General features: G+C 55.1%; 107 protein-coding genes and 1 tRNA gene (1 of these 108 only partly in view). 26 read left to right on the top strand and 82 right to left on the bottom strand.

Translation table 11 applies throughout. The features are described from left to right. The 3 genes in view from nrdA to yfaE are tightly spaced (at most 51 nt apart) and all read left to right on the top strand, a layout consistent with a single transcriptional unit that may run on beyond the window. Positions 1-1,723, top strand: the 3' portion of a protein-coding gene (gene nrdA / locus AB6731_RS00540; protein ID WP_020883162.1) for a class 1a ribonucleoside-diphosphate reductase subunit alpha. The gene continues 563 nt to the left of window position 1, outside the view; the window shows 1,723 of its 2,286 coding nt (coding positions 564-2,286); its start codon lies off the left edge, out of view; it ends in the stop codon at positions 1,721-1,723. Between the two features lie 51 nt (positions 1,724-1,774). After that, positions 1,775-2,905 carry a class Ia ribonucleoside-diphosphate reductase subunit beta gene (gene nrdB / locus AB6731_RS00535; protein WP_014170966.1) on the top strand — a complete coding sequence of 377 codons (1,131 nt, stop codon included), beginning with the start codon at positions 1,775-1,777 and terminating at the stop codon, positions 2,903-2,905. Continuing rightward, positions 2,905-3,159 carry a class I ribonucleotide reductase maintenance protein YfaE gene (gene yfaE, locus AB6731_RS00530; RefSeq protein WP_014170967.1) on the top strand — a complete coding sequence of 85 codons (255 nt, stop codon included), beginning with the start codon at positions 2,905-2,907 and terminating at the stop codon, positions 3,157-3,159. Before nrdB ends, yfaE begins: the two co-directional genes overlap by 1 nt. A 48-nt stretch (positions 3,160-3,207) precedes the next feature. Here the strand turns inward: yfaE and glpQ are convergent, their stop codons facing one another. Continuing rightward, the gene (gene glpQ, locus AB6731_RS00525) at positions 3,208-4,260 is read right to left on the bottom strand and encodes a glycerophosphodiester phosphodiesterase (protein ID WP_371005745.1); all 1,053 of its coding nucleotides are present in this window, start codon (positions 4,258-4,260) and stop codon (positions 3,208-3,210) included. A gap of 11 nt (positions 4,261-4,271) precedes the next feature. Continuing rightward, complete coding sequence (gene glpT, locus AB6731_RS00520) at positions 4,272-5,624, bottom strand: glycerol-3-phosphate transporter (protein WP_020883160.1); 1,353 nt, start codon at positions 5,622-5,624, stop codon at positions 4,272-4,274. 255 nt (positions 5,625-5,879) lie between these two features. On the opposite strand from glpT, the gene glpA reads away from it, so the two are divergent. The 3 genes from glpA to glpC are packed head-to-tail and all read left to right on the top strand — an operon-like array spanning position 5,880 to position 9,902. Continuing rightward, positions 5,880-7,508, top strand: a complete 1,629-nt coding sequence (gene glpA, locus AB6731_RS00515; protein ID WP_371005744.1) for an anaerobic glycerol-3-phosphate dehydrogenase subunit A — start codon at positions 5,880-5,882, stop codon at positions 7,506-7,508. After that, entirely contained in the window at positions 7,498-8,715 is a 1,218-nt protein-coding gene (glpB, locus tag AB6731_RS00510) for a glycerol-3-phosphate dehydrogenase subunit GlpB (RefSeq protein ID WP_371005743.1), read from the top strand. Before glpA ends, glpB begins: the two co-directional genes overlap by 11 nt. Further along, entirely contained in the window at positions 8,712-9,902 is a 1,191-nt protein-coding gene (gene glpC, locus AB6731_RS00505; RefSeq protein WP_371005742.1) for an anaerobic glycerol-3-phosphate dehydrogenase subunit GlpC, read from the top strand. The genes glpB and glpC overlap by 4 nt, the downstream gene beginning before the upstream one ends. Before the next feature lie 33 nt (positions 9,903-9,935). Here glpC and AB6731_RS00500 read toward each other — a convergent pair whose 3' ends face one another. The 4 genes from AB6731_RS00500 to tctD form a co-directional block, all read right to left on the bottom strand. Then, the gene (locus AB6731_RS00500) at positions 9,936-11,135 is read right to left on the bottom strand and encodes a nicotinamide mononucleotide deamidase-related protein YfaY (protein ID WP_371005741.1); all 1,200 of its coding nucleotides are present in this window, start codon (positions 11,133-11,135) and stop codon (positions 9,936-9,938) included. 94 nt (positions 11,136-11,229) lie between these two features. Then, positions 11,230-11,769: a YfaZ family outer membrane protein gene (locus AB6731_RS00495; protein ID WP_020883156.1), complete on the bottom strand. Its 540-nt coding sequence runs from the start codon at positions 11,767-11,769 to the stop codon at positions 11,230-11,232. A gap of 129 nt (positions 11,770-11,898) precedes the next feature. Continuing rightward, the gene (locus AB6731_RS00490; RefSeq protein WP_371005740.1) at positions 11,899-13,308 is read right to left on the bottom strand and encodes a sensor histidine kinase; all 1,410 of its coding nucleotides are present in this window, start codon (positions 13,306-13,308) and stop codon (positions 11,899-11,901) included. After that, positions 13,295-13,969, bottom strand: a complete 675-nt coding sequence (tctD, locus tag AB6731_RS00485) for a transcriptional regulator TctD (RefSeq protein ID WP_014170976.1) — start codon at positions 13,967-13,969, stop codon at positions 13,295-13,297. Before tctD ends, AB6731_RS00490 begins: the two co-directional genes overlap by 14 nt. A 150-nt stretch (positions 13,970-14,119) precedes the next feature. On the opposite strand from tctD, the gene AB6731_RS00480 reads away from it, so the two are divergent. From AB6731_RS00480 to AB6731_RS00470, 3 genes are read left to right on the top strand one after another with little or no spacing between them, the layout of a single operon-like run. Then, entirely contained in the window at positions 14,120-15,100 is a 981-nt protein-coding gene (locus AB6731_RS00480; protein WP_014170977.1) for a tripartite tricarboxylate transporter substrate binding protein, read from the top strand. 11 nt (positions 15,101-15,111) lie between these two features. After that, positions 15,112-15,543 carry a tripartite tricarboxylate transporter TctB family protein gene (locus AB6731_RS00475; RefSeq protein WP_020883153.1) on the top strand — a complete coding sequence of 144 codons (432 nt, stop codon included), beginning with the start codon at positions 15,112-15,114 and terminating at the stop codon, positions 15,541-15,543. An 11-nt stretch (positions 15,544-15,554) separates the two neighbouring features. Then, positions 15,555-17,069 (top strand): tripartite tricarboxylate transporter permease, encoded by a 1,515-nt coding sequence (locus tag AB6731_RS00470; protein ID WP_014170979.1) that lies wholly within the window; start codon positions 15,555-15,557, stop codon positions 17,067-17,069. On the opposite strand, the gene menE is transcribed toward AB6731_RS00470, so the two are convergent. The 8 genes from menE to AB6731_RS00430 all read right to left on the bottom strand — a co-directional run bounded on the left by menE (position 17,070) and on the right by AB6731_RS00430 (position 24,990). Continuing rightward, positions 17,070-18,431, bottom strand: coding sequence for an o-succinylbenzoate--CoA ligase (gene menE / locus AB6731_RS00465; RefSeq protein ID WP_371005739.1), 1,362 nt, complete (start codon positions 18,429-18,431; stop codon positions 17,070-17,072). Next, positions 18,428-19,393: an o-succinylbenzoate synthase gene (gene menC / locus AB6731_RS00460; RefSeq protein ID WP_050737132.1), complete on the bottom strand. Its 966-nt coding sequence runs from the start codon at positions 19,391-19,393 to the stop codon at positions 18,428-18,430. Before menC ends, menE begins: the two co-directional genes overlap by 4 nt. Further along, positions 19,393-20,250 carry a 1,4-dihydroxy-2-naphthoyl-CoA synthase gene (gene menB / locus AB6731_RS00455; RefSeq protein ID WP_014170982.1) on the bottom strand — a complete coding sequence of 286 codons (858 nt, stop codon included), beginning with the start codon at positions 20,248-20,250 and terminating at the stop codon, positions 19,393-19,395. Before menB ends, menC begins: the two co-directional genes overlap by 1 nt. Further along, complete coding sequence (gene menH, locus AB6731_RS00450) at positions 20,247-21,023, bottom strand: 2-succinyl-6-hydroxy-2,4-cyclohexadiene-1-carboxylate synthase (RefSeq protein WP_068794835.1); 777 nt, start codon at positions 21,021-21,023, stop codon at positions 20,247-20,249. The genes menB and menH overlap by 4 nt, the downstream gene beginning before the upstream one ends. After that, a complete protein-coding gene (menD, locus tag AB6731_RS00445) occupies positions 21,020-22,690 on the bottom strand; it encodes a 2-succinyl-5-enolpyruvyl-6-hydroxy-3-cyclohexene-1-carboxylic-acid synthase (protein ID WP_371005738.1) in 1,671 nt (556 codons plus the stop codon). The genes menH and menD overlap by 4 nt, the downstream gene beginning before the upstream one ends. An 88-nt stretch (positions 22,691-22,778) precedes the next feature. Continuing rightward, positions 22,779-24,074, bottom strand: coding sequence for an isochorismate synthase MenF (menF, locus tag AB6731_RS00440; protein WP_371005737.1), 1,296 nt, complete (start codon positions 24,072-24,074; stop codon positions 22,779-22,781). A 95-nt stretch (positions 24,075-24,169) separates the two neighbouring features. Continuing rightward, entirely contained in the window at positions 24,170-24,475 is a 306-nt protein-coding gene (gene elaB / locus AB6731_RS00435) for a stress response protein ElaB (protein ID WP_020883147.1), read from the bottom strand. A 53-nt stretch (positions 24,476-24,528) separates the two neighbouring features. Beyond that, positions 24,529-24,990: a GNAT family N-acetyltransferase gene (locus AB6731_RS00430; protein WP_014170987.1), complete on the bottom strand. Its 462-nt coding sequence runs from the start codon at positions 24,988-24,990 to the stop codon at positions 24,529-24,531. A 70-nt stretch (positions 24,991-25,060) separates the two neighbouring features. On the opposite strand from AB6731_RS00430, the gene rbn reads away from it, so the two are divergent. After that, positions 25,061-25,978 carry a ribonuclease BN gene (rbn, locus tag AB6731_RS00425; protein ID WP_371005736.1) on the top strand — a complete coding sequence of 306 codons (918 nt, stop codon included), beginning with the start codon at positions 25,061-25,063 and terminating at the stop codon, positions 25,976-25,978. A gap of 64 nt (positions 25,979-26,042) precedes the next feature. Next, positions 26,043-27,047: a chemotaxis protein gene (locus AB6731_RS00420; RefSeq protein WP_014170989.1), complete on the top strand. Its 1,005-nt coding sequence runs from the start codon at positions 26,043-26,045 to the stop codon at positions 27,045-27,047. Between the two features lie 102 nt (positions 27,048-27,149). Here the strand turns inward: AB6731_RS00420 and nuoN are convergent, their stop codons facing one another. The 14 genes from nuoN to lrhA all read right to left on the bottom strand — a co-directional run bounded on the left by nuoN (position 27,150) and on the right by lrhA (position 43,660). Beyond that, on the bottom strand, positions 27,150-28,607 hold the full coding sequence (gene nuoN / locus AB6731_RS00415) for an NADH-quinone oxidoreductase subunit NuoN (protein WP_014170990.1): 1,458 nt from the start codon (positions 28,605-28,607) through the stop codon (positions 27,150-27,152). A gap of 6 nt (positions 28,608-28,613) precedes the next feature. After that, positions 28,614-30,143 (bottom strand): NADH-quinone oxidoreductase subunit M, encoded by a 1,530-nt coding sequence (nuoM, locus tag AB6731_RS00410; RefSeq protein WP_014170991.1) that lies wholly within the window; start codon positions 30,141-30,143, stop codon positions 28,614-28,616. Positions 30,144-30,219: 76 nt separating this feature from the next. Further along, positions 30,220-32,061: an NADH-quinone oxidoreductase subunit L gene (nuoL, locus tag AB6731_RS00405; RefSeq protein ID WP_014170992.1), complete on the bottom strand. Its 1,842-nt coding sequence runs from the start codon at positions 32,059-32,061 to the stop codon at positions 30,220-30,222. Next, on the bottom strand, positions 32,058-32,360 hold the full coding sequence (nuoK, locus tag AB6731_RS00400; RefSeq protein ID WP_003861496.1) for an NADH-quinone oxidoreductase subunit NuoK: 303 nt from the start codon (positions 32,358-32,360) through the stop codon (positions 32,058-32,060). Before nuoK ends, nuoL begins: the two co-directional genes overlap by 4 nt. Next, on the bottom strand, positions 32,357-32,911 hold the full coding sequence (gene nuoJ, locus AB6731_RS00395; protein ID WP_014170993.1) for an NADH-quinone oxidoreductase subunit J: 555 nt from the start codon (positions 32,909-32,911) through the stop codon (positions 32,357-32,359). The genes nuoK and nuoJ overlap by 4 nt, the downstream gene beginning before the upstream one ends. 10 nt (positions 32,912-32,921) lie before the next feature. Then, positions 32,922-33,464: an NADH-quinone oxidoreductase subunit NuoI gene (gene nuoI / locus AB6731_RS00390; RefSeq protein ID WP_003861491.1), complete on the bottom strand. Its 543-nt coding sequence runs from the start codon at positions 33,462-33,464 to the stop codon at positions 32,922-32,924. Positions 33,465-33,477: 13 nt separating this feature from the next. Beyond that, positions 33,478-34,455: an NADH-quinone oxidoreductase subunit NuoH gene (nuoH, locus tag AB6731_RS00385; protein WP_014170994.1), complete on the bottom strand. Its 978-nt coding sequence runs from the start codon at positions 34,453-34,455 to the stop codon at positions 33,478-33,480. Further along, a complete protein-coding gene (gene nuoG, locus AB6731_RS00380; RefSeq protein WP_371005735.1) occupies positions 34,452-37,178 on the bottom strand; it encodes an NADH-quinone oxidoreductase subunit NuoG in 2,727 nt (908 codons plus the stop codon). Before nuoG ends, nuoH begins: the two co-directional genes overlap by 4 nt. Before the next feature lie 53 nt (positions 37,179-37,231). Next, positions 37,232-38,569 carry an NADH-quinone oxidoreductase subunit NuoF gene (gene nuoF, locus AB6731_RS00375; protein ID WP_014170996.1) on the bottom strand — a complete coding sequence of 446 codons (1,338 nt, stop codon included), beginning with the start codon at positions 38,567-38,569 and terminating at the stop codon, positions 37,232-37,234. Continuing rightward, positions 38,566-39,066 carry an NADH-quinone oxidoreductase subunit NuoE gene (gene nuoE, locus AB6731_RS00370; protein WP_014170998.1) on the bottom strand — a complete coding sequence of 167 codons (501 nt, stop codon included), beginning with the start codon at positions 39,064-39,066 and terminating at the stop codon, positions 38,566-38,568. The genes nuoF and nuoE overlap by 4 nt, the downstream gene beginning before the upstream one ends. A 2-nt stretch (positions 39,067-39,068) precedes the next feature. After that, positions 39,069-40,871, bottom strand: a complete 1,803-nt coding sequence (nuoC, locus tag AB6731_RS00365; RefSeq protein ID WP_014170999.1) for an NADH-quinone oxidoreductase subunit C/D — start codon at positions 40,869-40,871, stop codon at positions 39,069-39,071. 89 nt (positions 40,872-40,960) lie between these two features. Beyond that, a complete protein-coding gene (gene nuoB / locus AB6731_RS00360) occupies positions 40,961-41,635 on the bottom strand; it encodes an NADH-quinone oxidoreductase subunit NuoB (protein ID WP_003861482.1) in 675 nt (224 codons plus the stop codon). A gap of 15 nt (positions 41,636-41,650) precedes the next feature. Then, on the bottom strand, positions 41,651-42,091 hold the full coding sequence (gene nuoA / locus AB6731_RS00355; protein WP_014171000.1) for an NADH-quinone oxidoreductase subunit NuoA: 441 nt from the start codon (positions 42,089-42,091) through the stop codon (positions 41,651-41,653). A 630-nt stretch (positions 42,092-42,721) separates the two neighbouring features. Then, the gene (gene lrhA / locus AB6731_RS00350; RefSeq protein ID WP_025203584.1) at positions 42,722-43,660 is read right to left on the bottom strand and encodes a transcriptional regulator LrhA; all 939 of its coding nucleotides are present in this window, start codon (positions 43,658-43,660) and stop codon (positions 42,722-42,724) included. A gap of 941 nt (positions 43,661-44,601) precedes the next feature. Here lrhA and alaA point away from each other — a divergent pair. Both alaA and yfbR read left to right on the top strand, forming a co-directional pair. Beyond that, positions 44,602-45,816, top strand: coding sequence for an alanine transaminase AlaA (alaA, locus tag AB6731_RS00345; RefSeq protein ID WP_014171002.1), 1,215 nt, complete (start codon positions 44,602-44,604; stop codon positions 45,814-45,816). 93 nt (positions 45,817-45,909) lie between these two features. Continuing rightward, complete coding sequence (yfbR, locus tag AB6731_RS00340; protein ID WP_371005734.1) at positions 45,910-46,509, top strand: 5'-deoxynucleotidase; 600 nt, start codon at positions 45,910-45,912, stop codon at positions 46,507-46,509. Positions 46,510-46,549: 40 nt separating this feature from the next. Here yfbR and AB6731_RS00335 read toward each other — a convergent pair whose 3' ends face one another. The 4 genes from AB6731_RS00335 to yfbV form a co-directional block, all read right to left on the bottom strand. Then, entirely contained in the window at positions 46,550-48,382 is a 1,833-nt protein-coding gene (locus AB6731_RS00335) for an SLC13 family permease (RefSeq protein ID WP_063214715.1), read from the bottom strand. A 75-nt stretch (positions 48,383-48,457) separates the two neighbouring features. Next, entirely contained in the window at positions 48,458-49,117 is a 660-nt protein-coding gene (locus AB6731_RS00330) for a sugar phosphatase (protein WP_047356572.1), read from the bottom strand. Positions 49,118-49,128: 11 nt separating this feature from the next. Next, a complete protein-coding gene (locus AB6731_RS00325; protein WP_020883140.1) occupies positions 49,129-49,623 on the bottom strand; it encodes a YfbU family protein in 495 nt (164 codons plus the stop codon). Positions 49,624-49,715: 92 nt separating this feature from the next. Next, on the bottom strand, positions 49,716-50,171 hold the full coding sequence (gene yfbV, locus AB6731_RS00320; protein WP_008502875.1) for a terminus macrodomain insulation protein YfbV: 456 nt from the start codon (positions 50,169-50,171) through the stop codon (positions 49,716-49,718). A gap of 337 nt (positions 50,172-50,508) precedes the next feature. Between yfbV and ackA the strand changes: the two genes are divergently transcribed. Further along, a complete protein-coding gene (ackA, locus tag AB6731_RS00315; RefSeq protein WP_014171008.1) occupies positions 50,509-51,711 on the top strand; it encodes an acetate kinase in 1,203 nt (400 codons plus the stop codon). A gap of 76 nt (positions 51,712-51,787) precedes the next feature. Then, positions 51,788-53,929: a phosphate acetyltransferase gene (gene pta / locus AB6731_RS00310; RefSeq protein ID WP_014171009.1), complete on the top strand. Its 2,142-nt coding sequence runs from the start codon at positions 51,788-51,790 to the stop codon at positions 53,927-53,929. A 44-nt stretch (positions 53,930-53,973) separates the two neighbouring features. Here the strand turns inward: pta and AB6731_RS00305 are convergent, their stop codons facing one another. From AB6731_RS00305 to AB6731_RS00285, 5 genes are all read right to left on the bottom strand, one after another. After that, the gene (locus AB6731_RS00305) at positions 53,974-54,927 is read right to left on the bottom strand and encodes a transketolase family protein (protein ID WP_025203581.1); all 954 of its coding nucleotides are present in this window, start codon (positions 54,925-54,927) and stop codon (positions 53,974-53,976) included. Then, on the bottom strand, positions 54,920-55,750 hold the full coding sequence (locus AB6731_RS00300; protein ID WP_014171011.1) for a transketolase: 831 nt from the start codon (positions 55,748-55,750) through the stop codon (positions 54,920-54,922). The genes AB6731_RS00305 and AB6731_RS00300 overlap by 8 nt, the downstream gene beginning before the upstream one ends. Further along, positions 55,747-57,138 (bottom strand): PTS ascorbate transporter subunit IIC, encoded by a 1,392-nt coding sequence (locus AB6731_RS00295; protein ID WP_020883137.1) that lies wholly within the window; start codon positions 57,136-57,138, stop codon positions 55,747-55,749. The genes AB6731_RS00300 and AB6731_RS00295 overlap by 4 nt, the downstream gene beginning before the upstream one ends. A 21-nt stretch (positions 57,139-57,159) precedes the next feature. Further along, positions 57,160-57,432 carry a PTS sugar transporter subunit IIB gene (locus AB6731_RS00290; protein WP_014171013.1) on the bottom strand — a complete coding sequence of 91 codons (273 nt, stop codon included), beginning with the start codon at positions 57,430-57,432 and terminating at the stop codon, positions 57,160-57,162. Between the two features lie 79 nt (positions 57,433-57,511). Beyond that, positions 57,512-57,955, bottom strand: a complete 444-nt coding sequence (locus AB6731_RS00285) for a PTS sugar transporter subunit IIA (RefSeq protein ID WP_371005732.1) — start codon at positions 57,953-57,955, stop codon at positions 57,512-57,514. Between the two features lie 238 nt (positions 57,956-58,193). Here AB6731_RS00285 and AB6731_RS00280 point away from each other — a divergent pair, with 238 nt between their 5' ends. After that, the gene (locus tag AB6731_RS00280; RefSeq protein ID WP_014171015.1) at positions 58,194-59,213 is read left to right on the top strand and encodes a LacI family DNA-binding transcriptional regulator; all 1,020 of its coding nucleotides are present in this window, start codon (positions 58,194-58,196) and stop codon (positions 59,211-59,213) included. Between the two features lie 3 nt (positions 59,214-59,216). Here AB6731_RS00280 and yfcD read toward each other — a convergent pair whose 3' ends face one another. From yfcD to yfcF, 3 genes are read right to left on the bottom strand one after another with little or no spacing between them, the layout of a single operon-like run. Then, positions 59,217-59,771, bottom strand: coding sequence for an NUDIX hydrolase YfcD (gene yfcD / locus AB6731_RS00275; RefSeq protein WP_371005731.1), 555 nt, complete (start codon positions 59,769-59,771; stop codon positions 59,217-59,219). A 55-nt stretch (positions 59,772-59,826) separates the two neighbouring features. Next, the gene (gene yfcE, locus AB6731_RS00270) at positions 59,827-60,378 is read right to left on the bottom strand and encodes a phosphodiesterase (protein WP_063214712.1); all 552 of its coding nucleotides are present in this window, start codon (positions 60,376-60,378) and stop codon (positions 59,827-59,829) included. 54 nt (positions 60,379-60,432) lie between these two features. Continuing rightward, entirely contained in the window at positions 60,433-61,077 is a 645-nt protein-coding gene (gene yfcF, locus AB6731_RS00265) for a glutathione transferase (RefSeq protein ID WP_049022765.1), read from the bottom strand. A 140-nt stretch (positions 61,078-61,217) separates the two neighbouring features. On the opposite strand from yfcF, the gene yfcG reads away from it, so the two are divergent. From yfcG to AB6731_RS00245, 4 genes are all read left to right on the top strand, one after another. Continuing rightward, complete coding sequence (yfcG, locus tag AB6731_RS00260; protein ID WP_020883132.1) at positions 61,218-61,847, top strand: GSH-dependent disulfide bond oxidoreductase; 630 nt, start codon at positions 61,218-61,220, stop codon at positions 61,845-61,847. A gap of 74 nt (positions 61,848-61,921) precedes the next feature. Continuing rightward, on the top strand, positions 61,922-62,290 hold the full coding sequence (gene folX, locus AB6731_RS00255) for a dihydroneopterin triphosphate 2'-epimerase (protein ID WP_020883131.1): 369 nt from the start codon (positions 61,922-61,924) through the stop codon (positions 62,288-62,290). Between the two features lie 13 nt (positions 62,291-62,303). After that, positions 62,304-63,197, top strand: coding sequence for a TIGR01777 family oxidoreductase (locus AB6731_RS00250; RefSeq protein WP_371005730.1), 894 nt, complete (start codon positions 62,304-62,306; stop codon positions 63,195-63,197). Positions 63,198-63,238: 41 nt separating this feature from the next. Then, entirely contained in the window at positions 63,239-63,748 is a 510-nt protein-coding gene (locus AB6731_RS00245) for a GNAT family N-acetyltransferase (protein WP_032678617.1), read from the top strand. A 47-nt stretch (positions 63,749-63,795) separates the two neighbouring features. Here the strand turns inward: AB6731_RS00245 and hisP are convergent, their stop codons facing one another. The 15 genes from hisP to pdxB form a co-directional block, all read right to left on the bottom strand. Further along, positions 63,796-64,569, bottom strand: a complete 774-nt coding sequence (hisP, locus tag AB6731_RS00240) for a histidine ABC transporter ATP-binding protein HisP (RefSeq protein ID WP_020883129.1) — start codon at positions 64,567-64,569, stop codon at positions 63,796-63,798. Positions 64,570-64,577: 8 nt separating this feature from the next. Continuing rightward, positions 64,578-65,294: an ABC transporter permease gene (locus AB6731_RS00235; protein ID WP_008502590.1), complete on the bottom strand. Its 717-nt coding sequence runs from the start codon at positions 65,292-65,294 to the stop codon at positions 64,578-64,580. Further along, entirely contained in the window at positions 65,291-65,977 is a 687-nt protein-coding gene (locus AB6731_RS00230; RefSeq protein WP_020883127.1) for a histidine ABC transporter permease HisQ, read from the bottom strand. Before AB6731_RS00230 ends, AB6731_RS00235 begins: the two co-directional genes overlap by 4 nt. Before the next feature lie 88 nt (positions 65,978-66,065). Further along, positions 66,066-66,848, bottom strand: a complete 783-nt coding sequence (gene hisJ, locus AB6731_RS00225) for a histidine ABC transporter substrate-binding protein HisJ (RefSeq protein ID WP_020883126.1) — start codon at positions 66,846-66,848, stop codon at positions 66,066-66,068. A 226-nt stretch (positions 66,849-67,074) separates the two neighbouring features. Further along, on the bottom strand, positions 67,075-67,857 hold the full coding sequence (argT, locus tag AB6731_RS00220; RefSeq protein ID WP_014171026.1) for a lysine/arginine/ornithine ABC transporter substrate-binding protein ArgT: 783 nt from the start codon (positions 67,855-67,857) through the stop codon (positions 67,075-67,077). A 290-nt stretch (positions 67,858-68,147) separates the two neighbouring features. Next, a complete protein-coding gene (locus tag AB6731_RS00215; protein ID WP_025203573.1) occupies positions 68,148-68,717 on the bottom strand; it encodes a UbiX family flavin prenyltransferase in 570 nt (189 codons plus the stop codon). Between the two features lie 89 nt (positions 68,718-68,806). After that, the gene (purF, locus tag AB6731_RS00210; RefSeq protein ID WP_014171028.1) at positions 68,807-70,324 is read right to left on the bottom strand and encodes an amidophosphoribosyltransferase; all 1,518 of its coding nucleotides are present in this window, start codon (positions 70,322-70,324) and stop codon (positions 68,807-68,809) included. Between the two features lie 36 nt (positions 70,325-70,360). Further along, on the bottom strand, positions 70,361-70,849 hold the full coding sequence (cvpA, locus tag AB6731_RS00205) for a colicin V production protein (RefSeq protein ID WP_000262116.1): 489 nt from the start codon (positions 70,847-70,849) through the stop codon (positions 70,361-70,363). Between the two features lie 211 nt (positions 70,850-71,060). Then, a complete protein-coding gene (gene dedD / locus AB6731_RS00200) occupies positions 71,061-71,762 on the bottom strand; it encodes a cell division protein DedD (RefSeq protein WP_014171030.1) in 702 nt (233 codons plus the stop codon). Continuing rightward, positions 71,752-73,020: a bifunctional tetrahydrofolate synthase/dihydrofolate synthase gene (gene folC, locus AB6731_RS00195; protein ID WP_050737141.1), complete on the bottom strand. Its 1,269-nt coding sequence runs from the start codon at positions 73,018-73,020 to the stop codon at positions 71,752-71,754. The genes dedD and folC overlap by 11 nt, the downstream gene beginning before the upstream one ends. Positions 73,021-73,087: 67 nt before the next feature. Then, entirely contained in the window at positions 73,088-73,993 is a 906-nt protein-coding gene (gene accD / locus AB6731_RS00190; RefSeq protein ID WP_020883123.1) for an acetyl-CoA carboxylase, carboxyltransferase subunit beta, read from the bottom strand. Positions 73,994-74,147: 154 nt separating this feature from the next. Continuing rightward, complete coding sequence (locus tag AB6731_RS00185; protein ID WP_020883122.1) at positions 74,148-74,807, bottom strand: DedA family protein; 660 nt, start codon at positions 74,805-74,807, stop codon at positions 74,148-74,150. A gap of 28 nt (positions 74,808-74,835) precedes the next feature. Beyond that, complete coding sequence (gene truA / locus AB6731_RS00180; protein WP_032678619.1) at positions 74,836-75,648, bottom strand: tRNA pseudouridine(38-40) synthase TruA; 813 nt, start codon at positions 75,646-75,648, stop codon at positions 74,836-74,838. Next, positions 75,648-76,661 carry an aspartate-semialdehyde dehydrogenase gene (locus AB6731_RS00175; RefSeq protein ID WP_014171035.1) on the bottom strand — a complete coding sequence of 338 codons (1,014 nt, stop codon included), beginning with the start codon at positions 76,659-76,661 and terminating at the stop codon, positions 75,648-75,650. The genes truA and AB6731_RS00175 overlap by 1 nt, the downstream gene beginning before the upstream one ends. A 67-nt stretch (positions 76,662-76,728) precedes the next feature. Next, the gene (pdxB, locus tag AB6731_RS00170) at positions 76,729-77,865 is read right to left on the bottom strand and encodes a 4-phosphoerythronate dehydrogenase PdxB (RefSeq protein WP_025203570.1); all 1,137 of its coding nucleotides are present in this window, start codon (positions 77,863-77,865) and stop codon (positions 76,729-76,731) included. Between the two features lie 114 nt (positions 77,866-77,979). On the opposite strand from pdxB, the gene flk reads away from it, so the two are divergent. Beyond that, a complete protein-coding gene (gene flk / locus AB6731_RS00165; protein WP_371005729.1) occupies positions 77,980-78,984 on the top strand; it encodes a flagella biosynthesis regulator Flk in 1,005 nt (334 codons plus the stop codon). A 76-nt stretch (positions 78,985-79,060) separates the two neighbouring features. Here the strand turns inward: flk and AB6731_RS00160 are convergent, their stop codons facing one another. Both AB6731_RS00160 and fabB read right to left on the bottom strand, forming a co-directional pair. Then, positions 79,061-80,239, bottom strand: coding sequence for an MFS transporter (locus tag AB6731_RS00160; RefSeq protein ID WP_371005728.1), 1,179 nt, complete (start codon positions 80,237-80,239; stop codon positions 79,061-79,063). Between the two features lie 206 nt (positions 80,240-80,445). Beyond that, the gene (gene fabB / locus AB6731_RS00155; RefSeq protein ID WP_014171039.1) at positions 80,446-81,663 is read right to left on the bottom strand and encodes a beta-ketoacyl-ACP synthase I; all 1,218 of its coding nucleotides are present in this window, start codon (positions 81,661-81,663) and stop codon (positions 80,446-80,448) included. A gap of 158 nt (positions 81,664-81,821) precedes the next feature. Between fabB and mnmC the strand changes: the two genes are divergently transcribed. Then, positions 81,822-83,819, top strand: a complete 1,998-nt coding sequence (mnmC, locus tag AB6731_RS00150) for a bifunctional tRNA (5-methylaminomethyl-2-thiouridine)(34)-methyltransferase MnmD/FAD-dependent 5-carboxymethylaminomethyl-2-thiouridine(34) oxidoreductase MnmC (protein ID WP_371005727.1) — start codon at positions 81,822-81,824, stop codon at positions 83,817-83,819. Positions 83,820-83,868: 49 nt separating this feature from the next. Here mnmC and AB6731_RS00145 read toward each other — a convergent pair whose 3' ends face one another. From AB6731_RS00145 to prmB, 6 genes are read right to left on the bottom strand one after another with little or no spacing between them, the layout of a single operon-like run. Then, positions 83,869-84,147, bottom strand: coding sequence for a YfcL family protein (locus tag AB6731_RS00145; protein WP_020883115.1), 279 nt, complete (start codon positions 84,145-84,147; stop codon positions 83,869-83,871). 13 nt (positions 84,148-84,160) lie between these two features. Next, a complete protein-coding gene (locus tag AB6731_RS00140) occupies positions 84,161-84,706 on the bottom strand; it encodes an elongation factor P hydroxylase (protein WP_371005726.1) in 546 nt (181 codons plus the stop codon). Next, positions 84,706-85,515: a sulfite exporter TauE/SafE family protein gene (locus AB6731_RS00135; protein ID WP_014171043.1), complete on the bottom strand. Its 810-nt coding sequence runs from the start codon at positions 85,513-85,515 to the stop codon at positions 84,706-84,708. Before AB6731_RS00135 ends, AB6731_RS00140 begins: the two co-directional genes overlap by 1 nt. Then, complete coding sequence (mepA, locus tag AB6731_RS00130; protein WP_014171044.1) at positions 85,515-86,339, bottom strand: penicillin-insensitive murein endopeptidase; 825 nt, start codon at positions 86,337-86,339, stop codon at positions 85,515-85,517. The genes AB6731_RS00135 and mepA overlap by 1 nt, the downstream gene beginning before the upstream one ends. Positions 86,340-86,341: 2 nt before the next feature. Continuing rightward, positions 86,342-87,427, bottom strand: coding sequence for a chorismate synthase (gene aroC / locus AB6731_RS00125; RefSeq protein WP_025203566.1), 1,086 nt, complete (start codon positions 87,425-87,427; stop codon positions 86,342-86,344). A 60-nt stretch (positions 87,428-87,487) separates the two neighbouring features. Continuing rightward, positions 87,488-88,420, bottom strand: coding sequence for a 50S ribosomal protein L3 N(5)-glutamine methyltransferase (prmB, locus tag AB6731_RS00120; RefSeq protein WP_014171046.1), 933 nt, complete (start codon positions 88,418-88,420; stop codon positions 87,488-87,490). Positions 88,421-88,565: 145 nt separating this feature from the next. Between prmB and smrB the strand changes: the two genes are divergently transcribed. Continuing rightward, the gene (gene smrB / locus AB6731_RS00115; protein ID WP_371005725.1) at positions 88,566-89,117 is read left to right on the top strand and encodes an endonuclease SmrB; all 552 of its coding nucleotides are present in this window, start codon (positions 88,566-88,568) and stop codon (positions 89,115-89,117) included. A gap of 48 nt (positions 89,118-89,165) precedes the next feature. Here the strand turns inward: smrB and sixA are convergent, their stop codons facing one another. The 4 genes from sixA to AB6731_RS00095 form a co-directional block, all read right to left on the bottom strand. Next, the gene (sixA, locus tag AB6731_RS00110; RefSeq protein ID WP_014171048.1) at positions 89,166-89,651 is read right to left on the bottom strand and encodes a phosphohistidine phosphatase SixA; all 486 of its coding nucleotides are present in this window, start codon (positions 89,649-89,651) and stop codon (positions 89,166-89,168) included. A gap of 209 nt (positions 89,652-89,860) precedes the next feature. Next, entirely contained in the window at positions 89,861-92,008 is a 2,148-nt protein-coding gene (fadJ, locus tag AB6731_RS00105; RefSeq protein ID WP_371005724.1) for a fatty acid oxidation complex subunit alpha FadJ, read from the bottom strand. After that, the gene (fadI, locus tag AB6731_RS00100; RefSeq protein ID WP_032678623.1) at positions 92,008-93,318 is read right to left on the bottom strand and encodes an acetyl-CoA C-acyltransferase FadI; all 1,311 of its coding nucleotides are present in this window, start codon (positions 93,316-93,318) and stop codon (positions 92,008-92,010) included. Before fadI ends, fadJ begins: the two co-directional genes overlap by 1 nt. A gap of 239 nt (positions 93,319-93,557) precedes the next feature. After that, a complete protein-coding gene (locus AB6731_RS00095) occupies positions 93,558-93,842 on the bottom strand; it encodes a YfcZ/YiiS family protein (RefSeq protein WP_014171053.1) in 285 nt (94 codons plus the stop codon). A 372-nt stretch (positions 93,843-94,214) separates the two neighbouring features. Between AB6731_RS00095 and fadL the strand changes: the two genes are divergently transcribed. Then, entirely contained in the window at positions 94,215-95,543 is a 1,329-nt protein-coding gene (gene fadL, locus AB6731_RS00090; RefSeq protein ID WP_020883109.1) for a long-chain fatty acid transporter FadL, read from the top strand. A 63-nt stretch (positions 95,544-95,606) separates the two neighbouring features. Here the strand turns inward: fadL and mlaA are convergent, their stop codons facing one another. After that, entirely contained in the window at positions 95,607-96,359 is a 753-nt protein-coding gene (mlaA, locus tag AB6731_RS00085; RefSeq protein ID WP_020883108.1) for a phospholipid-binding lipoprotein MlaA, read from the bottom strand. A 315-nt stretch (positions 96,360-96,674) separates the two neighbouring features. Here mlaA and AB6731_RS00080 point away from each other — a divergent pair, with 315 nt between their 5' ends. Together AB6731_RS00080 and AB6731_RS00075 are read left to right on the top strand one after the other, a co-directional pair. Beyond that, entirely contained in the window at positions 96,675-97,604 is a 930-nt protein-coding gene (locus AB6731_RS00080; protein ID WP_020883107.1) for a formate/nitrite transporter family protein, read from the top strand. A 75-nt stretch (positions 97,605-97,679) separates the two neighbouring features. Beyond that, positions 97,680-97,754: transfer RNA gene (locus tag AB6731_RS00075), tRNA-Arg, on the top strand. A 311-nt stretch (positions 97,755-98,065) separates the two neighbouring features. Here the strand turns inward: AB6731_RS00075 and AB6731_RS00070 are convergent. From AB6731_RS00070 to AB6731_RS00005, 14 genes are all read right to left on the bottom strand, one after another. Next, the gene (locus AB6731_RS00070; RefSeq protein ID WP_371005723.1) at positions 98,066-99,457 is read right to left on the bottom strand and encodes a VasL domain-containing protein; all 1,392 of its coding nucleotides are present in this window, start codon (positions 99,455-99,457) and stop codon (positions 98,066-98,068) included. A gap of 104 nt (positions 99,458-99,561) precedes the next feature. After that, the gene (gene tssE / locus AB6731_RS00065; protein WP_044857137.1) at positions 99,562-100,014 is read right to left on the bottom strand and encodes a type VI secretion system baseplate subunit TssE; all 453 of its coding nucleotides are present in this window, start codon (positions 100,012-100,014) and stop codon (positions 99,562-99,564) included. Continuing rightward, the gene (gene tssJ, locus AB6731_RS00060) at positions 100,007-100,543 is read right to left on the bottom strand and encodes a type VI secretion system lipoprotein TssJ (protein ID WP_074148086.1); all 537 of its coding nucleotides are present in this window, start codon (positions 100,541-100,543) and stop codon (positions 100,007-100,009) included. The genes tssE and tssJ overlap by 8 nt, the downstream gene beginning before the upstream one ends. Beyond that, positions 100,524-101,627, bottom strand: coding sequence for a type VI secretion system baseplate subunit TssG (gene tssG, locus AB6731_RS00055; protein ID WP_371005722.1), 1,104 nt, complete (start codon positions 101,625-101,627; stop codon positions 100,524-100,526). Before tssG ends, tssJ begins: the two co-directional genes overlap by 20 nt. Further along, complete coding sequence (gene tssF / locus AB6731_RS00050; RefSeq protein ID WP_371005721.1) at positions 101,582-103,345, bottom strand: type VI secretion system baseplate subunit TssF; 1,764 nt, start codon at positions 103,343-103,345, stop codon at positions 101,582-101,584. The genes tssG and tssF overlap by 46 nt, the downstream gene beginning before the upstream one ends. Positions 103,346-103,364: 19 nt before the next feature. Then, positions 103,365-104,960, bottom strand: coding sequence for a type VI secretion system protein TssA (tssA, locus tag AB6731_RS00045; protein WP_371005720.1), 1,596 nt, complete (start codon positions 104,958-104,960; stop codon positions 103,365-103,367). Then, the gene (locus AB6731_RS00040; RefSeq protein ID WP_371005719.1) at positions 104,960-108,379 is read right to left on the bottom strand and encodes an ImcF-related family protein; all 3,420 of its coding nucleotides are present in this window, start codon (positions 108,377-108,379) and stop codon (positions 104,960-104,962) included. The genes tssA and AB6731_RS00040 overlap by 1 nt, the downstream gene beginning before the upstream one ends. Then, complete coding sequence (locus AB6731_RS00035; protein ID WP_371005718.1) at positions 108,366-109,520, bottom strand: hypothetical protein; 1,155 nt, start codon at positions 109,518-109,520, stop codon at positions 108,366-108,368. The genes AB6731_RS00040 and AB6731_RS00035 overlap by 14 nt, the downstream gene beginning before the upstream one ends. A gap of 3 nt (positions 109,521-109,523) precedes the next feature. Beyond that, on the bottom strand, positions 109,524-109,790 hold the full coding sequence (locus AB6731_RS00030; protein WP_072040321.1) for a PAAR domain-containing protein: 267 nt from the start codon (positions 109,788-109,790) through the stop codon (positions 109,524-109,526). Positions 109,791-110,033: 243 nt separating this feature from the next. Beyond that, on the bottom strand, positions 110,034-110,573 hold the full coding sequence (locus AB6731_RS00025; RefSeq protein WP_140418758.1) for a hypothetical protein: 540 nt from the start codon (positions 110,571-110,573) through the stop codon (positions 110,034-110,036). Next, positions 110,548-111,168, bottom strand: a complete 621-nt coding sequence (locus tag AB6731_RS00020) for a hypothetical protein (RefSeq protein WP_371005717.1) — start codon at positions 111,166-111,168, stop codon at positions 110,548-110,550. Before AB6731_RS00020 ends, AB6731_RS00025 begins: the two co-directional genes overlap by 26 nt. Positions 111,169-111,186: 18 nt before the next feature. Continuing rightward, entirely contained in the window at positions 111,187-112,092 is a 906-nt protein-coding gene (locus AB6731_RS00015; RefSeq protein ID WP_371005716.1) for a formylglycine-generating enzyme family protein, read from the bottom strand. Positions 112,093-112,103: 11 nt separating this feature from the next. Then, the gene (locus AB6731_RS00010; protein ID WP_371005715.1) at positions 112,104-114,359 is read right to left on the bottom strand and encodes a hypothetical protein; all 2,256 of its coding nucleotides are present in this window, start codon (positions 114,357-114,359) and stop codon (positions 112,104-112,106) included. Between the two features lie 16 nt (positions 114,360-114,375). Continuing rightward, positions 114,376-115,029 (bottom strand): DUF2345 domain-containing protein (locus AB6731_RS00005; protein WP_371005713.1); only part of this gene is annotated, 654 nt, incomplete at its 5' end.

Below are 115,029 nucleotides of genomic sequence, written 5' to 3'. Positions count from 1 at the left end.
CCGTCTGGAATACGTGAAGCGTTTCTACGATGCGGTTTCCACGTTCAAGATTTCTCTGCCTACGCCAATCATGTCTGGCGTGCGTACCCCAACCCGTCAGTTCAGCTCATGCGTCCTGATCGAGTGTGGTGACAGCCTGGATTCCATCAACGCGACCTCCAGCGCCATCGTGAAATATGTCTCCCAGCGTGCCGGTATCGGCATCAACGCCGGTCGCATCCGTGCACTGGGTAGCCCGATTCGCGGCGGTGAAGCGTTCCACACCGGCTGTATCCCGTTCTACAAACACTTCCAGACCGCGGTAAAATCCTGCTCTCAGGGCGGCGTACGCGGTGGTGCAGCCACCCTGTTCTACCCAATGTGGCACCTGGAAGTGGAAAGCCTGCTGGTACTGAAAAACAACCGTGGCGTTGAAGGTAACCGCGTTCGTCACATGGACTACGGCGTACAGATCAACAAGCTGATGTACACCCGTCTGCTGAAAGGTGAAGACATCACCTTGTTCAGCCCGTCCGACGTCCCGGGCCTGTATGACGCGTTCTTCGCCGATCAGGATGAGTTTGAGCGTCTGTACACCAAATACGAAAAAGACGACAGCATCCGTAAGCAGCGCGTTAAGGCGGTTGACCTGTTCTCCCTGATGATGCAGGAACGTGCCTCTACCGGCCGTATCTACATTCAGAACGTTGACCACTGCAACACCCATAGCCCGTTTGACCCGGTGGTTGCGCCAGTGCGCCAGTCTAACCTGTGCCTGGAAATCGCCCTGCCGACCAAACCGCTGGAAGATGTTAACGACGAAAACGGCGAAATCGCGCTCTGCACCCTCTCTGCTTTCAACCTGGGCGCTATCAAGAGCCTGGAAGAGCTGGAAGAGCTGGCGGTGCTGGCCGTGCGTGCGCTGGATGCCCTGCTGGATTACCAGGACTACCCAATCCCGGCGGCAAAACGTGGAGCAATGGGCCGTCGTACCCTCGGTATCGGCGTTATCAACTTTGCCTACTGGCTGGCGAAACACGGTAAGCGTTACTCCGACGGCAGCGCGAACAACCTGACCCACGAAACGTTCGAAGCGATTCAGTACTACCTGCTGAAAGCCTCCAACGAGCTGGCGAAAGAGCAAGGCGCGTGCCCGTGGTTCAACGAAACCACCTATGCGAAAGGCATTCTGCCGATCGATACCTACAAGAAAGACCTGGATGCGATTTCTAACGAACCGCTGCATCTGGACTGGGAAGCGCTGCGTGAATCCATCAAGACTCACGGCCTGCGTAACTCCACGCTGTCTGCCCTGATGCCGTCTGAGACCTCTTCGCAGATCTCTAACGCCACCAACGGTATTGAACCACCGCGCGGCCACGTCAGCATCAAAGCGTCGAAAGACGGTATCCTGCGTCAGGTTGTGCCTGACTACGAGCTGCTGAAAGACAACTACGAGCTGCTGTGGGAAATGCCAAACAACGACGGTTACCTGCAGCTGGTGGGGATCATGCAGAAGTTTATCGACCAGTCGATTTCTGCTAACACCAACTACGACCCGACGCGCTTCCCGTCTGGCAAGGTACCGATGCAGCAACTGTTGAAAGACCTGCTCACCGCCTACAAATTTGGTGTGAAAACCCTGTACTATCACAACACCCGTGATGGTGCGGAAGACGCTCAGGATGACATGGCACCGTCAATTCAGGACGATGGCTGCGAAAGCGGCGCATGTAAGATCTAATGAAGGGCGGGGATATCCCCGCCTTTATTTCGTAAGACAGGACTCCAATTCATGGCATACACCACCTTTTCACAGACGAAAAACGACCAGCTCAAAGAGCCGATGTTCTTCGGGCAACCGGTCAACGTGGCACGCTACGATCAGCAAAAATATGACATCTTCGAAAAGCTGATTGAAAAGCAACTCTCCTTCTTCTGGCGCCCGGAAGAAGTTGACGTCTCTCGCGATCGTATCGATTTCCAGGCGTTGCCGGAGCACGAAAAGCATATCTTCATCAGCAACCTGAAGTACCAGACGCTGCTGGACTCCATTCAGGGCCGTAGCCCGAACGTGGCGCTGCTGCCGCTGATCTCCATTCCGGAGCTGGAAACCTGGGTGGAAACCTGGGCGTTTTCTGAGACCATCCACTCCCGCTCTTACACCCACATTATCCGCAACATCGTTAACGATCCGGCGGTGGTGTTTGACGATATCGTCACTAACGAGCAGATCCAGAAACGTGCTGAAGGTATTGCGCACTACTACGACGAACTGATCGAGATGACCAGCTACTGGCATCTGCTGGGCGAAGGCACCCACACCGTGAACGGCAAAACCGTCACCGTGAGCCTGCGTGCGCTGAAGAAACAGCTTTACCTGTGCCTGATGAGCGTTAACGCACTGGAAGCCATCCGCTTCTACGTGAGCTTCGCCTGCTCCTTCGCGTTTGCAGAACGCAAGCTGATGGAAGGTAATGCCAAAATCATCCGTCTGATCGCCCGTGACGAGGCCCTGCACCTGACCGGCACCCAGCATATGCTGAACCTGCTGCGCAGCGGTACAGACGATCCGGAGATGGCTGAGATTGCCGAAGAGTGCAAACAGGAGTGCTATGACCTGTTCGTGCTGGCCGCTCAGCAGGAGAAAGAGTGGGCAGACTACCTGTTCCGCGACGGCTCCATGATTGGCCTGAACAAAGACATCCTGTGCCAGTATGTTGAGTACATCACCAACATCCGTATGCAGGCGGTCGGGCTTGAGCTGCCGTTCAAAACCCGCTCTAACCCAATTCCGTGGATCAACACCTGGCTGGTATCCGATAACGTGCAGGTTGCGCCACAGGAAGTGGAAGTCAGTTCTTATCTGGTCGGGCAGATTGACTCTGAAGTTAATACCGACGACCTGAGCGACTTCCAGCTCTGATGAGCCGCGTAACGCTTAGCCTTTCCGGTACCGAAGTGCTGTGCCGGGAAGAACACCCTTCCCTGTTGATTGCGCTTGAGGCGCATCAGGTTGAAGTGGAGTATCAATGCCGCTCAGGCTATTGCGGATCATGTCGCTGCCGTTTAGTCGCCGGACAAGTGGACTGGCTGACCGAACCGCTGGCCTTCATCAACGAAGGTGAAATTTTGCCCTGCTGCTGCCGGGCAAAAGGCGATATAGAGATTGAGATGTAAACCGCCCCTCCGGGCGACATAAAAAAGGGCCTTACGGCCCTTTTTCTTTTACTTCAAAAACTGCACGGCTTTATCCGGGAAATCGGTGAACAGCCCGTCCACCCCGGCCTGGTTATACAGCACGTCGTACAGCTGGTTTACGTCCGTCGCATAAGCCGGTAGCTGGTCCGCACGCACCGTATACGGATGAACCTGCATATGGCTGGCATGCGCCTCTTTCACCATTGCCGTCAGCTTGACGTGGCCTGGCGTTGAGCCTTCCGCCACCAGCATATGGTAATCCGGTCCGATACCGTCGGCGTACTGCGCGATCTGTTTCATTGCGCCCGGCTTAAACATCCAGTCGTAGTTGTAATTCACCCACGTGCCGTCGGGCTGTTTCTCCTGAGTTTCATTCCAGTCGGTGTAGGCAATCAACTGTACCAGATTGAGATCCATCCCTCTCTTTGGCGCCAGCTCGGTTTTGATGCGCTTCAGCTCAGCGGCGTCAAAACACTGCAGATAGACTTTGTCGCGCTTGCTGGTGTAGCCGTACTTTTTCAGCACGTCCAGCGTCTTCGCGGCAATGTCCTTCCCTTCCTGATGGTGGAACCACGGCGCTTTTATCTCCGGGTAGATGCCGATGTTTTTCCCGGTTGAGTGGTTCAGTCCCTGAACAAACTCAATCTCTTCTTCGAAGGTATGAATGCGAAAATCAGATTTACCCATCGGGAAACGTCCCGGATAGACCTGCACCTTCTTGCCGTTTTCAACCTCGAAGCCCTCGGTAAACTTCAGCGAACGAATCTCATCCAGCGTAAAGTCAATGGCGTAGTAGCGACCATCTTTGCGGGCGCGGTCCGGGAAACGCTCAGCCACGTCCGTCACGCGGTCAAGATAGTGGTCATGAAGGACGACCAGCTGATCGTCACGGGTCATCACCAGATCCTGCTCGAGATAATCTGCCCCCTGCACATAGGCCATCGCTTTTGCCGGGAGCGTGTGCTCTGGCAGATAGCCGCTTGCGCCGCGATGGGCGATAACCATTTTCTCGTTAGCCAGCGCTGAGCCTGTCATCAGGCCCGCCAGCAGCAGGCCCGTTGCTACGTAAGTTAATTTCATCAGCCTTCTCCTTATTGACGACGCGCCTGCATTTCGGCGTGATGACGTTTTTCACCAATCATCACCACAATCAACAGCAGCACCGCCAGCACGCTACCGCCAATCATCACCATAAAGCCGCCGTCCCAGCCGAAGAAGTCAACGGTGTAGCCCACAATGGCGCTCGCCGCGACCGAACCGCCAAGGTAACCGAACAGACCGGTAAAGCCGGCTGCCGTACCTGCCGCTTTCTTCGGCGCCAGCTCCAGGGCATGCAGACCAATCAGCATAACCGGGCCGTAAATCAGGAAGCCGATGACGATCATACAGGCCATATCGACTGATGGGTTACCCGGCGGGTTGAGCCAGTAAACCACGGTGGCAATGGTCACCAGCGTCATAAAGAAGACGCCCGTCGCACCACGGTTACCCCGGAACACTTTGTCCGACATCCAGCCGCAAATCAGCGTCCCCGGGATCCCGGCGTACTCATAGAGGAAGTAAGCCCAGGAGGATTTATCCAGCGCGAAATGCTTCACCTCTTTCAGATAGGTAGGTGACCAGTCGAGGATGCCGTAACGCAGCAGGTACACGAAGACGTTGGCCACCGCGATATACCACAGCAGTTTGTTGGGCAGGACGTACTTCATGAAGATCTGTTTGGCCGTCAGCTCTTCTTCATGCTGCTCGCTGTAATCATCCGGATAGTCGTTTTTGTACTCTTCAATCGGCGGCAGGCCACAGGACTGCGGCGTGTCACGCATCAGGGCGAAAGCGATAACCGCCACCAGAATGGCACCAAAGGCAGGCATATAAAGCGCGGCTTTCCAGTCGTTAAACCACGCCATCCCCAGCAGGAACAGCAGAGGTGGAATACCGCCACCGACGTTATGCGCGCAGTTCCACACCGACACGATGCCGCCACGCTCTTTCTGCGACCACCAGTGCACCATGGTGCGCCCGCACGGCGGCCACCCCATTCCCTGGAACCAGCCACAGAGGAACAGCAGCACGAACATCACGGCGATGCTGGAGGTTGCCCATGGCACAAAGCCCATGAACAGCATCACCGCTGCCGCCAGGATCAGACCCGCAGGCAAGAACACACGTGGATTCGAGCGATCGGACACTGAACCCATGATGAATTTGGAAAAACCGTAGGCGATAGAGATCCCCGACAGCGCGAACCCCAGATCGCCACGAGAAAAGCCCTGCTCCACCAGATACGGCATGGCGAGCGCAAAGTTTTTACGTACCAGGTAGTACGCCGCGTACCCGAAGAAGATCCCCAGGAAGATTTGCCAACGCAGACGACGGTATAGCGGATCAATTTCTGCCTCTGGCAGACGCGCCCGATGCGGCGCAGGTTTGAAGATACTGAGCATGACAGCCTCCGTGGCCAGGTATTGAATTTACAGGGGTTTAACTGCCCCACACTCCAGAGAGGCGGCGATGTTAAGAAATCACGGTGATTGTTACTGTGAATCAACGCACAAATTGTTACAGAAATATGACAATGTGCGCAGAAAAGCGCATGGAATCACGTTTCACTTTCGAATTTCGTTCGTTTATGTTCGAAATCAAACAAACCACAGTTTTGATGTGGCTAAATGGTAAAAAACGAACACAGAGGGATAACAATGACAATTCACGATCCTCGCTACAGCGATGTGATTATCATTGGCGGTGGCGCGACCGGCGCCGGCATCGCACGCGACTGCGCCCTGCGTGGGCTGAGCGTCACGCTGCTGGAGCGCCATGACATTGCGACGGGCGCAACCGGGCGCAATCATGGCCTGCTGCACAGTGGTGCCCGTTACGCGGTGACCGACCCCGAATCCGCACGGGAATGCATTGCTGAAAACCAGATCCTCAGACGCATTGCCCGCCACTGCATTGAACCGACCAACGGTCTGTTCATTACGCTTCCCGAAGACGATCTCTCATTTCAGCCAACCTTTGTGACCGCCTGCCGCGCTGCAGGGATTGAGGCTGATGTTATCGACCCCGAACTCGCGCGTCGTCTGGAACCGTCTGTCAACCCGGCCCTTATCGGTGCGGTGAAGGTCCCGGACGGCACGGTTGACCCTTTCCGCCTGACCGCCGCGAACATGCTGGACGCCCGTGAACACGGCGCACAGGTTCTGACCGGGCAGGAAGTGACCGGGCTTATCTGTGAAGGGAACCGCGTCTGCGGCGTACGTGTTTTTGATACGCAGTATAAGGAGCATGGCGAACTGTACGCCGCCGTGGTGGTCAACGCGGCGGGGATCTGGGGGCAACGCATCGCGGAGTACGCCGAGCTGTCTGTGCGCATGTTCCCGGCAAAAGGCTCGCTGCTGATCCTCGACCACCGCATTAACAACCACGTGATCAACCGCTGCCGCAAACCTTCTGATGCCGACATCCTGGTACCGGGCGATACCATTTCGCTTATCGGCACCACCTCAACCCACGTGGACTATAGCGAGATTGATTACAACCGCGTGACCGCCGACGAGGTGGATATCCTGCTGCGCGAAGGGGAAAAGCTGGCTCCCGTGATGGCGCAGACCCGAATTCTTCGCGCCTATGCCGGCGTGCGCCCTCTGGTGGCGAGCGATAACGACCCGAGCGGGCGCAACGTCAGCCGTGGCATCGTGCTGCTCGACCACGCCGCGCGCGATGGTCTGGACGGGTTTATCACCATCACCGGCGGCAAGCTGATGACCTACCGCCTGATGGCCGAGTGGGCAACCGATGCCGTCTGCCGCAAGCTGGGTAATAGCGAACGGTGTGTGACCGCAGAGCAACCTCTGCCCGGCTCGCGTCAGTCCACCGAGAAAACGCTGCAAAAAATCATCTCCCTTTCCGCCCCCCTGCGCGGTTCCGCCATCTATCGCCACGGAGACCGCACGCCGGTCTGGCTGGGAGAAGGACGGCTGAGCCGTAGCCTGGTGTGTGAATGCGAAGCCGTCACGGCGGGTGAAGTGCAATACGCCGTGGAGAATCTGACCGTCAACAGCCTGCTTGATTTACGTCGGCGCACCCGCGTGGGCATGGGCACCTGCCAGGGTGAGCTGTGCGCCTGCCGTGCCGCCGGGTTGTTACAACGTTTTCATACCACCACTGCCACCCAGTCGCTGGCACAACTCAGTGATTTCCTGAACGAACGCTGGAAAGGCATTCAGCCTGTCGCCTGGGGTGATGCCCTGCGTGAAAGCGAGTTTACCCGCTGGGTCTACCAGGGGCTGTGCGGTCTTGAGAAGGAGCAACAGGATGAAATTTGATACCGTGATTGTCGGTGGTGGGCTGGCGGGTCTGCTCTGTGGTATCAGGCTAACGAAGCAGGGGCTGCGCTGCGCCATCATCACCCGGGGCCAGAGCGCACTGCACTTCTCGTCGGGTTCGCTGGATCTGCTGGATGAGGCGTATCGCGATGCCCTGCCGCCAGAGCATCCCTATAACCTGACGGGCAGAGACACCGTCGACCGCTTCGCCCATGAAGCCGAAACCCTTCTGGCCGAGTGCGGCGCACGGCTGCAGGGTAACGCCCGGAAAAATCATCATCGGGTTACTCCGCTCGGCACCCTGCGCTCTGCCTGGCTCAGCCCGGAAGAGGTGCCTGTTGCCCCCTTTAACGCAGGACGGGTCCTGGTCGTGGGTATTAGCGGTTTTCTTGATTTCCAGCCCCACCTCGCTGCGGCATCGCTCTGTCGCCAGGGGATGAACGCACAAACGGCTGAGATAGAGCTTCCTGAGCTTGACGTCCTGCGCGACAACCCGAGCGAGTTTCGCGCGGTGAATATTGCCCGTTTTCTCGATAACGACGATAAATGGCCGCTGCTGTATGCCGCGATCCGGCCACTGGCCGAAGGTTGCGACACGCTGTTTATGCCCGCCTGCTTTGGCTTAAGCGACAACCGGCTCTGGCGCTGGCTCTCGGATCGCCTGCCCTGCTCGCTTGGCCTGCTGCCGACGCTTCCCCCTTCTGTCCCCGGCATTCGCCTGCATACCCAGCTTCAGCGGCGGTTTATCGCTCAGGGTGGCGTGTGGATGGCGGGTGACGAGGTGAAAAAAATCACCCTGACGGATGGCTCGGTGAGCGAAGTCTGGACGCGTAATCACGCTGATATTCCGCTTCGCGCGCGTTATACGGTACTGGCAAGCGGCAGTTTCTTCAGCAACGGGCTGCTGAGCCGTCGGGACGGCATTCAGGAGGCCATTATGGGGCTGGATGTCCGGCAAACGCCCTCCCGCGCGGACTGGTATCAGAGTGATTTCTTCACCCCACAACCCTGGCAGCAGTTCGGCGTGATTGTCGATAAGCAGCTACACCCGCAACTTTCTGGTCAGCCGGTCAGTAATCTCTATGCCATTGGCTCTCTTCTGGGGGGATACGATCCCATCGCTCAGGGTTGCGGCGGCGGGGTCTGCGCCATCACGGCGCTGTATGTGGCAGAGCAAATTGGCCAGCGCATGGAGGCTGAGCAATGAACGATACCCGGTTTGAAAGCTGCATCAAATGCACAGTTTGTACCACCGTCTGCCCGGTCAGCGGTGTGAATCCGCGCTACCCGGGCCCGAAACAGGCCGGGCCTGACGGCGAGCGCCTGCGTCTTAAAGACGGTGCGCTGTACGATGAGGCGCTGAAATACTGCATCAACTGTAAACGTTGCGAAGTGGCCTGTCCGTCGGACGTGAAGATTGGCGATATCATCCAGCGAGCCCGCGCGCGTTACAGCACGCAAAAGCCGTCCCTGCGCGATGCGATCCTGAGTCACACCGACCTGATGGGCAGTGTCTCCACGCCTTTTGCCCCGCTGGTGAATGCTGCAACGTCTCTCAAGCCGGTGCGAAAACTGCTGGATGCGACGCTGAAGATAGACCACCACCGCAGCCTGCCAAAATACTCTCACGGTACCTTCCGACGCTGGTATACATCCGTGGCAGCGGAACAGGCGCAGTACACCGATCAGGTCGCGTTCTTCCACGGCTGCTATGTCAACTACAACCACCCGCAACTGGGAAAAGATCTGCTGAAGGTACTCAACGCGATGGGGACCGGCGTGCAGCTCCTGAATAAAGAGAAGTGCTGCGGTGTGCCGTTGATTGCCAACGGTTTTACCGATAAGGCGCGCAGACAGGCCAAAAGCAACGTCACGTCCCTGCGCGAGGCCATCGTTGATAAAGGAATTCCGGTACTGGCCACCTCGTCCACCTGTACCTTCACCCTGCGTGATGAGTATCCGCACCTGCTGGACGTGGATAACACCGGTCTGCGCGAGCACATTGAGCTGGCGACGCGTTTCCTGTGGCGCAAACTGGACAGCGGGCAGACGCTGCCGCTGCGGGAACTACCGCTGAAAGTGGTGTATCACACACCGTGTCATATGGAAAAAATGGGCTGGTCGCTCTATACGCTTGAGCTGTTGCGGCTCATTCCGGGGCTGGAGCTGACGGTGCTGGACTCGCGCTGCTGCGGCATCGCGGGCACTTACGGCTTTAAGCGAGAAAACTACGAAACGTCACAGGCGATCGGCGCCCCGCTGTTTCGCCAGATTGAAGAGAGCGGCGCAGATATCGTGGTCACCGACTGCGAAACCTGCAAGTGGCAGATAGAGATGTCTACCAGCAAGCGCTGCGAGCATCCGATCACTCTGCTGGCGAAGGCGCTGGACTAAACCGTGCCGGGGCAAAACGCCCCGGCAAAGGCATCACTCAACAAACAGCGATTCGACAACATTAATCCAGCCGTGCTCGCTGGCCACCTCTTTACCCTTCAGCCAGCGGCGCAGCATGTTCAGCGCCATCATGGCGCAGACCTCCTGACGTACCGCCAGACTGTGGCGGGTAATGCTCATTTTAACCCGCAAAGCATACGTGCCTTCCGGCGTCGCCAGCGCAAAGTTGAGATGTTCCTCATCCAGCCCCCCCACAAACAGCGCCAGGCCAGCAAAATGTTTCACTCTTCTTTCCGAAGCCCAGCGCGCGGTCTGCGCCAGCGTTTCCTGCTGGAACGGCACCACTTCACTGGCCAACAGCGGCGCACTGGCGCGCGACAGCTGTAGCGCCAGCAGGCCGCCGGTGAACTGTTCGCTTAAGGTCACGCTCAGCTGCCGAGACTGCAGATGTGACGCAATCTGCGCCGGCAGCCCCTCGGTGCCTTCAAAGATCAGGCTTTCACCGGCCACGCGCTGCACCTCCGGCCAGAGCGCCAGCATCGCCGCCTTCTCTGAGGCCGGTCCTGTCAGCTTGAGTTCAATGACGGGCATGGAGGAGCGGTAGCCCATTGAGACACCGGGTGGCAGGGAAAGATGATCAAGACTCTGGGCCAGATCGCTTTCGGAACGGCCAAACGTGGTCAGACGCAGGCAGAGCGGAGGCTCAGGCAGGGTAAAACGTTCGCGAAGGCGCGGCAGGATCTGCTGCTCAACCATCACTTTAAATTCTGACGGTACGCCCGGCGTGAAGAACATCAGGCAGCGGTTCAGCGTAATGGCAAACCCACACGCAGTACCCACGGGGTTATCGACCAGTTCGGCGCTGGCGGGAATTTCCGCCTGCTTGCGGTTGCTGGGTGCCATAACACGGCCACGTTCGGAGAAGAAACGCTCCATCTGCGCCAGCCACTCTTCATGAAGCACCAGCCCTTCACCTTTTGCGGTCGCGGCGGCCAGGGCGCTGAGATCGTCGCTGGTGGGACCGAGCCCGCCGTTCACAATCAACACGTCGGCGTGTTCGCTACGCTCGCGCAGCACATTCACCAGTGACTCAAGATTGTCGCCCACCGTATTGCGACGCGTTAACGGTAATCCTTGCTCAAAGAAAAGATCGGCAAGCCAGGCAGCATTGGTATCAATAATTTGTCCATGCAGCACTTCGTCGCCGGTGGATAACATCTCCACGTTAATCATTGTGTTCTCCCGCTTATATGGTCAAAACACTATAGCGCAAATGGATGTCGGGAGAAGAGAGAAACTGGCGCGACAGAATGCCGCGCCGGCGTGATTAGAACCCTGCGCTGACCCCCACGTACGGGCCGTCAGCCAGTGCGTTGTCGCGGTTGCCGTCTTTACCCGCCAGGTTCAGATAGCGATAGCCTGCTTCAATCGTAATCGGACGCATGATGGTCCAGCGCGCGCCCGCGTTGGCTTCTTCATAGCTGTCGATACCGCTGGAGAGCGAATCCGGTGAGTAGTAATACTCGCCGAACAGGCCGAAGCTATCGCCAATTTTCCACTGCAGGCCGCCGCCTACCGCCGCCGCGTAACCTTCATCACCGTCGTTCGGGTTAGTGTAAATCCCCTTACCGCCCACGGTAGCCAGGAACGGGCCAAGCGGAATGTTCAGACCCAGGCCGAGGCTTGCCGCATCGCCATCGTCATCGTTATGTGTCCAGCCGCCGGTCATCGCCAGACCGGAGGTCTCGGTCCCAAGGCCAAAGCCGAGGTGAGTATAATCCTGACCCGCCGAGCCGTTGAAGCTGATGGCGTTCGCCGCCGAAGAAACAACCATCAGGCCTAAGCCCACTAATGCCACTTTTTTCATTGTCGTGATCCCGCACAATTTTATAGAGAAGTCCCAAAACCGCGAGATTTTAACCTGAGTCGCCCGGGGATCAAGCACTCTGCGTGCGGCAGGCGAGTAGTTTGTAACGATTTGATACCCGGTGTTTTTTTACGTGAGCAGCAGAAAACGCATTTTAACGCTCAGGCCACCCAGCGTTTCGCTGCGCGTCAGCTGCAAAGGACTTCGGTGCAGACGGGCAATATCAGCGGCCAGCGCCAGCCCGATCCCTGACCCGGCGGCATCTCCGACGTTATCCAGCCGGTGGAAAGGCAGCATCGCCTGCTGGATCTGGTCCTCTTCGATGCCCGGACCACTGTCCTCCACGCTCAGCTCAACGGCGCCCTGATCTGTTTGCAGGAACACGGTCACTGTCCCTTCTGCAGGGGTATATTTGATCGCATTCTCCAGCAGGTTGGCGCATAACTCCCCCAGCAGCACGTCATCGCCTTCGATCATGACCGGCTGCTGCAGACCGTCATAGCCCAGGTCAATCGCTTTACTGCGCGCCTGCGCCAGCCGGGAGAAGCAGCAGTTTTGCACCACCTGAACCAAATCCACCGGCGCAAACTGGCCCTCCCCCTGCTCCTTACGCTTCACAGCGGAAAGCTGCAGCAGCCGTTCGGTCAGTACAATGGTGTCATCCAGGGTCGCATTCATTGCCCGCAGGCTCTCCTGCCACAGGGCGGGATCCTGACGCATCAGGGCAACGGAGACCTGGGTTTTCAGCACCGCCAGCGGGGTTTTGAGCTGATGCGAGGCATCCGCGTTGAAACGTTCCTGACGCGACAGCACGCCGCGCAGCCTGTCGATATAGCGGTTGAACGCCACAATCAGCAGCCGGGTCTCAGACCAGGGCAACAACTCCGGCAGCGGCGCGAGCAGGCCTGGATCACGACGCACCATCAACGAAGAGAGCTGGCGCATTGGGCGCAGTACGCGACGCAACAACCACGCGGTCAACACCAGGGTCAGCAGCACCAGCAATCCCTGAGAGACCCATGATGAAAAGAGCAACTGACTGGCGAGATAGCGGCGGGACTGGAGCGTCTCCGCGACATAAATCTCCGCCATGCCGACGATATTCCCTTCATTGACGGGCTGCAGCAGACGCGCGACACGGATCGCCTGCCCGCGGTATTCGGTGTGATAAAACCAGGCCAGCGCCGGATAGAGCGTGGTGCGGGATGTTGCCGGGGGCATCCGGGGGAGATCGTCATAGCCGGAGATCACCCGCCCGTCGGGATCGACCACTTTATAATAGAGCCGGTCGTTCATATTGAGTTCAAAGCTGTCGAGCACCACCCAGGGTACATTCACGCCCAGCCTGCCGTCGTGAACCTCCAGCCGCTCCGATATTGTTCGGGCAGAGGATAACAGCGTGCGGTCGTAAGCCTGCGTGGCCGCCTGCAATGCGCTGACATAGCTGTTAAATGCCGACAACCCCCACAGTAACAGCAACGGAAGCCCAAGAAACAGTAGCAGCTGCAGGTAAAGCGACTGCGGCTTAACCCACCTCATCGCCGCACTCCAGCACATAACCCAGTCCGCGAAGGGTGGTGACCCTCACGCCGCTACCGCTGAGCTTTTTGCGCAGACGATGAATATAGAGATCGATACTCTCCGGGCTAACGTCGTCATTCAGGCTAAACACCTGATCGAACAGCTGCTGCCGGGATACGGGGCGGGTCCGGCGATGCATCAACACCTTCAGCAGCGACAGTTCACGTGGCGTGAGCGACAGAGGCTCGTCGCGCAGCAGGAAAAAGCCTTCGTCGTCATATTCCAGCTCCCCAAGGCGCTGACGCTCCTGCGTTCGCCCTTCGCTTCTGCGCAACAGGGCGCGCAGCCGCGCATCAAGCTCCTCCAGCTCAAACGGTTTCGGCAGATAATCATCCGCCCCGGCGTTGAGCCCTTTCACCCGGTCCGCCACGTTGCTGCGCGCGGTGAGAAACAGGACGGGCAGCGTCTGACCGCGTTTACGCAGACGATGCACGACCTCCAGACCGTCAAAGCCGGGCATGCCGATGTCCAGAATGGCAACCGCATAGCTTTCTCCCTGCAGCAGATGGTCGGCGGCGCGCCCGTCAGAAACGCAGTCCACGGCAAAGCCCTCCTGCACCAGCGCTTTCTCCAGCCAGTGAGCCAGCTCACGATTATCTTCCGCCAGTAAGAGACGCATATCACATCCTGTAAAGTTGGTGTCGCATTGAAAGGGAAATGAAAGGTTATTGTTTTAACAATCACGCAACGGAACCGCTACAAGGTGGTTCACATAATCAGAAAAAAGACCCGTACCCGTACTCCCGGAACTCCGGCGTGAGGATAAACGATGAAAAAACAACTACTTTCGACTCTTGCTGCAAGCGTATTGATGATAAGTGCCTCTGTCGTTCAGGCGCAGGATGCCCCGTCCCGCACCGAGTGCATCGCGCCGGCGAAACCCGGCGGCGGTTTCGATCTCACCTGCAAACTCATTCAGGTCAGCATGCTGGAGACCGGCGCTATCGCAAAACCCATGCGCGTGACCTATATGCCCGGCGGCGTGGGTGCCGTTGCGTACAACGCGATTGTCGCGCAACGCCCTGCGGAAGCCGGCACGGTGGTAGCTTTCTCCGGTGGCTCGCTGTTGAACTTGTCTCAGGGGAAGTTTGGCCGCTACGGCGTGGATGACGTGCGCTGGCTGGCAACCGTCGGTACTGACTACGGCATGATTGCCGTGCGCGCGGATTCACCGTGGAAATCCCTGAAAGACCTGCTGACCGCCATGGAAAAAGATCCGAACAGCGTGGTGATTGGCGCCGGTGCCTCCATCGGCAGCCAGGACTGGATGAAAGCCGCCCTGCTGGCACAGCAGGCGAAGGTTGATCCTCACAAGATGCGCTACGTGGCGTTTGAAGGGGGCGGCGAACCGGTGACGGCGCTGATGGGAAATCACGTTCAGGCGGTATCCGGCGATCTCAGTGAAATGGTGCCCTACCTGAACGGCGATAAAATCCGCGTGCTGGCGGTCTTCTCTGAGAACCGCCTGCCGGGCCAACTGGCGAACGTCCCTACCGCAAAAGAACAGGGTTATGACCTGGTCTGGCCGATTATCCGCGGTTTCTTCGTCGGGCCAAAAGTGACCGATGCCGAATATCAGTGGTGGGTCGAAACCTTCAATAAACTCCAGCAGACCGAAGCGTTTAAAAAGCAGCGCGATCTGCGCGGGCTGTTTGAGTTCAACCTGAGCGGCAAACCGCTGGATGAGTACGTCAAAAAACAGGTCAATGACTATCGCGAACAGGCGAAAGCCTTTGGCCTTGCCAAATAACCGGAGGCGGTATGAGCGATCGTATTTTTGCCGGGATTTGGCTGCTGCTCTGCGTCGGTGGGATGTTCGTCGCCTGGCAGATCCACAGCGAATACAGCTATGAACCGGTGGGGCCGCGCCCCTTCCCGATGGGCATTGTTGGACTGATGCTGCTCTGCTCGGTGGCCCTGCTGCTCCGTCATCCGGATACCGTAGAGTGGCCACCGCGCCGTATTCTGCAGCGTCTGCTGGTGATGGTCATCGTTCTGCTGATGTACGCCTGGGGTTTTGAGTGGCTCGGCTTTCCGGTGGCAACCGCCATCCTGACGATGGTGATCGGCATGCTGTTTAACGCCACCCTCCCGGCGGCGGGGATTTCCGGCGCGGTAATGGGGATCTTGCTGTGGTTTGCCTTTGACCGCCTGCTGGATGTGACCTTACCGCTCGGCGCATGGTTTAATTAACGGAGCACGCTATGGATACCTGGATTTATCTCTCGCAGGGGTTCGCCGTGGCGATGACCCCCGAAAACCTGGTGATAGCCCTGATCGGCTGCTTTGTCGGGACCATTGTGGGTCTGCTGCCCGGCCTTGGGCCGATTAACGGCGTCGCCATTTTACTCCCGCTGGCGTTTGCCCTGCATCTGCCTGCGGAATCGGCGCTGATCCTGCTGGCGACGGTGTATATCGGCTGTGAATATGGCGGGCGTATTTCCTCCATTCTGCTGAACGTGCCAGGCGATGCGGCGGCCATTATGACCGCGCTGGATGGCTACCCGATGGCACGGCAGGGTCGCGGTGGCGTGGCGCTGTCCATCTCCGCGGTCAGTTCGTTTTGTGGTTCGCTGATTGCCATCGGCGGTATCATTCTTTTTGCCCCTGCGCTGGCCCAGTGGTCGCTGGCGTTTGGTCCGGCAGAGTATTTTGCGCTGATGGTCTTTGCCATCGCCTGTCTCGGCAGCATGATGGCGCAGAATCCGCTGAAATCGTTTTTGTCCGCGTTGATTGGTTTAGGGTTAGCCACCGTCGGCGTGGATGCCAACACCGGGGTTTATCGCTTTACCTTTGACAGCGTGCACCTTTCCGACGGTGTGCAGTTTATCGTGGTCGTGATTGGCCTGTTCTCGGTCTCTGAAATTTTATTGATGCTGGAACATACCAGCAGCGGACAGACGCTGGTGCGTAAAACGGGCCGCATGCTTTTCAGTGCCAAAGAGGGCGCACAGTGTATCGGCGCGACGCTGCGTTCGTCGGTGATTGGCTTCTTCGTCGGCATTCTGCCGGGGGCCGGGGCCACCATCGCCAGCGCCATCACTTACATGACCGAGAAAAAGCTCAGCGGCAACAGTGACAGCTTCGGCAAGGGCGACATTCGCGGGGTAGCGGCCCCAGAGGCTGCGAATAACGCCTCGGCCTGCGGTTCGTTTATCCCGATGCTGACCCTTGGCGTGCCGGGCTCGGGCACCACGGCGGTGATGATGGGCGCGCTGACGCTCTATAACATTACGCCTGGACCGGCCATGTTTACCGAGCAGCCGGATATTGTCTGGGGGCTGATTGCAGCGCTGCTGATCGCCAACGTGATGCTGCTGGTCATGAACATTCCGCTGATTGGTCTGTTCACCCGGATGCTGACAATTCCCCTGTGGTTCCTGGTGCCGGCTATCGCGGCCGTCTCTGCGGTGGGGGTGTATGCGGTACACAGCACCACTTTCGATCTGGTGCTGATGGTGCTGCTTGGCGTACTGGGCTACATCCTGCGTAAGATGCACTTCCCGATGTCACCGCTGATTTTAGGCTTTGTGCTGGGAGAGATGCTGGAGCAGAACCTGCGCCGCGCCTTGTCCATCAGCAACGGCAATATGTCTATTCTGTGGGACAGCAGCGTGACGAAGGTGCTGTTAGCGATGGCCATTCTGGTGATTGTGGTTCCGCCTGTATTGCGTCTGCTGCGTCGCCGCCAGCGCAAACCGGCACCGGATATCGGTTGATTATCCTTTCAACAGACGGGTGACCCACTGTTTTAATGCCTGGCGGGAGATCTTAATCCCGCCATTTTTGAGCTCTGCCGGCAGCATCAGCCAGTGCACCGGCTGCTCAAAGCGCGCCAGTTTACCCTGTACCCATGCCGGGAAGCCGGTGATATCGGTTCCCGGTTCACACTCCACCACCGCCACCGGACGCTGACCGAACTCGGCGTCATCGAGTGGGACGATAAACGCCTGGTTTATCTGCGGATGGCGGGCAATAACCCGCTCAAGGCTTTCCGGCTGGATCCCTTCGCCCCCGCTGAAAAAGAGGTTGTCCATTCGGCCAAGGATCGTCAGGCGCCCGTCATGCCATTCCCCGCGATCGCGGGTGGCAAACCAGCCCTGTGCATTGGTCAGCGGAATCAATGCACCGTCCCGCCAGTAACCTGCGGCCATACTTTGCGCTTTGATCCACACTTCACCGTCAACCACCCGCACCTCTCTGCCCGGCAACGCAGCGCCGACGTCCGGTTCACCGTCTGCCTCTTTGGCACAAACCGTTGAGGCAAACTCCGTCAGACCGTAGCCACAGAAAGTGCGGATCCCCCGCTGGCCCGCCTGCTGAGTCAGATCAACGGGGATCGCGGCCCCGCCAAGCAGTACGGCTTTCAGCGCGACAGGCTGGTGTGCATTAAGCAGACGCCAGAGCTGCGTCGGTACCAGTGAGGCATGCGTACAGCCCTGCAGGGCCTGCGCCAGCGGCTGCTTCTCGCGGACGGTTAAGCGCGCGCCAGCCTGCAACCAGCGCCACAAAATCCCCTGCCCGGAAACATGAAACAGCGGCAGGGAGAGCAGCCAGTCGTCTTCATCGCCGTAGGGCATCAGCGAAAGCACGCCGCGCGCACTGGCAAGATGGGCGGCACAGGTATGGACCGCCGCCTTGGGTAAACCGGTTGAACCGGATGTCAGCGTCATGGAAGCCAGCCGCGACGGTTGCCACGCCACGCGACACCCGCCCGGCACCTCGCGCATACTGAGCGCGACCAGCCCGTCGTAGACGCCGTCCAGCACCAGGGCAAAGCGCAGCGTCATCTGCGGGAGCAACACGTCCAGCAGCGGGTGCGGCAGCTGCGGGTTAACGGGAAGAATACGTGCCCCGCACTGAAGCAATGCCAGCCATGCCATCAGGGTTTGCGGGTGATTATGCGCCAGCAGCATTACGCCGTCGCCCTCCTGCACACCCTGCAGCTGAAAGCCCGCGGCCAGTCTGTCGATGCGCACACACAGCTGTTGCCAGCTGAGCGTCTCATCGTTCAGCCTCAGGGCCGGTTTATCAGCATACTGCGCGCACCAGTGTCGCCACGGCCAGTCGGTAAAACTCATAGCAATGGCTCCAGCCCCTCAACGTCAAGGAGCGGCAGCGTGCTGTCTGGCCACGGGCGGATAAGCTGATTTTGCATCAGGTTCAGCGTATCGAGACCGGGGACAGTGTCTGGCGTTAACCAGGCGGCAACGCGCGCCAGTTGGGTTAGCCCCAGGCTGGACTCAATCGAAGAGCTGATGACCGCCGTCAGCCCGGCGGCATGGGCCGCCGCGACCTGCTCACGTACCTTAGCAAGGCTGCCGGTCAACGTCGGTTTAATGACCACCGCGCGGACACCCGGTTCGGCGACAAACGCAAAGCCGTCTTCACGCAGGCTTTCATCCCACGCGATGGCAATGCCGGTTTCACGGGCAAACGCCCGGGAATCGTCGCGGGTTTTACACGGCTCTTCCAGAAACGCGATACGACTGCGGTACGCCGGGTTTACGTACTTCGCGAACTGCTGCGCCTTCAGCGGCGTCCAGGCGCGGTTAGCATCCAGACGCAGATGCAGGTCGGGCAATGCTTCCAGTAAGAGGTTAGCGACCATCCCATCGCGCACCGCTTCATAGAGACCGACTTTGATTTTCGCCACTTTCTCGCCCGGCATGGCGGCGAGCAGCGCAAACAGCTCATCCGGATCGCCCGTACAGAGCGGTGCCGCGCGGTAATTAGCCTCTGCAGGCAAGCGACCGTCCAGCTCCGCCAGCGCGCAGCTAATACCAAAAGCCGCGGAAGGCACCTCCGGCAACGCCGGGTTCGCGCCCTCACGCCACTCACTGGCCCACGCCAGCAATACCGTCTGCGCGTCCTCCAGCGATTCAAGGCTAAAGCCCGGCAGCGGCGAAATCTCGCCCCAGCCTTCCTGCTCGCCCTGCTGCAGATGCACCAGCATGCCATCACGGGTTTTTAACCGCCGTTCACGCAGCACCACGCCCGCGTCCATCGGTATCTGCCAGCGGTAAACCTGCGCGCGACGCATTACGGATTCCGTTTATATTTGCTGAAGTCAGGCTGGCGTTTTTCGTTAAAGGCGTTGCGACCTTCCTGCCCTTCTTCGGTCATGTAGAACAGCATGGTGGCGTTACCTGCCAGCTCCTGCAGACCTGCCTGACCGTCACAGTCGGCATTCAGGGCCGCTTTCAGGCAGCGCAGCGCCATCGGGCTGTTTTGCAGCATTTCACGACACCAGCGCACGGTCTCTTTCTCGAGGTCGGCAATTGGCACCACGGTGTTCACCAGGCCCATATCCAGCGCTTCCTGAGCAGTGTACTGACGGCACAGGAACCAGATTTCGCGGGCTTTTTTCTGACCGACAATACGCGCCATGTAGGAAGCCCCCCAGCCACCATCGAACGAACCCACTTTCGGGCCCGTCTGGCCAAAGATGGCGTTCTCTGCGGCAATGGTCAGGTCACACATCATGTGAAGCACATGGCCGCCGCCGATGGAGTAGCCTGCCACCATCGCCACCACCGGTTTTGGACAAGTGCGGATCTGGCGCTGGAAATCGAGCACGTTCAGGTGGTGAACGCCAGAGTCATCCTGGTATCCGCCGTAATCGCCGCGCACTTTCTGATCGCCACCGGCACAGAACGCTTTTTCACCTTCGCCGGTCAGGACGATAACACCGATGTTGTCGTCATAGCGCGCGTCTGCCAGCGCCTGAATCATCTCTTTGACGGTCAGCGGACGGAACGCGTTACGCACCTGCGGGCGGTTGATGGTGATTTTGGCAATGCCGTCTGCGGATTTGTGGTAACGAATGTCGGAGTAACCTTCGGAGCAGTCTTGCCATTCAACCGGCGCATAGAGCATGTGTTCATCAGGATAGATCATAGAGAGTCCTTTATTCGAAGACGCAGTATCTGAGCCAGACTCGCAGCAACCGCAGCGGGGTTTTCCCGGTGGGCGTTGTGTCCGGCATGGGGAATCGCATGGCGTACGGCGTGCAGTTCAGCCGCAAGGGCTTTGAACTTCTCATCACGTTCACCATATAAATAATCAAAAGCGACGTTGCAGGCGCTCAGTCCCGGACGCAAATCAGGCTGCACGGCCAGCGAGGTGGCCTCGAGCATCATCGCCAGAGTCGCGCCATTGTTCTGGCTACGCTGACGAATAAGCGCCTGCCGCTGAACGTCCGTCAGGGAAGCAAATACGGGTTGTCGGTACCAGTCAGTGAAAACCACGTCGAGTGCCTCGGTACGAAAGCGCCGCGCCCAGCGGCGATCGGATACCAGCCGCGCACTCCGCTCACCGGCGTCCTGTAGCCCGGGATGGCCGCCTTCCACAATAATGCCCTTCAGCCCCTCTGGCTGCTGGCAGGCATGGAACATCGCAATGCGGCCGCCGAGGGAGTACCCCACCAGCCAGAAATTCAGTATGTTGTAACTAAGCAGGGTCCGGGTCAGCAAATCGCTCATCTCCTCGAACCCGGTCACGCCAGTATTGCCGGAAACACCGTGCCCCGGCAGGTCGAGATACAGCCGCGGGTAATCGCTCAGCGCCGCCCCGACCGTCTGCCACTCGCGGCAATCCCCGGAAAAACCGTGCAAAAAGACCAGCCAGGGATAACCCGGCTTTCCAGCCTGCTGCACGCCCGCGAGGATCACAGGTGGCTTACCTGGGCCAGCAGGCTTTGCAGTTTCTGCGCGCCGTCAGCATCGTTCACCACCAGCTCGATCAGCGTTGCACCGGGCTGTCGCCAGGCGCTGCTCAGGGCCGCATCAAGCGCTTCCCAGCTTTCCGGGCGATGGTATTTCAGGCTGAACATTGCCGCGGCGTGTTCAAACTGCACGTTCTGGGGCATCAGATAGAAACGCTCACGTTCGCTCTGCGGGGTGGGCAGCAGGGAGAAAATCTGTCCACCGTTGTTGTTAACCACAATCAGCACAAACGGTGCCGAAACCTGACGCAGCAGCGCCAGGGCATTGAGGTCGTACAGCGCGGAGAGATCGCCGACGATTGCCAGCGTAGACTTCGCGCTGGCACGCTGTACGCCCGCCGCCGTGGAGATCAACCCGTCAATGCCGCTGGCCCCCCGGTTACTGTAGACCGGGTAACCGGCTGGCAGCTTTGAAAAGGCATCTATCAGGCGAACCACCAGACTGTTGCCGACAAACAGCTGCCCCTGCTCGGGCAGATACTGACGAATACGGTGTGCCAGCCCGGCCTCACTGAATGCTTCGCAGCTCGCCTGGGTTAACGCCCAGGCCTGTTCCGAAAGCGCCGGGATCGCAACGGCCCAGGGCTTGCGTTTTTCAGCCGGATGGAGCGCAAGCCAGGCGTCAATCTCACTGACCAGACGACGACCACGATGGTGTGCCGGGTCGAGCCGCCCTTCCAGCGAGTCCACCAGCCAGTACTCTTCTGGATCACAGGTAGCCTGCCACTGCAGTAACCGTTTACCGGTCAGGCTTGAGCCGAGCTGGACAATAATCTGCGCCTGCGCAAGCTCGGTGACCGCCTTCGCATTCCCCAGCCAGAGATCGGCACACGGCAGCGGCTGACCGGTCTGGGAAAGTACGTCGCCAATCAGCGGCCAGCCAAGGGTTTGCGCCCATTCCGCAACCAGCTTGCCTTGCGCGGCGCTCATGCGCCCGGCAACCACCACGCCACGTTTCTGCCGCCAGAAGAACCAGTCACGTTGTCTGGCGCTTTCAGGATGCGGTTGTGCACGCAGCCACGGCTTTTCACTTTGCCACCACTCACCCAGGGTGCGCTGCCATTCAAGACCGGTGTCATCCATTTCGCCATACAGCGGTTCGGCAAACGGACAGTTAATATGCAGCGCCCCGCTGCGCAGTGTCCCGATGGCATGATCGATTGTCGAGACCAGCCAGCTTGCCGGAATATCCTGAGTAGGACGCGGTAACGCGATTGCCTGTGAAGGATGCGAGGCAAAGATGCCCGGCTGACGAATGGCCTGGTTGGCACCACAGTCGATAAGCTCGGGGGGACGATCCGCGGTCAGCAGGATCAGTTTCTCCCCGGTTAATCCGGCTTCGATCAGCGCCGGATAGAGGTTTGCCACCGCGGTACCGGAGGTCACAATCACCGCCACAGGCTCGTTGCTGACTTTCGCCAGCCCCAGCGCCAGATGGCCAAGCCCGCGTTCATCAAAATGAGTGTGGTGAATAAATGCCCGGTTTTCAGCGGCCGCCAGCGTCAGCGGGGTTGAACGAGAACCCGGTGCAATACACACGTGCCTGACGCCATGGCGAATCAGGGCTTCAAGGATCACCGCCGCCCAGCGTCGGTTAAAAGAACTTACTGACATGAGATTGTCCGGTATCAAGAATGCGACACAGTATAAATAATAGAAAAAATTGGAATTTTGATATGAATCGGGATTGCGCGAATCAGTCTTAATCCCTTAGGAGCAGAGAGCGCAGTCCGGCCGCTTTGTTTTCTATCTCCTGCCACTCCTGCTCCGGGTCAGAGCCGCTGACAATTCCCGCCCCGGCGTACAGCCGCAGGGCGTCTTCGTAAACACGGGCAGAACGCAACGCCACGCAGAATTCGCTTTGTTCAGGGGATAAATACCCGGCAGAACCGGCGTACCACTCGCGGTCGAACGGCTCGTTGTGGCGGATAAAGTCGCGCGCCGCCTGACGCGGCAGACCGGCGACGGCCGCCGTAGGCTGCAGAACATGCAAGCATTGTGCATCGTCAGCGTGTTTGAGCTCGGTCCAGATACAGCGACGCAGATGCTGTACTTTACGCAGCCGTACAACCTGGGCGGGCAGCACCTCCAGCGTCTGGGTATGGTGCTGGAGCCGCTGGCAAATATCTTCCACTACCAGCATATTTTCACGCTGATTTTTGTCGTCGTTCATCAGCCAGTCGCCCAGCCGTTCGGCCTGTTTATCATCGGTATGGCTGGCGACGGTGCCTGCCAGCGCTTCCGTGCGCAGCAGCTTGCCGCGTCTGCGCCACAGGCGCTCGGGGGTCGAGCCGAGAAACGCGTTGCTGGCATCGAATACGATGCAGAAATGGTAGCAGTTCAGGTTCAGGGCGCGGCTGGCAGCCATCAGTGCGACAGGGTTAACAGAGTGCTTAAACTGCAGGTCGGTTGCCCGGGCGAGCACTACCTTTTCAAAATCACCGCGAGCGATGGTCTGGGTTGCCTTGCGGATAAGGCGCAGCCATTCGGGTTGTTCCGGATGATGCTTTTCCTGCACAACCTCAACGGACAGCGGACGAATGGGTCTTGCCTCACCGAGCTGCTGGAGAAAATCCAGCGCGGCGCGGGCATCATCGTGAAGTGAACTGTCACTCCACAGCTGCAGGCGTAACGTGGCCTGTCCGGCGGTACGTCGCCACAGCAGACGCGGTAAAAACAGACTGCCCTGCTCGGGATTAAACGCATTCAGGCCGCAGATACGCGTGTCGCGGGCCGCATCATGCGCCTGCAAAAACTGTGAGGCAAATGCCAGAGAGGAGAAATGCGCGACGGCACCAAGCGCAGCAAGTTCTTCATCACCGTTACGCTGTTGCCAGTAAAACTGAGGATAGCAATGCTGAACACCCAGCCAGGCCAGGGGATCGAAGGCGTCATTTAAGGGGAAAGAGACGTCGAAGTGATGTAAACCGGGTGCAGTGGGTAACGCTTGCGTAAGCTGGCTACGCAGATGCTCCAGCGCGGTGGAAATCGAATTCACGCGAACCTCTCCCTGTTAAAACCGCATATTATACGGGGTACTGACCATAAATAGCAGTACCCACGTATAGGGAGTGGTTAACCGTATAAGGAACGTTAACGGCGGGCTAAAAGCAGCCCCAGCACCAGTCCGACAGCTGCCCCTACCCCGATGCCTTGCCATGGTTTTTCATGGACGTAATCATCGGCACGGTATACCGCCTTTTTCGCGCGGTAGTAGTAATTGTCCGAAGCATGGCTGACGCGATTTTTAACATCATCCAGCGCTTTTTCGGCACGGGCTTTCAGCTCAATATATTTCTGATCGGCAGGGTCGCCCGACGAACGTAACACCTCTTCCAGCGTTTCGCTCAGCAAGGCCAGGTCGTCATCGATACGGGTATCCCAGGATTGAAATGACATATTTTTCTCCATGTTAGTACACCAGTCCGCTAACTATAGCCAACGACTCGCCATTACGCCTGTTTCGCTTCCCGCGCCATGCCGATGTGTGGAATACCGTCCTCATCGTACACGTCCGTCACGGGGGTAAACCCAAAATGCCCATAGAACGGTTGCAGGTGCGCCTGCGCGCCCAGATATAACGCCTTGTCCGGCCACTGTTTTTGGCACGCTTCCAGCGTTTTTTCCATCAGCTGATAGCCCAGTTTTTCACCACGCGCGTTGCCGCTGATAATCACGCGACCAATCACGACAGGCTCAAAATCGTCTTCGCTTTTCAGAATCCTCGCATACGCCACCAGCGCGTTGTCCCGCCAGCCAAGAATATGGCGATTCTCGCCAATAAGATCATCGCCATCGATATCCTGATACGGGCAGGTTTGTTCAACAACAAACACTTCGCAACGCAGTTTAAGCAGCGCGTAAAGTGACGTTACCGTGAGCTCACTATGGTGTAAATCTTGCCACTGGATCATGTCAGTCTCCTTCCTGGGTTCATCACGTTATACTAAACCCCTCCCCGTTCGGCAAAGGGCTGATTACGTTATGGAACTGATTTTTCTCGGTACGTCCGCTGGAGTGCCAACCCGATCACGAAATGTGACCGCGATTCTGCTGGATTTGCAGCACCCGACGCGGGGTGGATTATGGCTTTTTGACTGCGGTGAAGGGACGCAGCATCAGCTGTTACATACCTCGTATCATCCCGGCAAACTGGATAAAATTTTCATTACCCATCTGCATGGCGACCATCTGTTTGGCCTGCCTGGCCTGCTGTGCAGCCGCTCAATGGCGGGCAATGCCAACCCGCTGACGATTTACGGGCCTGCGGGTATTCGGGAATTTGTCAACACCACGCTGCGTCTGAGCGGCTCATGGACAGATTATCCCCTGGAGGTGGTGGAGATAACCGCCGGTCTGGTCCTGGATGACGGGGTTTATCGGGTGACAGCCCAACCCCTGAGCCATCCGGTGGAGTGCTATGGTTATCGCATTGAGGAGCAGGATAAACCCGGCGCGCTCAATGCGTCGGCGTTACTGGCCGACGGGATTAAACCCGGGCCGCTGTTCCAGCGTCTGAAGCAGGGCGAAACCGTGACGCTGGAAGACGGGCGCGTCATCAACGGGCAGGATTACCTCGCCGCCCCGCAGCCCGGGAAAAAACTGGCGATTTTTGGCGACACGGCCCCGTGCCCGGCGGCGTTGCTGCTGGCGCAGGGTGTGGATCTCATGGTACATGAAGCCACCCTGGAGGCGGCGATGGAAGAGAAAGCCAACAGCCGGGGCCATAGCTCTACGCACCAGGCGGCGCAGCTTGCGTGTGACGCGGGCGTCGGGAAACTGATCGTCACCCATGTCAGCTCGCGCTACGATGCCCGGGGCTGTGAACGCCTGCTGACAGAGTGCCGTGAACGGTTCCAGGAATGTGAGCTGGCCGAAGATTTCGCTAAGGTCAGCGTTTAGTCCTTCATTTTTCTCTCAGAGTGCCGATAACGATTAAAAGGTCAGCATTTCTCTCGAGGGTAGAATGGATAATTTCCAGAAAGATATTGATGACAGGGCGAATCTCACCCTGTCGAACCGTTTTGAACTGTTGCTGTTCCGTCTTGGCACCTCTCTGAACGCAAATAAATCCGAGCTGTTTGGCATTAACGTCTTTAAGCTGCGTGAAATTGTGCCGATGCCAGAGTTCACGAAACCCGCCGGGATGAAATCACCGCTGATGGGCATGGTGAATATTCGCGATCAGGTTATCCCGGTAATCGACCTGGCTGCCGTGGCGGGCTGTAAGCCAACCACCGGGCTGAACATCCTGCTGATCACGGAATATGCCCGCAGCGTGCAGGCTTTTGCGGTGGAATCCGTTGAGAACATCATGCGTCTTGACTGGAAGCAGGTGCACGCGGCGGAAACTGCCGTCAGCGGGCGGTACATCACCAGTATCGCTTGTCTGGATGAGAAGACCGATACCAATGAGCTGGCGATGGTGCTCGACGTTGAGCAGATCCTGTATGACATCACCCCGGCCAACCACGACCTGCATGCCACGGATCTGAAGACTACGAAATTCCACATCAAGCCCGGTGCCGTCGCGATTGTCGCCGAAGACTCTAAAGTGGCACGCTCGATGCTGGAAAAAGGTCTGCAGGCGATGGAGATCCCGGCGCAGCTGCATATCACCGGCAAAGACGCGTGGGAGAAAATTAGCGTGCTGGCGGCACAGGCTCAGGCTGAAGGTGTGCCGATTACCGATAAGATCGCACTGGTGCTGACCGACCTGGAAATGCCGGAGATGGACGGCTTTACCCTGACGCGTAAAATCAAAACCGACCCGCTGTTGAAAGATATTCCGGTGGTGATCCACTCTTCCCTCTCCGGCAATGCTAACGAAGATCATATTCGTAAGGTGAAAGCCGACGGTTACGTGGCAAAGTTTGAACTCAATGAACTCTCGTCAGTCATTGAAGAAGTTCTGGATCGTTCAATGAAGAAGATTGACGGTCCGCTGATTAGCCGTAAACAGCTGGCTTAACTTTCAGCAGGCTCACGCCTTCCCGACAGGGCAAGGCCGCAAGCCAACAAAAAACCCGCCGAGGCGGGTTTTTTTATTCACTGCGGTCAAACAGCAACGTGATTACATCAGCGGCATCGCGTGCTGCACGATGGTGATCAGCGGCTGTGGATAGATACCGAAGATCAGTACCAGCAGCGCGGAGATCAGTACCACGATACCACCGGCGCTGTACTGCCAGTTACGCGGCGCATCGCGGTTCAGCTGCTGAGGTGCACTCAGATACAGACTCACGGCCACACGCAGGTAGTAGTAGAGACCGATTGCAGAGCCGATAACCACGCCCGCCGTCAGCCACCACAGGTGTGCCTGCACACCCACTGCCAGCACGTAGAACTTACCGATAAAGCCCAGCGTCATCGGAATACCCGCCAGAGAGAGCATCATTACTGTCATAACGGCGGACAGAATCGGACGGTGCCAGAACAGACCACGGTAGGAGAACAGGGAATCTGCATCCGGACCACGGTACGGGCTGGACATCAGGCTCACCACGCCGAACGCGCCGAGGCTGCTGAACAGGTAACCGGCCAGGTAAACACCGACGGTCTCCATCGACATCTCACCGCTCTGCAGCGCAATCAGTGCCACCATCAGGTAGCCCAGATGGGAGATAGATGAGTAGCCCAGCAGACGTTTAATGTTGGTCTGGCTCAGCGCCATCAGGTTACCGAAGATGATGGAAGCAAACGCGATGATGCCCAGCACCACGCGAACCGCTTCGCTGTCACCCACCGGCGCATACAGGAACAGACGCATCACCACCCCGAAGATAGCGATTTTGCTCGCCGTCGCCAGGAAGGTTGAGACAGGAGCAGGCGCGCCCTGGTAGACGTCTGGCGTCCACAGGTGGAACGGAACCAGAGAGAGCTTAAAGCCAAGGCCAACAATCATCATGCCCAGACCCGCCAGCAGCAGCGGTTCGTGCAGCATACCGTCGCCGAGGCTCTTGCCGAGCGCCATGAAAGAGAGGTTTCCGGACTGTGCGTACAGTAGCGCGATACCAAACAGCAGGAAAGACGACGCGGCAGCAGACAGAATGGTGTACTTGATGCTCGCTTCCAGAGAACGTTTCTGACGGAAGGCGTAACCAATTAGACCGAACAGCGGCAGAGAGATAAGCTCAATACCGAGGAACAGCGCAGCCAGATGGTTCGCATTCGCCAGCAGAATACCGCCCAACGCGGCAATCAGTACCAGCAGGTAAAACTCTTCTTTGTTGTCGTTGTAGCCTTCCAGCCATGGGTACGCAAACGTACAGGTTGCCAGGCTCGCCAGCAGAACCAGACCCGAGTACAGCATGGCATAGCCGTCAACGCGCATCAGTGGAGTGACGTCCATCGCCCCGCCCTGGCCAACAAACCAGAGAGAGACTAATGCGGCGTTCAGACCGATGACCGACAGCGTGGCATTCAGGAAGTGATTGCGTCGCCACGCAATGGAGAGCATCACAACCACCACCGTCAATCCGACGATCAGCAGCGGTAGCAGCGCGATCAGTTGTTGTGGAGTTATTGTCATGGCGAATTACGGCCTTGTAGTAGAAGCAGAATTAACAAACCACTGCTGGATATTCCCCATCGCGGAGTGCGAGGTATCCAGAATTGGCTGCGGGAAGAAGCCCAACAGCACCAGCAGTACGACCAGCAGCAGGATGATGAACAGCTCACGCAGCGACATCCCCGGCAGTTCTTTTGCAGCAATTTCGCTCTTCGCTTTACCGAAGTAAGCGCGGTGCAGCATCGCCAGCGAGTAAACGGAAGCGAACACCAGACCAAAGGTGGAGATCACGGTAATGACCGGCACCACTTTGAAGCTGCCGAACAGAATCATAAATTCGCCGACGAAGTTACCGGTGCCTGGCATACCCAGCGTGGCCACCGCGAAGAACATAGAGAGCGCTGGCAGCCATTTAATTTTGCTCCACAGACCGCCCATCATACGCATGTCACGGGTGTGAAGACGTTCGTACAGCTGACCACACAGGATGAAGAGACCGGCTGCGGACAGACCGTGCGCAATCATCTGGATAACCGCACCCTGGTAAGCCAGCTGGCTGCCGGTGTAGATGGCAATCAGTACAAAGCCCATGTGAGAAACGGAGGTGTACGCAATCAGACGTTTAATGTCGTACTGCGTGAAGGCCATCCAGGCACCGTAGAAGATACCGATCACACCAAGCCACATCGCAATTGGCGCGAACTCAGCGGACGCATTCGGGAACAGCGGCAGAGCGAAACGCAGCAGACCGTAGGCCGCGGTTTTCAGCAAGATCCCCGCCAGGTCAACGGAACCCGCCGTTGGCGCCTGTGAGTGCGCGTCTGGCAGCCAGCCGTGCAGGGGAACCACCGGCATTTTCACCGCGAAGGCAATGAAGAAGCCCAGCATCAGCAGGTATTCCACACCGTGAGACATCGGGGTCTTCAGCAGGTCTTCATAGTTGAAGGTCCAGATACCGGTCGCCGTGTGGTGAACAAACACCAGCGCCAGAATCGCAATCAACATCACCAGACCGCTCGCCTGGGTATAGATGAAGAACTTGGTTGCCGCCGTGATACGCGTTTTACCGTCGGACGCCTTATGGCCCCATAGCGCGATCAGGAAGTACATCGGCACCAGCATCATCTCCCAGAAGAAGAAGAACAGGAACATGTCGATGGCAAGGAATACGCCGATAACGCCGCCCAGGATCCACATCAGGTTCAGGTGGAAGAAGCCCTGGTATTTTTCAATTTCTCGCCAGGAGCAGAGTACCGCCAGAACGCCGAGCAGACCCGTCAGCACCACCATCAGCAGCGACAAACCGTCGATAGCCAGGTGAATGGTTATCCCAAAACGCGGGATCCACGGCAGAATAAATTCAGACTGCCACTGCGGAATCCCCGCAGACTGCGTCAGAGAGTAGCCACCCTGCAACCACAGTTGCAGACCAAGCGCGAGCGTCAATCCCATGGTGATCAGCGCGATCCAGCGCGGCATCTTCACGCCAAAGCGTTCAGTCTGCCAGCACAGGAAGCCGCCGATGAAGGGAATTAATATTAGCCAGGGTAGTAACATGGCGATTTACATTCCTTTTTAAGGCCCCCAGCAGGGGCCTGATTTTCAACGAATTCGAATAAAATTCACTTAACGATCAACGCAACACCATCAGCAGCGCCAGCACGACAACCGCACCGATGCTCATGGACGCCACATACCAGCGCAGGTAACCGTTCTCGCTGAACAGCAGGCCTTTACCTGCAAAGCGGGAAAGGATCGCCGGGATATTCATCAGGGAGTTCAGCGGATCGCGTTTCAGCAGCCACGCAATGCCCAGGAACGGCTTGACGAAGATCATGTCGTACAGCCAGTCGAAGCCCCACGCGTTGTACCACCAGGTCCCCAGCAGGCGGCCTGGCGCACTGTTGGCAACGGCGGTCACCAGCGTACGTTTGCCCAGCCACAGCCATGCTGCGATCAGGATGCCCGCGATAGCGACCACACCCGAGGTGATTTCAAGCGTCAGAACGCGACCGTGCTCAAGCTCGGTGGTGTCCGGCAGTACGCCCTGCAGCGGTGGCACAATCAGTGCGCCAACGAAGGTGGAGAGTACCAGCAGCACAATCAGCGGCAGGTGATGAGTAATCCCCTTCCCTGCGTGAGCGTGAATTTGTTCTTTACCGTGGAATACGATGAAAATCATACGGAAGGTATACAGGGAGGTCATGAACGCACCGACCAGACCCGCAACCATCAGATTGATATGACCATTGGCCATGGCACCGGCAAGGATTTCGTCCTTACTGAAGAAGCCCGCGGTAATCAGCGGCAGTGCCGCCAGCGCCGCGCCGCCCACCAGGAAGCAGACATAAACCAGCGGAATGGACTTACGCAGTCCGCCCATCTTGAAGATGTTCTGCTCGTGGTGGCAGGCCAGAATCACGGAACCGGATGAGAGGAACAGCAGCGCTTTAAAGAACGCGTGCGTCATCAGGTGGAAAATGGCTGCGTCCCATGCCTGAACACCCAGTGCCAGGAACATATAACCAATCTGGCTCATGGTGGAGTACGCGAGAACGCGTTTGATGTCGGTTTGCACCAGCGCGGCAAAGCCTGCCAGCACCAGCGTTACCGCACCAACAATACCCACCAGATGCAGAATTTCCGGCGTCATCAGGAACAGACCATGCGTACGCGCAATCAGGTAGACCCCAGCGGTAACCATGGTTGCGGCGTGGATCAGCGCGGAGACAGGCGTTGGACCTGCCATCGCGTCGGCCAGCCATGTCTGCAACGGCAGCTGCGCGGATTTACCCACGGCACCACCCAGCAGCATCAGCGTTGCCCACCACAGCATGTCATTGCCGGCAGCGAAGTGCGCTGGCGCCAGTTCCACCATTTCGCGGAAATTCAGCGTGCCCAGTTCGTTGTAGAGAATGAACAGCGCGAAGGCGAGGAATACGTCACCCACACGGGTCACGACAAACGCTTTCATGGCCGCTGCGCCATTCTTCGGATCGGTATAGTAGAAGCCGATCAGCAGATAAGAGCAGAGACCCACGCCTTCCCAGCCGAGATACATCAACAGCAGGTTATCGGCCAGCACCAGAACAACCATGCTCGCGATAAACAGGTTGGTGTAGGCGAAGAAGCGGGAGTAACCCTCTTCACCGCGCATATACCAGGAGGCAAACATGTGGATCAGGAAGCCCACGCCGGTCACCACGGAGAGCATGGTCAGAGAGAGACCATCCAGCACCAGGTTGAAACCGATGTTGAAATCACCGACCGACATCCAGGTCCACAGCGGTACGCTGAAGGCCTGACGCCCGTTATTAAAGAAGTCGATACCCGCATACGCTGTTACCAGCGCAGCCAGACCCACAGAGCCCATGCCGACGGTGGCGGACAGATTCTCAGACCAGCGGCCACGAGAAAACGCCAGCAGCACGAAGCCAATCAGCGGAAAAATAATGGTTAAGGCAAGCATGTTCATCCACGCAACTCACTTACTGAATCGATGTTCAGGTTCTGGCGGCGACGATGGAGCTGCAGTAACAGCGCCAGGCCAATACTCGCTTCGGCAGCCGCGAGGCTGATGGCGAGAATGTACATCACCTGACCATCGGTCTGGCCCCAGTAGCTTCCGGCGACCACGAAGGCCAGCGCGGAGGCGTTAATCATGATTTCCAGACCGATCAGCATAAACAGCAGATTGCGGCGGATAACCAGACCGGTTAAGCCCAGAACGAATAAAATCGCAGCGAGGATCAGTCCATGTGTTAAGGGGATCATGCGCGTTCCTCCGTTTTTCTTTTCGCGCGGTCGTCAGTGCGGTTGCTCAGCAACTCACCAGCACGCTCTTCGCGGCCAACGTGGAAGGCAACAACCAGGCCCGCCAGCAGCAGCATAGAGGCCAGTTCAACCGCCAGGACGTATGGGCCAAACAGCGTAATACCCACCTCTTTAGCGCCGATTGGCGTGCCGTCGATGCCCTGATCATTCACACCCAGAATGGCGTAAACAATGACCACCAGCATGATGGCCGACAGGATCGCCGGGCCAATCCAGACCTGCGGTTTTAACCACTGACGTTCCTGCTCAATTTCAGAGCCGCCCAGGTTCAGCATCATCACCACGAAGACGAACAGCACCATGATGGCCCCGGCGTAGACGATGATCTCCAGCGCACCAGCAAAGTGCGCGCCCAGCGCAAAGAACACCCCGGAAATAGCCAGCAGCGAGATAATTAAGTACAGCAGCGCATGCACCGGATTGGTGTGCGTAATCACTCGCAGCGTAGCCAGGATGGCGATAAGGCCACAGATATAAAAAGCGAATTCCATTGCCCTCTCCTTACGGTAACAGGCTCTTGACGTCGATAGGCTTAGCTTCGTTCTCTGCTTCGCCCTTATCTTTGCCGTCGATTGCCATACCCGCCATCCGGTAGAAGTTATATTCCGGGTATTTGCCCGGACCGGAAATCAGCAGATCCTCTTTCTCGTACACCAGGTCCTGACGCTTATACTCACCCAGTTCGAAGTCCGGGGTCAGCTGAATCGCCGTGGTTGGGCACGCTTCTTCACACAGACCGCAGAAAATGCAGCGTGAGAAGTTGATGCGGAAGAACTCAGGATACCAGCGGCCATCTACCGTCTCTGCTTTCTGCAGAGAGATACAGCCCACCGGACACGCTACCGCACACAGGTTACAGGCAACGCAGCGCTCTGAACCGTCCGGATCGCGCGTCAGCACGATACGGCCACGGTAGCGCGGCGGCAGATATACCGGCTCTTCCGGGTACATCCGGGTTTCGCGTTTGGCAAACGCGTGCAGGCCGATCATCCAGATACTGCGTACCTGAGTGCCGAAACCTACCAATAATTCTTTTAAGGTCATGGTCTATAGCCCCTTATGGCTGCTGCCAGAGAATGACAGCCGCCGTTACCAGCAAGTTGATGAGCGTCAGCGGCAGGCACACTTTCCAGCCGAAGGACATTACCTGGTCATAACGCGGACGCGGTAACGCTGCGCGAATCAAAATGAACATCATCATGAAGAACGCGGTTTTCAGCGCGAACCAGATGAACGGCGGTAAGAACGGGCCATGCCAGCCACCAAAGAACAGCGTTACCATCAACGCGGAAATGGTGACAATACCGATGTACTCGCCCACGAAGAACAGACCGAATTTCATACCGGAATATTCGATGTGGTAACCGTCGGCCAGTTCCTGTTCGGCTTCTGGCTGGTCAAACGGGTGACGGTGACACACCGCCACGCCCGCGATAGCAAAGGTAATAAAACCAAAGAACTGCGGGATAACGTTCCAGATGTCAGCCTGGTTGTTGACGATGTCGGTCATGTTGAATGAACCGGCTTGCGCCACCACACCCATCAGGGAAAGCCCCAGGAATACTTCGTAGCTCAGCGTCTGCGCAGAAGCACGCATCGCACCCAGCAGGGAGTATTTGTTGTTACTGGACCAGCCCGCGAACAGCACCGCATACACGGCGAGGCCTGCCATCATCAGGAAGAACAGAATGCCGATGTTCAGGTCAGCCACTACCCAGGTCGGGCTGACAGGAACAATCGCGAACGCCAGCAGCAGCGAGGTAAAGGCGATCATCGGTGCCAGAGTAAAGATCACGCGGTCAGAGAAGCGCGGGATCCAGTCCTCTTTAAAGAACATCTTGATCATGTCCGCTACCAGCTGGAGTGAACCACCCCAGCCCACGCGGTTCGGTCCGTAACGGTTCTGGAACAGACCGAGCAGACGACGTTCACCAAAGCTCATGAACGCGCCGCAGGTGACGACCACCAGCAGGATAACTATCGCTTTCAGAATGCTCAGCAGGATGTCGATAAGATCCGGCGTTAACCAACTCATGCTTTTGCCTCCTGCAGATTATCAAGACGCGCACCCGCCAGTACCGGCGCGATGCCAGGCATACCCATCGGCAGACCCACCTGCCCTGCTGTCAGACTTTCAGAGATAATCAGCGGCAAGCTGATTGTCTGGCCATCATAGCTAAAGGCGATGTTCGCACCCGCGTTAACGCCAAGCTTCGCGGCATCTGCCGGGTTAAGCTTGATGTACGGTTGCGGCATGCGGCTCTGGAATACCGGAGAACGCTGGGACAATTCGTCACTGCCGAACAGATGGTAGTACGGCGCAATACGCCAGTTCCCTTCCTGCGCCTGGAAGCTCGCCGGCACGGTGGTGAAGAAGTCCAGACCGGTGTCGGAAGCTTCAATCAGACGCACGCCCGGGTCACCGTGGCGCAGAGAGCCGCCCACTTCAGCCTGGAATTTGTTCCATGCCTGCGGGGAGTTCCAGCCTGGTGCCCATGCGAACGGAACCTGAGAGCGCGGTGCAGACGGCTGGTTGTTCCCTTCCATTGAGAAGGCAAACATCGTGTCTTTATCCTGCGGCTGACGAGGTTCGTGAACGCTGATGTTGGCTCGCATCGCGGTACGACCGCTGTAACGGTGCGGCTCACGCGCCAGTTTCTGGCCACGAATACGGAAGCTTGCGTCAGGAGCCGCATCTTTGATGTCAGCCAACTGAGGCAGTTTTTCCACGACCGCGTCGATAACATGGTCGAGCTGCGTCCAGTCCACTTCACGGCTCTGAACGGTGCTGTGCAGAGAGTGCAGCCAGCGCCAGCTTTCCAGCATTACGGTGTTGCTGTCGTAGTACGCCGGGTCATACACCTGGAAGAAACGCTGTGCGCGGCCTTCGTTGTTGATAACCGTACCGTCGCTTTCCGCGAAGCTTGCCGCAGAGAGCACCAGGTGCGCTTTGTCCATGATCGCGGTGCGCTGATGGTCAATAACCATCACCAGCGGCGCTTTGGAGAGCGCTGCGTCAACGCGTGCGGCAGAAGCATGGCGATGCAGGTCGTTTTCCAGCACCACAACGGCGTCAGCAGCACCGGATTCCAGTTCGCTTAACGCAGCTTCCAGAGAGCCACCGCCAATCATTCCCAGACCGATGCTGTTCACCGCACGGGCAATCATGGTCACGCCAACGTCTGCACCACGGCCTTTCAGCGCTTTAGCCACGTTCGCGGCAGCCTGAATGATCTCCGCGCTACCGGCGTTAGTCCCGGAAACAATCAGGGGTTTCTTCGCACCCGCCAGGGCCTGAACAATCACATCAACCTTGTTCTGCAGGTCGCGATCGAGACCTTCAACGGCCGGAGAATTGCTGTCCAGCGCATGAGCAATCGCAAAGCCAAGACGGGCCTGGTCTTCAACCGGCGCGCAGTAGGTCCACGCCGCGATATCGTCCAGACGCGTGTTGTCGACGTTGGTCACAAACAGAGGATGCTTCGCACGCTGACCGATGTTGAGGATTGCCGCAATCTGCCAGTCAGCCACTTTCTGAGCCGCCGCCATTTCACGAGCTTTACCTTTGACCGCCTGACGAACCGCCAGGGCAGCGCGAGCGCCGGTCTGCGTCAAATCTTCACCCAGCACTAGAACCGCATCATAAGATTCAATTTCACGCAGCGCTGGGGTATGAATACCGCCTTCACGCAGCACTTTCAGTACCAGCTGCAGACGTTCCTGCTCGCCCTGAGCGATACCGGTGTAGAAGTTTTCCGCCCCAACCAGCTCACGCAGCGCGAAGTTACTTTCGATGCTGGCGCGCGGGGAGCCGATACCGATCACTTTCTTCGACTGGCGCAGAATATCTGCCGCGCCCTGCATCGCCTGTTCAGCGTTCAGGGTGATGAAGTCATCACCACGGCGTTGAACGGGCTGACGTGGACGGTCTTTCAGGTTCACGTAGCCGTAGCCGAAACGACCGCGGTCGCACAGGAAGTAATGGTTAACGGTACCGTTATAACGGTTTTCAATACGACGCAGTTCGCCATAGCGCTCACCCGGGCTGGTGTTACAGCCCAGCGAACACTGCTGGCAGATGCTTGGTGCAAACTGCATGTCCCACTTACGGTTGTAACGCTCGGAGTGGGTTTTATCGGTGAAGACGCCGGTTGGACAAATCTCGACCAGGTTACCGGAGAATTCGCTTTCCAGCGTACCGTCTTCCGGACGACCGAAGTAGACGTTGTCATGCGCGCCATACACGCCCAGATCTTGTCCGTCTGCGTAATCTTTGTAGTAACGCACGCAGCGGTAGCAGGCGATGCAGCGGTTCATTTCGTGAGAGATGAACGGCCCCAGATCCTGATTGCGGTGGGTACGTTTGGTAAAGCGATAGCGACGGAAGCTGTGACCGGTCATTACGGTCATATCCTGAAGGTGGCAGTTACCGCCCTCTTCACAGACCGGGCAATCGTGCGGGTGGTTGGTCATCAACCATTCCACAACGCTTTCACGGAACTGTTTGGCTTCTTCGTCATCAATCGAAATAAAAGTGCCTTCGGTGGCTGGCGTCATACAGGACATCACCAGGCGACCACGCGTGTCTTCCGCGTTTTGATATTGCTTCACCGCACACTGGCGGCAAGCACCGACGCTGCCCAGCGCCGGATGCCAGCAAAAATACGGAATATCAAGGCCGAGCGACAGACAAGCTTCCAGCAGGTTGTCCGCCCCGTTGACCTCATACTCTTTGCCGTCTACATGAATCGTAGCCATTAGCATGCTTCCAGTTGGCTCAGTCGTAACTGAGCGTTAATCAAAATTCTGTTTTACCAGCGCGCTTTCAGCAGGTTCGGCTGAATCCCATTGATGGCATGGGTATTGCTGAACGGCTGCTTGATGCCTGCTTCGAATTCGTCGCGGAAATATTTAATCGCGCTCTGCAGTGGCTCAACGGCGCCTGGTGCGTGGGCACAGAAGGTTTTCCCTGGACCCAGGAATCGACACAGTTGCTCAAGTGTCTCGATATCGCCAGGCTGGCCTTCGCCACGTTCGATAGCACGCAGGATCTTCACGCTCCACGGCAGACCATCACGGCACGGTGTACACCAGCCGCAGGACTCGCGGGCAAAGAACTCTTCGAGGTTACGCACCAGCGATACCATGCCGATCTCGTGGTCGACGGCCATCGCCAGCGCCGTACCCAGACGGCTGCCTGCTTTACCAATGCTTTCGAATTCCATTGGCAGATCAAGATGGGCCTCGGTTAGGAAGTCGGTCCCTGCACCGCCTGGCTGCCAGGCTTTGAATTTCAGGCCATCACGCATGCCGCCAGCGTAGTCTTCAAGAATTTCACGTGCGGTGGTGCCAAACGGCAGTTCCCAGACGCCAGGGTTCTTCACTCGACCGGAGAAGCCCATCAGCTTGGTACCGGCATCTTTACTGTTCGAGATGCCCTGATACCACTCCACGCCATTGGCGAGGATTGCCGGGACGTTACACAGGGTTTCGACGTTGTTTACACAGGTCGGTTTACCCCAGACGCCAGAGCTTGCCGGGAACGGTGGCTTGGAACGTGGGTTCGCACGGCGGCCTTCCAGGGAGTTAATCAGTGCGGTCTCTTCACCACAGATATAACGCCCTGCCCCGGTGTGCACGAACAGCTCGAAGTCAAAACCGGTGCCAAGGATGTTTTTACCCAGCAGGCCCGCTTCAGTGGCTTCGGCAATGGCGCGACGCAGGTTTTCAGCCGCTTCGATGTATTCACCGCGCAGGAAGATGTAACCCCGGTACGCTTTCAGCGCGAACGCGGAGATCAGCATGCCTTCCACCAGCAGGTGCGGCAGCTGTTCCATCAGCAGGCGGTCTTTATAGGTGCCCGGCTCCATTTCATCAGCGTTACACAGCAGGTAACGGATGTTCATGGATTCGTCTTTTGGCATCAGGCTCCACTTCAGACCGGTGGAAAAGCCTGCGCCGCCGCGCCCTTTCAGGCCAGCGTCTTTGACCGCACTGACGATGTCGTCCGGTGCCATGCCGCCCAGGGCTTTACGCGCACCGGCATAGCCGTTTTTGCTCTGGTATTCGTCGAGCCATACCGGCTGTTTGTCATCACGCAGACGCCAGGTCAGTGGATGAGTTTCAGCAGTACGAATTACAGTTTTCATTTGTACTGCTCCAGCAGGTCAGGAATGGCTTCCGGCGTCAGATAACTGTGAGTATCCTCATCAATCATCATGGTCGGCCCCTTGTCGCAGTTCCCCAGGCAGCAGGTTGGCAGCAGCGTAAAGCGGCCATCGAACGTGGTCTGGCCTGGCTTGATATTGAGCTTTTTCTCAATTGCTGCCTGAATGCCCTGATAACCGGTAATGTGACAGACCACGCTGTCACAGTAGCGGATCACATGGCGACCCACCGGCTGACGGAAGATCTGGCTGTAGAACGTGGCTACGCCTTCTACGTCACTTGCCGGAATGCCCAGCACTTTTGCGATCTCATAGATCGCCCCATCCGGCACCCAACCACGCTGTTTCTGTACGATTTTCAGCGCTTCAATGGACGCCGCACGCGGGTCTTCGTAGTGGTGCATCTCGTGCTCAATGGCGGCACGTTCTGCTTCACTCAGCTCAAAAGCCTCGGTTTGTGGTTGTTGATTCTCGTGCATAATTAGCGGTCCACATCTGACATAACAAAATCGATACTACCCAGATACACAATCAGGTCGGAGACCAGACTGCCGCGGATGGCGGACGGGATCTGCTGCAGGTGCGCAAAGCTTGGTGTACGCACGCGGGTACGGTAGCTCATGGTGCTGCCGTCACTGGTCAGGTAGTAACTGTTAATACCCTTGGTCGCTTCAATCATCTGGAAGGATTCTTGCGCCGGCATGACCGGACCCCAGGAAACCTGCAGGAAGTGGGTGATCAGGGTTTCGATATGTTGCAGCGTGCGCTCTTTCGGCGGCGGCGTCGTCAGCGGGTGATCCGCCTTGAACGGGCCTTCCGGCATGTTGTTGAGGCACTGCTCAAGGATGCGCAGACTCTGGCGCAACTCTTCAACTTTCAGCATCACGCGGGTGTAGCAGTCGGAAACACCGCCGCCAACCGGGACTTCGAAGTCGAAGTTTTCATAGCCAGAGTAAGGACGGGCTTTACGCACGTCGAAATCAATACCGGTTGCGCGCAGACCCGCACCTGTCGTACCCCACTCCAGCGCTTCTTTCGCACCGTAGGCTGCAACGCCCTGGGAACGGCCTTTCAGGATGGTGTTACGCAGTGCGGCTTTCTCGTAAGAAGCCAGACGTTTTGGCATCCAGTCGAGGAATTCACGCAGCAGACGTTCCCAGCCGCGCGGCAGATCGTGTGCCACACCGCCGATACGGAACCAGGCCGGGTGCATACGGAAACCGGTGATGGCTTCTACCAGATCGTAAATTTTCTGACGATCGGTAAAGGCAAAGAAGACCGGGGTCATCGCGCCAACGTCCTGAATGAACGTGGAGATATACAGCAGGTGGCTGTTGATACGGAACAGTTCGGAGAGCATCACGCGGATGACGTTAACGCGATCCGGTACGGTGATACCTGCCAGTTTCTCAACGGCCAGCACGTAAGGCATTTCGTTTACGCAACCGCCGAGGTACTCGATACGGTCGGTATACGGAATGTAGCTGTGCCAGGACTGACGCTCGCCCATCTTCTCAGCACCACGGTGGTGGTAACCGATGTCCGGTACGCAGTCGACAATCTCTTCGCCATCAAGCTGAAGAATAATACGGAAAGCACCGTGCGCAGAGGGGTGGTTTGGACCGAGGTTGAGGAACATGAAGTCCTCGTTTTCCGTCCCGCGTTTCATGCCCCAGTCTTCCGGCTTGAAGGTCAGCGCTTCCATCTCCAGATCCTGCTTGGCTTTCGTCAGCTCAAACGGGTCGAATTCAGTCGCACGTGCCGGATAGTCTTTACGCAGCGGGTGGCCGGTCCACGTCTGCGGCATCATGATGCGCGTCAGATGCGGGTGGCCGTCGAAGGTCATCCCGAACATTTCCCAGGTTTCACGCTCATACCAGTTAGCGTTCGGGAAAAGTTTAGTGATCGTCGGCAGATGCATGTCGTTTTCAGACAATGCCACCTTGAGCATGATATCCGTATTACGGTCTATTGAGATCAGGTGGTAGAAAACGGAAAAATCCGCAGCAGGGAGACCCTGGCGGTGCGTACGCAGACGTTCATCCATGCCGTGTAAATCAAACAGCATGACGTAAGGTTTTGGCAATTTCTTGAGGAAATCGACCACTTCCAGTAATTGCTCACGCTTCACCCAAACAACGGGTACCCCGGTGCGGGTCGCCTGAACAGTAAAGGCATCCGGCCCAAAACGGTTGCGCAGTTCGCCAATGACAGGGTCATCCAGATGATCCCGTGTTTGCCAGGCGGCTTCTTGCGCGGTTAAGTCGGTCATATTGTTCACCATTGCAAATGGTCCGTGGTGACTGTAGGGCGTGGCTTCGCGCTATTTGAGTAGTGATATGCGAAGGTTTACTCCATGCCCACAGGCGCAAATTAAATTTCGTCAGGCGTACGCAGATTGGTTACTGCAATACGTTCGCCGCGTTTACGCTCGCGCTCAGACTGCATGTTGGCGCGGTAAACACCCTGATCGCCAACCACCCAGGAGAGCGGACGACGTTCTTTACCGATAGACTCCTGCAGCAGCATCAGCGCCTGCATGTAAGCTTCCGGACGCGGCGGACAACCCGGGATGTAAACATCCACTGGAATAAACTTATCTACGCCCTGTACGACGGAATAAATGTCGTACATACCGCCAGAGTTTGCACATGCGCCCATGGAAATAACCCATTTTGGCTCCAGCATCTGGTCATACAGACGCTGAATAACAGGTGCCATCTTGGTAAAGCATGTACCTGCCACCACCATCAGGTCAGCCTGACGTGGGGAAGCACGCAGTACCTCTGCCCCAAAACGCGCAACGTCATGCACCGCAGTGAATGACGTCACCATTTCAACGTAGCAGCAAGAAAGGCCAAAGTTGTAAGGCCAGATGGAGTTCTTACGACCCCAGTTGACCATATCGTGCATGGCATGCTCGAGTTTGCCCATGTACACGCTTTTATTGACTTCTTGCTCCAGGGGGTCGGTTACGATCTCCTGTTTTTGCAGGGGGTAACGGTCATTCTCACCGTTAGGATCTATGCGGGTGAGCGTATAATCCATCTTATTGCCTCGCTGTTACTGCTGACGATTAGAGATACTGTTTTCCGGGTTGATGTGTTCACGACGTGAACGCGCAGGCGTCCAGTCAAGCGCGCCAATACGCACCAGATAAACCAGACCGGCCAGTAACACTAAAATGAAAATTGCGGCCTCGACAAAGCCCACCCAACCACTTTCGCGGATGGAAGTTGACCATGCGAAAAGGTAAAGCGCTTCCACGTCAAAGATGACGAAGAACATGGCTACCAGATAGAACTTGGCAGACAGGCGTAAGCGAGCGGAACCTACTGAATCAATACCTGATTCGAAAGGTGTGTTCTTGTGCCTTGCACGGGCGCGACCGCCCAGGAACCAGCCGCCGACTAACATCAGGCAGCACAGGCCAATGGCTACAATAAGAAAGATTGCGAATGCCCAGTGATGAGCGATGACTTCTGTGGATGTTGACATACTCATTGCTTACTCATCAAAAGTGATACCTACGACACTGCTCTTGCTGGCAGATGGGCATCACATCGATTCATGGGGAGGAACGAAAAACCTTACACTAACTGTCAGAAATGAGACGTAGACAGCAAAATGATGGGGTTTTTTACTCCTTTCTATAACCTTTTGTCAACTTTAACAAAGGTTTCTTCACATTAAATTACATCGAGCGATTCTCATTAACATTTGGTGCCCTTTAACCCTGGTGGGTACCTGAGTTTACGTCAAATGCATGTTGTTGAATCGTGTCCGTTTTGGAAGTAAAAAAAATAACCCTCCTATTTTGACAGGATTTGCCAACGATTCCTCCCCCCAAAGAGGAGTATTTTCTTGATCTGAGACACGCTTTTGTTAATTCACCCAAAAAACCAGCAACATATTTCCTGTTTTATTAACATCGAGGCGAGCTGGAGGGAGACTGAACGGGAAATGCACAACATTTGAACAAAAGCATTTATCTTACTGATAAATAGCGACTATCCTGAAAATCCACGCGGTGATCGCGGTTATTACTGCCAAAAAAAAGCCACTGCAGGCGAAAATCGCGTGAGTGGCTTTTTTTTACATTTACAAATTGTTACCAGAATTTTGAGCTGTCGATCACTCAAAGTCCCCTTCAACGATCAGGGAATCATCCCCCCCTTCGGAGGTAACATGTTCGAACTGCCATGGATTATGGTAGTTTTCCATCGCCTCGAACACGACTTTCGCCAGTTCGTTATTGCTGGACGTATTGTGGCAGAGCAGATACTCCGTATCAGGCAAAGCAGGAAGACCATCTGATTTACCCAGTACGCGCAGATCCGGGCTCATCATTTCGACCGGACGGGCCGTTACCCCAAGCCCCGCTTTCACGGCAGCACGTACCGCTGGCAATGTGGAAGCCACATAAGCCAGACGCCATGGAATATTGGCCTCATTGAGCGCCGCCAACACCATATCGCGGAACGGACTAGGATCATCCAGTAATACCAATGGAATTGGCTCACCTTTTTGCAGCACATATTCAGCTGCGCAATACCAATGCGTCGGAGACGTGCGCAACGTCAGGCAATTAAATTGCCCTGGACGGTGCGTGGTCACCACCAGATCGACCTTATTCTCATTTAGCATCTCAATCATAAAAGCATTTCGTTTTACGCTAACGTCCAGCGCAAGCTTCGGATAAACCGAACTAATTCGATTGAGAAGAAATGGCAATATTGTGTCTGCTGACTCATCAGACGCACCTAACGTTAGCACCCCTTGCAGGTTGCTATACATTAATGACATACATGCTTCGTCATTAAAGCGAAGTATTTTCCTGGCATAACCCAGAAGCTGAATACCGTGTTCCGTTAAGAGCTTATTACGCCCGTGACGGGCAAAGAGCTCTTTACCAACCAGTTGTTCCAGCCGTTGCATTTGCTGGCTAACGGCGGACTGGGTTCGGCAAACGGCGGCAGCAGCAGCTGCAAAAGTGTTGAGATCGGCGACCGCAACAAACGTTCTCAGCAGATCGAGGTCGAGATTCATTATCGGACGATTTGCATTTATCATATCTTTTCACTTTCAGGTTGCTCGTGCGGAGCTGCCCGGGTTGAAGCTGTGTGTGTAACAGTTAAGCAATTCCCTCTGAAGGTTTTCCCTCGCATCCCGGCCCGGCAGACTGCCTGACAGATAGTTATTGTGCTGTTTTAATATCAACAGTCAGAAAGCACGTTTCATGACGTTATTTTTATTCTCTTAAACGTTCAGGATATTTAGATGTTTGCAGGTTTATGTAAATTCCATTAAGGGTGATACACCCTTTCTGCCATCTTTCTCGCAGTGCTGTCAACGTAGCAGGAGATGTTTAACCCATTCCGGCCAGAGATAACTCTAACAATAACAATCAATTAATTCAGAAAACCTGTTCCACAAATACAAAACATATGTATCTGTGACCAGCGTTCCTGAAAGACATCTTAACCCAAATCCACTTTATTTATAAGTCTTATTGCAATATTGCGGATTTATGAGGGTTGTTAAGCTTCTCAACTAATTTTATTAAAATTAACTAAAGTTGCATTTTGTCGGTTAATAATAAATAAATTTTAATTTAGATTAAGGCCATTCATTAATAACACTTAACATTAATTTCACATGAGTAACTTTTAGCCAATGCACACTATTACAACGCCACGTAACGAAGCATTCAGGTTTTACGAAAGGTCACTCAGCGTAACTGCCACGCAGGTTGCGGATATTATTTATTTTTATCAGCACAATATACAAATTTTATATTCTTTAACAGCACAATAAACCTATTATTACACCATTAACCTTACTTTACGTCAGTTAAATTGTTCGTTGATAGCGAAAAAGATTCACACCATTTTCATTCACTACACAAAATCTTCTCCTGCCCGCCCTTCAAAACGAAGCGAGGGGGGAGTACATTATTCCGTGCTGACTTCCACGGCAGGGAGTGGCAACAATCGCGAAAAGGTTAAAGGTTCATGTCCCCTATCGAAAAATCCAGCAAGCTAGATAACGTCTGTTACGACATCCGTGGCCCGGTTCTGAAAGAGGCTAAACGCCTTGAAGAAGAAGGCAATAAGGTTCTGAAACTCAACATTGGTAACCCTGCGCCATTTGGTTTTGAAGCGCCGGATGAGATTCTGGTTGATGTGATCCGCAACCTGCCCACTGCGCAAGGCTATTGCGATTCAAAAGGACTTTACTCTGCACGAAAAGCCATCATGCAGCACTACCAGGCGCGCGATATGCGTGATGTTACCGTTGAAGATATCTATATCGGCAACGGCGTCTCTGAGCTGATCGTGCAGGCCATGCAGGCGCTGCTGAACAGCGGCGACGAAATGCTGGTTCCCGCGCCGGATTATCCGCTGTGGACGGCGGCCGTATCCCTGTCCAGCGGTAAAGCCGTGCACTATCTTTGCGATGAGTCCTCTGACTGGTTCCCGGATCTCGATGATATTCGCGCGAAAATTACCCCACGCACGCGCGGCATCGTCATTATTAACCCGAACAACCCAACGGGCGCGGTCTACTCAAAAGAGCTGCTGATGGAGATCGTGGAGATCGCCCGCCAGCACAACCTGATCATCTTTGCCGACGAAATTTACGACAAGATCCTGTATGACGCGGCGCAGCACCACTCTATCGCCGCACTGGCTCCGGACCTGCTGACCGTGACTTTTAATGGTCTCTCTAAAACCTACCGCGTGGCCGGTTTCCGTCAGGGCTGGATGGTCTTAAACGGCCCGAAAAAACATGCGAAAGGCTATATTGAAGGGCTGGAAATGCTCGCCTCTATGCGTTTATGTGCCAACGTGCCGGCGCAGCATGCTATCCAGACCGCACTCGGCGGCTATCAGAGCATCAGCGAGTTTATCGTGCCGGGCGGGCGTTTATATGAGCAGCGTAACCGCGCGTGGGAGCTTATCAACGATATTCCAGGCGTCTCCTGCGTGAAGCCGAACGGCGCGCTCTACATGTTCCCGAAAATCGACGCGAAACGCTTTAATATTCATGACGACCAGAAGATGGTGCTCGATTTCCTGCTGCAGGAAAAAGTGCTGCTGGTTCAGGGTACCGCCTTTAACTGGCCGTGGCCGGATCACGTGCGTATCGTTACCCTGCCGCGTGAAGATGACCTCGAGATGGCCATCAGCCGCTTTGGACGTTTCCTCTCAGGTTACCACCAGTAATCTTAAAATCAGGCTACTCCGGTAGCCTGATTTGCATCTTGCCTCCCCTCCCCGCACAATGAAGTCTGTCGCAGTGAAGACAAAAGGTAACCTATGAGTCAGAGTCATTTCTTTGCCCACCTCTCCCGCCTAAAACTGATCAACCGCTGGCCGCTGATGCGCAATGTCCGCACCGAGAATGTGTCGGAGCACAGTCTGCAGGTTGCGATGGTCGCTCACGCTCTGGCTGCCATTAAAAACCGTAAATTCAACGGGGAGGTTAACGCTGAACGTATTGCCCTGCTGGCGATGTATCACGATGCCTCGGAAGTGCTGACCGGGGATTTACCGACACCCGTGAAATATTTCAACTCGCAGATAGCCCAGGAATATAAGGCCATTGAGAAGATTGCTCAGCAGAAACTGATCGACATGGTGCCGGACGAGCTGCGCGATATTTTTGAGCCGCTGATTGATGAGCATCAGTACACGGAAGAGGAAAAATTGCTGGTTAAGCAGGCGGATGCGCTATGCGCTTACCTGAAATGTCTGGAAGAGCTGTCCGCGGGGAATAACGAATTTCTGCTGGCGAAAACGCGTCTGGAAAAAACGCTGGAATCACGCCGCAGCGAAGAGATGGATTATTTCATGCAGGTGTTTGTGCCGAGCTTCCATTTGTCGCTGGACGAGATCAGTCAGGACTCCCCTCTCTGACGGTATGCCGGGTCGCGACATCGCCACCCGGCATCAGGGTTTAAAACGGGAACAGCACGGGGATCAGTATCACGCACACCATCATCACCAGCACGGTGAAGGGCACGCCTATCTTCACAAAATCACTGAATTTGTAATTTCCCGGGCCAAGCACTAGCGTATTGACCGGTGACGAGACCGGAGTCATAAACGCTGCAGATGCCGCCATAGCGACGATCATGGCAAACGGGTACGGCGAAACCCCCATTGATTTCGCCATCGCCAGTGCAATGGGTGCCATCAGGACGGCCGTGGCCGTATTGGAGATAAACAGGCCTATCGTGGCGCACATGATAAACAGGCAGACCAGCATCATGTAAGGCCCGTATCCACCGCCTGCGTCCATGAGTCCCTTGACGATCAAATCCACCCCACCGGTTTTTTGTAACGCCAGGGCAAAAGGCATCATTCCGACAATCAGAATGATGCTCGGCCAGTGAATGGCTTTGTAGGCGCTTTCGGCATCAATACAGCGGAATTTCCCCATCAGAAGACAGGCGATAATGGCCGCAATGGGGTTTGGAATTTCGTCAGTCAGCATCAGTGCGACCATCAACACCAGGCAAAAAATCGCATGCGGTGCCTGGCTGTGCGCCGGAGAAGCATCGCTCTCTTCAACCGGCATATTAAGTACCACAAAGTCGCGGCCTTTCTGCCCGAGCTGACCGATCAGTTTCCAGTTGCCGACGACCAGGAAGATATCACCGAGCAGGATAGGCTCATCCACTACCGCCCCTTCCATCGCCACGCCATCACGCTTTAAGCCCACCACGTTTAGCCCATAGCGGGTCCTGAAGCCGATTTCGCGCACGGTTTTACCCAGTAATTCTGATTCCGGGATCAGCGACACTTCGGCCATGCCGACATCCAGCGCCTGGTCTGAAAAATACTCCCCACGTAGCACCATGGGTTCCAGCAACTGTTCACTGCAAAACTCGCGCAAATCGACATCGGCGGTGGACATATCAATCAGCAAAACGTCGCGTGCACGGAATTCCGACACCCCGTTGACGTTAACAATCACCCGCCGAAAACGACGCCAGCGCTCTACGCCGATCACGTTCGCGCCATAGCGCTCGCGCAGCTTCAGGTCGTCAAGACGCTGGCCAATGAGGGGCGAGCCGGGGCGGATAGCCAGACGGCGCGCCCGCCCGGTCAGACGGTACTCTTTGATCAGATCGCGGAAAGTCCGTCGTTTCCAGCCGTCTTTGCTTTTATCCTGTTTTTCCCCCTTCAGGGCAAAACGAGTTAACAGCATGTAGACCACACCCAGCACCAGAATCACCAGTCCAAGTGGGGTCACGCTGAAAAAGCTAAAGCCTTCAAACCCTTCGCGGATAAGCTCACTGTTGACGACCAGGTTCGGCGGGGTCGCCACCAGCGTCATCATCCCGCTAATAAGCCCGGCAAAGCTCAGAGGCATCATCAGGCGCGACGGCGAGGTTTGCATCCGCATGGAGACGCTCAGCACCACCGGGATAAAGATGGCGACGACGCCCGTGGAGCTCATAAACGCCCCCAGCCCGGCAACCGTCAGCATCAGGTAGATCAACATTTTGGTTTCGCTGTTGCCGGCCACCTTGACCAGCCACGACCCCATAATGGTCGCCACGCCAGTGCGCACCAGCCCGTCGCCAATAATAAACAGGGCGGCAATCAGGATAACGTTGGGATCACTAAATCCGGAGAAAGCCTCCGGCAGCGTGAGCGTACCGCTCAGCACAAAGGCAACGATGACAAACAAGGCGATGGCATCCATGCGCACCTTGCCTGAGGCAAAGAGAAGGATGGCGATTAAAAGCAGGCTCAGGACCCAAATCAGTTCACCGTTCACAACATATCCTTGTCAGTGGAGGAGACAAAATTTTGCCATAAAAAAGCCCCAACAATGTGGGGCTATATCATGGGATTACATTTTAAGCGAGACGGTTACAACTCCGTCCGGTGCCTTCGCAACGTTAATGGCCGTCAGCGTGTTAAGCACCAGATCCGCCTCGTTCAGGCGGGGTGAACCCGCCGGAACATTAACGGCGATGACGTGGCTTCCGGCGTTCAACCCCGCCAGTACGCCTGCTGCCGCATCCTCCACCACCACACAATCGGCTGGTGCCAGGCCAAGCAGTTCGGCACCGAGCAAAAAGGCATCCGGTTCAGGCTTGCCGCGCTTCACGCGCTCTGCCGTGATAAACACTTCGGGCGTCGGTAACCCTGCGGCCTTGTGGCGGGCATGGGCAACGGGCACCGAGCCGGAGGTGACGATCGCCCACGGGATTTGTGCTTCGTTCAGATGTTCAAGCAGTTCACGCGCCCCCGGCAGCGCTGTGATGCCATCCGTGTCGGTGGCTTCAATGTGCTCAAGATAGCTGAACTCCGCCTGAATCTCTTCCTCAGAACGTCCTGCTAAGAAGTGCCGCAATGAGGTTATGGCCTGTTTGCCATGGATAAAATTCAGTACTTCCTGATGGTCAATGCCATGTCTGTCCGCCCAATGGCACCATGAACGCTCCACAACCGGCAGCGAATCCACCAGCGTACCGTCCAAATCAAACAGAAAACCTCTACACTGCACAAGCACCTCCATCAGGCATTAATAATTTGTTGAATCTCATTGTTACTTAAATGGTACTGGCGCGGGCAGGCGTGCCAGACGCTCAGCATGCGCTGATATTTTTCCCACATTGGGGTCTGCGCATTGAAGCCGTGTGTGCCCGCGTCAAAATGGGTATAGCGCCCTTCCGTGTTCACCATAAAACGCACATAGCTCAGATAACGCGCTTCCGTTGCGGCATCAAAGCCCAGGAAGGTGACGCGACGTTCGTCAATGGACTGCTGATCTTTGAGATTGGTCCAGGAAACATGCAGGGCGTGATACATCTCCATAATGTCGATCACGGTGCGGCAGGTTTCTTCTTTCATCTCACCAAACTCGCGGTCCAGTTCACGCATCTGCAAACCAAAGCCACGTTCGACGATTGTCTGCAGGCGGCTGTAGCGCTCAGCGTTATCGGGATCAAGCATAGTCATCATTTTGTACTGGTTGGACAAAATCAGACGTTGAGCATGGGTCATTTCCATCTTTCGACTCCTGTAGCGCATTGCACTGTAAAAAAAAGACACGGTAACGGTGAGTTACTGTGCCTTCTTTTATTCGTCGTTTCGATGATCAATCACAAGTCATCGAGGAATGTTTTGTCGAGTTGCTTAAAAGCGCGCTTGAGCGTGTCAGCCAGCGCCTGGTAATCGGGCTTGCCTTCGACCGGGGCAAGCGCCTGCCCGGCTTCCTCCAGTTTCCCGCGAACTTCATAAAACCAGTGTAAAATAGAAGGCGGGAGTGGCGTGATAGAACGTTTACCTAACCACCACAGACCCTGCATCGGCAGACTTAACGCGAAAAGTGCCGTCGCAACGGCCGGGCCAAGCTGCCCGCCCAGCGCGATTTGCCAGCAGAGCGTAAAGATGGCGACAGGTGGCATAAAGCGAATCGCATAGCGCGTGGCGCGGATCGTGCGATTCTCAATAAACATGGGCGCAAGGCGCTTTTCCATTGGCCACGTCTTTGCGTAATGCTGTCCCCGACGAAACAGACTGAAAAAATTCACGGACGGGTTCTCTGGTGTCGACATGGCTGTACCTCAACTTCACATATAAAAATTAAAATTTTCGTGCAAAACCACAACAGGCTATGACAACGTTCAAAATATTTTGTCATCAGCACCCCGTATCGGGTATTCTGTGCCAGCCTGATAGGCCCTTAGACGAGAACCATTAACTCGTCAAATTATCGCATATTATGCCATTGGCTGAAAAATGTTCAAAATGGCATAAAATCATATGTATTTCTTCCATCATGCCACAATGTTCGTTTGGCATGATGTTAATCATAAATGTCTGAGTCATTATGCGTTACGCTTTTAGACTCCCTGACGTTTTTTTAGCCACGTATCAATAATAGGTACTTCCATGTCGAGTAAGTTAGTACTGGTTCTGAACTGCGGTAGCTCCTCACTGAAATTCGCCATCATCGATGCGCTCAACGGTGACGAATACCTCTCTGGTTTGGCCGAATGTTTCCATCTGCCTGAAGCACGTATCAAGTGGAAGATGGACGGCAGCAAACAGGAAGCGGCTTTAGGTGCAGGCGCCGCTCACAGTGAAGCGCTGAACTTTATCGTTAACACTATTCTGGCACAAAAACCAGAACTGTCTGCTCAGCTGACTGCGATTGGTCACCGTATCGTCCACGGCGGCGAAAAATACACCCGTTCCGTCGTTATCGACGAAACGGTTATCCAGGGTATTAAAGACTCTGCCTCTTTCGCACCGCTGCACAACCCAGCTCACCTGATCGGTATCGCTGAAGCGCTGAAATCCTTCCCGCAGCTGAAAGACAAAAACGTGGCTGTGTTCGACACTGCGTTCCACCAGACCATGCCGGAAGAATCTTACCTCTATGCCCTGCCGTACAGCCTCTACAAAGAGCACGGCGTTCGTCGTTACGGCGCGCACGGCACCAGCCACTTCTATGTGACTCAGGAAGCCGCTAAAGTGCTGAACAAGCCGGTTGAAGAAGTTAACATCATCACCTGCCACCTGGGCAACGGTGGTTCTGTTTCTGCTATCCGCAACGGTAAATGTGTTGATACATCCATGGGTCTGACCCCGCTGGAAGGTCTGGTGATGGGTACCCGTTCCGGTGACATCGACCCGGCGATCATCTTCCACCTGCACGACACCCTGGGCATGAGCGTTGATCAGATCAACAAAATGCTGACCAAAGAGTCTGGCCTGCTGGGTCTGACCGAAGTCACCAGCGACTGCCGTTATGTTGAAGACAACTACGCAGAAAAAGCAGACGCTAAACGTGCAATGGACGTTTACTGCCACCGTCTGGCGAAGTACATCGGCTCTTACACTGCGCTGATGGACGGTCGTCTGGACGCGGTTATCTTCACCGGTGGTATCGGTGAGAACGCGGCAATGGTTCGTGAACTGTCCCTGGGTAAACTGGGCGTTCTGGGCTTCGAAGTTGACCACGAGCGTAACCTGGCTGCCCGCTTCGGCAAGTCTGGCTTCATCAACAAAGAAGGCACCCGTCCGGCTATCGTTATTCCAACTAACGAAGAGCTGGTCATCGCGCAAGACGCGCACCGCCTGACTGCCTGATTCCACACCGCCAGCAATGCTGGCGGTGCTGTTTTGTAGCCCGCCCCCTGTCGGCGGTAACGAAAGAGGATAAACCGTGTCCCGTACTATTATGCTGATCCCTACCGGAACCAGCGTCGGTCTGACCAGCGTCAGCCTTGGCGTTATCCGTGCTATGGAACGCAAAGGCGTTCGTCTGAGCGTCTTTAAGCCTATCGCCCAGCCTCGTGCCGGTGGCGATGCGCCAGACCAGACCACCACCATCGTGCGTAAGAACTCCAATCTGCCAGCGGCTGAACCGCTGAAGATGAGCCACGTTGAATCTCTGCTCTCCAGCAACCAGAAAGACGTGCTGATGGAAGAGATCATCGCCAACTATCACGCTAACACGCAAGACGCGGAAGTGGTGCTGGTTGAAGGCCTGGTCCCGACCCGCAAACACCAGTTCGCTCAGTCTCTGAACTTCGAAATCGCGAAAACGCTGAATGCTGAAATCGTGTTCGTCATGTCCCAGGGTACCGATAACCAGGAACAGCTGAAAGAGCGTATCGAACTGACCCGCAGCAGCTTCGGCGGCGCGAAAAATACCAACATCACCGGCGTTATCGTTAACAAACTGAACGCACCGGTTGATGAGCAAGGTCGTACCCGTCCTGACCTGTCCGAAATCTTCGATGACTCTTCTAAAGCGAAAGTGGTTAAAGTTGATCCGGCGACTCTGCAGGATTCCAGCCCGCTGCCAGTACTGGGCGTGGTGCCATGGAGCTTCGACCTGATTGCTACCCGTGCAATCGACATGGCGCGTCACCTGAACGCTACCGTGATTAACGAAGGCGACATCAACACCCGCCGCGTGAAGTCTGTGACCTTCTGTGCGCGTAGCATTCCGCACATGCTGGAACACTTCCGCGCAGGCTCCCTGCTCGTGACCTCCGCTGACCGTCCTGACGTGCTGGTTGCTGCGTGCCTGGCCGCGATGAACGGTGTGGAAATCGGTGCCATTCTGCTGACCGGTGCTTACGAGATGGATCCACGCGTAAGCAAGCTGTGCGAACGTGCGTTCGCCACTGGCCTGCCAGTCTTTATGGTGAACACCAACACCTGGCAGACCTCTCTGAGCCTGCAGAGCTTCAACCTGGAAGTGCCGGTTGATGACCATGAGCGTATCGAGAAAGTGCAGGAATACGTTGCGGGCTACATCAACGCAGACTGGATTGAATCCCTGACGGCGACCTCCGAGCGCAGCCGTCGTCTGTCTCCTCCGGCCTTCCGTTACCAGCTGACCGAGCTGGCGCGTAAAGCGGGCAAACGTGTTGTTCTGCCAGAAGGCGACGAACCACGTACCGTTAAAGCGGCTGCCATCTGTGCAGAGCGCGGCATCGCGACCTGTGTGCTGCTGGGTAACCCGGATGAAATTAACCGCGTTGCTGCCTCTCAGGGCGTTGAGCTGGGTGCAGGTATTGAAATCGTCGACCCGGAAGTGGTTCGCGAAAGCTATGTTGCGCGCCTGGTTGAGCTGCGTAAGAGCAAGGGCATGACCGAAGCCGTAGCGCGTGAGCAGCTTGAAGACAACGTTGTGCTGGGCACGCTGATGCTGGAGCAGGACGAAGTTGACGGTCTGGTTTCCGGTGCGGTTCACACCACAGCGAACACCATCCGTCCACCGCTGCAGCTGATCAAAACGGCGCCAGGCAGTTCTCTGGTGTCTTCCGTGTTCTTCATGCTGCTGCCTGAACAGGTTTACGTTTACGGTGACTGTGCGATCAACCCGGATCCAACTGCAGAGCAGCTGGCTGAGATTGCTATTCAGTCTGCCGATTCCGCGATTGCCTTCGGTATTGAACCTCGCGTGGCAATGCTCTCCTACTCCACCGGTACTTCTGGTGCAGGTAGCGATGTAGAGAAAGTCCGTGAAGCGACACGTCTGGCACAGGAAAAACGTCCTGATCTGATGATCGACGGTCCGCTGCAGTATGATGCCGCGGTTATGGCTGACGTTGCGAAATCCAAAGCACCGAACTCACCGGTTGCGGGTCGCGCTACCGTGTTCATCTTCCCGGATCTGAACACCGGTAACACCACCTACAAAGCGGTACAGCGTTCTGCAGACCTGATCTCCATCGGGCCAATGCTGCAGGGTATGCGCAAACCTGTAAACGACCTGTCCCGTGGCGCGCTGGTTGACGATATCGTCTACACCATCGCTCTGACCGCGATCCAGTCTTCACAACAGCAGTAATACGTTACTGACTAAAAAGGCGACCCGAGGGTCGCCTTTTTTATTTACAACAACTCCCTCGCCGCCGACACAATGTCGTGTGCCGTCAGGCCATACTCCTTCTGCAGGAAGTCCTGTGTCCCCACCTGGCCGTAACGCTCCTTCACGCCCACCCGACGCATCGGCACCGGACAGGTTTCCACCAGCACTTCCGCCACTGCCGATCCCAGCCCGTTATGAATGCTGTGGTTTTCGCAGGTCACGATACGTCCGGTTTTCTCGGCGTAGTTTTTCACCAGCATCCGGTCAATCGGCTTAAGGGTAAACATATCGATCACCGCGGCGCTGACGCCCTCCTGTTCGAGCTGACGCGCCGCTTCAAGCGCTTCCGCCACCATAATGCCGTTGGCAATCAGGGTGATGTCACTGCCTTCGCGCAGTACGTTGCCCTTGCCAAGCGTAAATGTCGAACCCGGCGCATAAACGCTCGGAGCCTGCTTACGGATGGTACGCACCCAGTAGAAACCTTCGAGGTCAATAAGCTGGCGCAGTACATCTTCAAACATCACCGCATCCGTTACCTCCAGCACCACCGAATGGGCCAGCCCCCGCACGATGCCCATATCTTCAAACGACATATGCGTGCCGCCGTTATGACAGGCCGTCACGCCGGCATCTGAGGCAATGACCTTCACATTGTTACGCTGGTAGTCCAGGGACATAAACAGCTGGTCGAAACAGCGACGGCTGGCGAAGGCGGTAAAGGTATGCACGAACGGCTTGCGTCCGGTCAGCGACAACCCCGCCGCCGTCCCCATAACGTTCGCTTCCATGATGCCGCAGTTAATCACATGCTGCGGATAATCACGCGCCACGCCATCCATCGCCATTGAGCTCATCAGATCCGCCTCGAGGGCGATAATGTCGCTCCCGGCTTCAATCTGCTGTGCCACAAACCCCGCGTAGACTTTACGCATCTCAACGGCGTCTTTCTGACCTGCAGGTGCAACCTTAATCATGTGAAGCCTCCAGTTGGCGAATCGTCTCGTTGAGGGCCGCCTTGCTCTCGGCGGTTAATCGCAGATGGTGCGAGTTACTCAGTTGCTCCAGATACGGCACGCCCTGCCCTTTGATGCTGTCGAGGATCACCACCAGCGGGCGAGCATCCGCCGCCGGAACCAGCGATGTCACTTCCAGCAGTGCCGGAATGTCATCTCCTTTCACCGTCACCACGTCAAACCCGAAGGCACGGAATTTTCCTTCCAGATCGAACGCACAGATAATGTCGTCGAGTTCGCCATCAAGCTGTTGTTTGTTCCAGTCAACGAATACCGTCAGGTTATTCAGGCGATGGTGTGCAATAAACTGGAACGCTTCCCAGCACTGCCCTTCGTTCAGCTCGCCGTCGCCGACGATACAGAAAACCCGGTTGGGGCGTCCCGCCAGCTTATGCGACAGCGCCATTCCACCGGCGATGGAAATCCCCTGCCCCAGCGAGCCGGTGGTGGCATCCACCCCGCGCGTTTTTAGCCGGTCCGGATGGCTCGGCAGACGCGTACCGTTCTGGTTCAGCGTGCTCAGTTCTTCCATCGGGAAGTAGCCTTTGATCGCCAGGGTGCTGTACAGCGCCGGACCAGCATGTCCTTTTGACAAGACAAAGTAGTCACGCTCTGGCCAGTCCGGGTCGGCCGGGTCAATTTTCATCACTGCGCCGTACAACACGGCCAGGGTTTCAACAACCGACATACTGCCGCCGTAGTGACCAAAGCCCAGCTGGGTCAGCATTTTCAGCGTTTCAAGGCGGATCTGACGCGCCAGATGGGTTATCTCATTCTCATTCATGATTTGGCTCCGGTGTTTTCCTGCGCGTTATCGCCCGCAGATTTGTTTTTAGCGAACACGTTGTACGCCACCAGCAGTGCGAACAACGCCACAACAAGGCCGGTGATGGCAAGCGGCGACAGGAAGCGCGCCAGGTTACCCAGCACGATCCCGACAGCGCCAAAGTCAGCGTCCGAGAACGTGGTATTGGCAAATCCAATTGCCCCCAGCACCGGCAGCAGCAGAACCGGCAGGAAGGTGATCAGCAGGCCGTTGGCAAACGCACCAATCATCGCTCCACGACGTCCCCCGGTGGCGTTACCAAACACGCCCGCGGTAGCGCCGGTGAAGAAGTGCGGCACCACGCCAGGCAGAATCAGCACCCAGCTGAATTGCCCACAGATAAACAGCCCCACCAGCCCGCCAAGGAAGCTGAACAGGAAGCCAATCAGCACCGCATTCGGCGCATACGGATAGACAACCGGGCAGTCCAGAGCCGGACGTGCATTCGGCACCAGTTTTTCAGAAAAGCCGGTAAAGGCCGGGACGATTTCCGCCAGAATCAGGCGCACACCCTGCAGGATGATGAACACCCCCGCGGCGAACGTGATGGCCATGATGATGGCATAGACCAGGTAGTTCTGACCGCCGCTAAAGGTCGCCTCAACGTAGTCACGCCCGGCGCTCACCGCCATGATCAGGTAGATGATCATCATGGTCAGCGAGATGGAGATAGAGCTGTCGCGCAGGAAGCTCAGGTTCTTCGGCAGGTTCATCTCTTCAGTCGAGCGAGAGCCTTTGCCGAACTTGCTGCCAATCCAGCCGGAGAGAACATAGCCCAGGGTACCGAAGTGACCAAAAGCGATGTCATCGTTGCCGGTAATGCGCTTCATGTAACGCTGCGCCAGCGCCGGGAAGAAGGCCATCACCAGACCGAGGATCAGCGACCCGGTAAAGACCAGACCAACGCCCTCAAAGCCCGCCACGGTGAGGATGACCCCAATCATGCATGCCATGTAGAAGGTGTGATGCCCGGTCAGGAAGATATACTTCAGACGCGTAAAGCGGGCGACAATGATATTTGCCACCATACCGAATGCCATAATCAGTGCGGTAGAGGCACCGTATTTCTCTAGCGCAATAGAAACAATTGCCTCGTTATTGGGAATAATGCCCTGAATATTAAAGGCGTGTTCAAACATTCCGCCTAACGGATTTAATGACCCAACCAGCACCGTAGCCCCGCCGCCAAGCACAATAAAACCGAGTATGGTTTTAATGGTCCCTTTCACCACATCAGAAAAAGATTTCTTTTGAGCGACCAGGCCAATTAAGGCTATTAAGCCCACCAGAACCGACGGGACTTTTAATATATCAACAACGAAATTCAGCGTTTCAAGGATAAACATATCCACCTCGCCTTATCAGGATTATTGTCTGTCGAACCAGGCGCGGAGCTGCGCTTCGAGTTCGTTGATATCAATGATGTTGTTGATCACCACCAGCTGGCTTTCCGGCACGCTGGCGCTGGCGGCAATGTCCTTCGCCATCACGAAAAGATCGGCGGCACCCGGCGTTGCCGAGGAGAGATCGGAGTGTTCAACGTCGGCGTCAATGGCCAGCTTCTTGAGCACCTTTTTAATATTCATTTCGACCATAAAACTACTGCCCAGGCCTGAACCGCAAATAGCCATAATTTTCATTGTTGTCCCCTTTTTTTGAGTAGAGCACGCCCCATCACGCTAAACGTAATGTTGTGATAAATCGGATGAGAGAATTAAATCAGAAGCGGTCAATAATCGTTTTAATATCCTCCAGGGTATTCGCCTGATGCAATTCAGCCATATCGTCGTCGCTGGAAAATAATTCAGCGAGGGCAGAGATCATGTCGATGTGACTGTGTTTATCCGGCGCCGCGAGCATAATAATAACATCCACGGGATCGAACTCACCGGCACCAAAAGAGACTCCCTTTTTCAGTTTTAATAATGAGAGGCCTAATCCTTTGGCCCCCTCTTCCGGCCGCCCATGCGGCATGGCCAGCCCTGGTGCCAGCACATAATAAGGTCCTAGTGCATGATGCTGCTCAATGATGGCCGTCACGTATTCCGGGCCAATCACCTGCAGATCCAGCAACGGTTTCGCACATATTTCCAGCGCCTGAGGCCAGCTTTCCACGCTCTCCTGCAGCGTGATGGTTGTATCATATATCCACTTTTTCAGCATTTCTCCGTCCCGCCACAATGCAAAAGATGAGCAAACTTTATTCAACACATCCCTTATTGACTGCGATCGGGATCACAAAGATAGCGCTACCAATCGCTAACATTCAGAAGTGTGATAGCGCTATCAAATTGTAATCATGGTGTGAATTCACAGCAAAAAAAGGGATTTAAGGCGTATACTGCGTTTCACGTGAAACGAAGGATGATAATAAAAACGCGTCTGGTCAGCAGGAAGGTGTATGTCTCTAACCCGAAAACGGCGCAGTACCGGTAAAGTGACACTCGCCGATGTCGCACAGCTTGCCGGGGTGGGCACGATGACCGTGTCCCGTGCACTCCGCACGCCTGAACAGGTTTCCGATAAACTGCGAGAAAAAATAGAAGCCGCTGTACAGGAATTGGGCTACATGCCTAATCTCGCTGCGAGCGCGCTGGCCTCGGCATCGTCATGGACGATTGCGATGGTCGTTCCTAATCTCTCCGAATCCGGTTGCTCGGAGATGTTCGCCGGGCTTCAGCAGGTGCTGCAGCCTGCCGGCTACCAGATCATGCTGGCCGAATCACAGCATCGACTCGAGCAGGAAGAAAAATTGCTGGAGACGCTGCTGGCGTCGAACATTGCCGCTGCGATTTTGCTCAGCGTTGAACACTCCGATACTGTCCGCCACTGGCTGAAAAACGCCTCCATTCCGGTCATGGAAATGGGGGCCATGCGCGCCGATCCTATTGATATGAATATCGGGATTGATAACGTCGCGGCGATGTACGAACTGACGGAGATGGTTATTAAGCGCGGCTACCAGAATATTGGCCTGCTGTGTGCTAACCAGGAGCAGTGGATTTTCCAGCAGCATTTACAGGGCTGGTACAAAGCGATGCTTCGCCACCATATGTCACCAAACCGGGTGATTAACGCCGCCATGCCACCGAGTTTTTCCACGGGTGCGGCGCAACTGCCGGAGTTCCTGCTGGCGTGGCCGGAGCTGGATGCACTGGTGTGCGTGTCGGATGAACTGGCCTGCGGGGCACTTTATGAATGCCAGCGTCGGCGCATAAAAGTACCGGACGATCTGGCCGTGGTGGGTTTTGGCGATAGCGACGTCAGCCGGGTCTGTCAGCCACCGCTGACGACCATGGCTGTGCCACATCGTAAGATTGGGATTGAAGCGGGACGCGCGTTACTGGAACGTCTGAATGATGGAGACTGGCGCGACCATAAACCCATCGCGTCCAGCCTGTGTTTGCGGGAGAGCTGTTGAGGCTTACTCCGCCTCTTCCTCTTTTTCCGCTTTCGTGGATTCGTTTTTAGCGTTGCGGGTCATCCACAGCGCCAGCGCTTTTAACGAATCCGGGGTGAACTCGTCGCAACGCGCGGTAATTTCTTCCGGCGTCATCCAGTTCACTTCGCTCACTTCTTCTTCCTGCAGGGCGAACGGGCCATGGGAAACGCAGCTAAACAGCCCGCCCCAGACGCGGCAATGCTCGTCCTCGAAATAGAACTGACCATGCTCGGCAAACGGCACGCTGGCAATCCCTAACTCTTCTTCCGCTTCACGACGCGCGGAGTCCAGCAGAACTTCATCCGCCTGAACAACGCCGCCTGCAGTTGCATCCAGCATACCAGGGAGAAAATCTTTGGTGTCCGTGCGGCGCTGAACCAGAATTTTGCCCATCCCGTCATGCACAACGATGTATGTCGCACGGTGACGCAGACGCTCCGCGCGCATTTGTTCGCGGCTGGCCTGCGCGATCACTTCATTCTCTTCGTTGACAATGTCAACCCACTCTGTACTTGCCAAATGACTCTGCTCCACCATCGGGAAACCTTCTCGTCTAAGCGCTCTTTCGGCGCGTTTGCAGTTGAGGTGTAACTTACGGATTAATCGCTATTTGCGCAATAACTTGCTGATCATTAAGTGCGATTACGCTTAACGTATTCTCATCGAGCATGCCATAGCTTGCTGGATTTCCACCTTTCGGTATGCTGACCGAACCGGGGTTAAAGTGATACATCTCGCCGCGTTTTTCTGCCACCGGAATATGAGTATGACCGTAAACCAGGACATCGCCAGCCGCCAGTGCCGGGAGATTTTCCGGGCTAAAAAGATGACCATGGGTCAGGAACAGACGGCTATTTTCCATCAGCACCTGTTGCCAGGGGGCAGTGATGGGAAAATCCAGCAGCATCTGGTCCACTTCACTGTCGCAGTTACCGCGAACGGCGATAATGCGCGAAGCATACTGATTGAGTTTTTCCGCTACCTGCGCCGGTGCATAGCCTTCCGGCAGCGCATTGCGCGGACCATGATTTAACACATCCCCCAGAATCACCAGCCATTGCGCCCTGCTTTGAGCAAACAGAGAAAGAACACGCTCGGTCGCGGGCAGCGAACCATGGATATCAGACGCAAACATCAGTTTCATCAGTCACTCCCTGGAAATCAGACTGCCCTATCATACCTGAAGCGTCAGGCTATATCAGCCCGCCCGCTTAGCGGAGAGTGCCACATAGCGCTGCACTGAGGCGCGTTGCCACTGAAACGCGGCATAATCCACCAGCAGCTGAGGCACCTCATCTCCATTGAGGATCAGACGGTTCAGCATCAGCGCCAGATCGGTATCGGCAATACACCACTCGCCGAATAAATTCGGATTACCATGAGCCAGCAGAGAAGACGCGGTATCGATCAGTTTTTGGGCACTGGCCGCACCGTCTTTACTCAGCGCCGGTTTTTTCACCCCGGCAAACACCACATCCGTGGAGCGTTCCACGCGAATCGGCACCAGATCGCTGCGCAGCCACGCCTGGATCTGACGTGCGCGGGCACGTTTTTGCAGATCGTGAGGGTAGATGCGCTCCCACTCAGGTGGTGCGAACCGATCTTCCAGATACTCATCGATCGCCGACGATTCACTCAGCGCGAAGCCATCAATGTCCAGCACCGGCACGCGACGGGTCAGGGCGTAGCCCTGCCACTGTGGTTTCAGATGTTCACCGCCGTCCAGATCCACCGTCTTTAGCGTAAATGACAGTCCTTTTTCGGCCAGCGCCACATACGCGCTCAGAACATAGGGAGAAAAGAAATCTGCATCGGACCATAACGTGATTACGGGCTGGTTCATAACATCCTCATCGGCTGATCGGTTTTCATTCAACATATAATCTCTTTGCCTCGCTGTCACTTGATGAAAACTCACGATTTACAACAACCACCTATACTCATTTTTCATGGCGTCACTATTTTCACTGACAGGAGTTGAGAATGATCGACCTTTATTATGCCCCCACCCCGAACGGCCATAAGATCACCCTCTTTCTTGAGGAAGCCGAACTGGATTACAGGATCATTCGCGTGGATATCAGCAAAGGCGATCAGTTCAGTCCTCTCTTTCTGGCTATATCGCCAAACAATAAAATCCCGGCCATTATTGATAACCATCCTGCCGATGGGGGCAAGCCGTTGAGCCTGTTTGAATCCGGAGAAATATTGCTCTATCTGGCAGAGAAGACTGGCAAATTGCTGAGCGGAGAGCTGCGCGAGCGTCACCACACGCTGCAGTGGCTTTTCTGGCAGACGAGCGGTCTGGGGCCGATGCTCGGACAAAACCACCATTTTACAGCCTACGCGCCGCAGCCGATTCCTTATGCTATCGAACGCTATCAGGTGGAAACCCAGCGGTTATACGGCGTTCTGAACCGTCGGCTGGAGAAAGCACCGTGGCTCGGCGGGGATCATTACAGCATCGCCGACATTGCCTGCTGGCCCTGGGTGAATACCCATGAAAAGCACCGCATTGACCTGGCGTCTTACCCGGCGGTGAACAACTGGTTTGAACGAATCCGCACGCGTCCGGCCACCGAACGCGCCATGCAAAAAATCCAGCAAATTTAAGCCGGTGGCTGGTGTGTGCCGGAGAGGCTCTCATGTATTATGTGAAGGAAATTCTGACACGGAGAAGACCTGCAATGTCACAGCATGACGCTATTATTCGTATAAAAAATTTACGCCTACGCACCTTCATCGGAATCAAAGAGGAAGAGATCGCCAACCGTCAGGATATCGTGATTAATGTGGTTATCCACTACCCGGCTGAGAAAGCGCGGGCCAGCGAAGACATTAATGATGCGCTGAACTACCGCACGATAACCAAAAAAATCATCCAGTACGTGGAAAACAACCGCTTCTCTTTACTGGAAAAATTAACTCAGGATGTGCTCGACATCGCACGCGATCATCACTGGGTCACTTATGCTGAAGTAGAGATCGATAAACTTCACGCCCTGCGTTACGCCGATTCCGTCTCGATGACGTTAAGCTGGCAACGCCAGGCGTAACCCTGGAGGTTGTATGAAGATTTTGCTGACCGGCGGTACCGGCCTGATTGGTCGCCATCTCATTGCGCGTCTGCAGGCGTTGCATCACGACATCACCGTGGTGACGCGCAGTCCAGAGAAAGCGCGCCAGGTGCTGGGCGCAGGTATCGACATCTGGAGAAATCTGGCCGAGCAGCAGAATCTGGACGGGTTTGACGCCGTCATCAACCTGGCAGGCGAACCGATCGCCGATAAGCGCTGGACGGAAGAACAAAAACAGCTCCTGTGCAGCAGCCGGTGGACCCTTACCGAGAAGCTGGTTGAGCTTATCCGCAACAGTCATACCCCGCCGTCGGTTCTCATTTCGGGTTCTGCCGTAGGGTATTACGGCGATCTCGGCGAGGTGGTGGTAACGGAAGAAGAGCCGCCCCACAACGAGTTCACCCATAAACTTTGCGCCCAGTGGGAGCGTATCGCCTGTGCTGCGCAAAGCGATCATACCCGCGTCTGCCTGCTACGCACCGGTGTGGTCCTTGCCCCGAAAGGCGGCATTCTGGCGAAGATGCTCCCCCCTTTCAGGCTCGGTCTCGGCGGGCCAATCGGCAATGGCCGTCAGTATCTGGCGTGGATCCATATCGACGATATGGTCAACGGTATTATCTGGCTGCTGGATAACGATCTGCGCGGGCCGTTTAATATGGTTGCGCCCTACCCGGTGCGAAACGAACAGTTTGCCCATGCTCTCGGACATGCCCTGCATCGCCCGGCGATTTTGCGCGTGCCTGCTACGGTGATCCGCCTGATGATGGGTGAAGCGTCCGTGCTGGTGTTAGGCGGGCAACGGGCCCTGCCAAAACGGCTGGAAGCGGCCGGGTTTGCGTTCCGCTGGTATGACTTAGAAGAGGCGCTGGGGGATGTGGTGAGATAATGTTACAGTGATATGCCATGTTCCGACGAAATGGCATATCTATGGCAACCATTACCACTCCCCGGCTCCACCTCACGCCCTTCGAACCCACTGACTGGCCTTTTTTCCGTGCCCTGCGCGAGGATCGCGCCATCATGCAGTATATGGCCGCTATCGCCCCGGAAAAAGAGACCCGACGCCTGTTTGCCGCACGTCTGACGGCAGCGCATGTGTTCGTTATCCGCTTACGCGATGAAGAGACCCCACTGGGCGATATCGGCCTGCAAATCAGCGCTGAAAATCGTGAAGAGGCGGATATCGGCTATACGGTCGTGCCTGCCGCGCAAGGCCAGGGCATCGCCAGTGAGGCACTGCGCGCGGTGTGTGACTACGCATTTAACCAGACGGGTGTAAAGGCGATTAACGCATATGTGCTGGCAGACAACGGCGGGTCAGTCCGGGTACTGGAGAAAGCGGGTTTTGTGCGCACGCAGGTGCTGGAAAAAGCGTATGAGATTAACGGTGTGCGGTATGACGACTGGGTGTATCGACTGGAGTGTGGTGCGGTCTGATGCCCACACTCCGGCCCTCTCCCACAGGGAGAGGGGAAAGGCAAAACCTACTTCAAAGACCCCTTCAGGAACTGCTGCAAACGCGGGCTTTGCGGGTTCGCTAACACCTCATCGGGATGCCCCTGCTCTTCGATTTTCCCCTGATGCAGGAAGATGACGTGGTTAGAGACGTTCCGGGCAAAGCCCATCTCGTGCGTCACCACCACCATCGTTTTGCCCTCTTCGGCGAGCTTCTGCATGATGCGCAGCACTTCGCCAACGAGTTCCGGGTCCAGCGCGGAGGTCGGTTCGTCGAACAGCAAGACTTCCGGCTCCATCGCCAGCGCACGGGCTATGGATACGCGCTGCTGCTGCCCGCCGGACAGATGTACCGGATACTTCATCTGCTGGCGCTCATCAATACCCACTTTCGCCAGGTATTTCACCGCACGGTCGCGGGCGTCCTGTTTGCTGAGACCCAGCACCTGGATTGGCGCTTCCATTACGTTCTCCAGTACCGTCATATGGCTCCAGAGATTAAAGTGCTGGAAAACCATCGTCAGGCGCGTACGCAACAGACGTAGCTGATTTTTATCCGCCACCTTCAGCTGGCCGTCTTTGTCACGCACCAGATTGATGTTCTGCCCGCTCACCACAATTGAGCCTTCGCTCGGTTTTTCGAGGAAGTTAATGCAGCGCAGGAAAGTACTTTTACCGGAGCCGGATGAGCCGATAATACTGATGACATCGCCCGCGTTTGCCTGCAGCGACACCCCTTTCAGCACTTCATGTTCGCCGTAGCGTTTGTGCAGATCAATAACGTTTAATTTGTTCTCAGCCATCATCATTCTCAGTGCGTCGAAGAAGGTTTTATATGCTGCAACCAGCGTTTTTCTGCCTTACGGAACAGGCTAATCAGGACGTATGAAATTATCAAATAAAGCACTGCCGCAATACCGAATGCGGTAAACGGCTGATAGGTTGCCGAGTTAATATCCCGGGCAATCTTCAGTAAGTCCGGCACCGTGGCGGTAAAGGCCAGCGCCGTGGAGTGCAGCATCAGAATCACTTCGTTACTGTACGCCGGTAACGCAATACGCAGCGCCGACGGCAGAATGATGCAACGGTAAAGCTTCACGGAGGAGAAGCCGTACGCACGCGCCGCTTCAATCTCACCGTACGGGACAGAGCGAATCGCCCCTGCGAAAATCTCGGTGGTATAGGCGCAGGTATTGAGCGTCAATGCCAGCACCGTACAGTTCAGACCGCTGCGGAAGAACGCATTGAGCATTTCAGTGCCTTTTACGATCTCAAGCGTGTACATCCCCGAATAGAACACCAGCAGCTGCACGTATAGCGGCGTACCGCGAAACACATAGGTAAACAACCAGATTGGGAACTGGATAAATTTATTGTTCGACACACGACCAATGGCAAGAAATACCGCCAGAATGCCGCCCATCACCACGGAGGAGATCAGAAGCCAGAGCGTAATGGCGACGCCGGTGAAGCGATAGCCATCTGTCCACAGCAGCGATTTCCAGTATTCCTGAATAATCTCAATCACAGATCAGCCCTCTTCACACCCACGGAGTAGCGACGTTCGAGCAGAAGCAGCACACCATTGGAGGCGGTCGTAAAGACCAGATAGATTACGCCACATACCACCGCAAAGTAGAACGGTTCCCAGGTGCTTTTGCCGGCAAGCTGGGTCGCTTTCACCACATCTTCCAGGCCAAGCAGAGAGACCAGCGCGGTTGCCTTAAGAATAACCTGCCAGTTGTTACCGATACCTGGAAGCGCATAGCGCATCATGGCCGGGAACATGATTCGACGAAACGTCTGTGAGGAGGTGAAACCGAATGCGGTTGCCGCTTCAATGTGGCCTTTCGGCACAGCCATATACGCGCCGCGGAAGGTTTCGGTGAAGTAGGCCCCGTAGATAAAACCGAGCGTAATAATACCGGCCACCATCGGGTCGATATCGATTTGTCCCATACCCATTGCGTCCGTCACGCTGTTAAGCGCAATCTGCAGACCGTAAAAGATCAGAAGCATCAGCACCAGATCGGGAACACCGCGAATCAGCGTCGTATAGCCTTCAAAAATCAGCGCCAGCGGCTTGTTAGCCGAAAGCTTCGCCCCTGCGCCCGCCAGACCTATCAGCACCGCCAGCACCACGGAGCTGAGAGCCAGCTCAAGGGTGACAAGCGCGCCCTGTAAAATAACGCCAGAAAATCCGTACAGCATACCGCGAGCCCTGTCGTATCGTGAGTGGTGGAACCGTGTCTTTTCCCCTCCCACAGTGGGAGGGGCTGCACGTTATTTGACGGGGCGATTAGCCGCCGTAAACATTAAAATCGAAGTATTTTTTCGCAATTTTCTCGTACGTGCCGTCAGCGCGCATTTCGGCAAACGCTTTGTTCAGCGCTTCACGCAGTTCGTTGTCTTCCTTGCGCAGGCCCATACCGGTGCCTACACCAAACAACTTCACATCCTTGATGGATGGACCGCCAAACTTATAGTCTTTGCCGACCGGCTGCTTCAGGAAGCCTTCGCTCGCCGCGACTTCATCCTGGAATGCCGCGTCAATGCGGCCTGCCGTCAGGTCAGCGTAGATATTTTCCTGTCCCTGATAAGAGACGATTTCAATCCCTTTCGGCGCCCAGTGTTCGTTACCGTAGGTTTCCTGAGTAGTCCCCTGCAGCACGCCCACGCGTTTGCCTTTCAGCGACTCGAGAGTGGGCTGAATGTCGGAAGATTTGGCGACAACCAGACGTGAATCTGCCGCGTAGAGTTTGTCCGTGAAAGCAATCTCCTGCTGGCGTTTTTCAGTGATGGAGAGCGAGGACATAATCACGTCGATTTTTTTCGCTTTCAGCGACGGGATCAGCGCGTCCAGTGGGTTCTCAACGTAGGTACACTGCGCTTTGATGCGTTTGCACAGTTCGTTGGCCAGATCGATGTCAAAACCAACCAATTCACCTTTAGAATTCTTCGATTCGAACGGTGCATAGGTAGGATCGGTACCGATTCGAATTTTCTGCGGAATTGCTGCGAATGCCGCGGTGGCGCTGGAAAAGGCCAGCACCAGAGAAAGTGACAATACTAGTTTTTTCATATCTGTCCTCAACAAACTGTCTACATACGGGATTTTTACGACGACGGGGTGGTGCTAATGTGCCATCAATCCCCTCCGTCAGGCAAAGAATAATGCCTTTGAGCCGGGATTTTTTGCATTATAAATGCGTAAGTATGCACACAGCGATCCAATACAGTGCATTAATTGCACCATATTGAATCATCCCGCCCAACAATGCACCTCAGTAGTGCATTGCCGTCAGGTATTAGTCACCGTAGACGTTGAAGTCGAAGTATTTCTTCGCCAGTTTGTCGTAGGTACCGTCTTTACGCAGCTCAGCAAACGCTTTGTCGAAGGCGGCTTTCAGCTCGGTATCGTCCTTACGCAGGCCGATACCCGTACCGTCACCAAAGTACTTTTTGTCTTTCACGGACGGGCCAGCAAAAGCGTACTCTTTGCCCGCTGGCTGTTTCAGGAAGCCTTCACTCGCGGCGACTTCATCCTGGAATGCCGCATCCAGACGGCCTGCCGCCAGGTCAGAGTAGATCAGATCCTGGTTCTGGTACGCCACCACATCGACGCCCTTCTCACGCCAGTTCGCATTGGCAAACCCTTCCTGCGTTGAGCCCTGAAGCACGCCGACATGCTTGCCTTTCAGCGAGTCGATGGTGGGTTGAATCGGGGAGCCTTTAGCGGCAATCAGACGTGAATCTGCAGCGTAAAGCTTGTCAGAGAAGGCAATCTCCTGCTGACGTTTTTCGGTGATAGAGAGAGAAGAGATAATGGCGTCGATTTTCTTGGCTTTCAGCGACGGGATTAACGCATCAAAGTCGCTGCCCACCCATGTGCATTTCACCGCAATGCGTTTGCACATTTCATTTCCCAGATCGATATCAAACCCAACGAAATCGCCTTTCGCATCCTTGGAAGAGAATGGCGCGTAGGTTGCGTCTGTACCGATACGAACTGTCTGTGGAAGCGCTGCGTAGCTACCTGCTGCCGCACTTAACCCCACCAGCAAAGACAGAGCCAGAACCGTCTTCTTCATACATTTACCCTCAAGTACCGTGATTTTATTATGTATTGTGTTGTGTGTTGTGTTGCAGGCTTCTCTTGCAGGTCTTATGCCACATTGCCGTCTGGTGAAAAGTTCGACGTTAAATATGTTAATAAAACGTTGCGATATTGCCTTAATGGTGAAAGATAGCAGGTCTGCCGAACGAACCGGAAAGAGAAAAAGGGAAAAAGCGAATTAAATGTCGAGGATATGATCGCCGTTGCATAATTGCCCTGAAACAGGGCACGTTATCTTTTCATGCACGCTGTGAGTGCACAGATTCAGGCACCCTGCCAGCGGGTGAAGAGGTCTTCAGGCAGGTCGATATCAAACTGATCGAGAACGCGGTTAACCGTCTGATTAATCACATCATCCAGTGAAACGGGCCGGTGATAGAACGCCGGTACCGGTGGCATGATCACCGCGCCGAGTTCAGCAGCCTGAGTCATTAAACGCAGATGTCCCACGTGCAGCGGCGTTTCCCGCACGCAGAGAACCAGAGGACGACGCTCCTTCAGCACCACGTCCGCGGCGCGGGTCACCAGCGTGTCGGTATAGCTGTTTACAATGCCGGAGAGCGTTTTAATGGAACAAGGCAGGATAACCATGCCCGCCGTTTTAAACGAGCCAGAGGAGATGCTGGCGGCGATATCGCGGGCATCGTGAACCACATCCGCCAGCGCCTGGACATCACGCAGTGAGAGGTCGGTTTCAAGAGAGAGGGTCTGACGTGCCGCCTGGCTCATGACCAGATGCGTTTCCACTTCTGCCACGTCACGCAGCACCTGTAACAGACGTACGCCGTAAATCGCGCCACTGGCACCACTGAGCCCAACAATGAGTCGTTTCATGATTTTCGCCCTAACTGATTTCAGGGCAGACTGTGCAGGATTTTGCGGGGAGTTGCAAGTGAGGGCAAATGCCCTCACTTGCACAGACATCAACCTTCGTTGTGCATCTCTAAACTTTCGAGATCGTTTTGCAGCTGGACGGCCTTCGCATCGTCGTTGCGCAGCGAATCAAGGTAGTCGAGGTACTGCTGGTCAACGTCTTTCGTCACGTAGACGCCATTAAACACGGAGCATTCGAACTGCTGAATATCCGGGTTCTCAGCGCGTACTGCGTCGATAAGATCGTTCAGATCCTGGAAAATCAGGCCGTCGGCACCGATGATCTGACGAATTTCGTCCACTTCACGACCGTGAGCGATCAGCTCGTTGGCGGTTGGCATATCGATGCCGTACACGTTCGGGAAACGAATTTCCGGTGCGGCTGAGGCCAGATACACTTTCTTCGCACCCGCTTCGCGCGCCATCTCAATAATCTGTTCTGAAGTGGTGCCACGAACGATGGAGTCATCCACCAGCAGTACGTTTTTATCGCGGAACTCAGCGCGGTTTGCGTTCAGTTTACGACGCACGGACTTACGGCGCAGCTGCTGACCCGGCATGATAAAGGTACGACCAACGTAGCGGTTTTTCACAAACCCCTGACGGTATGGCTTGTCCAGAATGCGGGCGATTTCCAGAGCGATATCGCAGGACGTTTCCGGAATAGGAATAACGACGTCGATATCCAGATCGTCCCATTCGCGGGCAATCTTCTCGCCAAGTTTTGTCCCCATGTTCACGCGCGCGCTGTAAACGGAAATCTTGTCGATAAACGAGTCCGGACGGGCGAAGTAAACATATTCAAACAGGCACGGATTGCTCACCGGGTTGTCAGCACACTGGCGGGTGAACAGCTGGCCCTTCTCAGTGATATAGACCGCTTCGCCAGGCGCAACATCACGCAGGAACTCGAAGCCCAGGGTATCCAGCGCCACGCTTTCAGAGGCAACCATGTATTCGGTACGACCATCACCGAGATCGCGCTTACCGAGCACCAGCGGGCGGATGCCGTTTGGATCGCGGAAGGCAACCATCCCGTGGCCGATAATCATCGCCACGCAGGCATACGCACCACGGATCTGGCGGTTAGTCGCGGCAACGGCGGCAAAAATGTTGTCTGCTTCCAGCGGGTAGTGACGGAAGTTATCCAGCTCGCTGGCAAAGATATTGAGCAGAATTTCAGAATCAGAGGTGGTGTTAATGTGGCGACGTTTCTCTTCGAACAACTTCTTACGCAGCTCGTGCGCGTTGGTCAGGTTGCCATTGTGGGCAAGCGTGATGCCATACGGTGAGTTGACGTAGAAAGGCTGAGCCTCAGAGGCGCTGGAACTGCCAGCAGTAGGATAACGAACGTGACCGATCCCCATATTACCTTGCAGACGCTGCATATGGCGGGCTTCAAACACATCATTTACCAGACCATTCGCCTTACGTAAACGGAAGCAGTTGTTTGCATCAATGGTGATGATACCCGCAGCATCCTGCCCACGGTGCTGAAGCACCGTTAACGCGTCATAAATCGACTGGTTTACCGGCATGAAACCGGCGATACCGACAATACCGCACATTCGTCTTTTCCTCGTTAAGCCACATCTCAGAGCGCATTACGCTCTGGGCAAGAAACTCGACGAGCTTTGCAGATAGTCAAAGAACCATCTGATGATGAAACTGAACTCTGGAATGAGCTGCGATTTTTGCCAGTCTTCACTTTTGGAGAACCCGGTAAAGGTATCCAGGAAGAATAGGATCGCGGCCACAATCAGCACGCCTCGTAGTGCGCCGAAACAGATCCCGAGTACCCTGTCTGTTCCTGACAGACCGGTTTTCTCGACCAGCTGACCTATCACGTAATTTACGATAGCGCCGACAATCAGCGTCGCGATAAACAGCACCGCGATAGCGATTCCATTTCGGACCAGTTCATCTTCAAAGCCCGTGAACCAGACAGACAGGTAAGTGTAGTAATGACTGGCAACAAAGAAAGCACAACCCCAGGTTACCAGCGATAACGCTTCACGAACAAAGCCACGGATCAGGCTAACCAGACAGGAAAAACCAATCACCGCAATGATGGCGTAATCAATCCAGACCATATGTGTCCCACGATTTAACGCCCTGTCATCCAGTTCGGGGCGAATTCTAACAGAAAAAGAAAACGTTTGCGTAGGGATTTCCTTCCCGCGCGTAAATAAAAAAGGCGCTGAAAAAATGTTCAACGCCGTGGCTTTTTACGTCTCTGTGGACGTCTGCCGTCACTCTTCCCCCCACCCTCTCCTCATAGAAAGGATAAGGGTGAGGGAGGGGTTAGTTCGCGCTGTAGCTCATCACCACACCGCTCAGGCCGGAGATCTGCTTCAGCTCACCCAGCGATCCTTTAAGCTTATCTTTGGACGCTTCTGGCCCCACGAGAATACGGGTAATTTTACCCTGTACCGGCGTGGAAGGTGAAGTGTAAACACGATATCCCGCACTGCGCAGTTTACCCACCACCTCATTGACCTTATCGGCATTTTTCAGCGCACCCAGCTGCACGACGTAGGCTTTGCCCGTCGGAGCGGCTTCCTGCTGAGCCGGTTTCGCCGGAGGCGGTGTCTCTGTCGCTGCGGCAAGCTGTTCGCTCGTTTTATCACGCTGCGGTTTCGGCTGCGTTTTTTCGACCGGCTTCGGTTTCTCAGCCGGTTTAGGCTGCACGACCGGAACCGGTACAGGATCGATATCGTTGGTGTTGCTCGCCGCCAGACGAGACGGATCAAGAGACGGCGCAGCCGCATCGCCCGCGCGAACCTCTTCCGCTGCGCCTTCCGGCGGCTGAGCAGGAAGGGCCTGTGTCGCCGCAGGCAGCATATCCGGCTCGTCGCGATCGCCCGGTTTCGGTACCAGTGGAATGGCTGCAAACTCATCCTGATAGTGCTTTTTCTGCCCGTCGAGCAGGCCCGGAAGAATAATGACTCCCAGCGCCACCAGCACTATTGTTCCTGCTAAACGGTTCTGAAACTTACTCGCCACCGGTTCTCCCCGCGTCCATCACTTCCATGACATGTGCCACCGTGTGGAACGAGCCACACACCAGCACGGTATCTTCTGGTTTAGCATCCGCCATCGCGGCATGCCAGGCCTGAGCCACGCTATTATAGATTGCGCCTTTGCCGAGATGTTCCATCAACTGCTCAGCGGTCGCCCCGCGTGGCCCCTCCAGAGGAGCACAATACCAGCTATCGACCACACTCTCCATGCAGGCCAGCGTACCGCCAATATCTTTATCATGAAGCATACCGATAACCGCCAGCACGCGCCCGGTTTTTGGTAACGATTTGAGACGTCCCGCGAGATACGCCGCGGCATGCGGGTTGTGCGCCACATCGAGGATCAGGCGCGGTGACTCGCTGACAATCTGGAAACGCCCGGGCAGGATCGCCCGCTCAATGCCCTCGCGAATCGCCTGCTCGCTCACCGCCAGACCGCTTGCACGCAATGCCGCCAGCGCGGTTGCCGCGTTAGGCTGCGGCACCTGCGGCAATGGCAGGTTGTCCAGTGCGCCCTGCGCATCGCTAAAGCGCCAGCCGTCTGCCTGAACCTCATACTGCCACTCTACGCCACGGCGCAGCAGACGCGCCCCCGTCTCATTCGCCACCTCTGCAATGGTGTGAGGCATATCCGGCTCGCCGACCACGGCAGGTTTATTCGCCCGGAAAATCCCGGCTTTCTCGCGACCAATGCTTTCGCGATCCGGCCCCAGCCAGTCGGTATGATCCAGCGCAATGCTGGTCACGACGGCCACATCCGCATCCACCATGTTGGTGGCATCAAGACGCCCGCCGAGGCCGACTTCCAGAATCACCACGTCCAGCTGCGCCTGCTTAAACAACCACAGTGCCGACAGAGTGCCGTATTCAAAATAGGTTAATGAAATTTCACCGCGCGCAGCTTCAATTTCCGCGAAAGAGGCGGTATGCGCTGATTCCGGCAGCTCGCGATTTTGCACACGCACCCGCTCGGTATACCGCACGAGGTGTGGAGAGCTGTAAACACCAACCTTATAGCCTGCTGCCATCAGGACAGATTCCAGCGTGCGACACGTCGTGCCTTTACCGTTCGTTCCGGCAACGGTGAACACAAACGGCGCTGGTTTCAGTACGTCGAGACGCGCGGCAACCTGGCTTACGCGCTCAAGCCCCATATCGATGGTTTTACTGTGCAGGTTTTCCAGATAAGAAAGCCACGCGGCCAGGGGCGACGTGGCTTGGGGAATGCTTTTATTTTCCATGATGCCCGGTCATTAACAGTTGAGAAAGCAAAAGGGCAGCGCCATCCGGCCCTGCCCTTTTCAGTTATCAGGCCTCGGGTTCCTGATCCGGTACCACCACGCCTTCGCGCGGCTCATCCGGGTTCGGCGCTGGCAGATTCATCAGCTTCGCCAGGATGCTTGCCAGTTTCAGGCGCATCTCCGGACGGCGGACGATCATGTCGATAGCGCCTTTTTCGATGAGGAACTCACTGCGCTGGAAGCCCGGCGGCAGTTTTTCACGTACGGTCTGTTCGATGACGCGGGGACCCGCAAAACCGATCAGCGCTTTCGGCTCAGCGATGTTCAGATCGCCCAGCATGGCAAAGCTTGCGGAAACGCCACCCATCGTCGGGTCGGTCAGCACGGAGATGTACGGCAAACCGCGCTCCTGCATTTTCGCCAGCGCAGCAGAGGTTTTCGCCATCTGCATCAGCGACATCAGCGCTTCCTGCATACGTGCACCACCGGAGGCGGAGAAGCAGATCAGCGGGCAGTTGTCTTCCAGCGCCTGCTCAACGGCACGCACAAAGCGCGCACCCACGACAGAGCCCATTGAGCCCCCCATAAAGGAGAACTCAAACGCGGCAGCTACCACCGGCATCGTGTGCAGGGTGCCTTTCATGACGATCAGCGCGTCTTTCTCGCCGGTCTCTTTCTGTGCAGAGGCCAGACGGTCTTTGTATTTTTTGGAATCACGGAACTTCAGCACGTCTTTTGGCTCAAGCTCGCTACCCAGTTCTACCAGAGAACCTTCGTCCAGCAGGCTATGCAGGCGATTACGCGCCGTCATACGCATGTGGTGGTCACACTTCGGACACACCTCAAGATTGCGTTCCAGCTCTGCGCGGTACAGAACCTGGCCGCAGCTATCACACTTCGTCCATACCCCTTCAGGAATGCTCGCTTTACGAGTCGGGGTTATGTTGCTTTTAATTCGTTCAATCCAGCTCATTGATAACCTTTCTGCCTGAACCTGGTCGTATGCCAGTTTTGCTATAAGAGGCGAATAATGCCATTTTTGCCTCCAACAGACCATGAATGTTGCACATTAAAACATAACAGCCCGAAACTTTGGATAAAAAAGTGGTCGAACCGCCAGTATGCATTTACTTCGCTTGCTTTGCTGCCGCACGTCGGTGACGAATAATCTCAATAACCCCAGGCAGTACCGAAAGCACAATAATCGCTACAATCAGTAACTTAAGGTTTTCCTGGACCACCGGGAGATCGCCAAACAGGTAGCCGGCATAGGTAAACAGCAACACCCACAGCAGCGCGCCAACAACGTTATATGCCGCAAAGTGACGATAGGACATATGCCCCATTCCCGCCACAAACGGTGCAAATGTACGCACAATAGGCACAAAACGGGCAAGGATAATGGTTTTGCCGCCATGACGTTCATAGAACGCATGGGTTTTGTCGAGATAGCTGCGACGGAAAATTTTCGAGTCCGGATTGCTGAAAAGCCGCTCACCAAACACCCGTCCAATCGTGTAGTTCACCGCATCACCAATAATCGCGGCGATAACCATCAACACAACCATCAGATGCACATTCAAATCGTTAGTCGGTAACGCGGATAACGCGCCGGCCACGAACAGCAGTGAATCCCCCGGCAGGAACGGGGTGACAACCAGACCGGTTTCACAGAACAGAATGAGGAACAGAATAGCGTAAACCCAGACGCCGTACTGCGCGACCAGCTCCGCCAGGTGAACATCAATATGCAGGATGAAATCAATCAAAAAACGTATTACGTCCATTTTGTCTAAGCCTTAATTGCACCTTTGATTAGTCCGCTAAAAACAGCGGGCCCATTGGCGGTTTCGGCAGGTCAAACCGATCCGGATAGTCTACCGAGACCAGATACAGCCCTTCCGCTTTCGCCGTGGCTGCCGCAAGCGTTCTGTCCTTCGCTGCCAGCAGTTCTGCAATCCAGCTCTCCGGCTGGTGTCCGGCGCCCACTTCCATCAGGCTGCCCACAATATTCCGCACCATATGATGTACAAAGGCATTGGCTTTGATATCCACCACCACATACGCGCCATAACGGCTGACGTTTATGTGCATGACATTACGCCACGGCGTACGGGACTGGCACTGCACCGCACGGAACGAGGTAAAGTCATTTTCACCAATCAGACACTGCGCTGCACGATGCATACGTTCAGCATCAAGCGGTTCATAAAAATGCGTCACGCCCTGGCTTAACACCGCCGGACGTAGACGCTGATTGTAGATGACATAGCGGTAACGGCGCGCGGTGGCGCTGAAACGCGCATGAAAATCTTCGGGAACATCTTTAACCCAACGAACCGCAATGTCTCCAGGTAAATTCGCATTCACCCCCAACGTCCATGCGGCGTCCTTTCGCACAGCGGTGGTTTCAAAATGAACCACCTGCCCCGTGCCGTGAACGCCGGCATCCGTACGCCCGGCACAGAAAACGCTTATCGGTTCGTTCGCCACCTGAGAGAGCGCTTTTTCCAGTTTTTCCTGGACGCTGCGCACCTCATTTTGACGCTGCCAGCCATAATACTTACTGCCATCGTACTCAATACCGAGGGCAATTTTATGAACAGGCTTGTGATCCACTTCTGACATCAGTACAGGTACTCCTGCACGAGTTTCTCCGCAATTTTCACCGCCATCAGCGCGCCGCCAAAGCGAACGTTATCGGCAACTGACCAGAACTGGATCTGCTCAGGCATTCCGTAATCGTTACGCACGCAGCCAACAGACAGATGTGCACTACCGGTCGCATCACCAACCTGCGTCGGGAACTCACTCTCTTCGGAGAGGGCGATATCCTCACCGCGACCAAACGCGTCACGCGCTTCTTCTGCGGCGAGCGGGCGCAGCGCTTCAAAACCGACCATCTGTGCGTGGCCGTAGAAGACAGGAGACTGCACGCAGCTGGCAGAGATCATCAGGCCATCATCCTGCAGGATTTTGCGGACTTCATCGACAATACGGCGCTCTTCGCGCACGCTGCCTTCGCGATCCGGCAGCAGTGGCAGCATGTTAAACGCCAGCTGACGACCAAAATAGTCGTCTTCATCAATCGGAACGCCGCTCAGCAATTTCGCGCTCTGCCCGGCCAGCGCGTTAACCGCTTGCTTGCCGTTGGCAGACGCAGACAGCAGGCTGGTGACGAAGATACGCGACAGGCCGCCTTCGTCGATCAGCGGTTTCAGCGCGGTAAGCAGCTGACTGGTCAGGCTGTTCGGTACGGCGATAACGTTGCGGTTACGGTAGTCTGCCAGCACAAACGGGTTCACATCCGGCACCACCAGCGGCACATCCGGCTCAAGCGCGAACAGACCGCTTAAATCAATCACCAGACAACCCGAGTTGGTGGCCTCTTCAATGTAAGACGCCGTAGCCTCAGCACCGGCTGCAAAAAACGCCAGCTGCGCCTGAGTCCAGTCGAACCCGGCCGCATCCTGAACCATGACAGATTTACCGCCAAAACGCAGATGTTCACCCGCGCTATCTGTACGCGCCAGCGCATAGATATCACCCACCGGGAACTGACGCTCAGCAAGGGTTTCGAGCAGGGCTTCACCCACGGCACCCGTGGCACCTAAAATGGCAATGTTCCAGCCTTCAGACATGGTGGTTTACTCCAGAAATAAAAAAGCGTCCCTGTCGGAGTATCCAACAGGGAGCATTAAGAAGACATTAATGTGCCGGGTGATGAACGGCGTTAAAACCCAGTTTATGCAGCTGCGTCGCAGCCGTTGCGTCGTCGCAAATCACATACAGGGAAGACCACTCGCGGCGCTCAACATAGTTCTTGCGCAGCTTATCAAACTCACCCGGAATACCCGCCACTTTACGCAGCAGCGCGTCATCGCGGCGCACATCATACACCAAATGGACCAGTCGTTTCAGCGTTGCCTGATCGAGTGGCCCGTGCAGGGTAATGCGGCCAAATTCAGGCGCAGGCAGTAAGGTATCCAGCGCCACCTGCTGTGGATGGCCGATAAAGGCGCTATAGGCCTCAAAGACCTGCGTCGTGCCGCGGGCTTTTCCTTCAAGGGTATAACCGGCAATATGCGCCGTTGCGACGTCCACCTTGTTAAGCAGCGCAACGTTAAGCTCAGGCTCCGGCTCCCAGACGTCCAGCACCACGCTAAGCGCTTGCCCCTCGTCCAGACATTTCAGCAGCGCAAGGTTATCGACCACCGGGCCCCGGCAGGCATTTATCAGAATAGTGCCAGGCTTCAGACGACGGATCAGGGCTTCGTCAGCTAGGTGCAGCGACTTATAAGGCCCCTCTTTAAACAGTGGCGTATGGAAAGTGATCACATCGCACTGTGCAACCAGTTCATCCAGCGAACGGAAGTCGCCTTCATCACCGTTGTCTTTGCGCGGCGGATCGCACAGCAGGGTACGAATGCCTAACGCCTCAAGACGTTTATGCAGGCGCCCGCCCACGTTGCCCACACCAACAATCCCGACGGTACGGTCCTGCAACGCAAAACCGTCGCGCTCTGCCAGCATCAGCAGGGAGGAGAAGACATATTCCACGACCGCAATGGCGTTGCAGCCCGGCGCGGCTGAAAAACCGATCCCCGCCTGCTTAAGCCATTTATCATCCACATGATCCGTCCCTGCCGTTGCGGTCCCGACAAATTTCACTGCTTTGCCGGAGAGCAACGCCTCATTTACTTTGGTTACCGAGCGCACCATCAGCGCGTCTGCATCATCCAGCTCGTTTACCGGGATCGGCCGACCCGGGACAGCCTTAACGTTGCCGAGGCGGCTAAAGAGCTCGCGGGCATAAGGCATATTTTCATCAACGAGGATTTTCACGTCTGAGTACCTGTTTGAGAGGAAGAAAACCCATCAAGTGTGCCATAATCTGGCCGCCAGGCATATACGTCTGCCAGGTTTACGCTGAGTTTTGACTTTAAGGATTTTTTGACGATGCAGCCCATTTCAGGTACGCCGCCGCGCCCTCCGGGTGAAGGCCCTGTTACGACAAACGTTGCAGGCGAACAACCGCTATCCACACAACAGCGCACCGTGCTGGAGCGACTGATCACGCGCCTGATCGCGCTGACGTCGCAGCAAAACGCGGAAGTCTGGGCTGGGGTAAAGCACGATTTAGGTGTCAGGAACGACGCACCTTTGCAGTCGCGCCATTTCCCTGCTGCCGAGCAAAACCTGAACCAGCGGATTGATACTGCACAGCAGAATCACAGCACACGCCAGATTGTCTCGCAGCTGACCGAGCTGTTGGGCCAGGGAAATAACCGCCAGGCGGTGAGTGATTTTATTCGCCAGCAGTTTGGTCAGACCGCCCTGAGCCAGCTGACCCCGGAACAGCTCAAAACCGTACTGACGCTGCTGCAAACCAATCAGCTGTCAATTCCACAGCCTCAGCAACGCCCTGCGACCGAGCGTCCGCTGCTGCCTGCCGAGCACAATACGCTCAAGCAGATGGTGACCAAGCTGGCCGCCGCCACCGGCGAACCGACGAAGCTTATCTGGCAATCAATGCTGGAACTCTCCGGCGTAAAAGCGGGCGAGCTGATCCCGGCGAAACAGTTTACGCATCTGGTGACCTGGCTACAGGCGCGTCAGACGCTCAGCACCCAGACCGCTCCAACCCTGCACACGGTTCAGGCGGCACTTAAACAGCCGCTGGAGCCGAACGAATTTGACGCCATTCGTGATTACGCCCAGCAAACCTGGCAGGCCACACCGCAAACGGTACTGACCACCGCGCAGGTGCAGGATGTGCTCAATCAGATTTTCGTTCGCCGCGCCGAACGCGAAGGGGGCGTGCCGGAAGCACGAAACATACAGCCAATCTACAATCCGCTGTTTGCGCCAGTGGTGGAAACGTTCAGAACCCTCTCTGCCCGTCCAGGGTTGATGTTTATTGCGTTAATGATTGCACTGGCGATTTTCTGGCTGGTCGCATAACGGTTTCGCCCGGTGGCGCTACGCCTGCCGGGCCGACAGCACACCGGGGAAGGCTTGCCGCCCCGGCACTTAACCTCTAAGACTGACGAAACGCCACCAGCGTCACCACAATGCCCACAACCGCTGCAACCGCGCCCGCCAGGAAAACAGACGAATACCCGAACGATGTCGCTAACAGGCCTGCCAGCGGCCCGGTTACCCCGTATGAGATATCCTGAAACGCCGCATAGCCGCCAAGCGCCGTGCCACGCACCTGCGGGGCGACACGTTTTACCACCTCCACACCCAGCGCCGGGAAAATAAGCGAGCATCCGCAGCCGGTCAACGCCGCGCCTAACAACGCGACGGACGCAACGGGTGCACTCCACAGTAATAGCAAACCCAGGGTTTCAATCACCAGTGACGCCACTGCAACCTTCACGCCGCCAAAACGATCCGGCATCCAGCCGAACAGCACGCGCATTAAGACAAATGCGCCACCAAAGGCGGTCAGCGTAAAACCTGCCATCGCCCAGCCGCGGCTCATAAAGTAGAGCGAGACGAACGTACCGATTACCGCAAAACCGACGCCCTGCAGGGCCAGGCCAAGGCCCGGCTGCCAGATTTGGCCCACCACGCTCCACAAAGACGGGCGCTCCCCTTTATGGGCAGGGACTTTACGTACCGGACCGTTGAATGCCCATGCCAGCAGCGGCAGCATCAGGGTAGTCGCTGCCAGCGCGGCAAAGCCAAAGTGGCTGTGGATAAGCAACCCGAGCGGGGCGCCTGCGGCAAGCGCGCCATAAATGGCCATGCCATTCCAGGACATGACTTTGCCGGAGCGTGCAGGCCCCACCAGTCCCATACCCCATGTCAGCGTACCGGTCAGGAGCTGGCTTTCACCAAAGCCCAGGATTAAACGCCCCACGATCAGCAGCGCAAATTTATACGCAGCGTCAACCGGCAGGAGAGCGGCCAGCAGCCATGCACCTCCCGCCAGACCACAGGCAAACATGCCCTGTAACGCCGAGCGTTTTGCCCCGTGCTGATCCGCCAGACGTCCGGCATAACCGCGGGTTAATACCGTAGCCAGGAACTGAATACCCACAGCGACGCCGACCATGGTGTTGCCATAGCCCAGCTCCTGATGAACAAACAGCGGGATCACCGGCAGCGGCAGGCCGACGGTCATATAGGTCAGGAACACCGCAAACGCGATGCGAAACAGCGAGACGTTCGCTGAAGAGGTTGTTTCTGTTTGAGTGACTGCAGTCATGCTTTACTCCGAAATGAAGAGTAAGGCGGGGAAAAACCACGCCCCCTCTTCCTGATAACCAGGATTTAGGTGCGTTGGTTGACGTTGAACGCTTACGCATTATCGTGAGGATAATGTTGAGGTAGGAAGTTTGCCTGCGAGATCAGCCGCTTGTCAATGCATAAAAAAAGGGAGCCGTCAGGCTCCCCTTTTGAATCAGTCAGAACTTATGCGTTGTACTTACGCATCACCAGCGTGGCGTTAGTACCGCCGAAACCGAAGCTGTTGGACATGACGGTAGTCAGTGTCGCTTCTTTTGGCTGGGTCACGATGTTCAGACCTGCGGCCTGCTCGTCCATCTCGTCAATGTTGATGCTTGGGGCGATAAAGCCATTTTCCAGCATCAGCAGAGAGTAGATCGCTTCCTGAACGCCAGCAGCACCCAGAGAGTGACCGGTCATGGCTTTGGTCGCGGAGATAGCCGGGCTGTTGTCGCCGAACACTTCACGGATCGCACCCAGCTCTTTCACGTCGCCTACCGGAGTAGAGGTACCGTGGGAGTTCAGGTAGTCGATTGGTGTGTCAACGCCGTGCATCGCCATCTTCATGCAGCGCACTGCGCCTTCACCGGATGGAGCCACCATGTCAGCGCCGTCAGACGTTGCACCGTAGCCCACGATCTCAGCGTAGATGTGCGCACCACGCGCCAGCGCGTGCTCCAGCTCTTCAACCACAACCATACCGCCGCCGCCTGCGATAACGAAACCGTCACGGTGCGCATCATAGGTACGGGATGCTTTATCCGGAGTTTCGTTATATTTGGTGGACAGTGCCCCCATTGCGTCGAATTCACAGGCCATTTCCCAGCCCAGTTCTTCGCCGCCGCCAGCAAACACGATATCCTGTTTACCCAGCTGGATCTGCTCAACCGCATTACCGATGCAGTGTGCGGAGGTCGCACAGGCAGAGCTGATGGAGTAGTTAACGCCGTGGATTTTGAACGGGGTCGCCAGGCAAGCGGAAACCGCTGAACCCATAGCTTTAGTCACAACATAAGGACCTACCGCTTTCAGACCACGTGGGCTACGCATTGCGTCGGCACCAAAGACCTGCGCTTTAGATGAGCCACCGGAACCGGCGATCAGACCTACGCGTGGGTTGTTCTGGTAAACTTCCGCGCTCAGACCCGCATCCGCAATCGCTTCCTGCATGGAGAGATAAGCATAAATAGAGGCATCGTTCATGAAACGAACCACTTTACGGTCAATCAAACCGGTGGTGTCCAGTTTGACGTTACCCCATACGTGGCTACGCATACCTGAATCTTTAAACTCTTCAGAGAAAGTGATCCCGGAGCGTCCTTCACGCAGAGATGCCAGGACTTCCTGCTGGTTATTACCGATGCTGGAAACGATGCCCAGGCCAGTAATCACTGCACGTTTCATTCAATACCTCTGTAAGTCGCACTATATTAAGTTTCGAGTCGCACAATAGCGTACACTTGTACGCCGAACAAGTCCGATCAGACATTTTCTGCGGAAATTTGCACCGATGGACGCACATCGTTAAGATCGTGTCACTGCCTGTCAGACGAGTAACTTACGTGAAACAAAACGCTATACAACCCGCCAACCTCGAATTCAACGCTGAGGGTACACCTGTTTCCCGAGATTTTGATGACGTCTACTTTTCTAATGATCACGGACTGGAAGAAACCCGCTATGTTTTCCTCGACGGAAACCAGTTAAACGCCCGTTTCCCCACGCATCCGCGCAGTCTGTTCGTGGTCGCCGAGAGCGGGTTTGGTACCGGTCTGAATTTTCTCACCCTCTGGCAGATGTTCGATCAGTTTCACGCTGCTCACCCTGACGCTACACTGCAAAGATTACATTTCATCAGTTTTGAAAAATTTCCGCTCACCGCGCATGACCTTCGTCTCGCCCATCAGCACTGGCCGGAACTTGCGCCATGGGCGGAGCAGCTTCAGGCGCAGTGGCCGCCGCACCTCGGCGGCTGTCATCGTCTGCTGCTGGACGGCGGACGCGTCACGCTGGATCTGTGGCTCGGCGACATCAATGAACTGACCGATAAGCTTGATGATTCAATGAATCAGAAAGTGGACGCATGGTTCCTTGATGGTTTTGCCCCCGCCAAGAATCCGGACATGTGGAGCCAGCATCTGTTTAACGCAATGGCACGCCTGGCGCGTCCTGGCGCAACGCTCGCGACCTTCACCTCGGCAGGCTTTGTCCGCCGCGGATTGCAGGAGGCCGGCTTTACTATGCAAAAGACCAAAGGTTTTGGTCGCAAGCGCGACATGCTGGTCGGAAGAATGGATCAGACGCTGGAGATCCCCGCTCAGACGCCCTGGTTTTCACGCAGCGCCAGCACATCACGAGAGGTAGCAATTGTCGGCGGCGGGATTGCCAGCGCCCTGCTTTCGCTCGCGCTTTTACACCGTGGCTGGCAGGTAACGCTCTACTGCGCCGACGACGCGCCGGCAAAGGGCGCTTCCGGCAACCGCCAGGGGGCGCTCTACCCACTGTTAAGCGCTCACGATCCGGCGCTGAGCCAGTTTTTCCCGGTAGCCTTTACCTTTGCCCGGCGCCTGTATGATGCCCTGCCTGTGGCGTTTGACCACGACTGGTGTGGCGTTACGCAACTGGGCTGGGATGAGAAGAGCCAGCAAAAAATCGCGCACATGTTGTCGCTGGGTCTGCCACTCGAAATTGCCCGGGCGGTGAATGCGCAGCAGATAACCGAAACCGCGGGCGTCGATACGGGCTGCGACGGTATCCACTATCCGCTCGGTGGCTGGCTGTGTCCGGCAGATCTGACGACGGCAGCCATTGCGCTGGCGCAGTCGCGCGGGTTGACGGTGCACTATTCCCGCCAGGTCGCCTCACTTCACCACACGGAGCACTGGAACCTGCATTTCACCACGGGCGAAGAGGCGCAGCATACCTGCGTAGTGCTGGCCAACGGTCACCCTATCAGCCAGTTCATCCAGACGGAAAAGCTGCCGCTTTACCCTGTCGGCGGCCAGGTCAGCCATATCCCCACCTCGCCAGCGCTGGAAAAACTAAAGCAGGTACTCTGCTACGACGGCTATCTGACGCCACAAAATCCGTCCAACGGCCACCACTGCATTGGTGCCAGCTACCATCGCGGTGAGACCGACATGCGCTACAGCGAAGACGATCAGCAGCAAAATCGCCAGCGCCTGCTCAACTGCTTCCCGCAGGCCGACTGGGCAAAAGAGGTTGATACCAGCGCCGGTGACGCGCGCTGTGGCGTACGATGCGCCACCCGGGACCATCTGCCGATGGCGGGAAATGTGCCTGACTATGAAGCAACGCTTGAGGCCTATCAGGATCTTGCTGAAAACCGTGATACCGCGGTGAGTGCGCCAGTTTATCCGCAGCTGTTTATGCTCGGGGGGCTCGGTTCACGGGGATTGTGCTCAGCGCCGTTGCTGGCCGAAGTGCTGGCGGCACAGATGAGTGATGAGCCCGTTCCGCTGGACAGCGTTACGCTTGCGGGGCTCAATCCCAACCGTTTGTGGGTACGGAAGTTACTGAAAGGAAAAAGGGTGAAGTAACGTGCGGGCCGATGTCCTCCCTCTCCCACCGGGAGAGGGAGGAAAATGACTACCTGGCTTTTGCCTGCTGGAACAGGGTGTCCCACATACCCAGCACTAATGACTGGTCTCGCGGAGAGAGTTCCCCTGCCTGGATCGCTTTCTCCAGGCTGCGGCTCACTTCATCATGAATGGCCTCGGCAGAGTGATCGTCCCCTGCTTCCAGCTCAGCGACAGCCAGCGTCAGGTGACCACGCAGATAACCGCTGGCGAACAGCTCATCATCACTGGCGTGTTCCACCATGTCATCAATTAACGCCAGAATGCGTGATTCAAATTCTGCGATCATCTTCTTTCCTCTGTTAAAGATCTTCCGGCCAAGGGAAGCATTCCGCCGTGATCTCCAGCGTGTGGTAATAATTCTGTAAGGCCTCGATCAGGCGCGCCGGGCGTTCCGGGATGCCTTTCTCAAGATACTCCATCACCTGCGCATGAACGCGGCGCTGGAAGACAATACGGTCTGGCTCGACCTCTCCTTCGAGGTTGTCACAGCTGACGTTGAACGGGAAACCTGCCGCCACACAGAATAACCATTCCAGCGCCTGCGGTTTCACCTCCACATCTTCAAACTGGCTCTGCGTGGCGGCGTCACGGCCGTCCGGACAATACCAGTAGCCGAAGTCCACCTGCTCACGACGCGCTTTCCCCGCTATACACCAGTGCGAAATCTCGTGTAACCCGCTGGCGTAAAAGCCGTGCGCGAACACGATACGGTTATACGGCACGTCCGCATCAGCAGGAAGATAGATCGGTTCGTCGTCGCCTTTAATCAGACGGGTATTAAAATCATCAGCAAAACAGCCATCAAAAATCTCAATCAGCTGTTCGTATTTATGGGTTGTGTTCATTAATTCATTCCCAGCCAGGTGAGGATCTCTTGTCCATGGCTGTCATAAAGCAGTTTGGCACTCATGACCGCTGAGACGACAACAATCATCGGGCGAATGAGCTTCTGTCCTTTGCTTAATACCAGACGCGAGCCCGCACGTGCGCCTAAAAACTGCCCTGCCATCATCACAAATCCGGTTGCCCAGATAACTTTGCCACCAATGATAAACAGCAGCAGGCCGCCGACGTTTGACGTCGCATTGAGCACTTTGGCGTGGGCGGTGGATTTAGCGAGGTTAAAGCCGGCCAGCGTCACGAACGCAAGGGCATAGAACGAGCCTGCTCCGGGGCCAAAGAAGCCATCGTAAAACCCGACGCAGCCACCCGCGATAAGAGCGAACGGCAGGCCATGCAGACGACGCTGCCGGTCTTCTTCCCCGAGCTTTGGCATCAACAAAAAGTAGAGACCGATGCAGATAACCAGAATGGGGAGGATCTGGCGCAAAATATCGGACTGTACATGCTGAACCAGCAGTGCACCCGAGGTCGAGCCAATAAAGGTCATCAGAATATTGAGCTTCTGGTCAGCCAGACTGACGACCTTACGGCGAATAAAATAGAGCGACGCGGAGAGCGAGCCGCCGCACGCCTGAAGCTTGTTAGTGGCGAGCGCCTGTGCCGGGCTCATGCCCGCGGCCAGCAGCGCCGGTACGGTTAACAAACCACCGCCGCCCGCCAGAGCATCAATAAACCCGGCCAGCATCGCCACAAAGAAAAGCACCACCAGCAGAAGCGGTGACACCATAAACAGTTCGACGAAATTATCCATTAAAGTACATGCTCATCCAGTAGCGCCTGGCAGGAAGGCGGCAACGGAGGCGGTGTCTTCTTCTCAGGCTTAGAGGTTCCAGGTTTTGCCGGCTCAAACCAGCTCTGCAGTTCCGCACCACAGCCATCGCCTGGCGGGGGTAACGGCTGATCTTCACATTCCAGGCTGTTTGCCGGGCAGCGCAGACGAACGTGCATATGTGCACGATGCTGGAACCACGGGCGCACTTTACGCAGCCAGTCGCGATCGGTGCCGGCATCCAGGCAGAGCTGCTGCTTGATGGCCGGGTTCACGAAAATCCGCGTGACATCGTTATCTTTCGCCGCCAGCTTAATCATGCTGAAGACGTCCTGCGTCCACAACGATGGCACGACGTTTTTACCGTCGCGCGCCACCAGATCCAGCGCCTGCGGTTTCAGCAACTGGGCTGAACTCCAGCGCGCTTTCGGCAATTGCAGGAAAATATCGACATCGAGACCGGTCTGGTGACTGGCGTGTCCGCCGTTGAAGCGACCGCCGGCAGGCATTCCCATATCGCCAATCAGCATCGTGCCCAGCCCCAGGTTATGCACCTGGTTTCCCAGACGCTGGATAAACAGCACCAGATCCGGGTGGCCAAAATAACGACGCTGGTCGGTACGCATCACCTGATAGGTATCGGACTGCAGCGGAAGTTCCTGTGCCCCAACGATACAGCCGTTCGAGAACGCGCCAATTGACTGCGCGCTGCCCGCCACAGGATGGGTAATTTTCTGCCATGGCGTCGCGGCCAGACTGGCTCCACTGGCAAGCAGTGCCAGCAGAGCAATGACGGTTTTTTTCATGTTTACCAGCGTGGAATGGTGGTCGTCACATCCGCATTCTGCGCGCGCTGGCGCAGGAAGTGATCCATCAGTACGATCGCCAGCATCGCTTCTGCGATCGGCACCGCACGGATCCCCACACAGGGATCGTGACGTCCTTTAGTGATCATCTCAACTTCTTCGCCAGAGCGGTTAATCGTGTGGCCTGGCACGGTAATGCTGGAGGTCGGTTTCAGCGCAATATTGGCAATAATCTGCTGACCACTGCTGATACCGCCGAGGATGCCGCCCGCGTGGTTGCTCTGGAAACCGTCTTTGGTGATTTCGTCGCGGTTCTGGCTGCCGCGCAGCGCAACGACGTCGAAACCGTCGCCAATTTCTACGCCCTTCACCGCGTTGATGCTCATCAGCGCGTGAGCGATGTCCGCATCCAGACGGTCAAATACCGGTTCACCCCAGCCTGGCGGTACACCATCAGCCACGACGGTAACTTTGGCACCAATGGAGTCGCCCTCTTTTTTCAGGCCACGCATCAGTTCGTCCAGCGCTTCCAGCTTATCTGCATCGGCACAGAAGAACGGATTTTGCTCGACCAGATCCCAGTCTTTGATAGCCAGTGGAATATCGCCCATCTGGGTCAGACAGCCGCGGATCACAATGCCAAATTTCTGCTGCAGATATTTTTTGGCGATAGCCCCTGCCGCAACGCGCATCGCGGTTTCACGGGCAGACGAACGTCCGCCGCCGCGATAATCACGGAAGCCATACTTTTGTTCGTAGGTGTAATCGGCGTGTCCAGGACGGAACACATCTTTGATGGCGCCGTAATCCTGCGAGCGCTGATCGGTATTTTCAATCAGCAGCCCGATGCTGGTGCCGGTGGTGCGGCCTTCGAAAACGCCGGAAAGAATTTTGACCTGGTCCGGCTCGCGACGCTGCGTGGTGTAGCGAGAAGTCCCCGGACGACGACGGTCGAGGTCGTGCTGTAAATCAGCTTCGGTCAGTTCGATGCCTGGCGGTACGCCGTCAACGATACAGCCCAGTGCCAGCCCGTGCGATTCACCAAAGGTGGTCACCCGGAATAATTGTCCAATACTGTTTCCTGCCATCACGGCTCCGATGTCGTTATTTGTGTTTGAGCGTTGTGAAACGGGCCGAAGCCCGCTAGATTAATCTTTGTAAATGCTGAAGTATTCGCGCGCGTCAAGCAGCTGCGCTTTGGTCAGCATAAAGACGCCGTCACCGCCGTTATCGAACTCAAGCCAGGTGAACGGCACATCCGGGTACTGCTCTATCAGATGTACCATGCTGTTGCCCACTTCACAAATCAGAACACCGTCGTCGGTCAGATAATCCGGCGCGCAGGCCAGAATGCGACGGGTAAGCTTCAGGCCATCAGAGCCTGACGCCAGACCCAGCTCCGGCTCGTGGCGATATTCGTTTGGCAGATCGGACATGTCTTCCGCATCAACATACGGCGGGTTGGTGACGATCAGATCGTACTGCAGCGTTGGCAGATCGCGGAACAGATCGGAGCGGATTGGCGTAACGTGATGGATCAGACCGTGCTCTTCAATATTGTGCTCGGTCACAGCCAGCGCATCGGTGGAGATATCCACGGCATCCACTTCCGCTTCCGGGAAGGCGTACGCACAGGCAATCGCGATACAGCCGCTGCCGGTACACATATCAAGAATATGCTCTGGCTGATGGTTAATCAGGCCTTCAAAGTGGTTGTTGATCAGTTCGCCAATCGGCGAGCGCGGCACCAGAACGCGTTCATCAACATAGAACTCGTGACCACAAAACCAGGCTTTGTTGGTCAGATAGGCAACCGGAATGCGCTCGTTAACGCGGCGGATAACACGCTCCACGATACGGTGCTTTTCGCTGGAGGTCAGGCGTGCGGTACGCATGTCTTCCGGAATATCGAGCGGCAGGTAGAGGGACGGCAGTACCAGCTGAACGGCCTCATCCCACGGGTTATCGGTACCGTGCCCGTACCAGATATTTGCGGCGCTGAAGCGGCTAACCGACCAGCGCAACATGTCCTGTATGGTATGCAGCTCGTTTACTGCTTCATCGACAAAAATTTTATCCACTCTTTCCTCCAGGGCATGCTCGCATAATTTTCGGCGGCTAGTTTGCCATGAAGACGGCGATAAATCAGCAATGACGCGTCGCGCTTGAGGTTAAAAAATGCGTTTAGTCGGGTACACTGTCGGAAATACGAGATGAGAATGACCCATGAAAAAGAAAACATCCCTTAGCGAGGAGGATCAGGCGCTCTTCCGTCAGCTGATGACCGGGACGCGTCAAATCAAGCAGGACATCATTGTCCACCGTCCGATGCGCAAAAAAATCACGGAAGTCCCGGTCAAGCGATTGCTCCAGGAGCAGGCGGATAATAGCCACTATTTTTCAGATGAATTTCAGCCGCTGCTCAATACGCAGGGCGCGATGAAGTACGTACGGGAAGATGTCAGCCACTTTGAGCTGAAAAAATTACGCCGGGGGGATTACTCGCCCGAGCTGTTTCTTGATCTGCACGGTTTGACGCAGATGCAGGCGAAGCAGGAGCTGGGCGCGTTAATTGCCGCCTGTCGTCGCGAACACGTTTTCTGCGCCTGCGTGATGCACGGCCACGGCAAACATATCCTGAAGCAACAAACACCGCTGTGGCTGGCTCAGCATCCCCACGTGATGGCGTTTCATCAGGCACCCAAAGAGTACGGCGGAGATGCCGCATTACTGGTGTTGATTGAAGTAGAAGAGTGGCAGCCGCCAGAATTACCCTGACAGGACGGCGGGAGGCATGTTCTGCTCCCCGCCATATCGCACGTCACATCAGATAGCTTTTGCCATCTTCAGATTGCACGGACTCATTTGCCAGTTGAAGACCCCTTTGCCCGTTTCGTCGAGAGCGACGTTGGCAATGGCGGAAGTCGTGAACATCGGCGGCGTCTCGCCCGGGCACAGCTCAGATACCAGATAGCCAACGAGTGGCAGGTGGGAAATGACCAGCGCGGAAGCGACACCTTCATTGCACAGCGCCTGAAGATAAGCGCTGACAAGGCCGACATCACCGCACGGAGTGAGTTCCGGGAGAACATCCACACTGGCTGGCAGGTTCATACACTCCCCCACCACTTCCAGCGTCTGTTCTGCACGCAGGAACGGACTCACCAGAACGCGTTCGATGTCCACTTTTTGACCTTTAAGCCAGGTCGCCATCAGACGAGATTCGTCGCAGCCACAGACGGTCAAAGGACGTACTGAGTCACTGGCGGCATCGAGTGCCGCGTCGCCGTGACGCATGATAAAAACTTGCATATTGCACCGCTTTTGTTAACCAGAATCACCGGCGTTGACTACCCGCGATTACCGCTCCGAGGTAGAAAACCCGATGGTCGGGCATTGTGCCTGATCCATTCGGTGAATGAAACGCTGTTTTTTACCTCAATGGCGTAAGTATAGTCAATCTCTGTTTACAAAATCGCCAAAACAGGTTCATACACTTCAGGATTTACCCTTTTTTGACCTCAACTTACGAGGACAGTTTCCCTTGAAGGCCAAAATGTCTGGCCCCGTTCCGCCATCTGCAATAATTCGTCACACGGTGTAAACCGCGGACCGTATTGCGAGGCCAGACGTTGCAGGATTGCAACCACTTCACCCGCACCGAGAGTGTCCATGTAACGGAACGGGCCGCCGAGGAACGGCGGGAAACCAATGCCAAATACCGCACCGATGTCACCATCGCGCGCGCTTTTAATCACCTGCTCACCAAAGCAGCGTGCCGCTTCATTAAGCATCATCATCACACAGCGTTCAGCACACTGAACGGGTGACAGTTTCCCCTGACCGGTTGTCGGAATAAGCCCATAAACCGAAGGGTCGACCTGTTTCTTGCTTTTACGCCCTTTCGCGCCGTAAAGATAGAAACCGCGTTCATTTTTTCTGCCTTTGCGATCGTCCTTCAAAATTGCAGAAACAATGTTTGCAGGCGGGCTAAAACGATCTCCATAAGCATCTTCCAGCACAGGTATAATTTTAGTGCCGGTGTCGATTCCCACCTCATCCAAAAGTTGGATTGGGCCAACGGGGAACCCAAACTTCACCAGCGCCTCGTCGACGTGTTCGATCTTCTCCCCTTCCGTCAGCAGCCGCATCGCTTCATTTATATAAGGCGCCAGAATGCGGTTAACGTAAAAGCCGGCTTTGTCCGCCACCACTATCGGTGTCTTACCCTGCATTTTGGCCAGTTTAACCACGGTAGCAACGGTTTGCGGGCTGGTACTGGCGTGTGGGATAACCTCCACCAGCGGCATTTTTTCAACCGGACTGAAATAGTGCAGGCCAATCACCTGCTCCGGACGCTGGGCTCTGGCCGCAATATCACCAATGGGCAATGACGAGGTGTTCGACGCAAAAATGGTATGGGGTGCGCAATGTTGCTCAACGTCAGCCACCATCTGCTGCTTAAGCGCCAGGTCTTCAAACACCGCTTCAATCACCAGATCGCGATGGGCAAAACCGCTGTAGTCTGTCGTGCCGGAGATCAGTGCCAGGGATTTATCACGCTCATTGGCCTTGATATGGCGGCGTTTAACCTTTTGATCAAGGTTCTGCCAGCTGTACTGCAGCGCGTGATTGATTCCTTTCGCATTGATGTCTTTGATACGTACAGGCAATTTGCCTTTGCTGGCGGTAACAAAAGATATTCCGCCCCCCATCAGCCCGCCCCCCAGTACGCCAATGGCATGCAGCGGGGCAGGCTGCGCCTCGCTGCCGGGGTCTTTTTTTACCTCTGTACTGGCAAAAAAGATGTTACGCAGCGCCTGAGACTGCGCCGTCATCGCCAGCTCGCCAAAGGCTTTTGCTTCTGCGGCATAGCCGCTGCTGCTGCCCTGAGATAAGCCCACTTCAATAACCTCAAGGATACGTTTCGCCGCCGGGTAGTTGCCTTTGGTTTTTTGTTCGGTTTTCTTGCCCGCCATGCTGAACACGAGTGTGCGGCCCAGTGGCCCGGCCAGCACGCGCTCACGCACCGGCAGAGGACGTTTTGCCTGCCGTCCTTTGAGCGCCAGTTCAACCGCCGCCTCAAGCAAAATTGAGTGAGGAACCACCTCGTCGACCAGGCCGGCTTTCAGCGCCTGACGGGCACGCAGTTGTTTGCCGGTTAATATCATTTCCAGCGCAGTGCTGACCCCAACCAGACGCGGCAGACGCTGCGTCCCGCCGGAGCCAGGAAGGAGGCCTAACTGCACTTCAGGCAGGCCCAGAACGGTTTTCGCATCGTCGGTACAAATGCGGCTGTGACAGGCCAACGCCAGCTCCAGCCCACCGCCCAGACAGGCACCGTGGATCGCCGCGATAACAGGGATAGACAGCGCATGGATCTCCGCCATGACCTGTTGCCCCTGACGCGCCAGCTCTTCGGCTTCCTGAGCGTTTTGCGCCCTGGCAATCATGTTGATATCGGCTCCGGCAATAAAGTTGTCCGGTTTCGCCGAGATAAACACCAGGCCGCGAATCGCTTTGTTCTCGCGGATCTGCTTTAGCATCGCGCGCACCTGAACGCCGAACTCGGCTTTCAGGGTGTTCATCTTCTCGTTGGGAACATCGATAGTAATAACGGCGACGTTATCGAGACGTACCGTCAGATTAAATGCAGATGGCATATCCATTATTCAGCCTCCAGGACCATTGCCGCACCCAGACCACCCGCTGCGCAGGCGGTTACGAGGCCAAAACCACCACCCCGGCGGCGTAACTCATGTAATGTCTGGGTGATCATCCTCGCCCCCGTCGCCGCAAATGGATGACCGTAGGCGATGGAGCCACCCAGGACGTTAAATTTGCTCTGATCCACTTCGCCAGTGGCATGCGCCCGGCCAAGAACATCGCGCGCGAAACGCTCACTCGCCAGCAGTTGTATGTTTGCCAGGGTTTGTGCGGCAAAGGCTTCGTGCATATCAATGAGGGTTAAATCCGCGAGGGTAAGTCCCGCGCGTTCCAGCGCCAGCGGTGTGGACCACGCCGGCCCTAACAACATGTCCTGCCACACATCAATCGCCGTGAAGGCGTAGCTGCGCAGGTAGCCCAGCGGTTTTATGCCCAGCTCTTTGGCACGGGATTCCGTCATCAGGATCACTGCGGCGGCACCGTCCGTCAGCGGAGTACTGTTGGCGGCCGTGACGGTACCGTGTTTGCGGTCAAATGCCGGACGGAGCCTGGCGTAATCCGCCATCGTCGAGCTGCCGCGAATATTGTTATCTTCTGAGAGCGGTTCACGGTATGGCGGGATGTACGCCGTCATGACTTCATCAGCCAGTTTGCCTTCCGACCAGGCTTTCGCCGCCAGCTGATGTGAGCGATGAGCCAGCGCATCCTGCTGCTCACGGGTAATCCCGTAAGTTTTTGCCATCTGCTCGGCGGTATCGCCCATTCTCAGACCGGTGGAATACTCCGCCACTGCGGGCGGTACAGGCATAAGGTCACGCAGGCGTAAGCGTGAGAAAAGTTTGAGTTTCTGACCGACGGTACGGGCTTTGTTGGCGTCAACCAGGATTCGGGCCAGCTTTTTACTGACCCCAATCGGCAGAACCGAAGAGGAGTCCGCCCCGCCGGCGATCCCAGCGCGAATGGTACCTGCCATCAGGCTTTCAGCCACGTTAGCCACCGCCTGGAAACTGGTAGCACATGCCCGGCTGACGCTGTAGGCATCAGTGTGGACGTTCATCCCCGTACCGAGGACGATTTCGCGCGCAATATTGGGTGCTTCAGGCATCTGCACAACCTGGCCAAAAACCAGCTGCTCGATGACCTCAGGCGGAATTTCGCTGCGAGCCAGCATCTCCCCCACCACCATTTTCCCCAGATCGACAGCCGGTATGCCATGAAACGCTGTCGCCTGACGTGCAAATGGCGTACGTAATCCACTGACAATGGCAATGCGATCGCCCTGACGGGTAATAAGCGGTAACGCCTGACTCATAACCTTCCCCTGTAAAATTTTTTACTCAAACATAAAGTGGTCTGACCTGATAACAGTCTTAACCATTTTTTTACATTCAGCCAATCAGGGAAACGAAAAAGTGCGAGCTAAGGCACAGAGAAGAAAAAGAAAATGTCTCTGCGAAAACAAAAGCAAAACGGTAACCCGAAGGTTACCGTTTTAGTGTGCACCCTCTTCTGTGAGAGAGGGGCCAGGATGAGGGCATTACGCCGTTGAGGTTAGCGCAGACCCAACTGGAAAATCAGCGTTTCCGCCTCGCAGGCGAACACAAAGTCGATATCCAGCTTCACACCGCCGTCCACGTCAGTAAAGGTGGATTTGATTTCGCACGGATCGGATTCGACTTCACGTGCACGTTTGCTCAGCGCGGCCAGGGTTTCTTCCGCCTCGGCGCGGTTGCTGAATACACGGCTGTAAGAGGCGGTGCAATCGGAGTTGTCCATGATGGTACCAACATCCATACAGCAGCAAACCGGGGTTTCATCAGCACTGCATTTACTCATAGCTCAATTTCCTCTGTATTCGCGCAAGGCGCGAGATAAACACGATGCTGCTATTTTACGCCCCGGGGCTGGCTCTCTCCAGCCGTTAATGGCGCAAAAGCGGATAAGTGACCAATATCACACTAAAAAATGATCTAGAACAAAAATCACCCTTTCAGACGATTCGCAATGGTCACAATTTTGCCAACCAGATCTCGTTTCAAGAAACATGTTTGAAAATATTAATAAACAAACTTGCAACATTCTGGCTGGTCAGACCTATACTCTCGCCACTGGTCTGATTTGTATGTCATACCTCAGACCCTACACTTCGCGCTCCTGTTACGGTATGTAACAATTATTGAATAAAAATAACTCAATGAGGTTATGGTCATGAGCCAGAAAACCCTGTTCAAAAAGACTGCGCTGGCAGTCGCAGTGGCAATCGTCTCTACGTCCGCCTGGTCCGCGGGCTTTCAGTTAAACGAATTTTCTTCCTCTGGCCTTGGCCGTGCGTATTCCGGGGAAGGCGCAATTGCTGATGATGCGGGCAACGCGAGTCGTAACCCTGCACTGATCATGATGTTCGATCGTCCGACCTTCTCTGCTGGTGCAATCTTTGTTGATCCGGGTGTTGATATCTCGGGCCGCTCGCCAACAGGCGCCAGCCTGAAGGCAGACAACATCGCGCCAACAGCCTGGGTGCCAAACCTCCACTTCGTTGCGCCAATTAATGACCAGTTCGGCTGGGGCGCTTCCGTGACGTCTAACTACGGTCTGGCTACCGAGTTTAATAATAACTACGCCGCAGGGGCGTATGGCGGTAAAACCGACCTTGAAACCCTGAACCTGAACCTGAGCGGTGCTTACCGTCTGGACAACCACTGGAGCTTCGGCGTTGGCTTTGATGCGGTTTATGCTAAAGCGAAGATCGAGCGCTACGCGGGTGACCTGGGTAAAGTCGTTGCTGGCTCAGGCGCTCTGCCGCCGATTCCGGGTCTGGCACAGCAGGTTGCAGGTATTCCTGCAGATACCCAGATTGCTTACCTTAAGGGTGACGAATGGGGCTTCGGCTGGAACGCCGGTATCCTTTATGAAATCGATAAAAATAACCGCTACGGTTTAACCTACCGTTCCGAAGTGAAAATTGACTTCGATGGCGATTATAAGAGCAGCCTGCCTTCAGCCTATAACCAGATTCTGGGTAGCTTCGGCCTGCCAATGGGCACCGACGGCCGTACCACTGGCGGTTCTCTGAGCCTACACTTGCCAGAAATGTGGGAACTGTCGGGTTATAACAAAGTGGCGCCGCAGTGGGCGGTTCACTATAGCCTGACCTACACCAGCTGGAGCCAGTTCCAGGAGCTGAAAGCGACCAACAGCAATGGTGACACGCTCTTCTATAAAGATGAAAGCTTCCGTGATGCCTACCGTATCGCGCTGGGTACCACCTACTATATGGATGACAACTGGACATTCCGTACCGGTATTGCCTTCGATGATAGTCCGGTACCGGCTGACAAGCGTTCCATCTCCATTCCGGACCAGGACCGCTTCTGGCTGAGCGCAGGTGCAACCTATGCCTTCAATAAAGATGCTTCTATCGATGCGGGCATCTCTTACATGCACGGTCAAAAAGTTAACTTTAAGGAGGGGCCGTATGAGTTCTCTTCTGAAGGTAAAGCCTGGCTGTATGGCATGAACTTCAACTACGCGTTCTAACCGCGCAGGGATTAAAAAAGGTGAGCATGGCTCACCTTTTTTCTTTATTCCGGGTCGATATCTTTATTCCGAGTCGATATCTTTTAATTCGTTCTCGATTGCTTTCGCGTTCGGATTCTCTTCCGGCTTCAGCTTGCCGCCATTGGCAATAAAGTCGTGATTCTGGAAGTAAGCTTCGCGGACCATAATATACGGGTCAGAAGACTGACGCAGCAGACCGTCCGAATCAAGCAGTTGCGCACGCGTCTCGATCCCTTCCACCGTCCATTTCCCTACCGACAGCGGCCAGGTCAGCCACGACAGAACCGGATACAGCGTATCCACCATGTCGCCGCCGTCATCACGTACGGTGAAACTGCCGTAGAATGGCAGATGAACATACGGACCATAACCCACGCCATAATGCCCCATCGTACTGCCGAAACGGTGCGGTTGCTCACGCTGAAGTTTCGGGTTCGCCATACCGGCAACATCGATGAAGCCCCCCATCCCCAGCAATGAGTTCAGGAAGAAGCGGGTAAAGTGCACCATACCCTGATACGGATCGCCCTGCAGGAAGTAGTTCACCATCACCGCAGGTTCTTCCAGGTTACTGGTGAAGTTACTCAACCCGTTACGCGCAGGTTGTGGAACATAATCACGCCATGCAACTGCCACCGGGCGAACCACATACGGGTCCAGCACGTTGTAGTTGAAGCTGTACATTGAGCGGTTAAATCCTTCGAGAGGATCGGAGCGTCCCGTTTGCTCTCCAGAGCTGGCGCAGCCCACAAGCATCGTCGCGCCCAGCGCAAGCGCCGACAGCCGAAGTTTCATAAATATCTCCCTGTTCAGTATGGCTATCGTTGATTGCCATCCGTAACGGAGCATGGGTTGCTCCGCCTGTAAACGTGCAAGTGATTGTAACAGCACGTTTACCGATGTCTACGAGCACAATTACGGGCAGTAACCACCGTCACTCTGATCTCAGCATAGCCTGGCTTTTAGAATTCGTTTCGCTGGCAATTTTATAATGTCTTTTAATGAGATGTATCGCCTTTGTTGCCATTGCCGCCAATTTAAGAGCATCCCCACGGGCATTTCATTAAAAGCCGCTACGCTTTATAGAAAGATCATCGTGTTGGAGTGGCTATGAAAGAAGTGGGTGAAGAAAAAATTGGCGAGAGTAATGAGGAAATTGAAATTGAAAGCGAGGAAAAAGAGCGCGGTGAGGAGATAGAAATCAATGAAGATCGCCTTCCTTCCCGTGCGATGGCGATCCATGAACATATCCGACAGGATGGCGAAAAAGAGATGGAGCGTGATGCCATGGCTCTGTTTTGGTCGGCCATCGCGGCAGGCTTGTCGATGGGCGCCTCACTCCTCGCCAAGGGCATATTTCATGTGCAACTGGAAGGGGTACCCGGTGGATTTTTACTTGAAAATCTCGGCTACACCTTTGGCTTTGTGATTGTCATTATGGCACGCCAGCAGCTGTTTACTGAAAACACCGTTACTGCCGTTCTCCCGGTGATGCAAAACCCTACCCTCGGCAATTTCGGTTTACTGATGCGTTTATGGAGCGTTGTGCTGCTGGGGAATATCATCGGTACAGGCGTGGCGGCATGGGCATTTGAATATATGCCGATATTCGATGAGCCCACCCGGGATGCCTTCGTGAAAATCGGTATGGACGTAATGAAAAACACGCCGTTCGAAATGTTCTCGAATGCCATTATCTCCGGCTGGATAATCGCGACCATGGTGTGGATGTTTCCTTCCGCGGGCAGTGCCAAAATTGTCGTGATCATATTAATGACCTGGCTGATAGCGCTGGCTGACACCACGCACATCGTGGTCGGAACCGTTGAAATCCTCTATCTGGTCTTTAATGGTACGCTTCACTGGAGCGATTTTTTCTGGCCGTTCGCCCTGCCGACGCTGGCAGGCAATATCTGCGGCGGAACGTTTATCTTCGCACTGTTAAGCCATGCGCAAATCCGTAACGACATGTCTAATAAGCGCAAGGCCGAACAGAAAGCGCGGGAAAACGATGATAAATCTGCAAAAAAATCGACCTGAATGGTGACTCATTGAGCAGTCAGGCGGCGACGAGCTTAACGCAAAGTGTAAATGAGGCTATACTCGTGCCGCCTTGTCCCCTTAGTTAAATGGATATAACGAGCCCCTCCTAAGGGCTAGTTGCAGGTTCGATTCCTGCAGGGGACACCATATACCCCCTCTCATGATGTCTACCAGACTCAAGAAAACTCCCTTATAAACAGTGATACACTCTCTCCTCTTGCTACCCGATCTCAACCGACCTCGCGCTTTTTCAATCGCTCTTTTGGTCCTGATCGGTTACAGCTGTGCCTACTCAGGGATAGTCCGCTTTAAGCATATCAAGTTCCTCATCGCGCCAGAAACAATCACTTTGCACTCCAGGCGTCTCCGCCATCACCCCTACCGCACCTGAAGTCCGTCCAGGTCACTCACCCATCTCGGTAAAAGACTGAATTACATAAAATTTTAGCCCATTTTTTTTACTCTGATGCATTCCGTTTTATTTCAGCGTATCGGGCTGCCAGTTGTTTCAGATGCATCTCCAGCTGAGACCTCGCAGCTGCAGGTAAAGGTACACCAGGAGGATTTTCTGACAAGATACGCAGTTGCTCTTCAGCCGGAATGGACTGGTTAAAAGACTGCCGGACGGAAAATACAGCGGACTTCAGTTCACTGACCGTCATGTATTTGCCTTTCTGCTCATCAAGCCCGTTCAGCCGGTCACTCAATTTTTGTAGCGTTGACATTCCCTTATACCAGCCATTGAGCTGTTCTACCGGTAATGCGGCAGCATTAAGGTGTTGCTGCCACTGTTGTATCAGGGGTTTTGCTTGCTCCGGCCACAGCACCTGAGCCTGTTCTGTAAGTTTTCGGCTGTAAGTAATACTCCAGTCAGGAGGCAATTTATCCAGTCGGGCAAGCTGCTGCTGTGTTTGTTCTATCATTGTTTGTGATGACGGAGATTGCTGACGCAACATATCCAGTTTTTCAGGCGCGAGAGGTGCAGGTAACGGAGCCAATGAGGCAGCAAGCTGAGTCTGTAGCGGGTCTGGCCGGTGAAGAAATTGCCAGCTCCACACTGCGCCCGTACTTATTATCAGCATGGTACACATTCCGGCAGCGAAGGATTTCCACTTTTTTACCTGAGTGGGCATTGCCGTCTGTACTTCCACATTTGCGTGGTGTTCTGGCTGTGCAACGAATACCCACTTCACTGGGCTGTCTGGCGCTGGGGTCTCTTCAGAGAGACTACCGGTATGGGAGCCTGTTGATATTACTGCACCATTCTTTACGGTGGCAGGCAGGACAATCCCAGACTGAATATTCGACCCGGTACTGGTTGTATCGTTGCTGTTTTCCAGCCGGACAGCGCTGTTGTGCATCAGGGAACGCAACGTATCGAGCTGGCTCAGATGCTTAAGCTCCAGACGTTGAAGCACCTCCCCCAGACTGCCAAGCAGTTGCTCAGCCCGATACAGTTGTCTGAGGTCGCTGTAATTGAGCGGGAGCGAGCGCATCCGCTGCTGAAGACGCTGGTTCAGACTGCTGAGGATTTCCATGCGGGCATGTACCGGCTGCGGCCACAGTGTGCCCCATTGATGGCTTATCAGCGCATCCAGTATCGCCAGGCCTTCATTGAGGCCGAATAAGCCGGCCAGTTGCGTCCGTGCCAGCGTGTACCAGGCCGCCGTCTGTAACTCCACACCGTTTTGCTCAAACAGTGAAAGGCAGAGTTTTTCGACATAATGCCAGTTCACATCCGGACGGGCCGGATGTGTCAGCTTACTCAGTTCATCACGCAGGGTGGCATATTCCGCTAGCGTGCGCGGATCGCCACCGGTTTTGATTTTTCGTGGATTGATGTCATTCATGACCAGTCGTCCATTTGACATATAAGGAGCTATTGAAGGTTATTGTTTCTGCAATATCAGCCAGACTTTTACTGACAGATGGAGCCTGCGCGGGCTGTCTGATCTTACAGGCGGGTCGTCGTGTCGAGATAATGCTGTTGCTTAAGATGTCGCAGGAGAACTCGCCCTTCTGGCATAAACTCGGTGCCATAGCGCACCAGACCAACACCTTTGAGTTCGGCATCAATGGCATAGCGCATTTCGCCCGGGACGTCCTGCTCCAGCAGGACAACCGTTATTTTTTTCAGACGAGGCTCATATTTGAGCAAAACAGCCGACAGGGTGCCCATCAGCTCATGCGCAGTGCCCGGCATGCCCTGCAGAATTTTTGCCATATCCGGCAAACCATAGTCCGGCAGATGCGCCAGCGTGCCCGCACGGCTGCTGAGAATACGCTGCATGTTGTCGAGTACGGACAGAATGACCTGGTTCTGCTCACCGACCTGATGCAGGTCGAGGCTGCCGGTAAAGTTGCCGTAGAGCGTTTCATACAACGAAGGACGGGCTGACTCACTCATCTTTCAGCGCCTGCAGGGTCAGCCGGTTATTGCCCGCTTCAATCACCCGGGCCTTATCCGGATCAAGGTCATCGCGGCTCAGTACCACGCGCCAGGTATTGTTCACCTGATCCGGTGACATAAACATCCCGGCTACTGCCACATACTGAGCGTCTTCCTCCATTGGCATATCGACCGTCACCGCGCCGCCCGGCTGCAGGCGGATATCCTTTTCGGCCACCTGGTCAGCCCTGATAGCCTGACTGTCGGTTTTAAACAGTGACGGGTAGTCCGTGCTGTCGAAGGTCTTTCGATCTTTCAACTGATAAATTCTGACAACAGTGGACAATGCCACTCCGCCGGCATTGCTGTTCACGCCTTCGCGGGCGCGTATATCCAGATGCAGGGTTTTTACCTGCTTATAAAAAATCGACCTGGTCACAGCAACGGTGCCGTCTGTCACTTTTTGAGTCAGCCCACAGCCCGCGAGTATCATTGTGATACCGGCGACCAGCGCAGCCAGAGGAAATTTACCAGCGGTAATCGCCATCTTCATCGGTCTCCCTGCGGTGAATATTTTCTTGTACCCGCTCATAGCGGCCAAGATTGATGGTTATGGTTTTGGGGTGCGCGGCGATGTTCGCCGTATTCAGCGGTCGCATAACGGCAGTGCGGCCCAACTGTACTGCGCCAGCTTTAGGGTGAATACTCATCGTCGCGTCCGGCAGCAGGCTACGGTCGACACACAGCTGCAGGCGGACATCAAGCCGTGACCCAAGATACACGTGCAGCAGCGCCATCAGGTCCGTGTGAAGCTCCCCGCCCGGTAACCAGCCCTGCACTTCATCCGGGTCGGTAGTGACCAGACGCATCAGTACCTGGCTGTTCACCTCGGTGGCATAGTTGCCCATCACCGGACTATTTGTCAGGGCGACAGGCTGGCTAACGCTCATGGTCAGGGGCTTCTTCAGCGGCACACGGCGTTTATCATGGTGCCAGATTTTCGCCTGCGTGTTGGGTGCCAGCAGACGCACCAGCGAGGTCATACCTTCCCCAGTCCGCCCCGGCAATAGCATGACCGGCAGCAGCGCCAGAAAGCGTGAGGCTGGTGTCGCTATGCTGTCTGTGCATCCATCAATTCCTAGTCCGGCAAGCCCCAGAAGGTACTGCGAGGTTTTGTCTTTCCCCCCTTCCTCAAAGGTTGCCGGATACGAATATTTCCGCCAGATGCGGTAGTACTGGGCAATCAGTCGGTGGTTAAAGATATCGAGGAAATCCGCAGTGGCTTCATACCCTTCCCGCCGCTGGGTGATGTCATCAATGTAGTGTGTCGGCAGCGGAGACTCCACGCCGTAGAGCCCCATAAAGGTGATACGCACCGTCGGTGGAAGATGCGAATGCTCAGACTGTTCAATCCCTTTGATTTCAGATGCCGGGAAGCCCATGCCCGGATGGGGCCGGAAGCGTACCGGTTCATGACGTACCTGCCAGGTGCTACCCGTAACCGGTTTATCAGGCTGGCTCTGTTCCAGTAACTGGCAGAAGCGGTAAAAGTTGATATATGGCAGCCGATCGCCCAGCCGCTTTATCAGCCTGGCAGGCGCGGACTGTGATTCTCTTTCCACCGGATGCATTTTCCTTCTGGCTGAACGATGAGGGTGAGCTGGTTGAACTGATTCATATCGGCATACAACGAAAAGAACCGGTTAAGCATTTCACCAAACAGGTGAATATCGCCCTCACCGGTGAAGCCGTTGCTGTCGACGGTCACTTCAATATCCAGCCCCCGCAACAGGTAGGCCTGCTCAAAACGTTGAAGGCGGTGGTGCTCCACATGCTGTATCGCTTCCAGACGCCGGGTGTTCAGCTCATCTTCCTGCCAGTTATAGAGCGCAAGCGTCCCGCGTAGCACTTCGGCGGTGCTCATCATGTTCAGGAACCCAGAGCCCAGGTGGCTCAACACCCTCCAGTGGAAACGGTCTTCCGCAGGCGGGTATACCGGCAGCGTGGGCTTACAGAGGTTGTGAACCGTCAGTTGCGTATCCACCACCTGCTCGCAGCGGTCCAGCAGCGTGCTCTGCAGTGCCCGGCGCGGTAACTGACCGTTGGTACCCGTGATTTGCAGCGAGACAGCTTCGCGCTCAAACAGGCGGTCATCTTCCCACTGGTGCCCGCCAAGGATAAGCCAGGTGTCATATAGCCCAGTGATGCCACGCTTTACACGGGTGTGGTAATACCGGGGCGGCGCATGACGGCGCATCATTCCGCCCTTGTGGCGGAAGCTGCTGAACGGCACGTATTCGGCATCACGAGTCCTGTTTGAGCCGGTGACTGAATCGACGGCATAAATCTCGGTGTGTCCATCCTGCAACCGTTTAGGGCGCAGCAGGTACTCACTTTCCAGCCCCGTAATGGTGAGCGGATCCGCCTCCAGCGTGAAAAGGTTAATCACTGGCACACAATGCAGACGAACCGCGTCATCGGTGACCGGCAGGTCTAATGGCCACGGCGTACTGAACACGACCTCAATGTCGAAGTACTCTGCCCCGGCAGGTGGCGTGATACCGTCCAGACCATTGAGGTGGACAAACATAAACTTGTCGCGGAAAGTGAAGTACTCCAGCAGCAACTGGTAGCCACTGAAAGCGGCATCACCTTTCGGCCACAGGCCGTCCTCTTCAGCAAACCCGCCCGGCGAGAAATAACCGTCAAGCCGGATACGATCAGTCTGCCCGGGCAGGCGCATGTACAGCGCCGCCTGCCGTTTGGTGAGCATCAGATGTAACTGGTTGCTGACGGGGGCATCCGCCCCGAGATACAGGCTCAGACGGCTTAGGTCAGCACTGGACCAGTCTGCCTGGCTGCTGCAGGCAAAGCGTATCCGCAACAGCGACCGACCGTCGGGTTCGGTTGTCATGGTAATGCCCGAAACACCCAGGGGATTAAGCCTCACATCCTGGGTGGTACGGTAACGACAGACGGTGTTCTTTGGCCCTACCGGACGGGAATATATCTCAAGACCCGCTGGCACCACTTCTGCCATTTTCATCGCATGCGGCGCAGGGGTAAATGCCACTACCGAGAGCGACGGAATAGTGCGTAGATAGTGTGGCCAGAGCATGCTGACCAGCCCTTCTGTCAGTTCCGGCAGATCGTCATCTATCTTTTCACGCAGGCGCCCCATCGAAAAAGCAAAGCCTTCGAACAGGCGTTCAACATACGGATCTGGTGTACCGGCCTTGTCGAGGTCCAGCATCGCGGCGCGATCGGGGTGGGTTTGGGCAAATTCTTTCGCGGCCTCACGCAGGTAGCGCATTTCCGCGTCGTAATAACGCAGGGTCAAATCTTCCATTTATTCAATTCCTGTGGATTTAACCGCAAAGTACGGCGGCGCGGGCAGGATCGACAGCGATCAGCCCGGCAAGTAACTGGTCCATTACGGGTATTAGTCGGGCCTTATCAGCCTCACTGCGACCGGCTTTCAGGCGCAGGAGTTTCAGATGGCGGGCGTGGACTTCAAACAGCAGTTCTGGCTCCCACTCAGTGAGAGTGACCTCGCCAGCGCGCACGCCCAGCTCAGCAAACAGATGCACCGCCAGTTCATTTTTTCCGTACTGCTCCGCGATACGCCCCATCAGCAGGCGCAACAGCCACTGCTGTCGGGCAGTGGTGACGCCAGGGCGGTTCTGTAGCCAGGCCAGCGCCATATCCGGGCCTTCACTGTCCGCCAGGGCCATCGCTTCCGGCTCCAGTGCCAGAATGTCATCGTTGCCGCCGGACATCCGTGCAGAAGCTGTTTCATTACCCCACCCGCCACTGGTATCCAGCACGCTTTGCTGGATCCAGTTCAGCGTCACTTCATCCGCAAACGGGGTACCGTCACTGAAGGCAAGCGTTTCGAGCCCGGATAACCGGGCCAGCAGTCCTTTCAGGTCAGCGGCAATGATGTCGGCCAGCGCCTCCTTGCCGGACTTCGTCAGCGCCTGATGGATATACCATTGCAGATCCAGCCACAGGTGATTGGCACCGCGGGAAAACGTGCTGTCTGCTGTTTCCAGCATCTCAGCCCAGTTCTGTTGCAAGTAGAGGCGTTTGAGCAGCGCTCGCTGGTCCGCTCTTGGTGGTTCGATGCGGGTACGACCCTGCGCATCCGGGGCAGGAATGGCCCGCAGGGTGTCATGGCGCAGGCTTTTCATCAGATGGTGTGCTGACAGCCAGCCATCAGGCTGCTCTCGGAGGTATTCAGTGAGTGTGCGGGCCTGGGCCAGCAAATCCTGGCCTGAAGTGATTCGCCCGATTGACGGCACATCGCTGTGACTCACCGGAGGAGGGTTTTCTCCTGCGCTGGCATTCTGCGGTACCACGGCATCCACACCGCCGGCTTTCTGCAGACGATTCTCCAGCGCACCGTACAGCGCATTAAGTTCCGGCCGTGTTTCATCCGGCTCATTTTCAGTCAGCTGCGCTATCAGCAGCAACGCCCCGGTAGTACGCACAGCCTCTTCCCTGACTACTTCCGGGTACAGGAAAAGAGAGTCAGTCATGCGCGAACCCGCCAGCCACTCCAGCGCCGCCTTACGGCTGCGATCACGCTGCGGGTGCAAATGTGTACCAAAGCGCTCCAGCATACCGCCCAGCAGTTCGAGTCCTTCTGCCAGCCCCTGTTCACCCTCGCGGTGCAGCTTTGCCCAGCAGTAGTAGGTGGCAACACGGATATCTTTGGCAGTCGTGGTCAGCAGTTTCTCTGCAAGCTGGCAGATGAGCTCAGTATCCGCACCGGAAAGTTTGTTAACCTCCTCGCGCATCTGCTGGAAATCATCGTCATAACCCGGGTCTTCGCCCACGGGGGATGATCCGGTCAGCGGCAGCAGCCAGTTATCCCACTGCGCCACATACTCACGGGTGGCGGCAAGCAGTGGTGCCTGCTCTGCCTGACAGGTACTGAGTAAGGCATTTAGCGTGCTCATCAGTACACCTCTCCGTCGTCACTGGACACGTCTGCCACCGGGTCTGGCGGTGCGACACCGGTGGTAATGAAGATGGTTTCCGGCAGACGGAAATTGCGCAGCTTCAGCAGTGCCAGCGGGCCTTCTCCCGCTTCGGTACGCAGGGTGTAATTGAGCGAGCGACCATCCTGCGCTTTCCAGCGCAGGCTGTAGCTGCTGCCCGCGCCCGGATAGGCTTTAACGCTGGCTTCATCGAGCAGACGGATTAGGCCCCAGCGCCCCGGTATATCCGCGTACTGACGGGTCCCGGCCTGAGTACTAATCCAGCTCAGGTTCGCGCCGGGTGCCTCCGTATCTGCAGGCCACGTGAAGCGCTTCCACACCGGCATTTGATTCACGTAGGTCAGTTTCTGGCTGTCAATAATCATGTCAGTCTGCATCACGCCATCAGCGGTGCCCGGACGAAGCTCAAAGTTCATGCCAGCATTGCCTTCCGTGAAGGCCACATCCGAGATGTGGCTCAGGGTGTTGATGGCATTGAGGAATGCTGGATTAAACACCAGCCCCTGCGAATTGATGCTGTCCGGTACCCAGTGGTTGCCCTCTTTATGCAGCACGCCCTTAAGACGGGTCTGCAGGAATTGGGCGATACGCCCGGAATCGGCATTCAGATATTTAGCCAGCAGCGGCAGAGAAACATCACTGCTGGAGTTATTAAACGGATAACGGCCCCCAAAGGCACTGTTCCACTCCGCCACCACCGCCTGCTGCCATTGGGTATTGAGGCTGTCGGCCGCCGGGGTCAGCACCTGCTGCCAGGCCTGCTCCATCGGGTTTACAAACACCGTGCGACCGAAGCCACTCCATTCCTGGCCCAGACCGGCGGCCATCAGGCTGCCGTAGTCACGGGTTTCGGTGAGGTCCACGGCTTTGCCCTGGAATACGGTCTGGGCAATGGTCTGGGTCATTGCCTGCGGGTCAGCGGCATTGGTCACCTGCTGCAGCCGCAGACGCACCTGCGTCACGCGGGTCAGGAAGGACTGCAGACTTTGCTCCTGTACACCTGAACGGTTCTTGTCCATCAGCGCCAGTACCGGGCCAAAGGTCGCATCCAGCGGACCATGAACGCCGGCACTCTGGTCAATGGCATCATTGTTATCACCGCCGAGCAGATTTTTGGCCGATTTCACCAGGGAATCCGAAATGGCTTCGCCCGTCTGCCCGGTACGCCCCTGCACATTCAGGGTGTTCATCAGCGCAACCAGAGGTGACTGACGCACATCGGCCATCAGGGTGAGCTGGTCAATTGAATCAGACAGCGTGGTGGCCCGGTTCCAGCGCAGGCTGTTCAGAAATGCCAGCCAGGCTCCGCCAAAGTCAGCAAAGTACCGCTCCGTCAGGCGCTTTTTCAGTGCTTCCGGGGAGGTTTCGTCCTGCGTTTTCGCCTGACGCCTGCCGTCAGTGAGCACCCAGTCGAGTTCGTCCCGGCGGGCCTTCACGACCTTCTCGATGGCAGGCTGCACCGCCTGCTCCCAGGCCTGGCGGATAAACATCCCCGGCACGACTTCATGAGTGCTGAACAGACGGGATGCATCGGTGTCGCCGGTCATGTCTTCGAGGCGCATATCGACATACAGGTGTGCCACCCCGGAGAGCATCTTCTGGTACAGAGCCGATTCGCTGTTACGTACTCCCATCAGGCGAACCAGCAGGGAGCGGGCCTGGCTGACCATGTTTTCATCGGCACGGAGTTTCCACTCCGGGTGCGCGACCAGCTGCGCGCCCCAGAACGACAACAGAGACGGAGCCATCCCCAGCCAGACACCGTCTTTCACACCGTTACGCTTCGGCCAGTCGTTCAGCAAAGCAGAGCTGAACCAGGCAGCATCCATATGCTCCGGACGCGCCAGCATCAGGTAGAGTTTGAGCTGGTCATACGTGCTTTTTGCCATCTGTTCACGCAGCGGGCTACCCGGCGGCAACGCATTAAAGGCACTGACCTGCATCTGCAAATGGTCAGCAGCCGCATCCCGCAACAGTGGCAGAGCGCTGTCCTGATAACGTGGCCAGAGGGCTGCCAGCAGGGCGTTATTCTGGCTCAGCCCAGCCTGCTCGTACCACGGCACGCCGTGTTCAGACCGGTATTGCAGACGGGCCAGCGTTTTCTGTAGCTCAGACAGCGCGTGCAGACGCTGTTCCAGCGGCTGGTTTTGTCGTGCGGCAAGTGCAGCCTGGGCATTCGCACCGTCAATCTGGCTGCGGTTGGTCACGTACGCTGTCCCCATCCACGCCGCCCAGCCCACCATTGCCACGGCGACAACAGATGCCAACAGCTTACGCCATGGAATGCCTGGCTTGCGCGGACGCAGTCCGGCAGGAAGAGTCCGGACTGACTCCGGCAGAACCTCCCAGCGATTATCCATGCCCCAGTGATGCGCCACTGCGCGCTCAGCCCCCGCAGAAGGCTGGCTGAACACCACACCGGCCAGCGGCAGCGGTCGGTACGGATTGAGCATCACCGACAGCGGTGTGGTCACGCTCTGTGGCTCACGAATGAGCTGGTCGGCAAGCGCCAGTAAGAAGTTATGTTTCACTTCACCGCAGGTCTGCTGCAGGCCCTGCGAGGTCAGTTCCGGCGCCAGGGAGGACAGTTGTTCTGCCAGCCCTTCGGTGCGACAACCGGCGGGCAACAGACAGCCGGCTGCCTGTACAACCCGTCCTTCCGGCTTACCGGCGCGCGGGTGCAGGGACCAGACATACAGCGGGAGCTGCCAGCCAAGCGTTTCCATACGGGCGCTGATGGCGTGAGACAGGGAATCCATGGTGCTTTCAGACGGTACCGGCAGCGGCAGCTCCAGCCCAGGTGCTGACAGCTGGTCAAAGGCCGAGGTGACCCACACCATGCCATCCACCGGACGGCGGCGCAGCTTGCGCAGTGCGGTCAGCCAGGCACTGTCTGCTGGCGTGTTGAGGTCACCGCCCCACAACAGCAGCGTGCCACGGTCTTCCTGCCAGAGCTGGCCCGTAAGACCCGGAGTCAGTTGCTCCACCTCAGTGACGGTGCCAGTGACCAGCAGGATGCGTGTTTTACGTCCCCAGCGCCGACCGTAGAGGTTACGCATGGCGTCACGGATGGTATCAACGGTGACATTGCGTGGTGGAGTCTGCTTGACGCGACCTTCATCAGCTGGCAGGACATTCTTTCTCTTAGCCTGAAAACGATGCCAGCCCTGTTTGATGGCAAGGCTAATTGTCTTGCCATGACGAAGCATCAGTAACAGAAATAAAGCACTGGCAAACGCCAGGCTTTTCGTGACTGTAGTGTGCAGCCCAATCTGGTCGCCAAAATGCCAGATTAACCAGGCAATCCCCCCTGCTATGAGGGCAGAGAACCCCAGCCGCCCCCACCCTCCACGCCATGACGAATTACCTGTTGTCATTATCTCTGTTCCCTGTTTGCACTGTATTGATAAATTTCTGCTCGCCATCTGTAGAAAGCATCAGGCAGTCTGCTTTTTGTATATTCACGATATCGCTGGCTACTGCGGCCATTATCCATGGAGAGAAGGGGCCGCTGAGCCCGGCATATTTTTCCAGCCAGTGGAGTTGGCCAGGTTTCCAGTCACCGCCATAACTTTGTGCTGCTTCAAGCAGACCGGAGAATGCATTTCCCCATTCCACATTGTCGCCAACAATACTGGCTGTGGCGCAGGCCTGAGTTTGGGTCGAGAAAAACGTATCCAGTGATTCATCGATATCACCCATATTTAACAACATTGGCCGTAGCAGGCAGGCATCATGTATAAGTTGATATTTAGTGGTAACATCATCTGATGTCAGCAACAATGAGGCCAGAGTGTCGCTATAACACTCTTTCCCCTGAGTCTGATGCACCAGAATAAGCTCCACATCCAGCGCTGGCGATTTGATCCGCTCTTCCAGCCAGATAAAGGTCTTTGCGGTCTGTATATTCAAAACAGGGACAGGTCGCAAAGGAACTTTGTCCTGCCAGACCTTTGCAAATGCGTCATGAAGTATCAGAGGATCTACCTGCGAATCCGTCAGCAAAGAGGCATTGAGGGGTAAATCTGCTGGAACCTTGGCCAGGGCATCACTGGCACATTCAAGTAGTTGTGAAAAGCAGTTTTCTGGAGTTGGGTGATGTAAACGCCGCGTCAATGTTGTTTGCTGCATTTGCTCAGCAGGGGCCTGTAAAAAAAGATATGGCGTCAGAGCACCCGGAAAAATGACACTGCCATGAAGCACAGCAATGTTTCTCCCGGCCCATTCAGTCCATTGTTGCTGGGCGTAATCAGCCTCATTAGCCTCGAACTCGTGCTTATTAAATGCACTATTGAAGAGCCAACCCCGCAGGCAAAGGAAGAAAAACCAGATAACTATGGGGCTTGCTGTGACGACCCAAATATTAAATCCCTGTAAAGGCCCTGAAAGCTTATTAGCATGCAGGACAAACAGCATCACACTCCCTACAACTGCAACAACTCCCAACATTAGCCACAGAACAAAGGAAGGCTCTTCTGGCTTCTCAAATACCGTTGATTTCTGACGCTCCCAGCTCATTAATTATCCTATTACACAATCCGGTGCGCTGGATATCAGCTGACAACCACATTCACTGCGGCAGCCATCCACAGCAATCGCTTTACCGTCTGAGGACCATTCAGGCGAACCTTCAATAATAGAGTTTATGCCATGGCCAATTATCGGACAGCTAACTTTATCCCCAATTAGTGCAACCATTTTACCATTAACAATCATGGTCGAAGATGCTGAAATCACCTGACCACCATGTGTAGTTTTATCACCGAGTAATACGAAACCTTTAGACATGCCAATCTTCCTTTTACTTTATAAAAAAATAGTTAATTGACTTGCTGTACATTTTCAATAACCGTCCAGAAAACCAGATTCGGATCTTTCTCTGGCGATATCTTCACAAATTACTGAGATTCAATAGTTCTTATTTCCTGCACAACCGCATCAACGTCACTTCTTGCCGAACCACAGATCTTTTCATCAGGAGAGTTATTCAAATCCTTACAAACCATAAAATCACCCAGCACTTTCACCGCACTACCCTTTCTTTGGGCTGGATAGTTTCGGTTCTACAAACGGATAAGAAGCATCACCATGCGATACGGTAACAGCACGATCCATTTCACCTTTAACATAAAAAGAAGTGACATTAAAATCACCCGAGAGATTTATTTTTATTAAATCACCTTTGTCAGTAGTCACTGAATAAAAGTAGTCATCACCGGCAGGATATTGTACAACTTCCAACCCTGCATCATATTTATTAAAAAGTAGTTTGTAGTTATCACTGCTGCTTTCAGAATCATTTCCTGATGCAGCATTCGCTGTGTAAACATACCATGTTGGCTTTGCTTCCCCCTCAAGAAGCATTGCGATTTTACGTTCACCATCAATAATATAAAATTGTTTTACTTTATATTTAACCCCATCCAAATATGGCAAAAGAATTTTATTAAAATTTCCACTCCGCACATTAATTGACAATATCGCAGAGAACCCATACCCATCATTATCCTCAACAGATGCAGTGGCGTATAAAGTCTCACCATCATCAGAAAGATGAGGCAAAGTCGCCAAGAGCTTTAAGTGAATAATTTATGTTTTTTGGAAAATTGACCGTTTTCAGCTTATTAGTACTCATGCTTTTTGATAAAAGAGAAAAGTGCTTATCAAAAAGAGCAATGGTTACATTATTTTTATCGTCAAAGAAAACTCGACGAGCTCTCTCTGAGGCATTGCTTGCTGCCCCGGAAAACATAATTCTAGATATAGGGGTGTTCATACTGTAAGAATAAATAGTATGTCCATCGGTATAGATACATTGGCCATTACTTGAAGAAATAATAGCATTACTCATGGGAGCAACACTTGAGTACACATCTCTAGATGGAAACAGCGTTTTCTTAACCCCAGACTTAACATTTGCAATCCATAAATAACTACTTGCTTTACCAACCCCACCACAGATAACCCCAGTGGTCGCATTGAAATCCATACCACCTGACAAATTGTATCCAATGAGCATTCGATCTTTAACATTTGGACCATTCCATAAATACAGATTGAGATTCTTAATATCCTCAACAAAATAATACTGGCTACTCGCAAGAGCATTTAATGAAAGAAGCAACGAACAAAAAACAACAAGAAATTCAGGAGAAGTTAATTGCATACATAAGACCATTGTAATCTAGTTGTTAACTACACAACGGAAAACATAGGTAGGTAGAATCCCATCTTTATCATAATTGAAAACGGAGTCCGTTTTGAAATTAGGTCTGGGAATTGGAAAAGATGATTGTCTAAACATTGTTAAAGCATACTGATCATCTCCACCTACAGCTCCACGCAGAACCTTTTTATCTCCAGTTTCTGGACCCTGAGGGTTATTCACTGGAGAATGTTCATAGTAATCTCGTGCATACCAGTCGTTTGTCCATTCTTCACCACTTAAACCCATATCATAAATGCCTAAAGGATTCGGTGGGTATTTACCAATGGGATAAAACGGTAAATATAATCCTCCCGTGAATTTTTGCATTTGATCATATGTTGGGTAATTTCTGCCATGCTCAATTTTCCCATTGTCGGTTGCAAAAGGTAAATACTTACCTTCTGAACGAGCCGCATACTCCCATTGAGCCTCTGTAGGTAAATCAACTTTTTTACCTGATTGTTCTCCAAGCCATAAGCAATAATCTTTTGCCTGCTGCCAGGTTGCGATCGCAGAGTAGTCATCCCCAAGAAGCAGTGGATAGTCCTTGGTAAAAGCGCTAACAGGTGGTCGTTTTTTACCTGTTATTTCAAGATATGCATTATAGTCTTTATTAGTCACCTTATACTTTGAAATCATAAAACCGCTAAGTATCACTTTATGTAATTTTTTATCATCCTGTTGAATGCTAAAGGGTATACCCTCTCCAACCATAGGGCCGAAGTCTCCCATCAAAAATTCCCCGCCTTTAACAGCGATCATGTTTGAGAGTGACTTGTCAACCAATTTACTGGCTAACTCTGATTTTTCTGAAGAGTTGTCACAGGCGACAAGGGAAAAAGCGAGCAATAGGACTATTTTTTTTATTTCATTGTTTAACATTACAAGTCTCCCTACGCCATTTGTGAATTAGAGTTGTGAGACTCATTAATGAAGGCAACATATTCAACCATCTCATCTTCTGGGATTCGCTTAAATGGTTCATCAGGATCAACTGTGCGAGGGAGTCTTTCATAAAGCGTATGAAGATTGCGCTCATATTGGGTGGAATAGCTTCCCATAAAACCAAACTCCGTCATTCCCAGAAATTCTAACAATGCTTTTTCATTGGCCTCTGCGCTCCCTTTTCCTTCTGCAGGTCTGGTCGTCATATGCTGCATCACATTGTTATAATCAGCCTGACTCTGTACCCAAGTAAAACAACGCATTATCGCTTCTTTCCTTAATTGCATCACACCCCATTTTTTTGTGTCTTTTTTTTGATTTTTGAGATCAATAATATCAAGCACATTAACATCCATTAGCTGAGCTATAATAGAGCCTTTCGTCTCAGGGGGGGTATACTTCAACTGATCCGGATTGTTGATAATGCTCTCCATTAGCTTTACTCGTTTATCTTCATTGTTGAGTGCCTCGTTTAAGGTACTTAAAACATCAGTAACCCTATCGCCCATCGATGAAACCGTATCTATTCCCGCCTGCATACCTCTGGCAGCCAGTATTATTGGTATAGCGCACAAGGCCTGAAATGAGCCTGGCTGCATCATGTCCTCAAGTTTCTGGTAGTCAACATTTCTCAGCATATACATAAAGCTTTTCATAAATGCCGCAAATGAATTACCGTCAACTTCAAAACCTAAAGACCCTTTGGCACCGACACCCCAACATAGTGCGGCCTTACAATATATTCTGAAGCGGCTACTAACATACGTTACGTAAAAAACTGCAGATCCGCCAGCACCAGCCTGTGCCGTTGCTCCAAAAGACAGTTTGGCAATAGCAGTAAACTTTGCCTCTTTATTCACAATTTGCTTGTTGCTATCGTGAGAAATTTGCTTATCTTCATCAGGGTGCGGATCAAACCATTCAATAGCACCGCTAACATTGCCACCCGCCTGTACGCCAGCAAAAGCGCCAATTTCTCCACCAGCCTGAACATCCGGCTGTGGAATGGTCAAATTAATCTTTCTCTGACCTGGAGGTGGCGGAGGGGTCAGCTTCGCCGGACTTCCCTTAATCCCATAGCCCTTTGCCATTTCTCCACTAAAATCAGCTTCTACCCCCAATTCAATCCCAAGGCTTGCCCCGGCATTACCGGTCAACACCGCATTTATCGTGTAGCGAATAGCCCCCATATTACAGACACCACCTGCTACACCCGCAGTTGTTTTGGCAGGAAACAACAATGCAGTACCAAGCCGATCGGGAATAAAAAGTTCAGCGGACGCTTTTGCCTCACCCAGTGCAAAACTTGAATGACCTTCCATTTTCGCGGAGGCTTTCTTTTCTAAAGGGTTAAATTCAGCAGACAGCCCTGCCCCCTGGCTGTATCGCATCAGTTGAGCTTGTGCGCTGATGTCGACATATTGATGATAAGTAGACTCATCGTCGGGTTTATCATTTTCATTGGGCCAGGTAAGCCCTTTATTCATTCTTTTCGCCCAGTCAGTAAGAACAACATTGCTGTCTTCTAATAGTTCATCTTCAAACTTAAGGCTGACTGACGCTTCTTTTAATTGTTTTATTAACTCTTCGGTATCAATCTTTCCCGATCGAACTGTTTTTTTCGTTTCATTCCCATTGGCATCAACACCAGTAACTTCTTTATCTGTATATTTAATGAAGCTGGCTTCACCGCTTTTCTTATCAACTTCACTAAGTTTATATTTTCGCCAGTGACTACGAATTTTATCCGAGCGAACATAAGTACTCTTAAATCCGGCAGTCTTTTGAAGAGGAATCAACTCCATAAGGCCGATAGCTGACTCTTTTGAGTTTTCATCAAGCAACTCCCCCTCAGGAACCTTTGCAGTCAACGTTTTAAGCTCTGCTTTTAATTTTTCGTTAGCGTCATTGAGTTGTTGATAGGTACTCTGAAGTTTGCTCTCATAAGCACGTTGTGGTTGCTTGCCCACCTGAATCAACATTTCGAAATTGAGTTCATCCAGAGCAATCTGCGCTTTTTTCTGGTTCTCCAGCAACGCTGTCATTTGCAGCTGTTCTTGTATGAGTAAGCGGTTATCTTTTGCATCAACGCAAAGCAGCGTTGCACTGCCCGGATGAAAATAAATCTGAGGGCCATGCTCTCCGTTGACAACAGTGTTTTTACTCACGTTATCCAGACTACTTTGCTGTGTACCTTTAGTCATTTTCTATCTCCCTGAACTAACCACCGAGCAGTTCAATATTGATTTTGCTTTTTGCCGCACCGAATATTTCAGCCGTCTTACCTTCACTGTCAGTACGCCCTTCATAAACGGAACCATCAGCAGTGGTTATTCGATATCGCGTGTTAGCCAGGATATCGCCAGATTCCTTATCTTGTGCCACAAAGTTCTCGCTATACCCCTGGGGAAGTTCCGGTTTAGGTGCGTCATAGTCCGCACTTCCCATTTTTTGGACATTGGTACACTTCAGTAAAATATTTCCCGGGGCCCCAAGCTCCATATTTCCACCTGCCAGCTTCATAAATGCACCGTCACAGTTAACAATCAGCTCTGTTGCACCCGTGATAACCACTTTGCCTTCCACACTGGTTACCGTGACGTCTTTTTTCGCAATAGCCTCAAGCGCATCATCCTGTGCCTGAATTTCAACTTTTCCCTTAGCGGCAAAAAGTTTCATTCCGGCCTTTCGGGCCAGCATACTCACAGCTTCACCCGCAGCCACAGTAAAACGCTTAAGTGCGCTGATATCAGTATTTTGCCGGGACATGATCCCTACACTGGCTGCACCAGAAGCCACACGTACAGCCTGAGGACTGGTGATACTCACCCCTTCAGGCGCATTCAATATGATCCCTGGTTTAGCAAGCTCTTT

Origin of the sequence: Enterobacter sp. RCC_40 (assembly GCF_041360735.1) — a bacterium.
GTDB lineage: Bacteria > Pseudomonadota > Gammaproteobacteria > Enterobacterales > Enterobacteriaceae > Enterobacter > Enterobacter ludwigii.
This window is presented reverse-complemented; position numbering and strand designations above follow the sequence as displayed.

Excerpts from the sequence above, each read along its gene's own strand:
- nrdB (WP_014170966.1), top strand. The coding sequence starts at position 1,775 with ATGGCATACACCACCTTTTCACAGACGAAAAACGACCAGCTCAAAGAG.
- yfaE (WP_014170967.1), top strand. The coding sequence starts at position 2,905 with ATGAGCCGCGTAACGCTTAGCCTTTCCGGTACCGAAGTGCTGTGCCGG.
- glpQ (WP_371005745.1), bottom strand. The coding sequence starts at position 4,260 with ATGAAATTAACTTACGTAGCAACGGGCCTGCTGCTGGCGGGCCTGATG.
- glpT (WP_020883160.1), bottom strand. The coding sequence starts at position 5,624 with ATGCTCAGTATCTTCAAACCTGCGCCGCATCGGGCGCGTCTGCCAGAG.
- glpA (WP_371005744.1), top strand. The coding sequence starts at position 5,880 with ATGACAATTCACGATCCTCGCTACAGCGATGTGATTATCATTGGCGGT.
- glpB (WP_371005743.1), top strand. The coding sequence starts at position 7,498 with ATGAAATTTGATACCGTGATTGTCGGTGGTGGGCTGGCGGGTCTGCTC.
- glpC (WP_371005742.1), top strand. The coding sequence starts at position 8,712 with ATGAACGATACCCGGTTTGAAAGCTGCATCAAATGCACAGTTTGTACC.
- AB6731_RS00500 (WP_371005741.1), bottom strand. The coding sequence starts at position 11,135 with ATGATTAACGTGGAGATGTTATCCACCGGCGACGAAGTGCTGCATGGA.
- AB6731_RS00495 (WP_020883156.1), bottom strand. The coding sequence starts at position 11,769 with ATGAAAAAAGTGGCATTAGTGGGCTTAGGCCTGATGGTTGTTTCTTCG.
- AB6731_RS00490 (WP_371005740.1), bottom strand. The coding sequence starts at position 13,308 with ATGAGGTGGGTTAAGCCGCAGTCGCTTTACCTGCAGCTGCTACTGTTT.
- tctD (WP_014170976.1), bottom strand. The coding sequence starts at position 13,969 with ATGCGTCTCTTACTGGCGGAAGATAATCGTGAGCTGGCTCACTGGCTG.
- AB6731_RS00480 (WP_014170977.1), top strand. The coding sequence starts at position 14,120 with ATGAAAAAACAACTACTTTCGACTCTTGCTGCAAGCGTATTGATGATA.
- AB6731_RS00475 (WP_020883153.1), top strand. The coding sequence starts at position 15,112 with ATGAGCGATCGTATTTTTGCCGGGATTTGGCTGCTGCTCTGCGTCGGT.
- AB6731_RS00470 (WP_014170979.1), top strand. The coding sequence starts at position 15,555 with ATGGATACCTGGATTTATCTCTCGCAGGGGTTCGCCGTGGCGATGACC.
- menE (WP_371005739.1), bottom strand. The coding sequence starts at position 18,431 with ATGAGTTTTACCGACTGGCCGTGGCGACACTGGTGCGCGCAGTATGCT.
- menC (WP_050737132.1), bottom strand. The coding sequence starts at position 19,393 with ATGCGTCGCGCGCAGGTTTACCGCTGGCAGATACCGATGGACGCGGGC.
- menB (WP_014170982.1), bottom strand. The coding sequence starts at position 20,250 with ATGATCTATCCTGATGAACACATGCTCTATGCGCCGGTTGAATGGCAA.
- menD (WP_371005738.1), bottom strand. The coding sequence starts at position 22,690 with ATGTCAGTAAGTTCTTTTAACCGACGCTGGGCGGCGGTGATCCTTGAA.
- elaB (WP_020883147.1), bottom strand. The coding sequence starts at position 24,475 with ATGTCATTTCAATCCTGGGATACCCGTATCGATGACGACCTGGCCTTG.
- AB6731_RS00430 (WP_014170987.1), bottom strand. The coding sequence starts at position 24,990 with ATGATCCAGTGGCAAGATTTACACCATAGTGAGCTCACGGTAACGTCA.
- rbn (WP_371005736.1), top strand. The coding sequence starts at position 25,061 with ATGGAACTGATTTTTCTCGGTACGTCCGCTGGAGTGCCAACCCGATCA.
- AB6731_RS00420 (WP_014170989.1), top strand. The coding sequence starts at position 26,043 with ATGGATAATTTCCAGAAAGATATTGATGACAGGGCGAATCTCACCCTG.
- nuoN (WP_014170990.1), bottom strand. The coding sequence starts at position 28,607 with ATGACAATAACTCCACAACAACTGATCGCGCTGCTACCGCTGCTGATC.
- nuoM (WP_014170991.1), bottom strand. The coding sequence starts at position 30,143 with ATGTTACTACCCTGGCTAATATTAATTCCCTTCATCGGCGGCTTCCTG.
- nuoL (WP_014170992.1), bottom strand. The coding sequence starts at position 32,061 with ATGAACATGCTTGCCTTAACCATTATTTTTCCGCTGATTGGCTTCGTG.
- nuoK (WP_003861496.1), bottom strand. The coding sequence starts at position 32,360 with ATGATCCCCTTAACACATGGACTGATCCTCGCTGCGATTTTATTCGTT.
- nuoJ (WP_014170993.1), bottom strand. The coding sequence starts at position 32,911 with ATGGAATTCGCTTTTTATATCTGTGGCCTTATCGCCATCCTGGCTACG.
- nuoI (WP_003861491.1), bottom strand. The coding sequence starts at position 33,464 with ATGACCTTAAAAGAATTATTGGTAGGTTTCGGCACTCAGGTACGCAGT.
- nuoH (WP_014170994.1), bottom strand. The coding sequence starts at position 34,455 with ATGAGTTGGTTAACGCCGGATCTTATCGACATCCTGCTGAGCATTCTG.
- nuoG (WP_371005735.1), bottom strand. The coding sequence starts at position 37,178 with ATGGCTACGATTCATGTAGACGGCAAAGAGTATGAGGTCAACGGGGCG.
- nuoF (WP_014170996.1), bottom strand. The coding sequence starts at position 38,569 with ATGAAAACTGTAATTCGTACTGCTGAAACTCATCCACTGACCTGGCGT.
- nuoE (WP_014170998.1), bottom strand. The coding sequence starts at position 39,066 with ATGCACGAGAATCAACAACCACAAACCGAGGCTTTTGAGCTGAGTGAA.
- nuoC (WP_014170999.1), bottom strand. The coding sequence starts at position 40,871 with ATGGTGAACAATATGACCGACTTAACCGCGCAAGAAGCCGCCTGGCAA.
- nuoB (WP_003861482.1), bottom strand. The coding sequence starts at position 41,635 with ATGGATTATACGCTCACCCGCATAGATCCTAACGGTGAGAATGACCGT.
- nuoA (WP_014171000.1), bottom strand. The coding sequence starts at position 42,091 with ATGAGTATGTCAACATCCACAGAAGTCATCGCTCATCACTGGGCATTC.
- lrhA (WP_025203584.1), bottom strand. The coding sequence starts at position 43,660 with ATGATAAATGCAAATCGTCCGATAATGAATCTCGACCTCGATCTGCTG.
- alaA (WP_014171002.1), top strand. The coding sequence starts at position 44,602 with ATGTCCCCTATCGAAAAATCCAGCAAGCTAGATAACGTCTGTTACGAC.
- yfbR (WP_371005734.1), top strand. The coding sequence starts at position 45,910 with ATGAGTCAGAGTCATTTCTTTGCCCACCTCTCCCGCCTAAAACTGATC.
- AB6731_RS00325 (WP_020883140.1), bottom strand. The coding sequence starts at position 49,623 with ATGGAAATGACCCATGCTCAACGTCTGATTTTGTCCAACCAGTACAAA.
- yfbV (WP_008502875.1), bottom strand. The coding sequence starts at position 50,171 with ATGTCGACACCAGAGAACCCGTCCGTGAATTTTTTCAGTCTGTTTCGT.
- ackA (WP_014171008.1), top strand. The coding sequence starts at position 50,509 with ATGTCGAGTAAGTTAGTACTGGTTCTGAACTGCGGTAGCTCCTCACTG.
- AB6731_RS00305 (WP_025203581.1), bottom strand. The coding sequence starts at position 54,927 with ATGATTAAGGTTGCACCTGCAGGTCAGAAAGACGCCGTTGAGATGCGT.
- AB6731_RS00300 (WP_014171011.1), bottom strand. The coding sequence starts at position 55,750 with ATGAATGAGAATGAGATAACCCATCTGGCGCGTCAGATCCGCCTTGAA.
- AB6731_RS00295 (WP_020883137.1), bottom strand. The coding sequence starts at position 57,138 with ATGTTTATCCTTGAAACGCTGAATTTCGTTGTTGATATATTAAAAGTC.
- AB6731_RS00290 (WP_014171013.1), bottom strand. The coding sequence starts at position 57,432 with ATGAAAATTATGGCTATTTGCGGTTCAGGCCTGGGCAGTAGTTTTATG.
- AB6731_RS00285 (WP_371005732.1), bottom strand. The coding sequence starts at position 57,955 with ATGCTGAAAAAGTGGATATATGATACAACCATCACGCTGCAGGAGAGC.
- AB6731_RS00280 (WP_014171015.1), top strand. The coding sequence starts at position 58,194 with ATGTCTCTAACCCGAAAACGGCGCAGTACCGGTAAAGTGACACTCGCC.
- yfcD (WP_371005731.1), bottom strand. The coding sequence starts at position 59,771 with ATGGTGGAGCAGAGTCATTTGGCAAGTACAGAGTGGGTTGACATTGTC.
- yfcE (WP_063214712.1), bottom strand. The coding sequence starts at position 60,378 with ATGAAACTGATGTTTGCGTCTGATATCCATGGTTCGCTGCCCGCGACC.
- yfcF (WP_049022765.1), bottom strand. The coding sequence starts at position 61,077 with ATGAACCAGCCCGTAATCACGTTATGGTCCGATGCAGATTTCTTTTCT.
- yfcG (WP_020883132.1), top strand. The coding sequence starts at position 61,218 with ATGATCGACCTTTATTATGCCCCCACCCCGAACGGCCATAAGATCACC.
- folX (WP_020883131.1), top strand. The coding sequence starts at position 61,922 with ATGTCACAGCATGACGCTATTATTCGTATAAAAAATTTACGCCTACGC.
- AB6731_RS00250 (WP_371005730.1), top strand. The coding sequence starts at position 62,304 with ATGAAGATTTTGCTGACCGGCGGTACCGGCCTGATTGGTCGCCATCTC.
- AB6731_RS00245 (WP_032678617.1), top strand. The coding sequence starts at position 63,239 with ATGGCAACCATTACCACTCCCCGGCTCCACCTCACGCCCTTCGAACCC.
- hisP (WP_020883129.1), bottom strand. The coding sequence starts at position 64,569 with ATGGCTGAGAACAAATTAAACGTTATTGATCTGCACAAACGCTACGGC.
- AB6731_RS00230 (WP_020883127.1), bottom strand. The coding sequence starts at position 65,977 with ATGCTGTACGGATTTTCTGGCGTTATTTTACAGGGCGCGCTTGTCACC.
- hisJ (WP_020883126.1), bottom strand. The coding sequence starts at position 66,848 with ATGAAAAAACTAGTATTGTCACTTTCTCTGGTGCTGGCCTTTTCCAGC.
- argT (WP_014171026.1), bottom strand. The coding sequence starts at position 67,857 with ATGAAGAAGACGGTTCTGGCTCTGTCTTTGCTGGTGGGGTTAAGTGCG.
- AB6731_RS00215 (WP_025203573.1), bottom strand. The coding sequence starts at position 68,717 with ATGAAACGACTCATTGTTGGGCTCAGTGGTGCCAGTGGCGCGATTTAC.
- purF (WP_014171028.1), bottom strand. The coding sequence starts at position 70,324 with ATGTGCGGTATTGTCGGTATCGCCGGTTTCATGCCGGTAAACCAGTCG.
- cvpA (WP_000262116.1), bottom strand. The coding sequence starts at position 70,849 with ATGGTCTGGATTGATTACGCCATCATTGCGGTGATTGGTTTTTCCTGT.
- folC (WP_050737141.1), bottom strand. The coding sequence starts at position 73,020 with ATGGAAAATAAAAGCATTCCCCAAGCCACGTCGCCCCTGGCCGCGTGG.
- accD (WP_020883123.1), bottom strand. The coding sequence starts at position 73,993 with ATGAGCTGGATTGAACGAATTAAAAGCAACATAACCCCGACTCGTAAA.
- AB6731_RS00185 (WP_020883122.1), bottom strand. The coding sequence starts at position 74,807 with ATGGACGTAATACGTTTTTTGATTGATTTCATCCTGCATATTGATGTT.
- truA (WP_032678619.1), bottom strand. The coding sequence starts at position 75,648 with ATGTCAGAAGTGGATCACAAGCCTGTTCATAAAATTGCCCTCGGTATT.
- AB6731_RS00175 (WP_014171035.1), bottom strand. The coding sequence starts at position 76,661 with ATGTCTGAAGGCTGGAACATTGCCATTTTAGGTGCCACGGGTGCCGTG.
- flk (WP_371005729.1), top strand. The coding sequence starts at position 77,980 with ATGCAGCCCATTTCAGGTACGCCGCCGCGCCCTCCGGGTGAAGGCCCT.
- AB6731_RS00160 (WP_371005728.1), bottom strand. The coding sequence starts at position 80,239 with ATGACTGCAGTCACTCAAACAGAAACAACCTCTTCAGCGAACGTCTCG.
- fabB (WP_014171039.1), bottom strand. The coding sequence starts at position 81,663 with ATGAAACGTGCAGTGATTACTGGCCTGGGCATCGTTTCCAGCATCGGT.
- AB6731_RS00145 (WP_020883115.1), bottom strand. The coding sequence starts at position 84,147 with ATGATCGCAGAATTTGAATCACGCATTCTGGCGTTAATTGATGACATG.
- AB6731_RS00140 (WP_371005726.1), bottom strand. The coding sequence starts at position 84,706 with ATGAACACAACCCATAAATACGAACAGCTGATTGAGATTTTTGATGGC.
- AB6731_RS00135 (WP_014171043.1), bottom strand. The coding sequence starts at position 85,515 with ATGGATAATTTCGTCGAACTGTTTATGGTGTCACCGCTTCTGCTGGTG.
- mepA (WP_014171044.1), bottom strand. The coding sequence starts at position 86,339 with ATGAAAAAAACCGTCATTGCTCTGCTGGCACTGCTTGCCAGTGGAGCC.
- aroC (WP_025203566.1), bottom strand. The coding sequence starts at position 87,427 with ATGGCAGGAAACAGTATTGGACAATTATTCCGGGTGACCACCTTTGGT.
- smrB (WP_371005725.1), top strand. The coding sequence starts at position 88,566 with ATGAAAAAGAAAACATCCCTTAGCGAGGAGGATCAGGCGCTCTTCCGT.
- sixA (WP_014171048.1), bottom strand. The coding sequence starts at position 89,651 with ATGCAAGTTTTTATCATGCGTCACGGCGACGCGGCACTCGATGCCGCC.
- fadJ (WP_371005724.1), bottom strand. The coding sequence starts at position 92,008 with ATGGATATGCCATCTGCATTTAATCTGACGGTACGTCTCGATAACGTC.
- fadI (WP_032678623.1), bottom strand. The coding sequence starts at position 93,318 with ATGAGTCAGGCGTTACCGCTTATTACCCGTCAGGGCGATCGCATTGCC.
- AB6731_RS00095 (WP_014171053.1), bottom strand. The coding sequence starts at position 93,842 with ATGAGTAAATGCAGTGCTGATGAAACCCCGGTTTGCTGCTGTATGGAT.
- fadL (WP_020883109.1), top strand. The coding sequence starts at position 94,215 with ATGAGCCAGAAAACCCTGTTCAAAAAGACTGCGCTGGCAGTCGCAGTG.
- mlaA (WP_020883108.1), bottom strand. The coding sequence starts at position 96,359 with ATGAAACTTCGGCTGTCGGCGCTTGCGCTGGGCGCGACGATGCTTGTG.
- AB6731_RS00080 (WP_020883107.1), top strand. The coding sequence starts at position 96,675 with ATGAAAGAAGTGGGTGAAGAAAAAATTGGCGAGAGTAATGAGGAAATT.
- AB6731_RS00070 (WP_371005723.1), bottom strand. The coding sequence starts at position 99,457 with ATGAATGACATCAATCCACGAAAAATCAAAACCGGTGGCGATCCGCGC.
- tssE (WP_044857137.1), bottom strand. The coding sequence starts at position 100,014 with ATGAGTGAGTCAGCCCGTCCTTCGTTGTATGAAACGCTCTACGGCAAC.
- tssJ (WP_074148086.1), bottom strand. The coding sequence starts at position 100,543 with ATGGCGATTACCGCTGGTAAATTTCCTCTGGCTGCGCTGGTCGCCGGT.
- tssG (WP_371005722.1), bottom strand. The coding sequence starts at position 101,627 with ATGCATCCGGTGGAAAGAGAATCACAGTCCGCGCCTGCCAGGCTGATA.
- tssF (WP_371005721.1), bottom strand. The coding sequence starts at position 103,345 with ATGGAAGATTTGACCCTGCGTTATTACGACGCGGAAATGCGCTACCTG.
- tssA (WP_371005720.1), bottom strand. The coding sequence starts at position 104,960 with ATGAGCACGCTAAATGCCTTACTCAGTACCTGTCAGGCAGAGCAGGCA.
- AB6731_RS00040 (WP_371005719.1), bottom strand. The coding sequence starts at position 108,379 with ATGACAACAGGTAATTCGTCATGGCGTGGAGGGTGGGGGCGGCTGGGG.
- AB6731_RS00035 (WP_371005718.1), bottom strand. The coding sequence starts at position 109,520 with ATGAGCTGGGAGCGTCAGAAATCAACGGTATTTGAGAAGCCAGAAGAG.
- AB6731_RS00030 (WP_072040321.1), bottom strand. The coding sequence starts at position 109,790 with ATGTCTAAAGGTTTCGTATTACTCGGTGATAAAACTACACATGGTGGT.
- AB6731_RS00020 (WP_371005717.1), bottom strand. The coding sequence starts at position 111,168 with ATGCAATTAACTTCTCCTGAATTTCTTGTTGTTTTTTGTTCGTTGCTT.
- AB6731_RS00015 (WP_371005716.1), bottom strand. The coding sequence starts at position 112,092 with ATGTTAAACAATGAAATAAAAAAAATAGTCCTATTGCTCGCTTTTTCC.
- AB6731_RS00010 (WP_371005715.1), bottom strand. The coding sequence starts at position 114,359 with ATGACTAAAGGTACACAGCAAAGTAGTCTGGATAACGTGAGTAAAAAC.